This window comes from Paeniglutamicibacter cryotolerans (assembly GCF_014190875.1).
GTDB lineage: Bacteria > Actinomycetota > Actinomycetes > Actinomycetales > Micrococcaceae > Paeniglutamicibacter > Paeniglutamicibacter cryotolerans.
This window is the reverse complement of sequence record NZ_JACHVS010000002.1, coordinates 747,595-862,605: the sequence shown is the minus strand read 5'-3', so window position 1 is coordinate 862,605 and position 115,011 is coordinate 747,595. Positions and strand designations below refer to the sequence as shown.

Sequence of the window (115,011 nt, the reverse complement as noted above, 5' to 3'; positions counted from 1 at the left end):
TCGCCGCTGCTCGTCATACGTTCTTCCTCCTCTGCATTCGGTTGGCACCTTTCAGCGTATGAAAAGTGCAAATATCATTCTCCGCCAGCCCGCAAAAGGCGAAGCGAGCACAGCGGCCGACACCCGGATACATGAATTCGGAGGATGGGCAAGAATCCATAAGAATGTCTTAATCTTCAATACGTAGCCGAACTGTACATCTAGGAAAATGGGCTGTGAATGCAATGATTTCAGGCCGGATCGCTACCCTACCTCAGGCTAGTTGTGCTTCGTTTCCGGGTTGCCCGTAGGCCGAACGCCAAAGCGATTCCCCACGCGAGAAAAATCGGGTCCCACAGGTAGGCGTGGCCGATCATGCCCGGGAGGTCGTAGCCGGAAGGATCGCCGATCAGCCCGGCGAGTACAAGGTTGCCGACGATTGTGTTCAATCCGCCCCAGAGGACTAGGACTAGTGCACCCAGCCAGGATATCCCGCGAGTAAGCGGATCGGCTGGCCACCCTCGACGGGCCAGCAGGACTGGTGCCAGGGCAGCGACGAGCTTAACGATGGCGACCAGAATGAGAAGCCACTCTTTCCCACGAAAGGTTTCCAGCAGGCTGCTTCCCAGCGTCCAGACGAGCCAGGTACCGCCCGCGGCCCAGTAGAGGCTGAAACCCGCGTGAATACCTCCGAGACACGCGCCGATGAGAAAGCCTCGATGCGCCGTGTAGGCCGCGGCGGCGTCATCGTTCGTTGATTGCATTTACTCATCCTTGTCGACAAGTTGTTTGCGCCCGTACCGATACCGCCCCGACACGCCCCTCTCGAAACGTCGGGCCGCCCGTAGATCGTTCCCCAATTGGTAAGGCCAAAAGTCCGGGATGCACCATTGCACGGCGTCTGGCGTTGCTGACGAGAAGACTGGGATTTGAAGTTTGATCTGTGGACGATCTACGGGCGGTCCAATGCATTGTTGGTATTGAGTTTTTGTCGGCGCTCGGAAAACTTAGTCAGTGCGAGGGTGACGACCAGCCCAAGGCCAGCCGATAGAGTCCAGCGAATCAGCATGGGAATATCTGTGTATTTGTCCAATGCGATGTTTACGGCAAGAACGAAAACGATACTCGCGATGACGATCAGGTTGGGACGCATGTCCTTGAGGATGTCAGTTGGATCGCGTTGGGGTCAACAAGGACCGACCCGCACCTCTCGTTTCCGGGACGCTGCCGATTCCGGGGCAGAGGGCTCGCCCTGTGGCCAGGCACATACAAAGATTACCGAGGTTCGGTGAGGAGCAGGGGCGTCATTTTGCTGGTGTCGTGAACGTGGGCAAACAGGGAACTATCGGTTTGCGCAGGGCACGGAGCACATTGATGAGTCACAGAGTGTGACATATCAACAATCCTTATCAACCCAGCTCAAAAGGCATAAGGCCATGGGATAGGCTAAGAGGACGAGTGATGGCATCTGACTTGGGGTCAGATGCCGTTGAAGAAAATTTCTTATGGGGGAGATATTTTTGACAGACGAGGCAGAGCTTAAGCGGGACCATGACGTGCCGGGTCGCGTTGGACGGCATACGGCTGGCAACGGCTGCCCGGCGGCACCAGGAATTTGTCATTATCCGGCGGGTATGGCAAGGATGGCAGGACCGTGCTCGGTCCTCTACCCGGTGCGTTACCGTCGAAGGATGGTCGCCGTCAGCATCAACAGGGTGGAAGCGATCCTGACTCGGGTTTCCTTTGTCATTGCGACGATTTTACGTCGGCTGATCCACCAGCCGGAAGCCGGACCCAAGGACTGGTTCGAGACCGCCAGATACCAGAAGGTGCCCGGCTACCTGTCATCTTCCGTGTTGAGGTACCTCAACGGAGGACAGGGCGCACGCCGTTTCCCCGACGCCGCTCGGGTTCAAGGCTTCCACCCGCGATCTGAGCCCTGGCGCGAGGGGAGGACGGCATGTCCCACGACCCACGGCCAATGCCGCTCCCGGGTACCTGGTGAACCCCGAAATCAACGCTTGGTCCACCTAGCGCTGCCGGGCCGCGCGGCGGCTGGGTCGGTACGTACAAGGTGAGGACGCTCGAGGTAGACGTATCGAAGCCCACCAGTGCTGTGCAGCAGCGGTACCAAGACCCCGGCCCCGAGGCCGGACTGATCCACGTGAGAAACAGCTGTGAGCTCGGCACCGATTCTTCCCCGCGGTGGGGCTGGACAGGGCCTTCCTCTTGGATGCGGTTCACGGAGGATCGCGTGCTGGAAATCGGTTTCTTCCCGGGCACCACGCTGAACGTGGCCATGTTCGTGGAGATGCAGCAGCAGTACTTCGCCCGGAACCACGAGGCGGATGCCCCCGTGTTCGTTGATGTTTCCGGACTAGATGGAGTGGCGGGCGGAGTCGCGGAACGCTTCAGCCATGGCGTCGCGCGAAACCGTGTAGCTCTCTTGGGTTCGGGTCCGACCGATCGGGTTTTGGCACGCTTCTTAATGGGCAAGCTGGGCCAGAAACACCACTGCGCGTATTTTGAACGATACGCCACGGCCCGAGACCACGTGTTGAACTGTAACTGAGGATCTTCAGGAACTGACGTATCGGTGCGCCGGCAGGACCTGGCCGGATACCTCATTTTCATGCCGCGAACCGAAATTACGTGGAACAGGACAAAGTAATGATGAAGTCCCTGGATGTGAGCCATCCGGAAACGGGCCCTGGCTGAGAGCTCTTGGCCGGGGCGGCCCATGAATACGGCGTGGTGGTTGGCGCGAAGGGCCAGGGGGAGTACCCGGTGGGGCAGGGAAGCGCAGGTGAATCAGCTTCCGGGGCGGCCCTTGTCCTCGACGGCATCGAGATATGCGTCCTCCAGTGCCTCATCGGTCAGTGAGCCGTCGCGACGGCGGGTCTTGCGCTGACGCGGGGCGCGGTAGGCCGAATGGTCGACCTCGATGCCGCTGGCGACGGCGGCCTCCTCGACTTCCTTGTCTTCGCGGTTGAGCCGTGCCTGCTGCTTGGCCGCATAGCCGAGCCCGAAGAAGGCAAGCAGGCCGAAGGTGAACCACTGGAAGGCGTAGGAGAGATGGGAGCCCTCGTCCGCTTCTGGCTTCTCAATCTGATCCGGTGCCGTGGCCGCCGCGGGGGATTCGGTGGCCATTAGGCCGTAGGCGCCCAGATGAATGGGGTAGTCGAGCAGCTGCGCCATAGCGGGCAGCTCGATGGAGGCCAGCTGGCCGGCAGGCGCTCCGCGACTCACCTTGGGTTCGCCGGACTTCAGCCGCACCACGATCTGCACGGTTCCCGACTGGGGAGCTGGCACCACATCCGGATTACCTGCGTGTTCGTTGCCGATCGGCAACCAGCCGCGGTTGACGATGACCGTCCCTCCGTCCTTCACATGGAACGGAACCAGGACCTCGTAGCCGGGGTTGCCCGAGCGCGGACGGTTGCGCACGATGACCGTGTCATCGATGGCGTATTTGCCGGTCAGGGCGACCTGGGTCCACTTGCCGTCCTCGGGCAGGTGGTCCAAGAGTGGTGCGGCCTGCGCATAGGTAAGGGGAGCCGCGTCGTAGTTGACTTGGACGTGGCGGATTTCCTCCTTCACCCCGGCAAGGCGGTCCATCTGCCAGCGGCCGAGGAAGACGCACCCGGCGGCGAAAACGCAGGCGATCAGGAGCCAGCCGAGCCAGCGGGTACTGGCCAAGAAACGATACACGGGTGCTAGTTCTCCTCGGTGGCGCCAGGGGCGCCGATGGGTTCCAATGGCAGCCGTTCCTTGAACAGGCCACGTTCGGTCAAATAGTTTTCCAACCACGGGGCATGCTCGTCGCAGCCCAACCAGGTCTTTCGCCGCTCGGGGGAGTGGATGCGCGGGTTGTTCCATTCGAGGCGCCACGTCGCTTGCATGCGGCAGCCCTTACGCGAACAGAGTGGCGTTTCCGGGCCCTCGATGCCGGCCAGCTGATCGAACAGACTCATGCTGCGCCCCCGTCGGCGGCAGCGGGGCCGTGGGGCCCGTGCTGCTGGCCGCGGTGCGGCTTATGCGGATTCTCTTCCAGGTCCTCCAGCAGCAGCCCCTCCAGGACGATGCCCTCAACGGGGTCGTCTTCCTCGCGCAGGGGCGAGTCCTCGGCCGGGCCTGCGGACGCCCCGGAACCATCGGGCGTGTCCGGGTTCGCGGGATCGGCAGCAGTGGAGCTGCCGGCCGGGCCCAGCGAGTTGCGGGGACCCCCGTCATTCATCCAGGATGCCTCGCCGCGCTTCGAATGATCCGCTCCACCATTCGCCAAGACCACGGCGATGTAGGGCAGGACGGCTGCGCCGGCAAAAAGTGCCCAGCGCAGCCACCCGTCAAAGATGAACGCGGCGATGAAGCAGGCCAAGCGCACCGACATCGAGATCGTGTACTTGACCATGCGCGAGTGCATGTCTGCGGAACGCGACTCGTCTGCGTCCGTAATGCGGTGGACTTTTGGCCCGTGGGGCTGCTGCATGACCTGGCTGATTCTTTGGCTGAGGGCTGTGTTTCGTTCCATTCTCTCACCGACCTACCCTCGGCACGAATCGGGGCGCAGGGACCGGGGTAAATCATGTAGTTGGCCAGTTGACCGATACGATGGCAAGCAAAACCCCGAGCTATTCGTACCTGGAGGAATCATGTCCGAAATCCCTACCTACACTCCCCGCAGCATCCTCGTCACCGGTGGAAACCGCGGCATCGGCCTGGCCATTGCCCGTGCCTTCGCCGAACAGGGCGATAATGTGGCCATCACCTACCGTTCGGGCGAGGTGCCCGAGGGCCTGCTCGGCGTGAAGGCCGACGTGACCGACGCCGCGTCCATCGATGCGGCCTTCACCGAGGTCGAGGCGGCCCACGGCCCCGTCGAGGTGCTTGTCGCCAACGCCGGCGTCACCCGCGACACGCTGCTGATGCGCATGAGCGAAGAGGACTTCACCTCCGTTATCGACACCAATCTCACCGGTGCCTTCCGTGTGATCAAGCGCGCGTCCAAGGGCATGATCAAGCTGCGTCGCGGTCGCATTGTGCTGATCTCCTCCGTCGTGGGACTCTATGGATCCCCGGGCCAGATCAACTATGCCGCTTCGAAGGCCGGCCTGGTCGGTATGGCCCGATCGCTGACCCGCGAGCTTGGTTCCCGTGGAATCACCGCCAACGTCGTGGCTCCGGGCTTCATCAACACCGAGATGACCGCCGCGCTGCCCGAGGCGACGCAGAAGGGCTACCTGGATTCCATTCCGGCCAAGCGCTTCGCCGAGGCCGATGAAGTTGCCAAGGTAGTGCGCTGGATCGCCGGTCCCGAGGCCGGTTACATTTCCGGTGCCGTCATCCCCGTTGACGGTGGATTGGGCATGGGCCACTAACGCAACCATATACATGTCGGCGGGGTGGGGAGCGGGTTCAACCGCACTTCCCACCCCGTAGTATTGTGCGCCCGGAATCGGTTGGGGCCACCCTGCGCCGAGCGCGAGGTGGCCGGGGGAGCGGTCCTGCGCGGATTTTCTGCCATAGCAGCAACGGTGCCGTTTGTCGGACATCGATAGCGGACAAACCCCTGCTTTCATAGGGGTCCGTCCGGATTTTGAGTAGGCCGACCCCGAGATGGCATGACCAGGTTTCCCTGTGCATAATCCTTGTATTATTATAAATCTAGGTAAATTTTTGAGTTAGTTAACTTTTCAACCCGCACACCTCGAATGCCTAGCGCACCTCTACTGAAAGCAAAGACGTCGGGTTGATCTGGGGGAGCTGGTTCTGCACCGGCATGGGAATATGCCTAGAAACGTGGGCGTGAATCCACGCCCGGTTCCCGCGATGGCGCCGTCAGCGGGTCCGGGGCAATAAACTGTGATCAATTGCCGGCAGGGAACGGGTGCGGCCGCACTGCGTATCTGCCGGGCACATACCGGAAGAAGAGCAAACCATGGATTCGTTGAAGGGCCGCCTGCGCGCCGACATGACCTCCCACCTGAAGGCCGGGAACAAGGTTGAGCTGATGACCGTGCGCAACCTGCTCGGTGAGATCAATACCCGTGAAAAGGGCGGCAAGGTCCCCGTAGAGCTCGATGACGCCGCAGTGCTCTCGCTGCTCCAGAAGGAAGCCGCCCGCCGCCGCGAAACAGCCGTCACCTACGTCGAGGCCGGCCAGGAGGACAGGGCCGCAACAGAGAGTCGCGAAGCAGAGATCATCGAGGCTTACCTTCCCGCCGCATTGACCGAGGACGAGGCGAAGGCCATCGTTGCTCGGGCCGTGGCCACGCTGCGTGCCGATGGCGCGGAGCTGGGCATGCGCCAGATGGGTTCGGTCATGAAGCTGGTCACCGAGGAGGTTGCCGGTCGCTTTGACGGCAAGGCCTTGAGCAACATGGTCCGCGCCGCCATCGCCTGATCCAATGTGGTGCCGGGGCGCGTGAAGCGCCGCGCTGGCTTAGACTTTTTGGAGGATTCCTACAAGAGTCGATGTGCCAGCCTGCTGGCAGGATTGAAGCAAGCGTCCAGTTTTTTGTTTGGACACGCCAACTGCCGGCATTCCGGCAGGGGTTCAATGATTTTCACGTTGTGATGCACAAGGAGTTTTAATGACCGATCTCACGGGTAAGTCCGCGATCGTCACCGGGTCCTCCCGGGGTATTGGCGCCGAGGTGGCAAAGGTCCTTGCTGCGCAGGGTGCCGGGGTAGTGATCAACTACCGCCAGAAGGCACCACGTGCCAACAAGGTAGTCCAGGGGATCGTGGATGCCGGTGGCCGCGCCGTGGCAATCGGTGCCGACCTGACCACGGCCGAGGGCTCCGCCGCGCTGATCGATGCGGCACTGGAGAACTTCGGTTCACTCGACATCCTGGTCCTGAACGCCTCAGGCGGCATGGAAACCGGTCTGGGCGAAGACTACGCTCTGCGCCTGAACCGCGACGCGCAGGTGAACATGCTCGAGGCTGCCGCACAGAAGATGCCGGCCGGCTCCCGCGTGGTCTTCGTGACCAGCCACCAGGCCCATTTCATCGACCAGGTAGCGACCATGGATGCCTACGAGCCGGTGGCCCGCTCCAAGCGCGCCGGTGAAGTGGCACTGCGCGAACGCATTCCGGCACTTGAGGCCAAAGGCATCTCCCTGGTCGTCGTCTCCGGCGACATGATCGAGGGCACGATCACCGCGACGCTGCTTGACCGTGTCGAGCCCGGCGCCATTGCCGCGCGTCGGGAGGCAGCAGGACGCCTCTACTCCGTGGTGGAGTTCGGCGCCGAAGTTGCCGCGATGGTCTGCGCCGATGTTCCCACCGGCCACACCGAATACGTCGGTGGAGCCGAGGACTTCCTCCGCGCCACCTCCTAGTCCCCGCGGTTGCGGTGTCCAGGGGCAACTCCGTGACGGCAACCGGTAGGACAATCCGAAAGACCTTCTCCGTGGGTACCTGCCCCGGTGGAGGTCTTTCGTGCTTCCGGGCTATCGACTGCGCATTCTCGGGGCCGGTCACCCGGTGAACCGCGATTACGGCGCAGCCGTAGCGGTTCGTGCTCCCACTGATCCCAGACGTGGGCGAGCCATCCGACTTTGCGCCAGATGGCGAAGATCGCCGGTCCGGCCTCCGGCTCCATTCCCGATACGAGGGTGGGGGCTCCAAGAGCCAGATCAAAATTCGGTCCCTGCCCTGCCGTTACCCCACGGTGCCTGTGAGCTGCCGTACCGCCGTGGAGTCGGCGTCCGCACCCGGCATCTGCTCCAGCAGGCTCAGCAGCATGTCCACGCGCGGATCCGTCCCCTCACAGATCGGATGTCCGAAGGCCGTCAACGTCCCGGTCCTTGCCAGGTGCAGCGAAACTGCCTGCTCCACCGGCCGCTCCAGGGCGTCCTCAATCAACCTGCGGGCCTCGATGCTTGCTGATCGGTGGAATGGCCCGCCGAAGGCATCGAGGGCGGCGCTCAACGGCAACCTTTTCAGGTGGATCACCCGAGTCCCAGAAGAATGCAATGGCTTCCTCGAGCGATGTCGTGGAGGCCAGGACCATCAGCGGTTGACCCTGTCTCACCGGCCTCCCACCGCTGGTGCGGGCCGTGGAAACTTCTTCGACATCCAGGGGATCGAACCACGACTTGCCCTTCTGGAACTGTGCGCGGCGGAGCTGCCCCGGGTGACATAGACATAAAGGGACGCGGGCTTGATGCCGAGCCGGCTGGCCGCCTGCTCGCTATTGAGGAACCCCGCCGTGTTGACGGAAGCGTTGATCGGACCCCGTACCCAATCTGTATTGATTGAATCAATATCCGCTTGTCGGTTAGCAATGTACGTGCGGATCATTGAACCATGGACGGCATCACGCAGACAGGCAGAAACCTGGCAGCCCGAGCCTGGGAGGCGCTTGGAGAGGATCCGGCCCTCTTGACATGGGTCATGGCCGATGGCCAGCCCGCCCATCTGCCGAGCCCGTGGCCGTCGGGAATGCTGGCTACGGCAAGCCTCAGGGTGGCGGCCGCGCAGGGCGCACTCATCGGCCGACGTCCCGGTTCATCGGGCGCATATGACCCGACGGCGCTGCCGGTACTGCTGATCGACCCGGAACCGCATCGTCGTCTCCTTTTCAAGCGACAAGATGTACCGCTGGAACGGCGAAGCTGTCAACGCGTTTGCTGCGCTGTCCAGGTTATGAAGGGCGGCTGACGGTTGGGTACGCACGCACGCCAATTATCCCCATCACCGGTTGCGGCTGTTGGTGCTACTGGGGCTTCGCTATGGTGCCGAACCCCGTGCGGTGGCAGCGGTGCTCGAACGGCGCGCCCAACCCCAGGCGCTGGCGGTTGCCAGCGAACCACTCAACGGCATTCGTCGGTTTCCCGAGGCCGAGCCTCGTCCGCTCCCTGGGGCCGGACCATTGTCGTTGTCGGGGATCCGTGTGCTTGCCCTGAAGTGGGTGATTACCGGACCCGTCGCTGATCGGACCCTGACAGCACATGGTGAGCGGACAGGATAAGCACTCTTGTTCCTTGGACCTTGCAGACGCCCCTACCGAGCCGTGTTTCGTGGTCTGCCCGACCGCGCGGACGTGTTGGTCGCCGGATACCGTCCGGCCAGCCTGGATCGCTTCGGTCTTTCCACCCCAGAACTGGCGACCACCCAGCCCGGGCTCGTGCTGGGAAGGATCATTGCCTGGGGTGCCTGCGGCTTGACCCACGACAGGCCCGAATGGGTGCATGCGTAGTGGAAACCGGGGCGACGGGCAGGACGGGGCGGTTAAACGCTGCCGCCGCCGGCGCCCTCCAGTGGGGGAGGGTGCCGGCGGCGGCGGTGCGATCCATAGGCGTTACGGCTTCTTGCCGCAGACCACCTTGTTCCAAGGCTGGTAGGTCCAGCTCAGCGTCTCGGTCGGCAGCGTCTTGTCCGCCGAGCTGCGGTTCCGCGTGACCTTGATCGAGAACCCTTGCTTGCCACCGCTTTCGGGCACGCATTTGGACGCGGGGTTGTACTCGGTGCGCGGCTTGGTGAAGTTGTACTTCGCCCCCGTCGAGGTCTTGACGTCCCAGTATTTGGTGCTCCACAGGCGGGTGTTGACCTTGCCCCCGCCGACCCAGGCCTCGATCATGACGGCGTAGGGGGTGTTGTTCTTCCACTTCATGTCGACCTGGCCCTCCCAGAGGGTCGCCTCGCGGCCCGCGGGGTAGCGGTCGAACCAGCGGCTGTGCGGTTTGTGCGTGATGTCGTCATATCCTGCAAGATGCCCGACGTTGAACATCTGCGTGGAGACCTGTGAGAGCCCGCCGCCGACCGCCTCGGTGGCGAAGCCGTTGACGACGACACCCGATCCGAAGTAGCCGTTCGCGGTGGTGATCGGGCCGAAGGCCTTTTCCAGGGAGAAAGTCTCGCCGGGCATGACCACGAGGCCGTTTAGCCGGGAGGTGCCGGCCAACAGGTTCTTGGTGCGCACCGTATCGGATGCCGGGTACGGCGTGGAGAAGGTGACTATCGCATCCTTCACGCCCAGAGCCTTGGCCTTCTCCGTGGTCAGTTCCGGCTCCACAGTAGTCAGTGCGACCTTAACCGTGCGTTCTTGGGTGTTCGACGCGGCAACGATCTTCTCGGCAAGGCCCTGGGTGTCCACGGCCTTGCCGGTTTCGGATGGGGTGATGGCGGGCTTGCCGCCGGTCAGGACGAACTTCGCATCCTTCGCCGAGGACTTGAAGTCCGGGTTGGCTTCGAGCAGAGCTGCATCCACTCTTTCCGGGTCAAGGACCAGTTGGATCTTCGGTCCGTCGATCTTGAACGACGCCGCGGAAGCCAACTGGGAGGGGCTCAGCGATGCCGTTGCCGTACCGTCTGTGACCTTGACCGGTCCGGCGACCAACGGTTCGGCCTGGTCCTTCAGCGCGGCATTGAAAGCGTCGGCCGAGACGGCTGGATCTTCGGTGGTCGTGGGAAGCGATATCGTCTCGGCGGCGTCGAACCAGCCCTTGGCCACGGTATCGACGGATTCATCGACGTTGACGGCTACGCCGATGACCGGCTTGGAGAGCTTGGCGGTGGTGCCGTCGAAGGAAAGTGCGCCCTCCTTGACTTTCGTCAGCAGCTTCGGGGCCTTGGCCTTCAGCGCTTCCTGCAGCTTGGCGCGGTCCACATCGAATACCGGTTCGGGGCTGAACTGGCCGGTGGCGCGTTCGTACATGATGAAGGGGTTCAGGTTGAAACCGGTCAGCCCCTCGAGCGAGGCATCGAGATCCAGGCTCAAGCCCGCCGCCCGGGGATCCAGTTCCGCGGTCTTCGATCCGGCCTGCACGGTGATCGGCTTGCTCGCCAGCGGGGTGAGCTTCTGTTCAAGCACCAGCTTGGCGGCATCCTTACCCAGTCCGCCGACGTTGACACCGTGAACAGTGGTTCCACCGGGGATCTGGGATCCCAGGTACCAGGCCCCGGCTCCGTAGATACCGCAGGCAAGCACGACGGATGCGCCGGCAATCAGCCAGCCCCGGCTCGTGCCACGATCCTTGTGGCGGTCGCCACGATCCCGTTTGGACTCGAGGGAGCCGTTCACTTCAGTTTCCAAGCTTGTGCGTCACTTCCAGTAGTGGTGCGGACAACGGCACCGGTAGTTCGGGCGCATTCATCGGGCGCCTCATGCATCGTACCCCCGCAAAATGGGCGGGGACCGTGTTTTTCCTGCAATTTGGCCAATCGTTATCCGATGCTGACAAGGTCGGCGATGATATCGAGCCGCGGTAGTTCGATTGTGGCCCCCGCGGCGGCCTTCAGTGCCGGTTTGGCATTGAACGCCACACCGAGGCCCGCCGCACACACCATGTCCAGGTCGTTGGCGCCATCGCCCGCGGCGATGGTGTGCTCGATGTCGATGTCCAGCGAGGCGGCCCACTCGCGCAGTTTCGTTTCCTTCATGGCCCGGTCCACCACTGGCCCGTTCACCAGGCCAGTCAGAACGCCGTCCTCGACGCCCAAGTCGTTGGCCAGGGCGAAATCCAGTCCGAGCTCGGCCGCCAGCGGGTCGAGCACCTGCTGGAAACCGCCGGAGACCACGCCGACATAATGGCCGGCCGCCTTGAATGCGGCAACCAGCTCGCGGGCGCCGTCGGAGAGTTCGATCGCGGAGCGGACTTCGTCGATCACACCCGCCGGGAGCCCGGCCAGGGTCTTGACCCGTGCATGCAGCGACTGGGCGAAGTCCAGCTCCCCGCGCATGGCCGCCTCCGTCACCGCCGCAACCTCGGCACCGCGCCCGGCATGGGCTGCCAGCAGCTCGATGACTTCCTGCTTGATCAGCGTGGAATCCACGTCCATGACCAGCAGCTTGCGTTCGGCGTAGACCAGCGCCGCGGGGACGACGGCCAGCGAACCTCCGAGCAGGTGGCCCGATTCATGGCGCAGCGCACCGAATTCAACAGACCTCTGGGCTACCAGGCCACGCAGCTGCGCGACATCGGCACCGCGGACGGCCCACCGGCCACCGGTGCGCCCGACGCCGGAGAATGCCTGTTCCTCTTCGATGCCGATGCCGGCCTCCTGGAGCAGGGCCCGCAGCCCGAGGGGTTCGATCAAGGTCGCCGAGCCGGAATAGAACACGATAAAAGCGGAAGTTTGCATAATTGCCATTCTCCCGTGGTAGGCCCGTCGCCAACGAATCGGTGCCCTCCCATTGCGCCCGGCCAACGGCTCCGTGACGCCGTCGCACTGCGTGCCGCGGTGCCGGATGGGGCGCGCTATGCGCGGGCACGGATGTGAAATCGGTTGTAAAGGCCGCTTCGTTTGGTCGATTTGCCCCCTACTGGCCTAGTGTTTTACCCATGAATGAAGTGTTGGGAATGGCCGGCGTAAACGTCGTGCGCGGACGCAAGCGTCTGCTGAATGAAGTCGACTGGCAGGTCAAAGAAGGAGAGCGGTGGGTCGTGCTCGGCCCCAATGGCGCCGGCAAGACGACGCTGCTGCAGATCGCCGGAGCCCGGATGCACCCGACCTCCGGCGTCGCCGGCATCCTCGGCGAGGTCATGGGGGCGGTCGACGTCTTCGAACTGCGCCCCCGGATCGGCTTGTCCTCCGCCGCACTGGCCAGCCATATTCCCGAAAACGAAACGGTACTGAACGTCGTGGTGACGGCCTCCTACGGGATGACCGGCCGCTGGCGCGAGAAGTACGACCAGATGGACGAGCGCCGTGCCTTCGCGCTGCTGCACGAGTGGGGCATGTCCACCATGATCAACCGTCCTTTCGCCTCCCTCTCCGAGGGTGAGCGCAAGCGAGTGCAGATCGCCCGTGCGCTGATGACCGATCCCGAGCTCCTCCTGCTCGACGAGCCCGGTGCCGGACTGGACTTGGGCGGTCGCGAGGACCTGGTGCACCGGCTCAGCGAACTCGCTGCAGACGAGGATTCCCCGGCCATGGTCTTGGTCACCCACCACCTCGAGGAGGTTCCGCCGGGCTTCACCCACGCGCTTCTGCTGCGCGCGGGAGCCGTGGTCGCGGCCGGCCCGATCGCCGAAACGCTGACCGAGGAAAACCTGAGCACCGCCTTCGGCACCCCGTTGTCCGTCACCTCGGCCAACGGCCGCTATACGGCCGTCGCCGGCCCCCGGGCGTAGGTTTCCCCGCCCGACAATGGATCTGCTCGAATTCTGGCGCGAAGCGCTCATCTTCTTTGCCGGACTCTGGGCCGGCACGATTAACACGATCGTGGGCTCCGGTTCGCTGGTGACCTTCCCGGTGCTGGTGGCACTGGGGTACGCGCCGGTCAACGCGGTCATCTCCAACGCCATGGGCCTGGTCGCCGGGGGCTTCTCCGGCGCTTGGGGCTACCGCCGCGAGGCGCGCACCATGAGTTGGACCCTGCTGCGGTTGATACCGGTCTCGCTGCTGGGCGGCCTGCTGGGCGCCTACCTGCTGCTGCACCTGCCCGACACCGTCTTTGGCTACGTGGCACCGATATTGATAGTGGTGGCGCTGCTCCTGGTGATCTTCCAACCACGGCTCTCGGCCTGGGCCAAGGGCAGGGGTGCCACCCTGGTGACCAATCCGGACGATGTCGATGCAATGAAGCTGCCTCCGGTGCTCTACGTGTTGGTCTTCCTGATCGGCATCTACGGTGGCTACTTCACCGCAGCACAGGGCATCCTGCTCATGGCGGTGTTTGGGATCTTCCTGCATTCGACGCTGCAGCAGTCCAATGCAGTGAAGGTGATCCTGTCCCTCGTGGTGAACCTGGTGGCTGCTGCGTCCTATCTGATCTTCGCGTTCGACCGGATCGACTGGATGGTCGTGCTGCTGATCGCCGTGGGCTCGCTCATCGGTGGATTCATTGGAGCCAAGGTCGGGCGCAAGCTCTCCCCGGGCTGGCTGCGACTGGTCATCGTCGTCCTGGGCCTAATCGCGCTGGCCAACATGCTCGCCAAGTTGTTCTGATCCCCATGCCACTGATCAAGCTCGAAACCGCTGCCGATCCCCGGGTCGCCGACTACGTGGCGCTCTCGGACGCCGCGTTGCGCCAGCGCACCGATCCGGCCCAGGGCCTCTACATCGCCGAGGGTTCCAAGGTCCTGCGCCGGGCCCTTGGGGCCGGCCACGTCCCGCGTTCCTTCTTCCTAGCCGAGAAATGGATCGAGGGCCTCGCCGATGTCCTCGCCGAGTATCCCGATGTCCCCGCGTTCGTCGGCGCACCGGGCGTCCTGGATGCGGTAGCCGGATATCCGGTGCATCGCGGTGCACTGGCAGCCATGAACCGCCCCACACCACTCACCCTGGCCCACGTGCTGGCCGGTGCCCTCCGCGTGGCCGTGCTCGAGGACATGGTGGACCACGTAAACCTCGGCGCTATCTTCCGCTCAGCCGCCGCGCTGGGCATCGATGCCGTGCTGTTGACCCCGCGCGCCGCCGACCCGCTCTACCGCCGCGCGGTCAAGGTCAGCATGGGCGCCGTCTTCCAGGTTCCCTGGGCCCGGTTCGCTTCCTGGCCCGGCGGGCTTGCCGAGCTGAGGGAGGCCGGATTCCACATTGCCGCGCTTGAACTGACCGACGATGCCTCCACCATCACCGAGCTGGCTGCGGCCGGGCACGACAAGCTCGCCGTGGTGCTGGGCACCGAGGGTGACGGCGTCTCGGCCGCGGCCTTGGATGCGGCCGACGAGGCGGTGCTGATACCGATGCGCCCCGGCGTCGATTCGCTGAACGTCGCGGCCGCCTCCGCCGTCGCCTTCTGGGAACTGCGCGTCTGCTGAGGGGCTGGCCGCAGGTGCATGCCCGCCCTCCGGCGGTCCATGGCAACCCCCGGGGCTTGGTTATTTCACCCGCCTGCCCGGAGTCTCGACCCCCCTGTTTTTTATGAGCTCCGAGGCATATCGTTAACTATCGTTGTATATCGTTAGCGATCCATTGAGGTGAGCAAGATGCATGGTTCATATCCGGCGGGCGGTTTTGGAAGCCCCAATATTGACGGCATGTGGCAGGCGGTAGAGGAACTGCGGTCGCGGTTCGACAAGCGCTCCGGGACGCGTGCGGGCAGGGGAGAAGTGCGCTCCGCAGTGCTGGCGCTTCTCGCGGAACGCCCGATGCACGGATACCAGATCATCCACGAAATCGAGGAGCGCAGCGGGGGCAGCTGGAAGCCCAGTGCCGGCTCGGTCTACCCCACGTTGCAGCTCCTTGCCGACGAGGGGATCATCAGCGCCGAGGAGTCCAACGGCCGCAAAATCTACTCCCTGACCGAAGCGGGTCGTGAGGAGGTGGCGGGTGCCGATCCATCTACTCCATGGCAAAACGCGGGGCCTGGGTCGGGTACCGGGTTCGCTGCGTTGCCCAAGGCAGGCGTCGAACTGGCGCAAGCTGCGACCCAAGTGGGCCGCACAGGCTCGCCAGAGCAGGTGCAGGAGGCCGTGAAGGTGCTCAACGAGGCACGCCGTCAGCTGTACTCGATCCTCGCCCAGGAATGACGCAGGCGGAGTCCGTTTGGCGGGACCGGCCAGTTTCGCTGGCCGTCGCGGGGGATGCCCGCGCCCGATACCGTCGAATACTGCGCTTCGCCGCGTGGAATCTTGCGGTGACCTGGTGGTACGAGCTGTTCCTGCCCCGCATCGGGCTAGCCGGGATTGCCGAGCGCACCAGGGCAAGACGGATGAAGCGTTTCGCACAACGCTTCCGGGTGCTGGCCCTGGATCTGGGTGGCTTGATGATCAAGGTCGGACAATTTCTCTCTTCCCGGCTCGATGTCCTCCCTCCGGAGCTTACCGCCGAACTCGAGGGGCTGCAGGACGAGGTGCCGCCCGTCCCGTTCCCCGCGATTCGCGCCTTGGCCGAAGCCGAGCTCGGTGCGCCGCTGAGGATGGTGTTTGCCTCGGTCATGGAGGCTCCGGTTGCCGCGGCATCCCTTGGCCAGGCCCATCGTGCCCAGCTCCTTCCCGACGATGCCTCGGAGACCGGGCTCCAGGACGTGGTGCTCAAGGTCCAGCGCCCGGGCATCGGCGCGATTGTCGACGTCGATCTGGCCGCGTTGCGCAAGGTGGGCCGCTGGCTCAGTCATGTGCGACTGGTATCCGATCGTGTCGACATGCCCGCCCTGGTCGAGGAGTTCGCGCTGACCAGCCTCGAGGAGATCGACTACCTGCATGAGGCAGCCAACGCGGAGCGCTTTGCCTCCGATTTTGCTGGCGACGAGCGGGTAGCCGTGCCCCGCGTCGTCTGGGAGCGGAGCACACGTCGTGTACTCACCCTCGAAGACGTTACGGCCATCAAGATCACCGACACCAAGGCCCTGTTGGCGGCGGGCATCGATCCGGCGCTGGTTGCCCCCGTTTTCGCGTCCGTCATGTTCGACCAGTTGTTCACCAACGGCTTCTTCCATGCCGATCCGCACCCCGGAAACATCTTTGTCACGCCGGTTGCCGACCCTTCGCCCGATGTCCCGTGGAAGCTGACGTTCATCGACTTCGGCATGATGGGGGAGGTGGGGCCGGGGACGCGTAGTGGCCTGCGGAAACTGCTGATAGCCGCAGCCTCGAGGGATGGCAAGGGGCTGGTAGCGGCGATCAGCGAGGTTGGTGTCCTCGTCCCCAATGCGGACACTGCCGAGCTTGAGCGGGCGATGACGCACCTGTTCGCCCGGTTCGGTGGAATGGGTTTTGCCGAACTGCGTGATGTGGACCCACGGGAGTTCCGTGATTTTGCCGTGGAGTTCAGTGACGTGGTCCGTTCCCTGCCGTTCCAGCTGCCAGAGAACTTCCTGCTCATCATCCGGGCCATGTCGCTGACCTCCGGAGTGTGCAGTTCGCTGGATGAGCGTTTCAATCTCTGGGACTCGATTGAACCCTATGCGGCGCAGCTGCTGCGAGAGGAGCGAGGAAACCTCGTTCAGGATCTTGCCCGGGAGGTGTTCGATGTCGCGGGAGCCGCCCTGCGCCTGCCAAAACGCCTGGACGGACTTGTCACCCGCATCGAGGATGGTTCGCTCTCGGTAGCCAACCCGCGCCTCGAACGGCAACTGGCTCGGCTTGACCGAACCGTGCGGCGGTTGATGGCGGTCCTTCTCTTCGGGATCCTGCTCATCGCGGGTGCGACCGTGCGATCGGCCGACCCGGTGTTCGGCAACGTGCTGATGATCGCATCGGTGGTGCCGCTGCTGCTCGCACTGTTCTCGAGCCGTCGGCATTCCTGACTGGTTTCAGCATCGGCTTCCCCTGTTTCCCGGGAGTCGCGGCCGGAGCGCACAGCCGAGTCCAACTCATCGAGAAGATCTCCGGCAGGGGTGCCGATTCCCGCTTTATGACGAAGCCCCGTCATAATGGTCTGAGTCCTCGCGTCACCGTCGTGCTCTCACAAAGCATCTGGGCCGGACGTTTGGGACCGCCGGGCCCAGATCCAAGACTGTGGCTTGGTCTTGATCTAGCAGGACCACCAGCCAGGAAGTCAGACATGCACCAAAAGCACCGTTCCGTGTGGCACACGGGTACACCATTGCCGAGCCAGCTGTTCATGGCTCATCCGCATGGATTCGCCATCCGGCTCAGCACATCATTCCCTTCGCCGATGCTGGCCGGTGTGCGCAGCCAGCAATGAGCAGGATTTACGACCCACCAAAGAATGACACGTCAATGCAACGAGTTTCCCCCAACACGATCGACCCCGGTATCTCCCTTGCCGCCTCCGACAATGAACTGAAGCGCGGACTGAGTAGCCGCCACCTCCAGATGATCGCGATCGGCGGGGCCATCGGCACCGGCCTCTTCGTGGCCTCCGGCGGCACTATCTCGCAAGCCGGGCCCGGTGGCGCGCTGGTCGCCTATGCCTTGGTCGGACTGATGGTCTTCCTCTTGATGCAATCCCTCGGGGAAATGTCTGCCAAGATCCCCGTGGCTGGATCGTTCCAAACCTACGCAACCCGTTTCGTTTCACCGTCGTTCGGGTTTGCCATTGGATGGAACTACTGGTTCAACTGGGCCATTACAGTGGCCGCGGAACTGGTGGCTGCGGGAATCATCATGGACTTCTGGTTCCCGGGCGTCCCCGGATGGATTTGGGCCGGAGCATTCCTCGTCCTGCTCACGGCAATCAACGCGCTCTCGGCCAAGGCATTCGGTGAAAGCGAATTCTGGCTGTCGCTGATCAAGGTCGTTGCCGTAGTGCTGTTCCTGGGTGCGGGCGTGCTGATGATTTTCGGCATCCTGGGGGACAACTCCCCGGGACTCAGTAACTGGCAGAACCGCGAGGACGTGTTCCACGGCGGCTGGGTATCCATTATTTCGGTCTTCATGATCGCCGGATTCTCCTTCCAAGGCACCGAGCTGGTGGGTGTTGCCGCGGGCGAGGCAAAGAACCCACGTCGCGAGGTTCCCCGGGCGATCCGCTCGGTCTTCTGGCGCATCATGATCTTCTACATCGGGGCGATCTTCGTCATCGGATGCCTGATCCCCTTCACCGACCCGCGACTGCTGGCCTCCGGCGAAACAAACATTGCGGCTTCTCCGTTTACCCTGGTGTTTGAACACGCGGGCATAGCGTTTGCCGCTGCCTTGATGAACGCGGTCATTCTGACCGCGATCCTTTCGGCCGGTAATTCAGGCCTCTACGCCTCCACCCGCATGCTCTATGCCATGGCGCATGATGGCAAGGCACCGAAGATCTTTGGCCGCACCAACCCACGCGGCGTGCCGATGGCCGCCTTGCTGGCCACGGCGGCCGTTGGCCTCTTCGGCTTCCTGAGCGCCGTCGTCGGCCAAGGTGCGGCTTATGCTTGGTTGCTCAATGTTTCCGGACTGTGCGGCTTCATCGTCTGGGCTGGCATCGCGCTGTCACACTACCGCTTCAGGCGGGCATTCATCGCCCAAGGGAACAAGGTCTCCGACTTGCCCTACCGGGCGTCGTTCTTCCCGATCGGGCCACTGCTGGCATTCGCCGTCCTCATTGTGGTGATAGCCGGACAGAACTACCAGGCCGTTGTTGCCGGGCATGGAGCGGAAATCCTCTCCTCCTACATTGGGATTCCAATGTTCCTGGGCCTCTGGCTGGTCCACCGATTCGTCACCAAATCCAAGGTTGTCTCGCTGACGGAGATGGATCTCACTGGTCCAAAGGACGTTGACGAGGCCGGTGTGTAGAGATGCTGCTCGTCTACCGGGTATCCAACGCCAGCTGCGGCAGTCTCAGCTTGGGATCAGGCGCCGACGTGCGTTATGATGAACAGTCGGCTTCGTGTCTAACGGAGCCATTTTTCCGATCGGTCGCTGGCAAAATCCAGTGACGTGAACAAAGGTTTTAATCATGCAGGCTGATATTCACCCGAAGTACGCCCCCATCGTCTTCCACGACCTCGCCTCCGGCGAGAAGTTCCTGACGAAGTCCACCGCGACCTCGAAGAAGACCATTGAGTGGGAAGACGGCGAGACCTACCCGATCATCGACGTTGAAATCTCCGCCGCTTCGCACCCGTTCTACACGGGCAAGCAGCGCATCATGGACTCCGCAGGCCGCGTGGAGCGCTTCAACGCTCGCTTCAAGGGCTTCGGCGCCAAGAAGTAGCCCTCAGCCTCATGCATCAACGGGATCCCTTAGGGGATCCCGTTGATCTTTAACCACCATCCCGCCGGGACGGTGGGCTCATTCGTTCGAGTCCAGCACGAGAAGCCCGGATTCAGTAGGATTGAAACCATGACTCAAGCGTGGACCCATCATGGTGAATACAAGGTCGTCGGCGGAAAGCTGGTCGTAGCCGACCTGGATACCGCTGATGGAAAGATCTCCAAGGCCAGCATCAACGGGGACTTCTTCCTCGAGCCCGACGAGGCGCTGGAAGACATCAACTCGGCACTTGTGGGGCTGGACGCCAGCTCTCCGGCATCGGTCATCCGCGACGCCGTCACGGCGAACCTGCGTGATGAAGCAGTGATGTTCGGCTTCGATGCCGCAGCCGTGGCAACAGCCGTCCGCCGTGCCCTAGGCCATGCCACCGCGTGGGCCGACCACGACTGGCAGGTCATCGCCCCCACCCCGATGTCCATCACCGAACAGGTCGCCCTGGATGAGGTGCTCACCCGGCAGGTCGCTTCCGGCGAACGCCTGCCGACGCTGCGCCTGTGGGACTGGAACGAATCAGCCGTGGTGATTGGCAGCTTCCAGTCACTGGCCAACGAGGTCGATCCGGAGGCCGCCGCCGCACACGGGGTGCGCGTGGTTCGCCGGATCAGCGGGGGAGGCGCCATGTTCATGGAACCTGGCAACGCGATCACCTACTCGCTGTACCTGCCGCAGTCTCTGGTCGACGGCATGTCGTTTGCCGACTCCTACCCGTTCCTCGACATCTGGGTAATGGAGGCCCTGGCCTCCATCGGCATCAAGGCGCATTACAAGCCGCTGAACGACATCGCCACCGTTGCTGGAAAAATCGGCGGAGCCGCACAGAAACGCCTGGCCAACGGGGGACTGCTCCACCACGTCACCATGTCGTACGACATCGACGCAGAGAAGATGGTTCAGGTACTGCGCATCGGCCGCGAGAAGATCTCCGACAAAGGCATCGCCAGCGCGGTCAAGCGCGTCGACCCGTTGCGCAGCCAGTCGGGGCTCAGCCGGTCCGAGATCATTGAGGTCATGATGACCACCTTCGAGGCACGATATGGTGCCCGCCGGGTGCTGCTGGACGAGAAAGCCCTGGTTGCGGCTAGGGACCTGGTCGACACAAAGTTCGGTACCGAGGAATGGCTGCAGCGCGTTCCCTAGCTGGCCGTTTAGAGTCTGAGATAGCGGGGTTCGTCGGTTCGAATCCGACAGGTGGCCGAGAATTGTGGAGGACCAAAAAACCCGGATTTACTGGTTTTTCGCAGTTCCGGGCTGGGTTTCCACCCGCCACTGCGGATTTAGTGGGTCTTAGATTTTGAACGCAACGGTTGTCGGTTGGAATTCATGAGTGGTTTAGTTCGTTGAAGACGCAGTTGAGTGTGTGGAGGATTCATCACTGTACTGGTGACATGAGTTTCTGTCCAAGACAGCGCCACAACTTCTGGCCGTGGACGGCCCAACGTCCTCAACTGTATTTCGGACGAACCGGTCGATCACACCTGAAGTTGCCTCATTGAATCGGACTTCCCCCAGAGCCGGCAAAATAGCCCGGGGCTACCCCGCGAGCCATCTCGACGAAGGCGCTTTTCAGGTGAGCAGTTTACGTAGCCCAATGCCGTAACCTGCTCGTGCGACAACTGTTCCCAGGGGTCTGAGCCAGCGCGGCAGCCACGCCGGACGGAGGCTTTGGCGCCAGACGACCACGACCTCGGAGCCATGTTGCTCGATGCTGGCCTCGACTTCGCCTGCTACGGGGCCAAATTTCGATACTTCTAGGCGTCCCGGATTTCCTTCCCTAGGGGCTTCGGCTCTGAGGACCAGCATTCGGTCTGCAATTTTCACTGGCCCCAAGGACGTGAGTCCGACAAATTCCAGGCCCTCGCGCATCCGGTTTCGAGCCGGCGTCACTGTGGTGAGCGGAATGGCTCGGGTGTGGCCATCCAGGTCGGTCAGTTTATCCCAGATGTCCTTGGCATCGCCGATACACCGAATCCGAAGGGTGAACGTATCGTTGAAGGGCTTACCCGCATTGACCATTCCTCGTGTATCGCCAAGTGCGCGTGCCGCGGCAACGCCGCTGGCCAATGCGCCTTGAATGGAGGATTCCGCAGTGTCACCGGCAATGACCACTCCAGGGATCCCACTGGCCAGGGGACGCTGCCCGGGCTCGATGGAGGGCAATGCATCGGGAATGTCGTGGCGCACCAGCAATCTCCAGTCGGGGTCATGAACCCCCATGATGCTGGCGGCTTGGGCCAAAGCTTCGCTGTCATCCAAATCGTGCGCACCTACGGCGGTTGCTTGCACCAGATGACGTCCGGCAGGGGCATACGCCGGGCACACATTGGAGATCACCGAAGTGTGGATCAGCCGGGATTCTCTGCGGACATCGAGGTAGAGGAATGGCGACCTATTGGGACGGTGAGGGGCATCAAACCACCACGTTGTCAGTGAATTCATGGTCGGCTCGGGCTGTCCAGTGAGCCGGGCACCAACCCGGGGACCGGTGGCCACGACCACCCGGTCCGCCATCAGCTCTTCGCCGGAGGCACAGACTACTTTCACTTGGCAATCCTGGCTGATGAGGGATTCTACTGTCATTGAGAACCGGATGCGTTCCCAGACCGGCTCGGCCAACTGATGCGCCACTGATGACATTCCTTGCGCCGGCAACGACGGGATTCCCTTGGCGAAATACCAGGCCAGCGTTCGAGCCGAGGAAGCCACGGTTTTTAGGTCCCGGTCGGCTACGACACCCGAAAAAAAACTTTCGATGACCTTGCGCAAGGGCACGGAGAAACCAGCTCCGTCGATGACTTGGCGTAGCGTCGACGATTTGCCGCTTGCAAGGCGGTTCCAGCGGAGCAACGCAGGAACGTCCCTGAGCTTGACCGTACCGCCGAACAACCCTCTCAGGTAGGAGGGATGCCGGAAAGGATCAGCCAATATCTGAACACCAGACTCATCCCGAACCGCGACACCGCGCCCTAATGGATGTAGTTCAAGGTCCTTGAAGTTCAGTGCCCGCCGAGCGTCCGGGTAGCCAGGATTAATAAGCTGAAACCCGCGGTCGCACCGAAATCCGTCAACCAGCTCGGTATCGACGCGGCCACCAACCCTTTGCGAGGCTTCCAAGATCGTGACGTCGTGCCCCTGTTCGGAGGCCAGTCCTGCGGCACGCAGTCCCGCTAGTCCTGCACCAATCACGATTACTTTCACGGCCATTTCCTTCTTCGGTCAGGAACTATCCGATTATTTCGTGCCCTATCAGAGCTTAGCCCTGATCTACGGATGGAAGTCTGTGAACGACCTGCATTTTTCACCATGAAACATGGGCTGCTGCGACAGCAGCCCATGCCGATATCACGGCTGACTCGGGGACGGCCCAAATGCAGCCGCAGCCGGGTCAAACCCGTGATGCAGCTCGCCGGGCTGGCCCACGACAACGGTTAAAGACCAAGCTGTCTAAGCCGCGACCGATGCAGCCTGTCCCCGCAGTGACCTGTGCAGTCGGTCGTGTTCCTCAATCAGGATCCTGCGCAGGGCCCGCGGGGCATCCGGGTGATCTTCCAGCCACTGGACCGTCCGCAGCAATACTGGATGCCGATCGGCACCTACTTCTGGATCGATATCCTGAGCGTTCGGGAAAAGCCCCGCAATGGCTCGGGTGGCTAGGCCGATGCTGCGTTCGGCCCAAATGCGTTCCAGTTCATTCCAGTACCCGGTGTAGTAGCCCTGCAGCAATTCCCAGGATCCGAGCGTGAATCCTTCGGCCGTTGCGCTCAATTGCGCATTGGACAGTGTGTTGCCGTGTGCGTCTCTGCCGGAGATAACCGCCGCATATGCGGCTGCTTTTATCCCGGCATCGGGGCGTGCCGCGCTGGCGAGCGCGTGACCGACCGTTGCGTCGGCGCTTGGTGCAGCGGCCAGTTCGGCATCAAGCGTGGCGGGGGAGACCCGGCCGTGGACTGCCTGGGCCTGGAGCAGTGCCCAGCGCAAGTCCTCATCGAGGACAAGGCCCCGCGGCGCGCGGGTGCCGTCAATCAGTCCGGCCACGAGGTCCGAGGTCTCGCTATCGGCCTGGGATCGGGCGAGCTTGGCGAAGGCCCGAGCCGCAGCAAGTTGCTGGTCGCCGCCCGGGGCGGATGCATCAAGGACGGCCGTGAGTGCGTCAACGAGCAGCCTGCGTTGCGCATCGCGGATTGAGGGCGCGCAGTAGGAATTTGCAGCAGTGACGCCCTGATCCACCACGCTGGAAAAGACGCCGGGTTCTGTGATTCCACCGGCGAAATCCGCGACGGCTTTCACGAACACGGGGGCCGGCAGCGCCGCATCGCGGACCATGTTCCACAGTGCGGCCCAGATGCTTGCCCGTGCGAGCGGATCCGTGAGCGCATCGGCATGTGCCAGCACGGTGTCCAGCGAACCCGGATCCAGTTTCAGCTTCGCATAGGTCAGGTCCTCGTCGTTGGGCAGGATCAACGCCGGTGCCGGCTTCCCCACCAGGAACGGCAACTCAATCGAGTCGCCGCTCATCGTGAGTAGTTCCGATGAGGTCCGCACCAGGGATCCGTCGAGCAGCTCGAAGATCCCGACGCGGAGCTGGTGGGGCCGCAGCACCTGTAAGCCAGTGACCGGGTCGATTCCAGACTGGGTGAGTCGAGCGGAGATGACCTTTCCTCCGTCGTGTTCCAGCTCCAGTACCACCTCGAGCACGGGAACACCGGCGGTCTGCAGCCAGGTCGCGGCCCAGTGGCTCATGTCCCGGCCCGAGGCGGCTTCGAGTTCGCGCAGGAAGTCCTTCAGCGTCGTGTTGCCGAAGGCATGGGCGCGGAAGTAGCTGCGCGATGCATCCCGGAAGGCCTCGGGGCCCACGTAGGCGGCTAGCTGCTTGAGCACCGAGGCTCCCTTGGCATAGGTGATGCCGTCGAAGTTCTGCCGTGCCGCCTCGAGGTCCGGGATGTCGGCGACGATCGGGTGCGTGGTGGGTAGCTGGTCCTGGACGTAGGCCCAGGTTTTACGGCGGTTGGCAAAGGTCACCCAGGCGGTTTCGAAGTCGGTCGCCTCGTGGACTGCCAGTGTGCCGATGTAGTCGGCGAATGATTCCTTGAGCCACAGGTCGTCCCACCAGCTCATGGTGACAAGATCGCCGAACCACATGTGCGCCATTTCATGCATGATCGTGTTCGCTCGGCCCTCACGCTGGGCGACGGTGGCACGGGAGCTGAAGACGTAGGCCTCGGTGAACGTGACGAGGCCCGGGTTCTCCATGGCGCCGAGGTTGTACTCGGGAACGAATGCCTGATCGTATTTTCCCCAGGGGTAGGGGTAGTCGAAGAGCTCGTGGAAGAAGTCCAGTCCGCGCCGGGTGATCTTGAACAGCTCGTCCGGATCCAAGGCCGGGGCGAGGGAAGCACGGCAGGTCAGTGCCAGCGGGATGTCGAGTTCCGCTCCGTCGGACATCGTTCCCGACCAGTCCGAGCGCACCACATGGTATGGGCCGGCCAGCAGTGTGGTGATGTAGGTGGAGATCGGCAATGTGGGTCCGAACTCGGTCATGCTGTTGCCGTCGGCCTGCTCCTTGACCGAGGTGGAAGACTGGTTGGATGCCACATGCCAACCGGTGGGAGCCGTGACGCTGAAGCTGAACGGAGCCTTGAGGTCGGGCTGTTCGAAGTTCGCGAAGACCCGCCGGGCATCGGACGGTTCGTACTGGCTGTAGAGGTATGTCTGCCCATCGGCGGGATCCAGGTAGCGGTGCAGGCCTTCGCCGGACCGGCTGTAATAGGCCATGCCGCGCACCGTGACCGTGTTGGTTTCCGCCAGTCCATCGAGCATGATGCGCGAGCCGACAACAGCAGTGGCGGGATCCAGTTCACGGCCGTTCAGCGTGATCGACTCGATTGATTCGTGGATGAAGTCCAGGAAGGTGGAACGTGATCCATTGATGACGCGGAAGTCGATGCTGGTCTCCGAGGCGAAGCCGGTGACCTGGTGGTCGCGGGCCGTCGAGAAGTCCACTGCCACCCGATAGGCGTCAACGTGCAGTGCGGCGGCGCGGGCGGCGGCCTCTTCGCGGGTCAGGTTCTCATTGGCGGGTGCTGGCGTTCCTGTGATCTGCGGCATATGACTATTGAAACATGAAATATATGCTTTATACCTTCTTTGGCGTTGTCGTTAATTTCCGCATCGTCGGGGCGGTGGCCGGCCCATCAGTTCGGGAACAGTGCGACCGCGCCGAGGCCGAGCCCTGCAACGACGCCCCAGGCTGCCAGCGCGGCCGTGGTGGCCCGCCCTGCGCTGCGGAAGAGCAGCTGAAGGTCGATGGCAAAGCCGAGCCCGACAAGTGCGGCACCGAGCAGCAGCTCCTGGGCAACGTGCCCGGCTTCGAGTACGGCTTCGGGCAGGATTCCCGTGGTGCGCAGGGCAATGGCGAGGATGAATCCGATCACGAAGAGCGGGACCAGCGGAGGGCGCTTGCCGGAGTGGGCGCCCTTGGGTGCGCTCAGCGTACCGAGCAGCGTCACCGGGGCGAGCATCAGCACGCGTACCAGCTTCACCACGACGGCTGCGGCCAGGGCCACGGCTCCGGCGCCCTGCGCAGTCGCCACGACCTGTCCCACGTCATGCACCGAGGCGCCGACCCAGCGGCCAAAGTCCAATGGATCCAGTCCCAGGACCAGGTTTGCAGCGGGCAGCACGGCAATGGCCAGCGTCCCGCAGAGCGTGACCAGGGCGACCGGGATCGGCGCGTCCTTCTGGCTGCCGCGGGCCTCGGACATGGCGCCGATGGCGCTGGCTCCGCAGATGGAGAATCCGGTCGCGAGCAGCACCGGCTGGTCCCCGGGCATCTTCAGGGCCTTGGCCAGCAGCAAGGTGCCGCCGAAGGCTCCGGCGACAACGCCGATGATCAGCAGCACGCCGATGATCCCGAGCCCGGCGACGTCGGCCAGCGAGAGCTGCAGGCCCAGCAGCACGATGCCCAGGCGCATGAACTTCTTGCCCGAAAACGCCATGCCCGGCCCCATGGCCACCCGGAAGCGCCCGGTATGGGCACCGAGCGGCAGGTTCCCGGCCAAAGCGCCGAGCACCACGCAAGCGGTCAGCATCGGGATCGCCGGCACCAGCGCATGCAGCGACCAGGCAACCCCCAGCAGCCCGGCGGCCATCAGCCATCCGGGCCACCGGGCATCGCTCAACCAGCCGGTTCCGGTGCTCACCAGGGGGACGGCTCGTAATCCTTGAGGAAACAGCCGTAGAGGTCGATGCCGCGTTCGCCATCGACGATCGGCTGGTAGACCCGCGCGGCCCCGTCGATCAGGTCCAGCGGTGCGTGCCAGCCCTCCTCGACCATGCGCAGCTTCGCCTCATGCGGACGCTCGTCGGTGATCCAGCCGGTGTCCACGGCCGACATCAAGATCCTGTCCTTTTCGAGCAGCTCCTTGGCGCTGGTGCGCGTGAGCATGTTCAGCGAGGCCTTGGCCATGTTCGTGTGCGGGTGTCCGGCGCCCTTGTAGCGGCGGGAGAACTGGCCCTCCATGGCCGAGACGTTCACGATGTACTTTCGCCGCGCATCGGATGCCGCAAGTGCCGGACGCAGCCGCGAGGCCAGCAGGAACGGTGCAGTGACGTTGCACAGCTGCACCTCGAGCAGCTCCAGCGGATCGACGTCCTGCAGGATCTGAGTCCAGGAGTTCTCATCCACGACGTCCGGCACCAGGCCACCGGCGTCGATCGCCGTGCCGGCCGCAATCCGCTGAAGCGAGGCGGATCCGGCGGTCATCGCCAGTTCGGCCAGCTTTCCGGCGTCGTAGCCATCGGAGGAGATGGCGACCAGCGGTGAATCCTGCAGCCGGAAGGCGGAGGCAAGGGCGCGCGGGTGCGCCAGCGGGGGCTGGTTCTCGCCCCACACCTCGGGCCCGCCGTTGGCCATGGACAGTTCGGTCGGCAGCGCAGTGGCCTCGGATTCGATCAGGTGCTTATACGAGTTCGAGGTGCGGCGCACCGTCTGCGCTGCGTTGTTGATCAGGATGTCCAGCGGGCCGTCCGCGGCGACCTTGTCAGCCAGGGCGATGACCTGGGAAGGGTCGCGCAGGTCGATGCCGACGATGCGCAGGCGGTGCAGCCAGTCGGCCGAGTCCTCCAGGGCGGCGAAGCGGCGTGCTGCATCGCGCGGGAAGCGGGTGGTGATGGTGGTGTGGGCGCCGTCGCGCAGCAGGCGCAGGGCGATGTGCATGCCGATCTTCGCACGTCCACCGGTGAGCAGGGCGCGCTTTCCGCGCAGGTCCGCACGGGCGTCGCGGCGTTCGCGTCCCTCGGCCGCGCAGGTGGGACAGAGGTAGTGGTGGAACGCGTCGACAGTGGTGTAGCGCTCCTTGCAGATGTAGCAGCCGCGCGGGCGCAGGTACTCGCCGGCGGTGTGCCCGTCGGTATTCGAGGAGAGGTCGAGGCCCATCGTCTCGTCATCGAGCCGGTCCGGCGAACCGGTCGCTGTGCGTTCGACGGTCGCCCGGTCCGCATCGGCGATCTCGGCTCGCTTGGTGGTCTTGCGGTGTCGCTTGGCGGCCTTGAACATTTTGCCCGTGGCCCGGCGGACCGCAATATAGCGGTCGTCGGTCTCATCGAGGGTGTGGACGGTCCCCAAGACGCGCAGGGCTGCGTCGAGGTCGGCGGCGGTGAAGGGATGCTGTTCAGTCATGTCCCTTGAATTCTACCGCCGCCTCGCGAGTCACGGCGCCGCAGCAACGGCGGCGGCCAGCCAGGGCAACACGCGATAGCCGCAGTTGGTTTACAGGCGGGTGCGCGATGATGCAAGGCGGCCGAAATTTTCCGGACTATATTAGAGGTTATTCGTCCTCAGAACGTTGACGGGACAGCTCGGGGCGCTGATTCCCCCGCAACGGGGGCCCCATGGATTATCACCAGACTTTCACGCAGGTACCGGGCGGTGAAGATGTGCGGCCGGTAACCAAAACCCGTGTCAGGTGGATGCGGCGCTTCAAGCCCGCGGGATTGCCGTTCATGGCCCAGTGGATGCTGGCTGTTTCCTCGGCGATGCTGCTGGCAGGTCTCGTGGAATCCGGCCTGGCACAGCAGCAGATCGTCGAGCGCGTGCTCGAGGGTTCGCTGCGGAATTACGAGGTCTTGGCCTCGGGGCTCGAGGAAGTCCTCGCGATGGATGTGGATCCGAAGCTCAGGGAAACGCTGATCGCTGACGAAATGCGACACGTCGGACACAGCTACGGCACGGTGTATGCCGGATTGTTCGATGCGCAGGACCATCTGCTTTCCAGTGTCGGTGGCGGGAACGGTGACCCCTCCGGGACGCCGGCTGATGCCGCAGGCCGGCAAGCGGTACTGGAAACGGGCCGGGGTGCAGTGGGCAGCGACGAAGGGGCAGACGCTGCGCGGCATGAATTTGTGGTACCGGTCTCGACTCCGGATGGCATGCTGGTTTTGGAGATCGAGCAGCAAGCCGGCATCGTCACGGACCTCGTCGCCGATCTGCGATCGCGCAACATTATCGGTTTTTTGCTGGCTGTGGGAATTGCGCTTCCGTTGTCATATATCTTGGGCGGTCGCTCATTGCACCGGCGCCAGCAACGCGCGCGATCGGAGGCGGATTTTGACGCGCTGACAAACTTGGCTGGTCGGCGCCCCTTCCGCCCAGCCCTGGAAGCCTCGCTCGCCAACAAAACGAACACGACAGTGACGCTGGCGCTGATCGACCTGGATGGCTTTAAACAGATCAACGACCGCCTCGGGCACAGCCAGGGCGACCGCGTCTTGAGGGGTCTGACCGATTCCTTCAAAGAACTGCGGGCCTCGGACACCGCCTATCGGCTAGGAGGGGACGAGTTCGCCGTCATTTTGCCGGGCAGCGACGAAGAACGTGCCGCTGAGGCACTGAACCGGGTCCGGGAATCCTTGGCCAAGAGCTTCCCAGGGGTGAGCTTCAGTGCTGGCATCGCCTCGAGCACTGCGTCGGTTCCGGTGGCACTGCAGGAACTCTGGGAACGCGCCGATGCGGCCCTTTACGAGGCCAAGGGGCGTGGTCGTCGGCAAAGCGTCACGTTCGGTTCCATGGCCTCGGGGCACAGCGTCAGTACGGAGAAGATCGAGGCGCTGATGGCGCTGGTGCAGGGCCAAACTCCCATCGCTGTGGCGTTTCAACCGATCTGGGACCTGCGCCGGGGCGTGGTACTGGCCCACGAGGCGTTACTACGGCTGCCCAAGGAATCGCCGATTGTCGGTCCGCAGGAGGCCTTCGACCTCGCCGAGCGCCTCGGGCTGGCCCCGACGCTCGATGCGCTGGCTCGGGGCGCGGTTCTCGCTGCGGTGAAGGATCGGCAGTGGGAGGGCTTATTGTTCCTCAATATCCACCCCGGCGCTTTGGCCGGGCTGGATATAGACCATCTCATCGCGGGGCTGGCCGCTGCGGGCCTGGAACCCGCCGACGTCGTACTGGAAGTGACCGAACAGGCCGGTCTGGACTGCCCCGAACCGATTCGTACCCTCACCCGGGCACATGAAAGAGGTTTCCGGCTGGCCCTTGACGATATGGGACAGGGCAACGCCGGACTGCACGCGCTGACCCTGGTCCGGTTCGATATCATCAAGATCGACGCAGAGGTCATCTCCCGGCTTGGCACGGATCCTTCCGCGTCGGCCACCGTTGCTGCGGCCATGACGTTTGTCGGGCATACCGGGGGATGGGTGGTGGCGGAGGGCATCGAAGAAGACCGGATGCTGGCGGCGCTGCTGCAGTGCGGCTGTGAAGAGGGCATGCAGAAGCCGGTGCTCGCCGGGCAAGGCTATCTACTGGGTCGGCCAGGGGAGCAACCGGTAGGACTTGACAGCCACCTGACGGTTCTGGAGAGCCAGCACCCGTCCCGCCCCGAGACCGATGACCTGGACCGGATTGGTTCCGGAAACCCGTAGAGATCAAGCCCCGTTGGATGCCGTCCAGACTGGGGTGCTTACATCGATTCGCTGGCCTCGGCTGTGCTTCAATGCCGCAGCTGCACGGCGCTGGTGCATGGCAGCCAGCACCGGCTTCTGTAGCTCCAGTGGGCCAGCAAAGGGGCTCTTGGGCTTTGAACTGGCTGCAGTATTGATTCTCTCCGGGGCATCGAACGCGCGCATGAAGCCGCCAGCGTCATGAGCAATTTGATTGTCCACGCGGGCATCACTTCAAAGACGCTTCTTGCGAGAACTTCCACCCCGGTCCTCCGCAGGCCCCTGCCCGGTGCCGAACTCTGGTGGGTGCGGCACCGGGCAGGGTTCGAGCTACTTCGACTTCGCAGCCCGTTTGGCCGCCTTCTCGCGGGCCACCATGATCTTTTCATCCAGTGGCGCATCGGTGGACGCACGCAGCCGGCGGTAGTATTCCATGGCCTCGGCCTGGCGCTCGTTCTCGCCGCCGGTGGCCAGCGGGGCCCGCAGGTGTTCGGGCCCGTAGCCGAAGGCGTCGACCAGGTCCTGGGCGTGCGGTCGCAGGCGGGCGAGCAGGCGATTGATGTAGGAGCTGAGCGTGCGGCCCCGCTGCATCGACAGGCGGCCGTTCATCAGGTACCAGCCGATGTTCTTTTCGAGCAGGCCCAGCCCGTAGACATCGCGCAGCCAGGTGAGCACGGTGCGGGTGCCCTGATCGGCCACCTCGTCCAGGGCCCGGGTGAACGACTCCCAGAGGAGGAGCTCGCCGTGGGCGCGGGCCGCGTCAATCAGTTCCTGCTGGTGTTCGTTGAAGGCCGCCGCCTGCTCGGACTGGCTGCGGCCCTGCACGGCGCGCAGCGCATCGGCGATCTCCGAGACCATGGAGCCGACCCGGTCGGTGAGTAGCTCGTGCTGGGTCTGCGGGTCCTTGAGTACGTTGGCGCTGCGGCGCTCGGAGCCGGTGTCGGCGGCAGTCTGGGCGAGCTGGCGCAGGCCCGAGCGGTTCAATGCCACCTTTTCCGCATGGTGCACCACGTAGCGGGCCAGCACGCCGGCGTTGAGCTTGCGGAATTCCTGGCCGTAGTCGGTAAGCAGCCGCTTGCCCACCAGCTGCAGCAGAATATTGTTATCTCCCTCGAATGTCGCATAGACATCCAGGTCCGCGCGCAGGGAAGTGAAGCGGTTTTCGGCCATGAAACCGGCACCGCCGCAGGCCTCGCGACATTCCTGCAGCGTGTCCAGCGCGTGCCAGGTTGAGAGCGGCTTCAAGGCGGCGGCAAGGGTTTCCAGGTCCTGGCGGTCCGCGTCGGTGTCCGTTTCGCCGGAGAAGACGCCGTCGAACTTGGCCAGCAGTTCCTCGTGGGCGAATCCGGAGGCGTAGGTGGTCGCCAGGCGGGTGATCAGCCGGCGCTGGTGGCGCTGGTAGTCCAGCAGCACCTCCTCCGCCGTGGGGGAGGAGGCGTTGAACTGGCGGCGTTGGTTCGCGTAGGTCACGGCGATCTGCAGGGCGACCTTGGATGCGGCGACAGCGGCGCCATCGAGCGACACGCGGCCCTGGACCAGGGTGCCGAGCATGGTGAAGAAGCGGCGGCCCGGGCTATGGATCGGTGAGGTGTAGGTGCCGTCCGGGGCCACGTCGCCGTAGCGGTTGAGCAGGTTGGTTCGCGGGATGCGCACGTGGGTAAAGTGCAGCTGGCCGTTGTCGATGCCGTTCAGCCCGCCCTTCAAGCCGTCGTCAGCCCCGCCGATGCCGGGTAGGAAGCCGTTCTCGTCGCGCAGCGGGACATAGAAGGCATGCACGCCGCGGTTTACACCGTTCGAGATCAGCTGGGCGAAGAGCACACAGGCCTTGCCGTGGATTGCCGCGTTGCCCAGGTATTCCTTCCAGGCCGCCTTGAAGGGGGTGTGGATGACGAATTCCTGCGCCGAGGCATCATAGGTGGCCATGGTGCCGATGGAAGCGACGTCCGAGCCGTGTCCGATCTCTGTCATGGCGAACGCGCCGGGGATCTCGAGGTTCATGATGCCCGGCAGCCACTTGGCATGGTGTTCCTCGGTACCCAGGTGTAGTACGGCGGAGCCGAACAGGCCCCACTGGACGCCGGCCTTGATCTGCAGCGACGGATCCGCGGTGACGAGTTCCTCGAAAGAAGCGATGGAACCCGCATGGTTATCCTCGCCGCCGAGTGCAACGGGGAAGGCGCGGTGCACCGATCCGGCATCCACCAGGTCCGAAAGCTGGGTGAAGACGCGCTGACGGTGCTCGTCCATCGATTGGCCGTCGATGCGCTGGATCTTCGGGTCCCCGGCGATCTCGCGGGCGCGCCGGCGGATATCCGCCCAGCGGCCGAGCAGCTGTTCGCCCAGCGCCGCCACGTCAACGGCCGCGGATTCGTTGGTCAGGATATCTTGCGTCACGGGTGGCGCCTTTCGCTGGGTCGGTTTCGGATTCGAGCTGGAAGTCGTGGGATTCGTCATCGGCCCGGGGCCGGTCGATGCCGCGTGTCAGCCATTGCGTGATGCCCCGCGCGAGGTCCTTCGCCGGCGGGCGGTGGCCGGGGTCCTGGCGCAGCCAGAGTTCCCCGGCAGAGCGGACCATGCCGATGGCCGCACGTGGCCACAGGTCCCACACGGGGCTGCCGGTGGTTTGCGTGGCGTCCAGGTGGACATGGAGCCGTTCGGTCATCATGGCCGTGAGCTCGGTGAAGAAGCCGTCGAGGGCCATGCCGGTGGGTTCGGCCCCGGCCGGGGACGTCAGTACGTCAGATGATCCGGTGGAGGTCACGAAGAAGTAGATGTTGGGGGAGCCGGATGCGAGGTTCAGGTAGGCCAGGACCATCGAGTGGAGCGCCTCGTGTTCCGTGGCTCCGGAGCGGCCGGCGGAGATCACGTGGGCGTGGAAGTCGGCTATGACCGCCTCGGCCAGCCGCTGGCGCAGCCCGTCCTTGTCGCCGAAGTACCGGTAGAACACCGACTTGCTGGTCGCGGCGTCTGCGGCGATGTCGTCCATGGAGGCACCAGGGCCGAGTCGGTGGATGGCGCGGCGGGCCAGTTTGAGCAATTCCCGGCGGCGCTCGGCCCGGTGCGCGTCCCAACGAGCCGAGCGGCCGTCGGCCGCCGGGGCGTCCGGGGGCGGTGTAGAGGTTTCCTGTACGTGGCTGTTCACGATACTCAGCGTATCAGGTACGCTGAGTATCAGTAACCCTCATCACAGTGAATCCAAGGAGAGCGCGCGCATGGCCAACAACACCCAGGTTCCGCCCCGGGGCATTCGCCCGGCAGTCGTCATTGGTGGAAACCGCATCCCGTTCGCCCGTTCCGGAGGCGCCTATGCCAAGGCCAGCAATCAGGACATGCTCACCGCTGCGCTCGATGGCCTCGTGGCCCGCTTCGGCTTGCAGGGCCAGCGCATTGGCGCCGTGGCCGGCGGAGCAGTGCTCAAGCACGCCAAGGACTTTAACCTGGTCCGCGAATCGGTGCTCGGAACAGCGTTGTCGCCCGACACCCCGGCCTACGACGTGCAGATGGCCTGCGCCACCGGCATGGAGGCCATCGGCTCACTGGCCAACAAGATCATGCTCGGACAGATCGAGTCGGGCATCGGAGGCGGGGTGGACACCACTTCCGACGCCCCGATAGCCGTCTCGGAGGGGCTGCGCTCGATCCTGCTGGACCTCTCCCGGGCACGTAGCGCCGGCGCGAGACTTTCCGCGCTGTCCAAGTTCCGTCCGCGCGACCTGGCACCCGACGCGCCGGGCACCGGTGAACCACGCACCGGCCTGTCCATGGGCGACCACCAGGCGCTGACCACCCGGGCCTGGAACATCACCCGCCAGGCGCAAGACGAGCTGGCGCTGGCCAGCCACCAGAATCTGGCAGCGGCCTATGACCGCCACTTCTTCGACGACCTGATGACCCCGTACCGCGGCGTCGCCAGGGACACGAACCTGCGCGCCGACACCACCGCCCAAAAGCTGGCCAAGCTCAAGCCTGCGTTCGGCAAGAGCCTGGGCGAGGCGGCGACGATGACGGCAGGCAACTCCACTCCGCTCACGGACGGTGCCTCCGTGGTGCTGCTGGGCTCGGAGGATTACGCCCGGGCCAACGACCTGCCGATGCTGGCCAACTTCGTCGACTTCGAGGCCGGCGCCGTCGACTTCGTCAAGGGGGCCGAGGGGCTGCTCATGGCACCGGCCTACGCGGTGCCGCGGCTACTAGCCCGCAACGGTCTGACGCTGCAGGACTTCGACTTCTACGAGATCCACGAGGCCTTCGCCGGCACCGTGCTTTCCACGCTGGCCGCCTGGGAAGACTCCGACTTCTGCCAGAACAAACTGGGCCTGGACGCGCCGCTGGGATCCATCGACCGTACCAAACTCAATGTGAACGGCTCCTCGCTGGCCGCAGGTCACCCTTTTGCCGCCACCGGCGGACGCATCGTGGCCACGCTGGCGAAGCTGCTACACGAGAAGGGCTCGGGTCGAGGCCTGATCTCCGTCTGCGCCGCCGGCGGCCAGGGTGTCGTGGCGATCCTGGAGGCACGCTGATCATGGCCGACAAGTACCTGGAGCTCGTCAACCACGGAGGACCCAAGAAGCTGGCCAAGGCCCTCGGGCTTCCCCGGCCGGCCATCCTTCGCCGCTACACATCAGGGGATCCGCTGATCCCCGGGCCCTTGCTGCTGCTGGGAGACTCGGCCCAGGCGTCTGCCGCCTCCGAACTGCTGCTGGGCTGGGGTCTGGATGTACGGCGCCATGCACTGGCCGGGGAGAAGCTCGGAGCCATCGTGCTGATGCTCGACGACGCCGCGACCCCCGCCGACCTCTCCGAACCGATGCTTGCAGCCGGCGCCGCCCTGCGACGGCTGCTGCCCGGTGGCCGCGTTCTCTCCTTCTCCCGCCCGGCCGCCGAGGCCGATACCCCGGGCAGTGCCGCCGTCCGTCAGGGCATCGACGGGGCCGTTCGTTCGCTGGGCCGCGAGTTGCGCGGCGGGGCAACGGCCAACGGGGTCGTGCTTCACGCGGGGTTGGGCATCGATGCCCCCTCCGCCGCAGCGGCCCTGCGCTTCCTGCTCTCTGGGCGCAGCGCATATGTCGATGGACAGTTCCTCCATGTGGACTCGGACGCCGGGGTGCTCCCGGTCGATGGGGAGAAGCCGCTGGCAGGCAAGGTGGCAGTGGTGACCGGGGCCGCCCGAGGCATCGGCGCCGCCATCGCGCGAACCCTGCACCGGGATGGGGCCACCGTGGTGGTGGTCGATGTCCCGGCTGCCGGCGACGCGCTGGCCAAGGTCGCCAACGAGGTCCGGGGCACGGCGCTGCAGCTGGACATCACCCGTCCCGATGCCGGACGGGTGATCGTGGAGCACGCCCGTTCACGCCACGGTTCGCTGGACATCGTGATCCACAATGCCGGGATCACCCGCGACAAGCTGCTCGCCAACATGGACGCGGCCCGCTGGGATTCGGTCATTGCGGTGAACCTCGAATCACAGCTGCGCATGAACGATGCGTTCCTTGCCGCGGGCCTGCCCGGGTTGCGGATCGTCTCGCTTGCCTCCACCTCCGGCATTGCCGGAAATCGCGGGCAGGCCAACTACGCAGCCTCCAAGGGCGGAGTCATCGGCATGGTCGCCGCCAGTGCCCAGGCGTTCGCCCGGGCCGGTGGCGGCATCAACGCAGTTGCCCCGGGTTTCATCGAAACCGACATGACGGCACGGATCCCGCTGGCAACCCGCACCGTGGCCCGGATGCTGATGCCATCGCTAATGCAGGGCGGCCTGCCGCTGGATGTCGCCGAGGCCATCGGCTTCCTTGCCTCGGACGCTGCGGCCGGGATCAATGGGCGTACCCTGCGGGTGTGCGGACAGTCGCTGGTGGGGGCATGACCGCCCGCCCGGTCCGTGAACTGGACACCTTGCCGAGCCTTGGTTCGCTGTATGCAACAGGCCTGCGCCGGCAGGTAGCCGCAAAGCTGCCCGGTGCCCGTCCGGCCTCCTTGGTGCTGCCGGATACCGAGCACCGGGTGAGTGGCGTAAAGGCCGACACCCGGGCGCTGGTGGCCTATCAGCGGCTCATGGGAGACAGTGTGCGCGATGAGCTGCCCAGTGCCTTCGTCCACGGAATGGTATTCCCCGCCGCCATGAGCGTGCTGGTTCGCGATGATTTCCCGCTGCCGCTGCTGGGCATGGTGCACCTGCGCAACGAGGTGGAACATTTTGCGCCCGTTGCGGTAGACCAGGTGCTCGATGCCGTGGCCTACGCGCAGAATCTAGGATCACACCACAGCGGCACGACCCTCGAGGTCGTCGCCGAGGTGCGTGCCGATGGTGAAATGCTCTGGCGTGGTGTCTCCACCTACTTGGCGCGGGGTATCTGGCCGGGGGAGAAGCCCGCACGTCATGGAGCTGGACGTCCGCCCTTCGTGCCTCCGGTGCGAACCGCTTCATGGAGCCTGGGTGCCGATACCGGTCGGCGGTTTGCCTCGGTACTCGGGGACTACAACCCGATTCACCTCAGCGCGGCCAGCGCCAAGCTGCTGGGCATGAAGCGCCAGATTGCCCACGGGATGTATTTGGCCGGGCGTGCGCTGGCCACTGCAGCACCCCACGATGGAGGTTACGGCTGGGAGGTGGAGTTCATGACTCCGGCCTTCCTGCCCGGGGTTGTCGATGTGTCGATCCGTCAGGAGGAGGGCTCCGTGAGTTTTGACGGATGGGCCAGCCGCAGCGGCAAACCGCATTTCACCGGAGCGGTCTCCGCGCTCTGAGCTGCTCCCGGTGCCGTCCACCGCCACGGACGGCACCGCGGCACACGCATGTGGACCCGGATCAGCTCGTTCCCACCTTCTCCAAACACTGAAATGTGACTCTCGACATACTTTCGGGTGAAATGGTCGTTTTCGAGGTCCTGAATCGATGTCTTCCCTAGAAGAACCGGGGTTTTCGCCCCAAAGAGGCCCCGAATTGGTGTCTGCTCAAAACCCGTGCTAGAGTCTTATCTCGCCGCGAACGAATGAATCGAACTTCTCCGGAAGGGCGAAACTAAGGTTCGTAGCCACACAAGCGCGAGTGGCGGAATAGGTAGACGCGCCAGCTTGAGGTGCTGGTCCACGCAAGTGGGTGGGGGTTCAAGTCCCCCTTCGCGCACAAACAGGCCCCTGGTCAGAGAAATCTGATCGGGGGTTTTTTGTACCCGCCGAGATGCGCAAGCCATGGCTTATAGGACCAAGCCATGTGTGATCCTGCGCTTTGGGCGCGTCGCGCCGGCGTGGCTCTGGCGGTATGACGATCCATCCGCATGCTTGGCGAAAGAGCTCAATGAGCTTTCAGGCGCCTAGGCCCTTGAGCTACCCGAGGAACTCTTCGTCAGGACGATCGCCGCATTGATATCCCGGGCTGGCCTTGAAGTCCCTTTCAGTGACTCGGCCCAGCCCTAGCAGCGGGACTCCAACGGAAATTCGAATGAGATGTTATGCCACGACTTCACCCGAAGCGCCGATTTGGGTGTGTACGGGCTGGATGATCTGGAGCATGCCGCTCAGGAATTCAATGACCAGCCCCGGAAGACGATCGAGTGGGAGAACCCCGCCGCGTGCCCGCGCGATTTATTGGGTGCCACATCATCAGGGGTGCTGCCACGACCCCTGGAATTCTGCCATGCAAATGACTTTTGATATCCGGCGCGGTCGGCTTCATCGGAAACACCGTAGTGCCAGCAACCTGGAAACCCATCGGGCAGGAAAATGATGGATCACGCCCAGAAGAATCAGCATCGATCCTGATAGCAGTTAACAGACCGGTCCATGGGGTGGCAGAAAACGGCAAGCACCGCCTCAAGGCATTGCTGATGTAACCGGTAACCCTAGGTGGCTTCGTCGAGCCTTTCCCGCGCGGCCACCACCAAGACGGCAATGCCCGCCTCCAGAGTGGGGCTGATCAGTGGGGCGAAGTGTGGAGAATGGTTGGAAGGGATGCCTCGGTCGACCGTGCCGGCCGCCGACGCGGCAGCAAACTCGGCAGGCTCTGTGTCGCCGAGCAGCCAAAAGCACAGCGGAACGCCTGCGGCATCCGAAATAATGCCCACGTCATCGCTGCCTGTCACTGCACCCGGGTCCATCACAGCCTGTCCGGTGAGCCCTGCATCGAATGCCGCACGCGTGTGGGAGGTTGCAGCAGTGTCGTTCACCAGCACGGGAAGGGAGTCCTGCAGCACGATTTCAGGCTCTCGCTCCGCAACCGACGCGGCAGCCTCGGCGTTGACGATACGTTCGATGCCCGACATCACCCGTTCGTGCACCTCCACGATGGAGCTACGCACGGATAATCCTAGGACGGCATCGTTGGGAATGACGTTGTGCTTGCTGCCGGCCTGGACCTGCCCCGCGGTCAGGACTGCGCTGTCGCCGTCGGCAACTTCCCGCGCGATTACTGTCTGCAAGCGCCTCACGGCGGCCACCGCCATGACCACGGGATCCACAGGGGTTTCCAGCCGGGAGCCGTGGTCTCCTCCGCGCCCGTGCATGGTGATGGTCAGCTGGTCGGCTCCGGCAAATGCGGCACCGGAACGCCGTCCAAGCATGCCGGCCGGCAGTGGTGCGACGTGTCGGCCACGCGCCACGGATGGTTTGGGAGCCCGCTCAAAGAGACCGTCGGCGACGATGGCCCTGTCCCTTGCTGCGCGTTCCTCGGCCGGTTGGAACACGGCCGCGCCCCTGCTCCTCCAGTCTGCGGCGTTCTGTTTGAGCAGTTCCACACGGCACTCAGCTGACGTCTGCGTCGTGGCCGCAGGCGTGCAGGAGGTGAACCTCGTTGCCGTCCGGGTCAGCGCCGCGGGCCGTGCTGGCATAGTCCAGAGCCACGTCCTCCAACACGGGCAGTGCATCCATGCCGGAACGTAGCATCACCACGGGCCCATCGCCATTGTGGAGGATCCCCACCACCCCTGTGCGGCCCACCCCGCTGAGGACTTCCAGCCCGAAGGCGTCGAGCCGATCGGCCACGATACCGGCGGTGCGATGTTCGCCAAAGGAGAGTCCAGGGTTCTGCTGGAGGTCTATATTGAGTGACTCCAGACGATTTGCCACAACCCGGGATTATTCGATGACGGAGCTCATCGTCTCGTTGTCTTTCAATCAGGACGTGTGGTGGCTGTCGTTCATGTCCCCAAATGCCGGTGATTTGAGTCTGCCATGCCATGCCCGGCGTGGCATGGCCTGGGTCAGACACGGTGCCGCCTCATGCTGCCTCGAGAGTCTCTGTGCGTGCGATTCTTCCGCATTGTGCGGCGGACTCAACGGGACGCAGTCCATGAGCGTGTTCATGTCAGCCAAGATTGCACTCGGGAACGGGCTCCGCAGATCCCCTGGGATCCCAGCCGCCAACGTGTGAACGCCGCTCACGCCCGTCACCGTCATTGCCTCAGAACAACGGCCAGGGCACCGCGGGCATCTCACCGTTGGGAGCCGGAAACCGCCGAGCCAAGCGCAACCGGGAGCAACGCGCACTGAGCGAAGCGATTTCTTCGACGCTGAGCAAGTCCGCGAGGTCTCTACCCAGCTGACCGTGCAGTCCGTCGCTGACGCGATCGATGCCCTCGAGTTCCCCTGCACTCAAAGCCTCTCCCAACCACCCCCACAACACCGTGCGCAGCTTGTTCTCAGCGTGAAAGGTGAGACCGTGATCCACCCCGTACCGGTGCCCGTCACTCATGGCCAGAACGTGGTTGCCCTTGCGGTCGGCATTGTTGGCGAGCACGTCGAACACGGCCATGTGCCGCAGCGCGACCGAGTCCTCGTGGATGAGGGCGACGACCAGCCCGTTCTCATCTTGACCCTCGAGCACGTGCTTCCATCCCGTCTCCGGCACCTCGTCCATCGCGACCAAGTCCACGGCATTCTGGGCCGGGTCCTGCTGCTGCCAGAGCTGCACCATTCCCTCACCCTGCGGACCATCGCGTAGCCAGGTGTGCGGCACGACGTTCCAGCCCAGGGCCTGCGAGACCAGGTATGCGGCCAGCTCCCGGTGAGCCAGGGTGCCGTGGGGAAAATCCCACAACGGATTTTCACCTGCTATCGGCTTATAGACGACCACCACCTCACCGATGCTGCCCAGAAAGGTAGCGTTTGAGGCTGTCGTGAGGCGGCCAGTGAGCAACAGCTCGGCGCTCACGAGGTCCGGCGCTGGCATCAGGCCTCGGGGACGGTGCAGGTGTGCCCGTCGGAGTCTATGGGGTAACCACAGAGCGGGCAGATCGGACGTCCGGCGCCCACGACCTCACGGGTGCGCTGGGCGAAGGCCCGGGCGGAACCGACCGGCATGCGCACCAGCAGCATTTCTGTCGCTTCAGGATCGATCCCGTCAACCGGTTCCTCTTCATCCTCGGCTTCAACCTCGGTGATCGGGTAGGCCTCTATGACGACCTGCGCCGTCGTTGGGTCCCACCCCAAGCCCATGGCGCCGGCCCGAAACTGCTCCTGAACGGGCTCGAGCGGCTCATTATCGACGAGTTCAACAGGAGTGCTCGTGGGAACGCTGAAGGGGTTTCCCTCGAGGACGCCGAGCTGGTCGAGGATTTCGTCGATCTTCTCGGCGAGCAGAGCCGATTGCTGCTTTTCCAGGGCAATGCTGAGGATCTGCTTGCCTGCGTGCACCTGCAGGTAAAACGTTCGCGCCCCTGGAAGGCCAAGGGTGCCAACGACGACCCGATCGGGCCAGATGAACTCATGAACACGTGTAGGCATATGAATATCTTAGGCTCCCGGGATGCGTGGTGCCTGTTGTCCGGCCCCGCCGCCCACAGGCGCATCGCCGGAGTGGATGTTGTTCGAGAGCCACGATAGATCCCCGGCGTCGGTATTGGTCGCGTAGACGGTCGGCCGATGAGTGCCGTAGCGCACGATCGATACGGAGGCTGGGCTCACATTGATGCGCTGGAACAGGTCAAGGTGCATACCCAGCGCGTCGGCGAGGATCGACTTAATGACGTCACCATGAGTCACCGCCACCCACACGGCCCCCGGCCCGTGCTCTGCTTCGAAGGCTGCATCGTGGCGTCGAATAGCTGCCACCGACCGGGCCTGCATCGCGGCCAGGGACTCACCTCCCGGAAAGCTGACGGCGGAGGGCTGGGACTGGACCACCGACCACAAATCCTCGGTCGCGAGATCAGCGAGCGTGCGGCTCTGCCAGTTACCGTAGTCGCACTCGGTGAGATCCGGATCGACCAGTTCGTCCGGGGCGCCGGGCTGGCGATCGAGGATGAACTGGGCGGTCTGCCGGCAACGCTCCAGCGGGCTGGACACCACTGCGACTAAGGGCACGGCAGCGAGCCGGCCTCCGGTCAGGGCAGCCTGGTCAAGCCCGACCTGGTCCAGGTTGATGCCAGCTGCCCGACCGGCCAGCAGTCCGGTGGCATTGGCTGTGGTGCGGCCGTGCCGCACGAGGATAACTGTTGCCATTGACCCAGCATAACCACCGGCTCGAGGCCATCCTCCACCTACGCCCAGAAGTTGTTTAATCCTGTGGTGGACCACGCCGACGGATTCATCGCGACGGACACGGTATTCACATGCCGCAGTTCCGGTATGCCCATATTCCTGTGCGCGACGTGTGCCGGGTCTACGCATGTCTCCGATGAGTTTTTGGTGGAACCTCGGTACTCGGGTTGCACGGGTAAGCAAGGGAGGCAGGTGACTGCCCGTGTAACCATGCGTCGTCCAGGCCCGGCGGACCTAAACTTGATTCCAGTGTCCGGTGCGGAGGAAAAGTCCCTGCACCCGAACGCAAGACCACGGCAACGCAAGGATCCACATGACCACCGAACAGGGCAAGGGCTCGCGCATTGCCATGCTCTGCCTGCACACCTCACCCTTGGACCAGCCCGGCATCGGCGATGCCGGCGGAATGAACGTGTATGTGCGCCAGCTGGCGCATTCCCTGGCGCAGCGCGGATCGAGCGTCGACATCTATACCCGCGGCGAGCCCGGACAGCCATCGGTCACCCTGGGCGGGGGAGTCCGGGTGATCCCGATTCCCGCAGGAAAGCCAGGACCCATCAGCAAGGAGGCCCTCGCCGACCACCTGGGCGATTTCGCCCGGGCCGTCGGCAGCAACCCCGGCTACGAGGTGATCCACAGCCACTACTGGATGTCAGGCGTCGTCGGGCTCGAACTGGCCGAACGCTGGGGCATCCCGCTGGTCCATACGATGCACACCATGGGCAAGGTCAAGAAGTTGCTCCAGCCTGATGCCGAGGAACCGCCGCGCCGCATCCTGGCCGAACAGGACCTCGCCCATCGCGCCAACCGGTTGACGGCGAACACCAGCGCGGAGGCCGAGGAGTTGGTCGGCTACTACGGTGCCGACGCTACCCGTGTCGACGTGGTCCCTCCCGGAGTCGACCTCTCGGTCTTCCACCCCGGCGATCGTCCGGTGCCACCGGGGGTCCCGGGCCGCATGCGCGTCGTGTTCGCCGGTCGCATCCAGAAACTCAAGGGACCGCAGATCCTGGTCCGCGCTCTGGCCCTCCTGCACCGCCAGCGCCCCGAGCTGGACGTGAAGCTCACCATTCTGGGGGCCCGCTCGGGTAGCAAGGAACTGAACCTGCAATGCCTGGTTGAGCAGGAGGGCGTGGGGCATCTGGTGCGCTTCGGGCTCCCGTTGCCGGCCCCCCAGCTGGCCCACGCTTTCCGGGACGCGGATCTCGTGGCGGTGCCTTCCTACAGCGAATCCTTCGGACTGGTGGCCATCGAGGCCCAGGCCTGTGGGACCCCGGTGCTGGCGCACCGGGTGGGCGGACTGCCTTATGCCGTCAAGGAGGGCTACAGCGGGGTACTGGTTCCCGGACTTGAGCCCGAAGACTGGGCGGCGGCCATGATCGACCTCGCCGAGGAACCGGAAGCCCGCCAACGACTCGGCCGCCAAGCGGCGCTGCACGCCCGGGACTTTAGTTGGGAAAACACGGCCGCTGCGGCCGCCGTCTCGTATGATCTGGCCATGGACTGCGGCCACTGAGTCGCGCGCAGCCGTTTCATTCGGCCTGGTTCGGACCGCCCACCGATACTGTTGAGCGCAAGGGACCGGGCACGCGCGAGGGGTGCCCTTCAACGCAAGCAAGAAGGAGCCGCACGCGATGGCGATGGAAATGTACTGGTGTTTTGACTGCGACAGGAAACACCGCCCCGAATCGGACATCGGCCGCGAACACCTGCTTCCATCGCTGAGTGCCGGACATCCCGGTGGGGGAGCCGGGGGCCTGTTCGACGGCTTGGAGAGCCACTCGAAGCCTGCCGTGGCAGCACCGGCCAAATCCAAGCGCCCCGCACTGGCACCTGTCCTCCGGGCCCCAGCCAAGGCACCCCGCCCCGGCGCCCGAGCGCTCGATGAAGTGGTCTGCGATCCGTCCTCGGTGTTCTCGTCGCTGGTGGCCGAAATCGCCGAGACCAACCCGGCGGCCAACCTCGGGCACGGATACTGCACCATGCTCTGGGACGGTGCCGGGTCCATGCCGCGGGCCGATGCGCCGCTGCCGATTGCCAAAGCGGTGGCCGCGGCCTGCATGGAGGTGGGCCTCGACCAGGACACGGCGCTTGTGGTGGCCGGCCTGGTCGGGGCGCACCCGTTGAGCACCGGCGAGCTCGGTGGCTTCCTGCGCGCCGGAGCCTTCGCCTTCTGCCCGGATCCGGGCCAGTGCGCCCAGGGGGCTTCGGCCCAGGACTGGGTGTTGGATCCGGCCTCGGCCGGGTCTCTGCCGGAGCGCTTCACATGCTGAGGATGCCGAACCCGCCCCGCTGCGGCAGGTGACGTTCTGCGCCGCCGCGTCGGTGAGAAACACCGCGTGAAGAACTAGGCTGGGGACAATACCCCGCCCCGAAAGGTGAAAACGATGTCCCAGCAGGAAAACACCCAGGTTAACCCGGTGAAGGCAGTGGACCAGGTCGAGGAGATCTGCCGCACGCTGATCCGCTTCGACACATCGAACTTCGGGGATAACCAGGGGCCGGGCGAACGCGAGGCCGCCGAATACACAGCCGGGCTGATGGCCGAGGCCGGCCTCGAACCGCAGCTCTTCGAATCCTCGCCGGGGCGCACCAGCGTCGTGACGCGCATGAAAGGCACCGACAGCTCGCTTCCCGCGCTGATCGTGCACGGACATCTGGATGTCGTCCCGGCGCTGAAGGAAGACTGGTCGGTCGACCCGTTCGCCGCCGAAGTCAAGGACGGCATGATCTGGGGCCGCGGAGCCGTGGACATGAAGGACATGGACGCGATGGTCCTGGCCGTCATGCGGCAGATGCAGGCCGAAGGCACCGCGCCGCGGCGCGACATCATCATCGGCATGTTCGCCGATGAGGAAGCCGGCGGAACCTACGGTGCCTCCTGGCTGGTGGACAACCACCCCGAGCTCTTCGAAGGCGCCACCGAAGCCATCAGTGAGGTCGGCGGTTTCTCGGCGAACATCGGCGGGAAGCGAGCCTACCTGCTGCAGACGGCCGAGAAGGGCATGGCGTGGCTCAAGCTTGCCGCCTCCGGACGTGCGGGGCACGGCTCGCAGATCAACGACGACAACGCGGTGACCCGGCTGGCCGGGGCCGTTTCGCGCATCGGCGGGCACCAGTGGCCGATTTCCTACACCAAGACCACCCGCGCCTTCCTCGAAGGGGTCTCGGAGCTGACCGGCGTCGAGTTCACCGAGGACGACCCGGGCAAGCTGCTCGACGAGCTGGGAAACGTCGCCCGCTTTGTGGGGGCCACGCTGCAGAACACCTCCAACCCGACGCTGCTGAAGGCCGGCTACAAGCACAACGTGATCCCCGGCGGTGCCGAGGCACTGATCGATGCCCGCGTCCTGCCGGGCCAAATGGAGGAGGTGCTCGCTAAGCTCCAGGAACTGGCCGGTGCCGGCATCGACCTCACCATGACGCACCAGGATGTGGCGCTCGAGGTCCCGTTTGCCGGGAACCTCGTCGACAACATGGTCAACGCATTGCAGGTCGAGGACCCGGGTGCCGTGGTGCTTCCCTACATGCTTTCCGGCGGAACGGACAACAAGTCCCTCTCCCGGCTGGGCATCACCGGCTACGGCTTCGCCCCGCTGCGCTTGCCCGAGGACATGGATTTCACCGGCATGTTCCACGGCGTGGACGAACGCGTCCCGGTCGACTCGCTGAAGTTCGGCACCAGGGTCCTGCACCGCCTGCTCACCACGTACTGACCGAACGCCCGCCGTCGGCACCACCGATTCCGCTCCACCACCGAAAGCCGCGCCCCCATGGATCTCCAAGCCTTGCTACCCACCGCCATGCTCGAACGCTTCAGGGAACGGGCCCCCGGATACGATGCCGAGAACGCGTTCTGTGCCGAGGATTTCGAGGAGCTGCGGGCCACCGGCTACCTCAAGGCCATGCTGCCGGTAGACCGAGGCGGCGCCGACTGGGGCATGGAGGCCATGACGGCGGCCCAGCGACTGCTGGGCTCCTACGCTCCGGCCACCGCGTTGGCGGTGAACATGCACCTGGTCTGGACGGGCGTTGCCCGGCTGCTGTCGGCGCGCGGAGACAAGCGGCTGGACATGGTGCTGGACTGGGTCCAGGCAGGGGAGGTCATGGCCTTCGGCGTGTCCGAGGGCGGGAACGACCAGGTCCTCTTCGACTCGCGGACCATCGCCGTCCGCGCCGACGACGGCTCCTACTCCTTTACCGGTACCAAGATCTTCACCTCGCTCGCACCGGCGTGGACGCGGCTGGGCGTTTTCGGCAAGGCCGGAACCGGGGACGCTGCCCTGCTGGTCCACGGCTTCCTGAGCCGCGGCACGGACGGTGTGAGCACGGCGGACAACTGGAACACGCTGGGCATGCGGGCCACCCAGTCGCACAGCACGATCCTGGCCGACGCCCGCGTCCCTGCCGCATCGATGCACAGTTTCCTGCCCGTGGGGCCCAACGCCGACCCGCTAGTCTTCGGCATTTTCGCCGCGTTCCTCTCACTCACCGCCTCCGTGTACGTGGGGCTGGCCGAACGCGGCGTTCAGCTCGCGGCATCGATCCCGGCGCGGCGCACCTCGATGAAGTCCGGCGGCCGGTCGCTGGACCGGGACCCGGATATCCGGCGCCAGGTCGCTGCTGCGGGGATGGAGCTGCTGTCCCTGGATGCCCTGCTGCGCATCACCACCCGGGACCTGGACGAGCTGGCCGACCACGGGGCGTCATGGTTCCCGCGGCTGGTGACCCTGCGCACGAAGGCGGGGGAGGCGGCACGCTCGAGCATCGACACGGCATTGAAGGTCTCCGGGGGTGGGCAATACTTCCGTGGCAGCGAGCTCGAACGGCTCTATCGCGACGTGTTGGCCAGCCTCTACCACCCATCGGATGCCGAATCGGCGCATTCCACCGTCGCTGGCTGGCTGCTGGGCCCCGTCGCCGACTGAATCGCCGGGACGCGTGGATGCCGATCCGTGGGCGACGCCGCCCACCGATCCGGGGAATCAGGCGATCACGTTCAATGTGCCCTTAACCCGCATGACGCGTCGGCGCATCCAATACCTGCGCAAGCCGCCGACATAGATTCGGGTGCAGGTCAATTCCCATTTACCGTATTCGGCGTGCTCAACCACCCGGCGTCGGGCGTCGGCAATCGATTCGCCCGGATGCACCGTCAACACCAGGTACTCGAATCGCCCCGCCGTGTCCGTGCTGAAGGTGGTGGCGCCGATTTTGTTTTCCATCATCGGTCTCCATTGTGCCCTGAATCGAGGTAACGTCTAGCCCATGAGCAAAGATCCGCGCGTAGCACTCTCGGTCCTGGTATCCGCCTTCGAGGAACACCTGGCGATGCTGTCCGCCCGCAGGGGCCCCGAGGACCCGAATGTCATCACAGCCTATTTCGCCATCGCCGAAGCCTTCGAGAACTACGAGGATGCGCTGGATGAGACCTACGACGAAGGAACGCCGCTGGAGGTTTTCAGTGAAGACGATTACGACGACGAGGACTGAGCCCACCGCGCCATGACCTTGCCCACTACCGCAAAAGGGGCGTTCGGGGCCCTTGGTGAAGTAGTGTCGGTACGTGAATTGGTTTGAAGCTGCCTTCCTCGGGCTCATACAAGGTCTGACGGAATTCCTCCCCATCTCCTCCAGCGCGCACTTGCGCATCATTGGTGAGATGCTGCCCGGGGCCTCCGACCCCGGTGCGGCCTTCACCGCTATTACACAGCTGGGTACCGAAACGGCAGTCGTCGTGTTCTTCTGGCGGGATATCGTGCGCATCATCGGCGCGTGGTTCAACGCGCTGCTGGGGAAACGCCCGCATGCCGATCCCGATGCGCGCATGGGCTGGCTGATCATCTTGGGCTCGCTGCCCATCGCGGTGCTCGGCCTGCTCTTCGAAAACCAGATCGACACCACGTTCCGTTCGCTCTGGATCGTCGCCACGACACTGATCGTCTTCGGTCTGATCCTCGCAGTGGCCGACTACTACGGTAGGCAGGACCGGGACCTGTCACAGCTCACGCCCAAGCATGGCGTCTACTTCGGTCTGGCCCAGGCGCTGGCCCTGATCCCGGGCGTCTCCCGTTCTGGCGGTACCATCACCGCTGGCCTGTTCATGGGCTATACCCGCGAGGCAGCGGCCCGCTACTCTTTTCTGCTGGCCATCCCCGCCGTCTTCGCCTCCGGCCTCTACAAGCTGGTCAAGAGCTTCGACGAGCCCGGCTACTACACGCTGCCGCAGACCGCCCTGGCGACCGTCATCGCGTTCGTCGTCGGCTTCGTGATCGTCGGCTGGTTCCTGAAGTACGTTTCCACCCACAGTTACCGGATCTTCGTCTGGTACCGCGTGGTATTGGGCCTGGCACTTTACCTGCTGTTGGGCTTCAACGTCATCAACGCATAAAAACCCTCCGTTTCGCCACTCCCATCATCCGGCCCACGTGCCGGTGCCTTCTTCAAGAGAAAGGACGCAGCTCCCGTGCATTCATGGAAAGCGCCCCACGTCCCGCATATCCCCGGCAATGCGCCGACGCTGGAAATCCACGACACCACGACCGGAACGCTGCGTCCCACGGCCTCCGCCGCCGCCTCCAACGCGCCGGCCAGCATCTATGTCTGCGGCATCACCCCCTACGACGCCACCCACATGGGGCATGCCGCCACCTATGTGGCCTTCGACCTGTTGCAGCGCCAATGGCTCGATGCCGGGCGCAAAGTCGATTACGTGCAGAACGTGACTGACATCGATGATCCGCTGCTCGAGCGCGCCACCGCCACCGGCGTCGACTGGGTGGCCCTGGCCGAGTCCCAGACGGACCTGTTCCGCTCCGACATGGAGGCGCTGAATGTCATCCCGCCGCGCGAATACATCGGCGCCGTCGAGTCGATTCCGTGGATCGTGCCCGTCGTCGAACAGCTGATCGCCAAAAACCTTGCCTACGCGGTTCCCGGGGAAAACGGCGAACCCGACGGGGATATCTACTTCGACTCCATCGGCGCCGCCAACGCCGCCTGGAAGCTCGGCTCGATCAGCGGCTACGACCGCGAGACGATGCTCGGCTTCTTCTCCGAGCGCGGCGGCGACCCGGACCGCGCCGGCAAGCTCGATCCGCTCGATCCACTGTTGTGGCGGGTAGCCCGGACCGGCGAGCCGCGCTGGGAGGGCGGAATGCTTGGCGAGGGACGTCCCGGCTGGCACATCGAGTGTTCGGTCATTGCCCGGCGCTTCCTGCCTGCACCGTTCACCGTGCAGGGCGGCGGCAGCGACCTGATCTTCCCGCACCACGAATTCTCCGGCGCCCACGCGTCGGCCACCGATGGCAAGGCGCTGGCTGAGAACTACGTCCACACCGGCATGGTCGGCCTCGACGGGGAAAAGATGAGCAAGTCCCTGGGCAACCTGGTGCTTGTCTCCAAGCTACGCGAAGCTGGCGAGGAACCGGTGGCCATCCGCACCGTGCTGCTGGGCCAGCACTACCGCAGCGATTGGTTCTGGACTTCCGACCTGCTCGCCGAGGCCCGCGACCGCGTCGCAGCCTGGCGCGCCCGGCTGGAAACCACGACGCTGGTCGAGGCGACAGCGCTGATCACCCGGATCCGTTCCCGGCTGGCCAACGACCTCGATGCCCCGGCGGCGCTGGTGCTCCTGGATGAATGGGCAGCAGCGGCCCCGGTCCACGCACAGCCGGCCGCCACCGATGACGACGACGAGGACGAGGACGCAGTCATCTCCGGTGGAGGTCTGCTGGCCGGCGCGATCGACGCACTGCTGGGCTTGAAGCTGTAGCGTACCACTTGGGAGGTTCGTGTCCGGTGGCCCAGGGGGATAGGGCCCTCTGGACCACCGGACACACTGCGTTTGTGGGCATGTCGCAGGCGCTGCCCGCGGCGGCATTGACCCTTGTACTTCCCCCCGTCAGCGGTAGGTTCTGGTGGCCGCGGCTGCCGATAACGGGGCGTTGTGAACGGTTCAGTCGATCGCACGTGTGCCGCTTTCGCTGTGTCGTCCGCGGCGTAGCCTCTGTGGGTAAGTAACCAGCGCAGGGCCCCGGACTCATCAAGCGGCGCCCACTGCCCGACCAATGGTTCGAACGAGTTGTTGGTCGCCGGTTCCGCCCCCTGTACGGTGCAGCCGGCTCTCCTCGGGTGTTACTTACTTCGCTTCGCATCGCAAGGCGCCATGTGGGGAGACGGATCATGCGGTTCGGCAGCTCTGGATCTTAGGGAAAAGGGGCTAGCGCCCGCATCAGATTTCAGCAAATTGCCGCCATTGTCACGAGAACTCACGTATCACGCCGGGGCAGCATGCCTTGCCAGCAGCGGCACCCGTCGGGCTGGAACGTTCCCGGACCGTATTCGTCGTCATTAGTTCAACGGTTCCCTGCCTAAGAGTGCGTCTTCGACGGCTGCCGTTCGGCGGCGTAACGCCTCTGCCACCGCAGCAACGGCGGCCTGACGCAGGGAATCCGGTCGCAGCACCATCCAGTACGGTAGGCGTTCGTGAAAGTCCTCGGGAAGCAGTCGCACGAGGTCGGGGTGGCGGTCGGCCATGAAGCAGGGTAGGAAGCCGATGCCGGCCCCGGCGCGCGTGGCCTCGACGTGGACGAAAACGTTGGTGGAACTGAGCGAATCCAGCATTTCGGGAACCAATCGGCGTGGGGCGTCCAGGGCGTCGACCTGCAGCATGGAATCAACGAAATAGACTAGCCGATGCTTACTCAATTCGGCATTGCTGGTGGGTGTTCCGAAGTCGTGCAGGTAGCTGTGCGAGGCGTACATGCCCAACGCGTAATAGCCGAGACGGATCGCCTCCGCCCGGTGTACTTGGGGTTCACCGACCACCACTTCCAGATCCAACCCGGAGCGGTGTTGCAGGGCTCGGCGGGTCACGTTGACGATCTCCACGCTGAGGTTCGGGTGTGTGCGGCGCAACTGTGCGATCGCCGGCGCGATAATGAAAGCGCTGAAGCCGTCCGTGGCGGAGATGCGCACCACTCCGGAAATCTTGTCTTCCTTTTTCTGGCCTTCATTGATCCTGGCAACTGCCGTTTCAACGTCCTCGGCTGCTCGCGCGGCGCGGCGCCCCAAGTCCGTCAGTTCCCAGCCGCCCACTGTTCGGGCGAGGGTCCTGCCACCGAGGACCTTCTCCAACGCGGCGATCTGACGCGACACGGTGGTGTGATTCACGCCGAGGCTCTCTGCGGCCGTGGAAAACCTTCCGGTCCTGGCCACGGCCAGCAGGATCAGCAGATGGTAGGGGTTCGGAGAGCCGGGGCCTGTGGATGGGGATGACAGTGCCATACCTGCAATTATGCACACGAACTCTGCATAGCTGGTCATTGTTGCACATGATCCAGCATGTCCATACTGATGGGAGTCAGCCTGTGTGTTGAATCACAGAATCAACGAAGTGCCGATATCGATGCTGATATCGGTAGGACATAAGGAGTAAGCCCATGAGCGTCAACAAGCCGATGAGGCTCGATCAAGCAACGGTTGTGCCCGGACCGGAGCAGTCGGGGCTGAAGAAGATTGTGGCAGCCTCGATGGTGGGAACCGTGGTCGAGTGGTATGAGTTCTTCCTGTACGCAACGGCCGCTTCACTCGTCTTTGGTAAGTTCTTCTTCCCCAATGCCAACACGGAACTGGACGGAATCATCGCGGCGTTCCTCACCTATGCCGTGGGATTCATCGCCCGTCCGCTGGGCGGCATCGTGTTTGGCCAGATCGGGGACAAGCTCGGCCGCAAGCACACACTGCAGGTCACCATCATCATGGTGGGCGTGGCCACGTTCCTGATGGGCTGCCTGCCCGGTTTCAATTCCATCGGCTACTGGGCCCCGGCACTGCTGGTGATCCTGCGCTTCGTCCAGGGCTTCGCCGTGGGAGGGGAGTGGGGCGGGGCCGTCCTCTTGGTCGCCGAGCACAGCCCGGACAAGTCGCGTGGTTTCTGGTCCAGCCGGCCCCAGGCCGCAGTTCCGGTGGGTAACCTGTTGGCCACCTTGGTGCTGTTGGGCATGTCCTGGATCCTGCCGAGCGAACAATTCCTGAGCTGGGGTTGGCGTGTAGCCTTCTGGGTTTCGGCATTCATCGTGATCATTGGCTACTACATTCGCACCCATGTCAGCGAGGCGCCGATCTTCCTCGAGGCCCGTGCCCAGGCGCAAGCCGACAAGGCAGTCAGTTATGGGGTGCTCGAGGTCGTAAGGAAGTACCCCCGAGGCATCTTCAGTGCGATGGGTCTTCGCTTTGCCGAGAACATCTTGTATTACATCATCGTCAGCTTCACCATCGTGTACTTGAAGACCGTTCACCAGTACGACACGAGTCAGTTGCTTCTGGCCCTGTTGGTGGCCCACGTCGTCCACTTCATGGTGATCCCTCAGGTAGGTAGGCTTTCGGACATCCTCGGTCGCAAGCCGGTTTATCTCGCCGGTGCGGTGCTCGGAGCATGTTGGGCATTCTTCGCCTTCCCGATGTTCGACACGCAGAACCCGTTCGTCATCATTGCGGCTGTCTGTATAGACGGAGCTTTCGGTAGCGCATGTGGAGCGAAACGGTAGCACCGGTGCGAGGACCCGGTAGCACCGAGCCCTCGCGCCAGCACCGATCGCTTCAGCTCACCGGCTCATCTCCCGGACCCGTATGCTTACGCCGACGCATATTGGGCCCATCAAGCTGGACCAACTCACTGCTGGAAACGATGCGGTTGAGGATCGATTCGGCGATCACCGCATCATGCAGCGACTTGTACCAGTCCTCGGGATCGAACTGAGAAGTCACCACCGTGGCGCCACGGTGTTCGCGCCCCGCCAGGATATTGAGCAGTTCGCTCGCGGTCTCCGGGCTAATCGGCGTGGTCAAGAAGTCATCCAGGACCAGAACATCGCAGTCGTGCAGGCTGCCCAGGAACGTCAGCCGTTCGGCATCACCCCGACGATAAACCGCGAGCTTGTTCGCCAGGTCATCAAGTCGGAAGTAGCGAGCCGTGTAGTCGTGCCGGCAGGCCGCGTTGACCAGGGCTTGGGCCAAATACGATTTGCCGACGCTTGATTTGCCCAGGATCACCAGGTTCGTGGTGTGCTCGATCCACTGGCAGGACGCGAGCCGTGCCACGACCTCCCGGTTCAGGCTCCGGTCCGGCAGGTAGTGGATGTCTTCAACACAGGCAGCAGGGTTCGGCGTTTTCGATTCCTTGAGCAGCTTCACCACCCGACGCTGGGCCCGGGCCGCGATCTCCTGATCCAGTGCATGACGGACCTTGCGCGAAAACGTCCATTCGTCATAGGCCGAGTCGTTGGCGATGTCGATGACGCTTTGGCCGAACGCTGTCATCCGCAACCCGGTAAACAGCCCCATGTCATCGTCGGTCAGATGATGATCAAGCATGGTCCTCCTCCTTCGTTTCCTCGGTTGCGGCGGTGCTTCTCAAGGCCTCGAGACTGAACTGCGAGATCCCGCCCAGATGGGCGCTGCTGGTATCCCTGGCACCCGCGGTCACCGGCCCCGCGCCGGACTGCGGCGATGCCGGTGCGCTCACGCCCGGACGCCCGGCGTAGGCCGCCCGCAGGGCGGTGATGCGATGTTTGAGCGCGGTATAACTGACAGGGTTCCGCTCGTCTTGCACGCAGAGGTCATGGCAGGCCTGCTCCAGCAGGGCGCGGTTGTTGCCCTTGCCCAGTGCCAGGATGTTCATGCAGGAGCGGTAGCCCTGCGCTTCGATCTTTTTCCGATCCAGCAACCGAGCCAGCGCCTGAACCGTGTAGGGGCCGACCTTTGTTGCTTGCCGGATGAAATAGGCACGGGTCCAGAGCAGTGAGATGTCCTCATACCCGTGCGGCGCATGTTCGGGATCGGTGACGTAGGAATGACGCTGCGCACCACGCCGGTGCGAAGCAACCACGAGCCCACCGGCAAGCACGGTGACCTGCTCACCCACGATCCGCACGTCCAGGATCTGCCCGGCGAGCTGGTGCGGAACCGAATATTTAACCGTGTCGACCTGCACGTGCCAGTCCCTGGAGACTTTCGCCTTGCGCCAGTAAACCTGCTGCCACGGCTCGGCCGGGAGGCCGATGAGTTCGTGGCGTTCAGCATCCTGGAACCAATCGCGTCGGGAGCGGTTCTCCCCGCGAAAGGGCGTGCGGTCATTGATCATCTCCACCTGTTCGGCCACGGCCTCGTTCAGCTCATCCAGACCCGCGAAACGCCGCCCCTGCAGGTAGTGGATGATCCAATTGGTCGAGACCTTAACCCCCGCCTCGACGTTGCCTTTCTCCTGCGGCTTATACGCGCCGGTCGGGACTGCCGCGGTTTGATAGTACTCAAGGAAGGCCTCATAGGATTGGTTCACATCCCGGGCCTTTTCATACCGGCTGATCTGGTTCGATGCGGTCGAGGCGTTATCGGGAATGACCAGCTGGCTGACACCCTCAAAGTATTCAAAGGCCTTCCGGTGCAGCTGGCACCAGGCGGGAAGCTTCTCATCCAGGGACCCGTAGGCGAAGATCATTCCCGAATACGGTAAGGACGCCACGAAGAGCGAGACCTTCGTGGTTTCCTGGGTGATCGGATCGGTCAGCTGCATCTTGGTGCCGGCCCAGTCGACCTGCATCGTGTGTCCGGGTTCGTGGGACAGCGGGCTGGTCAGGTCGTTGACCTTGACGTGCTCGGCAATAATCTGGCAGAACCGCTCATAGCCGTAAAACCGGGCGGAGTCTGTGTGCGCGGTGTCCAGGTAGCGGGCCCACAAGACTTTCAACGGTGGCTTCTTCCGACCGATGCGTGCCTTCACCACGGCCTCGACATTGACGGGGACGAACTCACCGCTCACGGCCTTGCGGCCGTCGTCGAACAGCCGGTCGAGGTCCTCATCGGTGAGCGCGTCGATCTGCTCACGGGTGGTCAGCTTTTGATCGGCAAGGACCCGGCTGGCCTTGGCGATCGTGCGGTGCGAGCAGCCTGCCCTGCCTTGGACCTGTCGGTACGAATGGCCCTGCACCAGCAGGGCCATGATGTGTCTGTAGTCAGCCATTACCGTCAGTCTTCCTTTCACTGTCCCCGACCTGGTGTCGTGGGTGAAAGCAATCCTGACTTTGAACGTCCCGAAGCGCTACCGGTTGCTTACACGCGTGCTACCGGATCGTTACGCACGTGCTACCAAAAGCTCCGTCTAAACACTGTCACGATCGGCCTGTGCTTCCACGCTCTGATGTATGCGGGCCAGCCGGCTATCATGGCCGAAATGTTCCCCACCCGCATGCGCTACTCAGGTGTCTCTCTCGGATACCAGGTCACCTCGATTGTGGCCGGTTCCATGGCGCCGATTATCGCCACCGCTTTGCTTCAGGCCTACAGCTCATGGCTGCCCGTGGCAATCTATGTGGCAGTGGCCTGTGCGGTAACCACGGTCGCAGTGGTGACGTTGAAGGAAACCCGAGGCATTTCCCTGCACGATATTGACGACGCCGACGCACGTAAGCATGGATTGAACACGGCCAGGGTTAGCAATTAAGTCAGTTCACGTTCACAATGAGCACCAACAGGTACCACGTAAGGGAAATGTCATGACCCACCAGGAAACCGAACGCGAAAACCGCTCCTCCCTACAGCCACTCGCAGGCAGGAGGGCGCTGGTGACGGGTGGCGCCAGCGGAATAGGACTGGCCGTTGTGCATGCGCTGGCTTCCCGTGGTGCCCACGTAATCATCGCGGACAAGGACCGCGCGGAGGCCGAGGCGGTAGCAGCGGAGGTCGGTGGTTCGAGCTGGGCGGTTGATCTGCTGGATCCGACCGCAGTCGCGGACGACCGGCTGAAAGTTGCGTTCGACGGAGTGGACATCCTGGTCAACAATGCCGGGATCCAGCACATCAGCCCGATTCAGGACTTTGACCCTGCGGACTTCCGGCGGATTTTGGCACTCATGCTCGAGGTGCCCTTCCTGCTTATCCGTGCGGCCCTGCCCGCAATGTATGCACAAGGATTCGGTCGGATCATCAACGTTTCCTCCGTGCATGGGCTACGCGCTTCGCCCTTCAAATCGGCCTACGTAGCTGCCAAACATGGGCTCGAAGGCCTGTCCAAGGCCACTGCGCTCGAAGGTGGTGAATATGGAGTGACCAGCAATTGTGTCAATCCCGGTTACGTCCGTACAGCGCTAGTGGAAAAGCAACTGGCGGACCAGGCCCGTGTCCATGGCATTGCCGAAGCCGAGGTGCTGGGCAAGATCATGCTCACCGAAAGCGCCATCAAGCGACTGGTTGAACCGGAGGAAGTTGCGTCGCTGGTCGCTTGGCTGGCCAGTGACGAGGCGTCCATGGTGACTGGTTCGAGCTACTCGATAGACGGAGGCTGGTCGGCCCGTTAGCGCGCACTTTCGCCCAACTGAGGCAACGCCTTCGGGCAACAAGGCGGCTGGGGTGCCATGTCATATTCCTTGGCTTGGCACCCCAGCCGCCTTGTTTATTCCTCATGGGCACACACTGGTCTGTCCGCGACCAGTAAGGGCCCATGATTTCGCTGACTGAGGCTGAACATGGCTCCGTCTTCAGGCACGATGCGCACGAATCCGGCACCCATGCCCCAACGGAGCAGGAGCGGTCAAAAACATCGCGCTGCTGGATCCCCGACCGAGCACCCGGGACTGGTGCTCAGTGCTCGTTGCCGTCGTCGCCGCGGTCCCGGCGCTTGAGATAGCGTTCGAACTCCTTGGCAATCGATTCGCCGGTGGCCTCGGGCAGGGTCGACTCGTCCTGGGCCTGTTCCAGCTGCTTTACGTAGGCGGCGATCTCCGCATCGCCTGCAGCCAGTTCGTTGACCCCGCGTTCCCAAGCCAACGCATCCTCGACGAGTTCATGCAGGTCCAGGCGCAACGCCAGCAGCTCCTCAATCCGCTGCACCAGCGCCAGCTGCGCCTTGGGGGAGGGCGCCTGCGCAACATAATGTGGAACGGCTGCCCACAGTGACACGGTGGGCAGCCCCGCCGCATCGGCCGTCTCGGCCACGACGCCCAAAATCCCCGTGGGCCCCTCGTAAGTGGCCGGCTCGGCGCCCAGCTGCTGCTGCAGTGCCTGATCCTCACTGGTCAGACTCGCCTGGATGGGACGCGAATGGGGCACATCGGCCAGCAGCGCACCCACCGCCACTAGTGCCTTCACATTCTCCTGCTCGGCGAGGGTCAGCAGTTCCGCCGTGAAGCCCTTCCAGCGGTAGGTGGGCTCGACGCCTCGCACCAGCAGCAGGTCGATTCCGGTGCCGGGCAAGGCCGCCCGGAAAAAACGAGTGGTTGGCCAGCGGATGACCCGTTTGCCCGACGCGTTGCGGTGGACTCGCGGACGCGAGAACTGGTAGTCGTAGTAGTCGTCCTGACCCAGCACCGCCACCTTCTTGGCCTTCAGCTCGTGCGATAGCATCCGCACCGTGTCACTGGCGGCTTCGCCGGCATCATTCCAGCCCTCGAAGGCCAGGACCATGATCGCCGGACGCGGGCCTCCGGGTTCGGCGTGGGCGCCCACCAGTGCGCTGAGCGTCGTAGGTTCGAAGTTGTTCTGAGTCACCACTTCACCCTATCCGCATCCCCGGGTTCGCGTCTGCGCGGATGCACCATAGAATTGGCCTATGTCCAGCAGTGCTTTTCCCGTGCCCCCGCCCGCCATCGATGTCCGTGCGGCAGGGGTGCAGGCCGTGCTGTGGGATATGGACGGCACACTGCTCGACACCGAACCCTATTGGATGGGCGCCGAAACCGCCCTGGTGCGCGAATTCGGCGGCCAGTGGACCGATGAAGACGCGTACGCCCTAGTCGGCAACGCCTTGCCCGATTCGGCACGCATCCTCCAAACCGCCGGAGTGAGGTTGAGCATCCGAGAGATCATCGACCGCCTCTCCGCCGACGTCTGTGCCGGGGTGAGCCGCGAGGTCATGTGGCGCCCCGGGGCCATCGAACTGCTGCATGAGCTGCGGGCCGCGTCGATCCCGTGCGCCCTGGTCACCATGTCCGAGGGGCCGCTGGCGGCTCTGGTCACCTCGCTTTTGCCCGATGGCCTCTTCCGCTTCCACGTCACCGGGGACCTGGTCTCCCGGGGCAAACCGGATCCCGAACCGTACCTGATGGCCCTCGAATCGATGGGCGCGCTGGTCCGGGACCTGGATCCCCGCCGCGTCGTGGCGATCGAGGATTCGGTCCCCGGCATCCTCTCCGCCTCCGCTTCCGGCGCCACGACCGTTGCCGTACCGCATATGTCCCCGATCGAGCCCTCGGGCGACTGGGTCCTGGTTGATTCCCTAGCTGGATTCCGGCTGGCCGATCTGGACCGCTTGGTCGCGGACCGGATTTCCGGGGCCTTCCCTCCGGCCGCCGTGGTGTCCGGAGCAGGAGCATGAGCGCGCAGCCGGAGACCCGAACAAAGTCCGACGGGATCCCGTTGGGAAGCTTCTTCGGCGTCCCGATCTATCTGGCCTACTCCTGGTTCGTCATTGCAGCCGCCATCGTCCTGCTCTTTGGGCCGGACGTGCAGCGGGCGGTCCCGGGCATCGGCTACGGTGCCTACGCCGTCGCCCTGACCTACGCGATCCTGCTGGCGCTCTCGGTGCTCATCCACGAACTGGCCCACGCGCTCAGCGCCAAGGCATTCGGCTGGCCGGAGGCCAAGATCGTGCTCACCCTCTGGGGCGGGCACACCCAGTTCGGTAGCTTCTACGCGACACCGGGCAAGTCCTTGGTGGTCGCCATGGCCGGACCGGTAGCGAACTTCATCATCGCAGGCGTCGGCTGGCTGGCCCTGCAGGCCGTGCAGCCGGTAGGCGTAACCTACCTGCTCTGGGACATCCTGGTCCTGGCCAACTTCCTGGTGGCGCTGTTCAATGTTCTGCCCGGACTGCCGTTGGACGGTGGCCGGCTGGTCGAATCCCTGGTCTGGAAGGTCACCGGCAGCCAAGACAAGGGCACGGTCGCCGCCGGTTGGGCCGGACGGGTCATCGTCGCCCTGCTGATCGGCATCCTGGTGATCTACCCGCTGACCCAATCCCAACCGCTGAACATGCAGATGATCATCGTGCTGGTGCTCGTCGGCGGGTTCATGTGGGTCGGAGCCAGCCAATCGATCCGCTATGCCAAGATGCGCCTGCGGCTGCCGGACATCAGCGCGCGCACGCTCATGGAACCCGCCACCGCGCTTCCGGCTTCCGCCACCGTCGCGCAGATCATCGAACGGATCTCGATGCGGGGGGGACGGGTGGTGCTCGTTTCCCCCGAGGGCGCCCCCGAGGCGGTCGTCGACGAGGAGTCCCTCGCCCGGGTGCCGGAGCAGCTGCGCGACCTCAGCCCCGGCGTCTCGGTGGCACGGGCCTTCTCGCCCGGAGCCGTGGTGGCGGCAGCGGCATCGGGCCGCTCGCTGATCGACTACCTGGCCACCATCACCGGCGCCGAATACGCGGTGATCGACGAATCCGGACGGATCATCGGGCTCCTGGCCCAGTCCCGCGTCGTCGCGGCGATCACCGGCAAGTACTAACAAGTCACCGGGCCGCCGGATGGGCCCCGCAAAACATCATTTAAACGACCCCTTCATCACATGGAAACGGAAATCACGAACATGAGCAGCACACAGGAACCGATGACCCAGCCACATGGAGCAGCTCCGCGCCGCGGACCGCTCCGTGCCGGGGACCGGGTGCAGCTGACCGACGAGAAGCGCCGGATGAACACCATCACGCTGACCTTGGGCGGCACCTTCCACACGCACAAGGGCCTGCTGGCCCATGATGACCTGATCGGGCAGACCGAGGGCGTCGTCGTGGAGAACACCTCCGGGCACCGCTACCAGGTGTTGCGCCCGCTGCTGAAGGACTTCGTGCTGTCGATGCCCCGCGGTGCCGCTGTGGTCTACCCGAAGGACGCGGCCCAGATCGTCACCATGGGCGACATCTATCCCGGCGCCCGCGTCGTGGAGGCCGGAGTCGGCTCGGGTGCCCTGTCGATCTCGCTGCTGCGCGCCGTCGGCGATGCCGGTACCCTGCACAGCATCGAACGCCGCGAGGAATTCGCCGAGATCGCCCGCGGCAACGTGGAAACCATCTTCGGTGGACCGCACCCGGCCTGGGACATCTCCATCGGCGACTACCAGGATGTCGTCGTGCAGACCGAGGAGCCCGGCTCCGTCGACCGCGTCGTGCTCGACATGCTCGCACCTTGGGAATGCGTCGAGGCCACCGCCACCGTGCTGGCACCGGGTGGCGTCTGGATCAACTACGTCGCCACGGTCACCCAGCTCTCCCGCACCGCGGAGGCCATTCGTGCCGACGGCCGCTTCACCGAGCCCGAGGCCTGGGAATCCATGGTCCGCGGATGGCACCTGGAGGGACTCGCTGTCCGCCCAGACCACCGCATGGTAGCCCACACCGGCTTCCTGATGACCTGCCGCCGCCTGGCCGACGATGCGGTGGGCATCCCGGGCCAGAAGCGCGTGAAGAACACCGAATTCGCCACCGAGGACATCGAGGCCTGGACCAAGGGAAACGACCCGGAACAGTGGAATGGCCCCGGCCTGGGAGAACGCGGCGTATCGGTGCGCAAACTGCGCCGCGCGGCGAAGGACGCCAAGTCGATGAAGCAGCGCGGATCCTTCCGCGATGAGAACGGCAACGGCATGGATCCGGACGACTTCCCGGAGATCGAGTCCGCGGACGACGAGAACTAGCAACGGCGTCCGTCGGATGCAGAAAGGCGCAGGCCCGAAATGGGGCCTGCGCCTTTCTGCATCCGGGCCTCGGTGCCTGCCACAGTGGTCCTGACAGCTGGTAGATGTCCCATGTGCCAGCTGGCAGGACCGCAGAACTTTCAGGTGCCGGATGGGGGGACGACGTGGCCCTGGCTGGACGGTTTCAGAAAACGGGGAACATCCTCCGCAAAAGGCAGCGGGTCGGGGCGCAAGCACCTGATTGTGCCGACGGCTGGTTTGGAGTCGTTGCGCCTGGTTTAGCAGCCAGTGGGGTTGATGTGTTCCCAGTCCGGTGACGAGTGGCACGGGGAGGAGCAAGTCCTTGGGTACCGGATCGTAGCCGGTGACTGCGTTGGCGGCTCGTTCGCGGTTGGCAGTGTTCCAGAGTACGAGGGCGGCAGGAAGGAAATCCAGTGCACTGGAACGGTAGCGGCACTGTGTGAGCCGGATGAGAACGAGCCGGGGCATCATCAGGCAGCTGACCGGCCCCGACATTATTTACGTTTTGACCAATGAAATGGGCACTGGCGTCTAGGCGTGGCGTACTCCATTACCCTCAAGGACGGCCGCATAGCCTTCCTGGTAGGTGGGGTAGGAAAACACGAATCCGGAATCCCGCAGGCGGTTGTTGCGGCACCGTTTGCCGCGGCTCCCCTGGCGGTGAGGGAAACCGTCGGCAACTTCCGGTGCCGGCAGGTCAAGGCTGCGCGCCAAGAATTCTACGACTTCGCGACGATCAACGGGGAGGTCGTCGACTCCGATGTATACGGTCTTTGGCCGGCTCTGCATGGTCGTGAGGTGTACGATGGCTGCTGCTGCATCGTCACGATGGATCCGACTAGTGAATTCCGGCTCAGGCGAGATGCTCGCGATCCTCTGGCGTACGCGATCGATTTCCCGAGTACGTCCTGGGCCATAGAGGCCCCCCAGGCGCAGGATAGTCGCCTGGGGAATCAACTCGAGCAACGTCTCCTCTGCTTCGCGCAGCACGAGTGCCGTCGGTGCGGCGGGTTCGGCCGGAGTCGTCTCGTCGACCCAGGACCCGTCGTCAATACCGTAGACCGCTGTCGATGACACATACAGCACCCGCGGTGGCGCCGCGCAGTCTTGACGGATGGCAGTGACGATTCTCAGAACACTCTCCACGTAGGCCGCCCGATAACCATCTACGCTGCGCTCATCAGGGCTCATGGCAATCACCACGATGGTGGTGTCGGCCGGCAGCGTGGGCACCTCCGTGGACAAATCAATGGACCGTCCTTCGATTTCCGCTGGCAGTTTCTCCGCTGAGCGTCGAAGTCCGATCACCCGGTGTCCCAGGGAATCGAACCGCAGCCCGGTTTCGGTCCCAAGGTCGCCACAACCGGCAATCACAACAGCCATTTCATACTCCTCAGATCATGTTGTTCGCTTCAATTTCCCCGAGAGCCGGTTGCCGGGTAGCGGGGTACGGTACGAGCATACCGAGAAGCCTCGGTGGGATCAGCCTCGGCATGCCACCGGCATATCGGTTTTGGGCGGCCGCCGGTATTTGCCTCGGTTGGAGCTGGCGTTCCTGCACCGTCGGCCCATGTCGTGCCCCCGGCCCGATGACTACTCGGAGGAGGCGAAACGTCTGCCGTGAGCGGAACATGGCTCTGCTTGCAGGATCCAAGGGATACATTTGCCCTATTCACCGAGGAATTCCGTCAGACACATAGGGGCCTGCACATGCTTGAACAAGCTGAACTACTCGCCCGTCGGTTACATGCAAGCCAGACGGACAAGGCAGGACGTCCGTATAGCGAGCATCTCTCCGCGGTAGCCGCTGGAGTCTCGGACGATGGTGGCACGGAGTTCGAGGTGGCCCTCGGCTGGCTCCACGATGCCAAGGAAGACACCTCGGTGAGCGATGAAGCGCTGATCAACATCGTCGGAGTTGAGGGCTTGGCAATCCTCACCGTACTGACCCACGGCAAGGACGAACCGTATACCGACCATCTGAGCCGAGTCGTGCAGCACCCCAGCGCCGTGCGCGTGAAGCTCGCCGATCTACGGCACAATTCGAATCCTGCCCGTCTGGCGCAGTTGCCCCAAGAGCAGCGTGAACGCCTGGAAAAGAAGTACGCAGCGGCCAAGGCCCAGCTCAAAGCCGGAGCGTAGATAGCCATGAGGGAGGCCCGACGATCATTCGATCCTCCCTCATGCAGGGCTGGACACGCGGTCGATCCCCAGATCTGGCCCATGTCAACGAAATGTTGCTCTTGAGCCGGAATCCCGAACGCGTACCAGACGAAGGACTCCTGGTGGCGTGCGCGCTACGTGTATGAATAGATGGCCCCGGCATAGCCGAGGGGCAACCCGCTGCCCGACGCCCAGCTCATCAGCACTTGTATGGTTTCGGCTCTGCTCAGCGTTTGGAGGGCCGTGACGGCTTCGCCCGGCTTGTTCGGTTCGTTGGCAGCGGCTGCGCCCTTGCCAACGCGAAGATTAAGGGCACCGTTGGGAATGCACATGCCAATCTCTACGGTGAATGTACCGTTTTCCATTTGCATGGTCTGCGCATATCTTGTTTCGGGGTCTTTATCTGCAAGGACCAGAAAATCGCCATCGTCGGGAAGATCATTGACGAGCTGTGCCAGGTGGCCGATTCCGGTGAGGTCTTCCCAGTCCGAGCCGACGCCATTTATCGACCAGTACCAGATGAGCGGGCGCTCCGGTTGAGGATCGGCCAACAGGCTGTTCCACGCCACGGCATCGATCCACGTTCCATCTTCAAGTAGCGCGAGATTCCCTAAAGTATCCATGGTCACAGGGTAAGCAGGCCCACCGATGCTTTGGAGCCGGCAGATGCGGTGGCGGAATCTCCCGGGAATACCCACTTCGACCGATACTCGGCCTGCCATCCTCCGCAGCCCTGCAGTCAGCCCAGCCAAGGATGCGGTGGGCATTGCGGGCCAGAAGAACGAGAAGGACACCGAATTCGCCACCCCGGACATTGAAGCACGGGCGAAACGCCCAGACCCCGAACGAGAAACCGCCATAGTCTGGGTGAGAGTGGGGTCTCCACCTGTTTCGGCGTCGGACCCTGGGCAAGGTGAATTTAGAGAGGAGGAATTCCCGTGTGCCAATGGTCCTCTGTCCGCTTTGACTTAAGAAGTTACGGAATGGGCGGCGCCGGCCCCGCAGGTGGCAATCTCGGGGGCCGCGCGTCGTCAAGTGTTGCGCTTCGACCGTTGTCACACCCCACTTGTAGGCGCACAATGAGTCCTGAGACGGTTTCCGGCGACATTCCTGCCGCGGTCCGGGCATTGGCCGGTCCGCACCTTTGAGGCTGGGGGACCGTAGCGATGTTGGCCGGAGACAAGGTCCGGCTCGGCCGATGTCAGCCCATTCCCCGCCCGGGCCAGGTAGCTGGTGATTCCATGCCCACGCCCACGCAGGGGGAACCGGAAGAAGGTTTCACGCCTTCCGGTCGAGGCGCTCCGTCCGGGGACTCTGGTTCCCGGTTTGCCCGGGGCAAGGTTTATGCCGTGACAGTGGCCGCAGCCCTGGGCGGGCTGCTTTTTGGATTCGACACCTCGGTCATCAACGGAGCGGTCAATTCCATCCAATCCACATTTGCGCTTGACTCGTCCGTCCTTGGGCTCACAGTGGCCATCACGCTCCTCGGCTGTGCCACCGGGGCCTGGTTCGCCGGACAATTGGCGGATGTCTGGGGCCGCAGGCCCGTGATGGTGCTCGCGGCGTGCCTTTTTGTGATCAGTTCGATCGGCTCGGGGTTTGCCTTCGCCGTCTGGGACCTGATGGCATGGCGGGTCATTGGTGGACTGGCCATCGGTATCGCCTCGGTCATCGCGCCCGCGTACATTGGCGAGATTGCCCCGGCACGGCTCCGCGGGGCGTTGAGTTCACTGCAGCAGCTGGCGATCACTTTGGGCATCTTCCTGGCATTGCTTTCCGACGCCGGTTTGGCCCGATTTGCCGGCGGAGCCAGCAATGAACTCTGGTGGGGGCTGGACGCATGGCGCTGGATGCTGCTGCTGGGCGTTGTTCCGGCGATTGTCTATGGGGTCCTGTCCCTGCGCATCCCCGAGTCGCCGCAGTTCCTCATCCGGCGCGGCAGAAAGGAAGATGCCCTGGCGGTTATCGCCAATGTAACCGGGGCCGCGGATCCCGAACAACGCTATGCCGAGATCAGTTCGAGCATCGAGGACCAGCGCCGTTCTTCATATCGTGACTTGAGGGGACCGGCCTTCGGCTTGCATCCGATTCTCTGGATCGGCATCGGCATGGCGGCTTTCCAACAGCTCGTGGGGATCAACGCCATTTTCTATTATTCGACGACACTGTGGCAGTCCGTGGGCTTTAGCCAAGAGGATTCCTTCACCACCTCCGTCATCACTGCGACTATCAATGTCCTGCTGACTCTGGTGGCCATCTTCTTCGTCGACCGCGTCGGCCGCAAGAAGCTCCTGCTGGCCGGTTCCGCTGGCATGTTCCTCGGATTGGTAGCGGCTGCCACGGCGTTCGCCCAGGCCAGTGGAACAGGCGACAACATCAGTTTGCCGGAGCCCTGGGGCGCTGTTGCCCTCGTGGGGGCGAACCTCTTCGTCATCTGCTTCGCTGCCACATGGGGACCCGTCATGTGGGTGGTCCTGGGCGAGGTGTTTCCCAACAAGATGCGCGGTGTTGCGTTGGGTGTTGCTACGGCATTCAACTGGATCTTTAATTTCCTGGTCACCCTGCTCTTCCCCATCTTGAGCGCCGCCGTGGGACTTGGTTTTGTCTACGCAGGATTTGCGTTCTTTGCCGCGTTGTCGTTCTGGTTCGTCAAGGCTCTGCTGCCGGAATTCAGCGGCATGGAGCTTGAGGATAAATCAAAGCTCGAGCGGCGGCAGGCGTGATTTCCTTAGGCAAACGTCTCCCCGGAAAAAGGGGCGATGGCAGCTACGTCCCGGTCGGTCACATGACATCCACGCGAAGTTCACACCCTTCCACCATTGCAGGCGGAGTTTCATGGAGTCTATATTTCCGGTAGGTCAATGATTGCTCACACGTTCAACGAGTTGAGGATTCATGTCGGAAAAGCGCCGCGGGCCATCGGAAAAACCTGCTGCATTGAATCACCAGGAAGGCCGCTCCGCGGGACGCCACGCCCTCGCTGTCGTGGTCCCAGACTCCCCGCCACCCCGCATGTGGGTACTGGCGGTACTGGCCTTATCGCAACTGATGATTGTCCTCGATTCGACGGTTGTCACCATTGCCTTGCCGTCGGCGCAGAAGTCCCTGAACTTCACCGATGGAGACCGGCAGTGGGTGGTCACCGCCTACGCGTTGGCCTTTGGAAGCCTGTTGTTGTTCTGCGGTAGGTTGACCGACCTGCTGGGGCGTAGACCAACGTTGATGATCGGCCTCGTGGGTTTTGCGGCCGTCTCGGCTGTGGGCGGAGCCTCGAGCAGCTTCGGCATGCTCGTGGCAGCGCGGGCCGTCCAGGGAGCGTTCGCTGCCCTGCTGGCACCTTCCATCTTGTCGCTCTTGACCACGACGTTCTCCGCCGCCAAGGAACGGGGCCGGGCCTTCGGCGTCTTTGGTGCGGTCGCCGGCGGCGGTGCCGCGCTCGGACTGCTGCTGGGGGGCTTTCTCACCGAATACGTCTCCTGGCGGTGGTGCCTGTTCGTCAACATCATTTTCGCGGTACTGGCACTGACCGGAGCCTCGTTGTTGATCCGGAAGCAAGCGCCGACGGGTGGACAGCATCTGGACATTCCCGGTGTGCTGACTGTTTCCGGTGGTCTGTTTGCGCTGGTCTATGGTTTCTCAAATGCCGTCCAGGGGCGCACCTCCAACTGGGATGATCCCTACACCATAGGTTTTCTGGTCGCCGCAGCGGTGTTGTTAACGGCCTTCGTGCTGATCCAGACCAAGGTCCGGCACCCGCTGCTGCCCTTGCACATCTTGACGAACAGGTACCGCGGTCCGGCTTTCTTGGCCCTATTGCTTGCCGGTGCGGGCATGTTGGGGGCGCTGCTGTTCGTGACGTACTACCTGCAGCAGACACGGGGGTACAGTGCCGTGCAGACGGGCATGGCGTTCCTGCCCATGGTCGGCTGCATGGTGGCGGTCTCGATCACCGGCAACGTCGTGCTGGTGAGGCACGTGAGCCCGAGAATATTGCTGCCCACGGGGCTGATGCTCGGCGCCGTGGCCCTCGTCCTGCTGACCCGCATCGGGGCAGAAAGCAGCTACGTCGGAACCCTGCTCCTTCCCTTGATGCTATTCGGGGTCGGGCTGGGCCTCGCCTTCCCGACCAGCATCAACCTCGCGACGCTCCAGGTGAACCCCCAGGAGGCGGGCGTGGCATCGGCATCGGTGAATACGAGTCAGCAGGTGGGTGGCGCCGTCGGTACTGCACTGCTGAACACGCTAGCCATCCAGGCAGGGATCAGCTAGGCGAACGTGCACGGCCCGTCCGTGAGCGCACCCATCCTGGCCGCCAAGGCAGCGATGTTGGAGGCCGGGGCCGCCATCCACGCCGCTGCTGCCCAAGGTCCGCAGGCGGTGCAAGCTGCCCAGGAAAAATGGGCACCGGCCATGGCGCAAGCCCAGATAGTCCTGCAGCACGCGCAGGCGGCGGTGGATACATTGGCCACGAATACGGCAATTGCCAGCTATGTCGCCGCGTTTTGGTGGGGAGCGGCCCTGTTCGCCGCCGGTTCGGTAGCCACCGTGCTGCTGCTGCGTTCTGCGATCCCAGCGGCACTGAAGTACGGTCCGGGAGCGGACCCGGCCACGGAAAAAATCCCGGATCCCGGAACAGAGGACACCACGGGAGGGAGCGGTCCCGCCGCGAAGTGAGTGCCATGAGCCGGCTGACCATGTGCGCTGGCCACGATGCACTGCGGATCGGCGGCGCGCACGATGCACCGCTTGATGACCGGGCCAAGTGCCCCCACGGCACCCCTGCTGGATAGGATGGGGAGGAAGGCGCCACGCAAACGGCGGCGCGATTAGATCGAGGTGGATCCATGGCCAGCGACGACAACGCAATGCAGGAGCGCAACGAGAGGCTTGAATCCCGGCTGGCGCTCAATGAGCGCCAGCTCAACGTGCTGCGGGAAAAGAACCGCAATCTGGACCGCCAACTTGCCGCCGCCGGGGGAAACAACCAGCGCATGGTCGCCATGCTCGAACGTACCCGCGATGAAATCATCACACTCAAGGCCGCCCTCGAGAAGGACGGCGACACGCCCTTTAGCTACGGCACCATCGTCGGTCTTTCCCCGCGCCACCACCCCGAGCCAGGGCGTGCCATCGCCTCCACCGGCGCTGCCGGTGCCGATGTCATCCAAGGCGGACGCAAGCTGCGCGTGGCCATCTCTCCGCTGCTGGATATCGATAACCTCCAGCTCGGCCAGGAAGTCCTGCTCAACGAGTCCCTGACCATCGTCGCCGGGCTCGGCTTCGAGGCGGCCGGGGAACTCGTATCCGTCAAGGAGGTGCTCGATGACCACCGCGTGGTCGCCGTGGGACGGGCCGACGAGCAGCGGATCGTGCGCTTGGCCGGGGGCCTGCTGCGAGAGACGGTACGCGTCGGCGACTCGTTGTCGCTGGATTCGCGCACCGGGCTTGCCATCGAACGCGTGCACCTTTCCGACATGCAGTCCCTGGTGCTGGAGGAGGTGCCGGACATCGCCTACACCGACATCGGCGGGCTGGGCCCGCAGATCGAACAGATCCGCGATGCCGTCGAGCTGCCCTTCCTGCACCCGGACCTCTACCGCGAACACGGGCTCAAGGCACCCAAGGGCATCCTGCTCTACGGCCCTCCGGGCTGCGGCAAGACGCTGATCGCCAAGGCGGTGGCGCATTCGCTGGCCGAACGCGTGGCCCAGATCCGAGGCACCGACACGGCGCGCAGCTACTTTTTGAACATCAAGGGCCCTGAACTGCTGGACAAGTACGTCGGGGAGACCGAGCGCCACATCCGGCTGATCTTCGCCCGTGCCCGCGAAAAGGCCACCGACGGAAGCCCGGTGGTGGTGTTCTTCGATGAGATGGACTCGCTGTTCCGCACCCGCGGCACCGGTGTCTCCTCCGATGTGGAAACGACCATCGTCCCGCAGCTGCTCTCCGAGATCGACGGCGTCGAACAGCTCGATAACGTCATCGTCATCGGTGCCTCCAACCGCGAGGACATGATCGACCCCGCCATCCTGCGCCCGGGACGGTTGGATGTGAAGATCAAGGTCAAGCGCCCCGATGCCGAGGGTGCGGCGGAAATCTTCGCCAAGTACCTCACCACCGACCTGCCGCTGCACGAGGTGGACCTGGCCGAACACGGTGGCAACGCCCGGGCGACGGTCGATGCGATGATCCGCACCGCCGTGGAGCACATGTACGGAACCGGGCCGGAGAACGAGTTCCTGGAGGTCACCTATGCCAACGGCGAGACGGAGGTGCTCTACTTCAAGGACTTCAACTCCGGTGCGGTCATCCGCAACGTGGTGGACCGGGCCAAGAAATCGGCCATTAAAGAACTGCTGACCACCGGAATGCGCGGATTGCGCATGGAACATCTGCTCACGGCCGTGGTCGATGAGTTCCACGAGCACGAGGACATGCCCAACACCACGAACCCGGACGACTGGGCGCGGATCTCGGGGAAGAAGGGTGAACGGATCACCTACATCCGCACGATCATCCAGGACAAGGAACACCCGGGCTCCGGTCGCAGCCTGTCCACCGCGGAGGCTTCTCCTTCCCACGAGACCGGGCAGTACCTGTGAGCGTTCACCGCGTCGTCGGGCTGGAAACCGAATACGGCGTGCTGGCCCCCTCGACGCCGGGGGCCAGTTCGACGCTGCTATCCGCCCAGGTCGTCAACGCCTACGCCGCGACTATCCGCTCCGGATACGGCCACCTGGCCGGAACCCGCTGGGACTACACCGACGAGACGCCGCTCTCGGACGCGCGCGGTTTCAACCAGCCCCGCGCGCTGGCCCACCCCTCGCAGCTGACCGACGAGCCACGGGAACTGACGGCCGCCGAGATTGCGCTGGCCGGCGGAGATGCCCGGGCGGGGGACACGCTCTACGCCGAGGAGGAGCCTGAGGAGCATGTGCTGATGAACATGGTCCTGGGAAACGGGGCGCGGCTGTATGTTGATCACGCGCACCCCGAATACTCCTCGCCGGAAACCACCAACCCGGCGGATGCGGTGCTCTGGGACCAGGCCGGAGACCGGGTGGTGCTGGCGGCGGCCCGTCGGATCGAGCAGAGCCCCGGCTTCGCTCCGGTGCTTCTCTACAAGAACAACACGGATAACAAGTCGGTGAGCTACGGAGCACACGAAAACTACCTGATGCCGCGCTCGGTGCCGTTTGGCGACATCGCCGCCGGGCTGATTCCGTTCTTCGCCACGCGCCAGGTCTTCTGCGGCTCCGGCCGCGTCGGCCGCGGGAGCATGGGCTCGGCTGCGGGCTTCCAGGTCAGCCAGCGGGCCGACTTCTTCGAGGCCGAGGTCGGGCTGGAAACCACCATCCGCCGCCCGATAGTGAACACGCGCGACGAGCCACACGCTGTCTGGGACAAGTACCGGCGCCTGCACGTGATCATCGGGGACGCGAACATGGGCCAGGTCTCCACCTACCTGCGCACCGGAACCACGGCACTGGTGCTCTCGCTCATCGAGGCCGGCAGCGTCCCGGACCTCGCGCTGCGCCACCCGGTGGCCGCGCTGCAGGCGATCAGCCACGATCCGACGCTGCGCACCACGGTCGAGCTGCTCGACGGGCGCAGGCTCCGTGCCATCGATATCCAGCGCGTATACCTCGAGGCGGCCCGCACCCACTGCGCCGCGACCGGCGCCGATGACCCGATGACCGCCGACGTGCTCGAACGCTGGGGATCCACGCTGGACACGCTCTCGAGTGACGTCTTCGGTGCCGCTTCCTCGGTGGACTGGGTGGCAAAGTACCAACTCATGCAGGGTTACCGAGACCGCCACGGCCTGGGGTGGAATGATGCCCGGATCGGGCTGATGGACCTGCAATGGGCGGACATCCGCCCCGAAAAAGGGCTCTACCACCGGCTGGCCGCCCGCGGAATGATGGAAACCCTGTGGAGCGAGGAGCAGATCGCCCATGCCGTGTCCCATCCCCCGGAGGATACCCGGGCGTACTTCCGCGGCCGCGCGCTGAGCCAGTACCCGGAAGACGTGGTGGCTGCCAGCTGGGATGCCGTGCTTTTCTCGGTACCCGGCCGTGCCGGCGTGCAGCGCGTGGCCACCCTCGAACCGCAGCGCGGCACCCGTGCCCTGGTCGGGGAGTTGTTCGATGCAAGCCACTCGATCTCCGAATTCCTCGAGCGGTTGCGTGCCTAATGCTGGGCCGCGGTGACAAGATGGAAATCAGAAACGATTCAGCGGAGGGTGGCGACGAAGCGCCCGCCACGATAGGAAGGAACACACGATGACGCAGGAACAGTTCAGCTCCCGTCCCACCGAACAGCAGGACGTGCAGGAAGAGGACCTGGCCCCGGCGGCACAGGGCCAGTCCGCCGGCGTTGATGACCTGCTCGATGAGATCGACGGGGTACTGGAGCGCAACGCCGAGGAGTTCGTGCGCGGCTTTGTGCAAAAGGGCGGCCAGTAGCCATGCCGGAGCTGCCCGCCGGGCCCTCGTTCCTCGAGTATCTGAACCGGGAACGCCCGGACCTGCTGCCTGCTGCCTCGGTGCCGGCGGCGGCCCCGGGCCACGGCCCGGGGCAGGTTCCCCACGCGACGACCATCGTCGCCCTGGCCTACGCCGACGGCGTGGTCATGGCAGGTGACCGGAGGGCAACCATTGGCAACGTGATTGCCAGCCGCCACATCGAGAAGGTCTACGAAACCGACCACTTCTCGGTGGTCGGCATCGCCGGCGCGGCCGGCCTGGCCATCGACATCGCCCGGCTGTTCACCGTCGAGCTCGAACACTACGAGAAGATCGAGGGCACGCTGCTCTCGCTCGAGGGCAAGGCCAACCGGCTGGCATCGATGATCCGCTCCAACCTGTCCATGGCCATGCAGGGGATGAGCGTGGTTCCACTCTTCGCCGGGTACGATCCGCACGGCGGCCAGGGGCGGATCTTCTCCTTCGACGTCACCGGCGGCCGCTACGAGGAAATCGAACACCATTGCATCGGCTCCGGTTCGGTGTTCGCCCGCGGGGCGCTGAAGAAGCTCTGGCGCCCGGGACTGGACCGCGTGGCGGCGGTCTCCGTCGCCGTCGAGGCGCTCTACGACGCGGCGGACGACGATTCGGCCACCGGGGGACCGGACGCCGTGCGCCGGCTCTGGCCCGTGGTCTACGCGGTCGATGCCGACGGCGCCACCCGCATCGGTGAGCAAGAGCTCTCCGAAACCGCCCTCGCGCTGATCGCCCGGCGCACGGCACAAGCCAGGGAGGCCTGATGAGCGCGCAGTTCTACGTTTCACCCGAACAACTCATGAAGGACCGGGCGGACTTCGCCCGCAAGGGCATAGCGCGCGGACGAGCCGTCATCGTCGCCTCCTGCGTGGAGGGCATCGCCCTGGTTGCCGAGAATCCCTCCGGATCGCTGCACAAGATCGGCGAGATCTACGACCGCATCGGTTTCGCCGCCGTGGGCAAATACAACGAGTTCGAATCCCTGCGCCAGGCCGGGGTCCGCTATGCCGACACCCGAGGCTATTCCTATTCCCGGCAGGACGTGACGGCGCGCGGGCTGGCCAGCGTATACGCCCAGTCGCTCGGTGCCGTCTTCACCGCCGAGGCCAAGCCGTTCGAGGTGGAATTGGCCGTGGCCGAGGTCGGCGCGACGCCGGGCGCCGACAAGTTGTTCCGGTTGAACTACGACGGTTCAATTTCCGAGCAGTCTGGCGTGATCATCATGGGCGGCGATGCCGAGGCGCTGGCGGCTGCCTGGGCCCAGACAGCGGTGGCCGGGTCCGGTGAGCTGAGGCTGGCCGCGGTGATCCGGGCCGCCGCAACGGTGCTGCCTGGCGTCGTGGCGGCACCGGCGGCCTCATCGGTCTTGGAAGTGGCCGTGCTGCACCGTGCCTCGAGCAGCCGCCGCACCTTCAGGCGGCTGTCGACCGCCGACATCGATTCGCAGCTCGCCCCCGGGGAAGGAACCCAGACCTAATGGACCGCAGGATCTTCGGCATCGAAACCGAATACGGCCTCACCTACTCGGCTCCCGGAGCCCGGCCCCTGAGCCCGGAAGAGGTAGCGCGCTACCTCTTCCGCAAGGTTGTGGCCTGGGGACGCAGCTCCAACGTGTTCCTGGGTAACGGATCACGTCTTTATCTGGACGTGGGCTCTCACCCCGAATATGCGACCGCTGAATGCGATGACATCCTGCAGCTGATCACCCACGATAGGGCCGGGGAGGAGATCTTGAACGACTTGGTCGTATCGGCCGAGGAAAAACTGCGCGAAGAGGGATATCCGGGCAGGATCTACCTGTTCAAGAACAACACCGATTCCGCCGGAAATTCGTACGGTTGCCATGAGAACTACCTTATTCCGCGCAAACTAGAATTCACCCGCCTGGCCCAGATTCTGATCCCCTTCCTGGTCACCCGGCAGCTCTTCGCCGGGGCCGGCAAGGTCCTCCCGGTGGACGGCGAGCACCGCTTTGCCTTCTCGCAGCGCGCGGACCACGTCTGGGAGGGCGTTTCGTCGGCCACCACGCGCTCGCGCCCGATCATCAACACCCGCGACGAGCCGCATGCAGACGCCGAGTACTTCAGGCGGCTGCATGTGATAGTGGGGGACTCGAACATGTCCGAAACGACACAGCGGGTAAAGCTGGGCTCAACAGACCTGATGCTGCGCATGATCGAGGCGGGTTCGATCATGGAGGACCTGCGCCTGGAAAACCCGATCCGTTCCATCCGCGAGGTCTCCCATGACACGACCGGGCGGACGCCGGTGTTGCTGGCCGATGGCCGCAAGCTGAGCGCGCTTGAACTCCAGCATCTTTTCCTGGAGAAGGCGACCGGTTTCGTGCAACGCCATGGAGCCCACAACGAACACGTGCCGGCGGTGCTCGAACTCTGGGAGCGGTCCCTGGGGGCTGTTGCCGACCAGGATTTCGCCCGGATCGACACCGAAATCGATTGGGCCATCAAGCGCAAGCTGATCGAGGGCTACCGTCATCGCCATGGGCTGGGCCTCGATGACCCCCGGATTGCCCAGATCGATCTGACCTACCACGACATCGATCCAAAACGCGGACTGTTCAACCTGCTCCGTTCCCGCGGTCAGGCGGCGTACCTGGCCACCGAATCGGCCATCACAGAGGCAGTCAGTGTTCCGCCGCAGACCACCAGGGCTAAACTGCGCGGGGATTTCGTGCGTGCTGCGAAGGATGCCAACCGTGACTTCACAGTCGACTGGGTGCACCTGAAGCTCAATGACAGCCCGAGCCAGACAGTTCTGTGCAAGGACCCGTTCGCCAATGCCGATGCCCGGGTCGATGAGTTGATTTCTTTTCTTGATCCCTTGGATGACGGCGCGGCTAACCGATAAAAAGGAACTTCACAGGTTTCCCCGTTAAACTAAATGGAAACTACTGTGGCCATGCGCTTGTGTTGTGTCCGTGGTGGAAAGCAAACTGCCCCGAATGAAGACGAAAGTTGATTACGTGCGAAAGCTCTTGGCCGTCACCCTTGCCGCCTCACTCCTGCTTGTCACCGGTTGCGGTGCAGCCGCGGATGCTGGAGCGACTACCGGCGTCACCGAAGCCGGCGACGTCGGCCCGCTCTCCTCACTCCAGCTGACCCCCGGAGCTGACGACACTTCGGACCCCACGGTGACCATCAAGACTCCGCTGGAAGCAACCAAGGCCGGTGCCAAGATGATCCTGGCCGGCGGCGGTGAAACCATCAAGGAAAACCAGAGCGTCACCTACAAGACGATTGCATTCAAGACCGAAGACGGGTCCCAGCTCGGCTCCAACTTCGAAAGCGAGGGGGACCTCATCCCCACGGTTCCGGAGATGAAGACAGCCATGCCCGAATTCTACGACGTGATCGTCGGCAGCAAGGTCGGATCCTACATTGCCTTCCTGCAGCCGACCCCGACCGAACCGGGTGCGACGGCTCCGGCCGAGCCCGCGAACATCGACACGCTGATCGTCATCAAGACGACCAAGGCCGTCGACATTCCGCCGACGCCGCCGACGCCCGAGTTCAAGAAGTCGGACGACAAGTCGGTCAAGAAGGCAACGGGTTCCATCTCTGCCGACGGCAAGATCAGCGTCACCCTTCCCGCGGGCAAGGCCGATCCGGCCAAGCTCGAGGTCACGGTGCTGAAGGAAGGCGACGGCCCGGCTGCCACCAAGGACTCCACCGTGGTTGCCCACTACATCGGCGCACGCCTGGAAGACGGAAAAGTCTTCGACGGAAGCTACTCCCGCGGCGAACCTTCAGAGTTCCCGCTGTCCGGAGTCATCAAGGGCTGGACCGAGGGCCTGACGGGCATCAAGCAGGGCTCGACCGTCCTGCTGAGCATCCCCACCGACATGGCCTACGGCAAGGATGCCGCTGCCATGGGGAAGCCGGCAGGTCCGCTAGTCTTTATCGTTGAACTTCAGGAAGTAAAGTAACCACCGAAAGGAACGCCATGTCATTCGGACAGCGCGATTACGACCGTACCAAGCCGGAAATTGACTTCCCGGGTACGGAAGCACCGACCGAACTGGTCATCGAGGACATCATTGTCGGCGACGGCGCCGAGGTTGTGCCCGGCTCGACCGTGTCCACCCACTATGTCGGCGTGGCCTGGTCCACCGGCGAAGAGTTCGACTCCTCATGGAACCGCGGCACGCCGCTGGACTTCCGCGCTGGCATCGGACAGGTCATCCAGGGTTGGGACCAGGGCCTGATCGGCATGAAGGTCAACGGCCGCCGTCGCCTGGAGATCCCCTCGGACCTGGCCTACGGCTCCCGTGGAGCTGCCGGGGCCATCGGCCCGAACGAGGCACTGATCTTCGTGGTCGACCTCGTCGCGGTTCGCTAGGTAGAAACACACCGGTAGGCCGGCGGAAACCCCCCAGGGGATTCCGCCGGCCTAGCACTTTAACTGATTCTTGGGCACTTTTGCGGTGAAAAACCTGTGATGAGACCGACTTTTTTCCCGTGATCTGCGTCATCTTCCGATATGCGGGAAGGAGCTGTGGGCTTTCGGCGGGGTCACGTCGGTACGACGCGTTGCAGGTAGTAACGTTGGTTTGGTGGCCACCAAGAAGAACTTAGACTCACCATCGCGCACGGAGAAGCTCGTGAGCCTCACGTATGCGCTCGTCAATAGCTCCCGGGGCTATACGAAGGCGGAGCTGCGCGAAATCGTCGACGACTACCAGGGCCTCGGGGCCGATTCCTTCAACCGCAAATTCGACCGGGACAAGGAAGACCTGCGGGCCATGGGCATCCCGATCGAAAAAGTGAAAACCCCGGGATATGTCGGCGATGACAATGCTGATCCGCGCTATCACATCCTGCCGGAAAGCTACCGGTTGCCTGAAGTGTCCTTCACCGCCGAAGAAGCCGGAGCGCTTGCCTTGGCCGGACGCCTCTGGAAGGACGCCGGGCTCGGTTCCGCCGCTGCGAGGGCCACCAGCCGGATGGCAGAGAACGCAACGGGAACCGGCGTCGGATTCACCGACTATGAACCCAGGCTCCACACCTCGGATCCCGGCTTTTCCGATGTGCTGCGTGCGGCCTGGGACAAGAAGCCCATCCGTTTTCGCTACCGGGATGCCCACGGCGTAGACAGCGAACGCACGGTGGAACCCTGGGGGCTGGGCACCCGCTTCGGCCACTGGTACCTGGTCGGACTCGATCAGGCCGCCGCTGCCCAGCGCATGTTCAGGCTTTCGCGCATCCGGGGAACGGTGGCCCAGCGCCCGGGAACGTACGACCGCCCGCAGGACTTCTCCATGGCCAACGCCCTGTCCGTACTGGATCCCGAGGCCGCATGCCAACGCGCCGCCATTGAACTGTCGCGGGGTCATGGGTGGGCGCTGCGCGCACAAGCCGCGGAGATCGAAGAGGGCGACACCGTAGACCGCCTAGCCGTCGATTACTACGACGTGGAATCCTTCAGCGCGGAGGTCTCCGCGCTCGGCTCCCATGCCAAGGTGCTGGAACCGGCGTCGCTGGCACGGAGCGTCGCCGAGCGGCTGGCCGCTGCACGGGCAGCCCACGATGTGCCGATCCCCGTGCTTCAGTTGAAGGCCGGCCACTTCGTCGGGCGCGCCCCGGCCACGGATGCCGTGGCCCGGGCCCTGGATATCATTTCCTTCGTGGTGGCCCGTGGCGCCCCGACGCTCGAGGAAACGGCGGCGCACTTCGGGCTGTCTCGACGCAAGCTCGAGGCAGAACTGCAGATGATCATGATGTGCGGTGTCCCCAACGGGATGCATGACCAGCTCATGGACGTGGATTTTGGGTCCGGAACCATCACCATTTCCAACGCCGAGGCATTGGCGGCCCCGATGCGATTGAACCTGCTCGAGACCACCTCGCTGCTCGTGGGCCTCGAGACCCTGCTGCAGGTTCCAGGACTGGCGCATGCGGAAAGCGCGATCAGCGCCATGGCAAAGCTGCGCACGGCGGCCGGTGACTTTGCCGACGTCTCCAATGTCCTCGCCGCCTTCCTCGACAGTGCCGAGGCGGACCCGCATCGCGATGCCGTCCGCGCGGCCATCACCGGACGCCGGCTGCTGAGCATCGACTACTACACCGCCTCGCGCGACGAGAAAAGTACACGGATCATCGAACCCCTACGCATCATCGAGGACGACTCTCGTACCTATGTGCGCGCCTGGTGCCGTACCGCCCGCCAACTACGCAGTTTCCGGCTGGACCGGGTCCTGAAGCTGACGGTTTTGGACGAGGGCTTCGAAATCGTCCCGGAGCGCCACGGCGATGACGAGTCCAGGCTCTTCACCCCGCAACCGGAGGACCAGGTGGCCGTGCTCGGATTCTCACAGCGACTGCGTTCGCTGGTCGCTGAATTCGCCCCCGAGCGCCAGGGTACCGTCGCCGACGAAACCCTGGCCGAGGTGCAGATTACCGGGACGGCGGCACTTGCCGGAATGATTGCCCACTATGGTGGTGAGCTGCGCGTGCTTGCCCCCGAATCCCTGCGTGCCGAGGTCATCGACTGGCTTGACCGGGCGCAAGGCACTTCGAAGCAGAACCGCTCATGATGCCGTGGTGGTTTTGGGTCCTCCTATGGACGGTTTTGCTTCTGGGCACCGTGCTTTTCCTTGTTCTCTCCGGGATCAAGCTCTTCCGCGGCCTGATGCGGATGCTCGATGAAGCATCGCTTTCGATGGACCGGCTCTCGGAACCCTTCGGCCGGATGCCGGTGCATCCGGAAACGGTTTCCGGCCCCGGCAACGGTCCGGGGGCACCGTTCCGGGACGTGGAAATGGTCCGAGAGGAGTACGAATCGGGCAAGGAAGAACGCCGGGCGGCGCGCCGTGACGCGAGGATTGCCCGCAAGTACGCTAAAGGTCAACCACAGCGTGTCAGCGACCTCGGGCTCTTTTGACGTAAACTGAACTAAACGAAAGGTAGGTTCGATATGTTCGGCCTCAATGGAATGCACTTGGTCATCATCATCGTCCTGGCACTGCTGCTCTTCGGAGCTCCGAAGCTCCCAGGGCTGGCACGGTCCGTCGGACAGTCCCTGCGAATCTTCAAGTCCGAGGTGCGCCAAATGAAGGATGAGGATCCGAAGACCGATGCCAGCGGTGAAACCGTCGAGGGTAAGATCGTCAACCCCGATCCCCGCGACAACAACGCTTAAGCTTCTATGACTGAAAAATCTGTCCCATCCAAGGGGCGTAAGTCAAACCCCGAGGGGCGGATGGCGCTCAAGGCCCATTTGATCGAAGCTCGGAACCGGCTGTTCATCTCGCTCGGGGCGCTTCTGGTGGCTACCATCGGCGGGTTCTTCCTGTATCAGCCGCTGATGGATCTTCTCATCGAACCGGTCAAGCAGTACAGCGGCGAAGTGAACTACACCGCCGTGATGACCAGCTTCGACATGATGATCAAGATCTCGTTGTTCTTGGGACTGGCCATGTCCAGCCCGGTATGGATCTACCAACTGTGGGCCTTTATCGTGCCTGGCCTGAAGAAAAAGGAACGAGCCGCAGCGCTGGGATTTGCCGCTGCCGCCGTTCCGCTCTTCCTGATGGGTCTGGCGATGGCCGTTTGGGTTATCCCGCACGCGCTGAAGTTCTTCTTCATGCTCACCCCGCAAAACGCCGTGAACATCATCTCGGTCGAGGTCTATATTCCCTTCGTCCTGCGCCTGATGCTGGCCTTCGGCCTGGCCATGCTGGTCCCGGTGCTGATGGTCGGACTGAACATGATCGGGATTCTTCCGGCGAGGCTGATCCTGAAAAACTGGCGGTTGACGGTGTTCCTGATCGCCCTGGTTTCTGCCATGGCAGCACCGGGCGGCGACGCCATCACCATGTTTGCGCTGGCTGGACCGCTGTTCATCACCTTCGGCGGCGCAACGCTGATCTGTTTCTTCAACGACCGCAAGCGCGCCAAGAACAAGAAGATCACAGAGGCTGAAACAGAGGCGAACGCCGATATTGCCTCCGATCTGGGTGACCTCTAGGCCGAAACCGGCCCAACAACGGTCCGTGCATGTACCCCGCAGCGGACCAGCGCACCGCACGAACCACTGCTGTGCATCCCGAAACGAAAGGCTCCCATGAGCACCCCGGCCGAGCGCTATCTCGAACCCAAGCAGAGCGCAGCCGAAACCGGCACCCTGCTGTCCGATTTCCGCTCCGGACTCGACTTCGAGCTGGACCCGTTCCAGGCGGAGTCTTGCCACGCCGTCCAGGAGGGGTTCGGGGTGCTGGTTGCCGCACCCACCGGTGCGGGGAAGACCGTCGTGGGTGAATTCGCCGTCTACATGGCATTGCAACAGGGTAAAAAGGCGTTTTACACCACGCCGATCAAGGCGTTGAGCAACCAGAAGTTCTCCGAACTCACGGCACGCTACGGCGCGGACAAGGTCGGGCTGCTCACCGGCGATCTGACTATCAACGGCGATGCCGACGTGGTGGTCATGACCACCGAGGTGCTGCGCAATATGCTTTACGCCGAATCCGAGACCCTGGACGGGCTCGGCTTCGTCGTCATGGACGAAGTCCACTATCTGGCCGACAAGTTCCGCGGTGCCGTCTGGGAAGAAGTGATCATCCACCTTCCGGCCGACGTGCAGGTGGTATCGCTCAGCGCCACGGTATCCAACGCCGAGGAATTCGGCGGCTGGCTCGATACGGTGCGGGGAGACACCAAGATCATCGTCTCCGAACACCGCCCGATCCCGTTGTACCAGCACGTGATGGTCGGTGGGAAGCTCATTGACCTCTTCGCCGAGGACGTATCGTTCGACCAGATTGCGGGTGATCCGGAGCGGGCCGCCACGGTCAATCCGCAGCTGGCGAAGTTAGCCCAGCGCAGCGTCCCCGGTGGGCCACACGGCCCCAAGGGCCACGGCAGGGGCAGGGGACCTGGCGGACGACAGGCCGGCGGGCGCTACCTGGACCGGGAGGAACAACGCTCGCGCAAGGTCAGCCGCCCCGAGATGATCAGGGCGTTGGATTCCGCCGGGCTGCTGCCCTCCATCGTCTTTCTTTTTTCCCGCAAGGGCTGCGATGCCGCAGTGGCCCAGTGTGTGCGCTCCGGAATGAACCTGACCACGCGTGCGGAGGCCCGAGACATCGAACAGGCCATCGACCTCCTCGCCTTCGACCTGCCACCAGATGACCTCGAGGTGCTGGGTTTCTGGCCGTGGCGCGAGGGCATGATGCGTGGCTTTGCAGCCCACCATGCCGGGTTGCTGCCGATCTTCAAGGAGGTCGTCGAGGATCTGTTCCTGCGCGGGTTGGTCAAGGCCGTGTTCGCCACCGAGACACTGGCCCTGGGCGTGAACATGCCGGCCCGCTCCGTCGTGCTCGAAAAGCTCGAGAAGTTCAACGGAGAATCCCATGTCTCGATCACGGCGGGGGAGTACACCCAGCTGACCGGACGCGCCGGCCGCCGCGGCATCGACGTCGAGGGCCACGCCGTGGTGCTCTGGCAGTCGGACACCGACCCCGCCGCCGTAGCAGGGCTCGCATCGAAGCGGACCTACCCGTTGAACTCGAGCTTCCGCCCCACATACAATATGTCGCTGAACCTCACGGCACAGTTCGGACGGGACCGGGCCCGCGGCATCCTGGAAACCTCCTTCGCCCAGTTCCAGGCCGACCGCTCCGTGGTGGGACTGGCCAGGCAGGTGCGCTCCCGAGAGGAGTCCCTGGCTGGCTACAAGAAATCGATGACCTGCCACCTAGGCGATTTCGGTGAATATGCGGCCATCAGGGCCCAGCTCTCGGAGACCGAGCGGCAGGCCTCGGCCGCCATGAGCCAAGCCCGCCAGTCTGCCGCGGGTGATTCGTTGGAGCAGCTGTTGCCCGGAGACGTGATCGACGTTCCCGGCCCTCGGCACTTGGGACGCTGCGTTGTCACCGAGGTGGCCTCCTCGCTGCGCGACCCGCGCCCGACGGTGCTCACCGAGGACCGGCAGATCCGCCGCGTCGGCGTCGAGGACCTCGACGGGCCGGTGAGCATCCTCTCGCGGATCAAGATCCCGAAGGCATTCACCGGAGCCACCCCGAAGGAACGCAAGGACCTGGCGGCGTCGCTGCGCAACGCGCTGGCCGATGAGCGCCCGCCGCGCCGCGGTGCGGGTGGCTTCGAGTACGCCGGGGCCGAGAAGTATGCGCAGCGGATCAACGAATTGCGCAACCAGCTCAAGGCGCACCCTTGCCACGGCTGCCCGGATCGGGAAAACCATGCGCGCTGGGCCGAACGCTGGCTTAAGCTGCGCCGCGAAACGGATAAGCTGAGCCAGCAGATCAGCGGGCGCACCAACACGATATCCAAGATCTTCGACCGCGTCTGCCGCCTGCTTGCCCAATACGGGTACCTGGAAACCGGCAACGAGGACAACGCAGTGCCGCAGATGACCCGTGCCGGGCAACGCCTGCGCAGGATCTACGGCGAACGCGACCTGCTCACTTCGCTGGTGCTCGAATCCGGTGTCATGGACCAGCTGAACCCGGAGGAGCTGGCCGCGTTTACCAGCTCGCTCGTCTATCATGCCAAGCGCGAGGAATCCGGTGCCGATCCGCGCATGCCCTCCAAACAGATCCAGTTCGCGTGGGAGGCCGCGGTGCGGAACTGGTCCTCGCTTTCCGATGCAGAGGAGGAGGCTCGCCTTCCCGCCACCGACGCGCCGGATGCAGGGCTGATCTGGCCGATGTTCCACTGGGCCCGCGGCAAGGACCTGCGTGAATGCCTCCGCGGGACAGACCTCGCCGCGGGCGACTTCGTGCGCTGGGTCAAGCAGGTCATCGACGTGCTTGACCAGCTGGCCAAGATCCCCGAGCTTGCACCGGTGCTCTCACGCAACTGTTCGCGTGCCGTGGACCTGATCCGCCGTGGCGTCGTCTCCTATTCAAACGTGGTCGACTGACCAGTTCGCACTTGCATCTACCGACTCCCATTAGTAAACCGAAAGGTCATCCCCACCACCATGTCACTGTCCTTGTACCGCAACGGATCCATCTACACGCCGGCCGATCCGCAGGCCACTGCGATGCTCGTCGAGGACGGAACGGTGGCCTGGATCGGCTCCGAGTCCGCCGCGGGCGCGCTGGCCGACTCCCGGATGGACGTCATCGACCTCGGGGGCGGGCTGGTGACCCCGGCGTTCTTCGACTCGCACGTGCACCTCGGCGAGCTCGGTGCCGCACTGGAATCGGTCGATCTGCGCAATGCCACCACGCTGGCCCAGGTGCTCGAGCGTGTTGCCGCGGCGGCATCCCGGGGTGACGGCCCGATCTTCGGAGCCGGTTGGGACGAGAGTGGATGGCCCGAACGCCGTGCGCCATTTGCCTCCGAACTGCAGGCAGCCGCTGGGGGGCGCGACGTCTACCTGACCCGCATCGACGTGCATTCCGGTGTGGTTAACGAGGGCCTGGCCGAACGCCTGAAGCTAGACTCCGTCGACGGATACCGCGGCCGGGGTTTGGTCGAGCGCACCGCCCATCAGGTCGTTCGCGAGGCCCTGATCGACAACTCAGCAAAGACCGGCGCCAAGCACCAGGAGGCGGCGCTGCGCCACCTCGCCTCACGCGGTTACGGGGCTGTGGCCGAAATGGCGGCCCCGCAGATCTCCGGCCGTGCCGATTTGGAAGCGCTCTTCAACACGGTGGATTCCGTGGGCGATGAACTGCCACAGGTCTTCGCCTACTGGGGCGAGGCCGTGTCCAACGCGGCGGAGGCCCGCGCGTTGTTTTCATCCTTCGGCGCGGGGAGGCTCTCGGGCCTGGCCGGGGACCTGAACATCGATGGTTCGCTCGGCTCGCGCACCGCTTTGCTGCGAGCCCCCTACACCGATGCATCCGGGATGTTTGGTCATTCCTTCATGGACGCCGAGGCCATTGCCGGGCACCTCGCAGCCTGCTCCGAAGTCGGGATCCAGGGCGGATTCCATGTCATCGGCGATGCTGCGTTGGATGCCTTCATCACCGGGCTGGATCTTGCAGCGGAACGCGTCGGCCTGGCGGCCATTCAGGGCGCCCGGCACCGTCTCGAACACGTCGAGATGGCGGACGATGCGGCCCGGACGGCCCTATTGAAGTACGGAATTACTGCCTCCATGCAGCCACTCTTCGACGCTTATTGGGGCGGTGCTGACGGACTCTATGCCCAGCGGCTTGGATCCGAACGGGCCACCGGCATGAATTCTGTGGCCCGCTTCCTTGCCAGCGGCATCCCGGTGACCCTTGGATCCGATGCGCCGGTGACCGAGTCCAGCCCCTGGGCTACCGTCAAGGCATGCCTCGAGCACCATGATCAGGCCTCACGGATTTCCGCACGCGCCGCCTTCCTGGCGCACACCCGATCGGGTTACCGGGCCGTGGGGGAGTCGACCCCCTTCGCCGGTCAGCTTGTCACCGGATCGGATGCGACCTTCGCCATCTGGCAGGCCTCGGAACTGATAGTGCAGACCCCCGATGTGCGGGTTTCCTCTTGGAGCACCGATGCGCGGGCCGGGACGCCCATGTTGCCGGTCCTTGAAGGCGAATTGCCGAGCTGCCTCCGCACTGTTCGTCAGGGACGAATCCTGTTTGATGCCCTCTAGAACCAGCGCGAGGAAACTCGTAGTCTGCGGCAATTCGACCGATGACCTGATCAAATAAACAAAACCAGTGGTCAGAAAATGATTGACACTGTGATTTCAGGCACTAGGCTGGTTCGAAGGCGGCGCAGGTTCACGGTGAGACCATGCCAGCTGGCCGTCCGGCGCTAAAAGCAACGTTGAGACCCTGGTAGCAATAGAAAACAGCGAGTTGGTGGTGGTTCGCCACCGTCGGTACGCTGGTCCGAAGCTTCCGGGGTCTTTGCGTGCCATGGAACACGAAAGGCGGCACCCTGCCCCGGAAGTCCGTATACTTGGTCATTGACCTCAGCGTGTTTCCGATGTAAAAGGCGACAGCACGAAGAGGCAGGCCTTTCAAGGCCGGTCCAACGATCCCTTGTACTTTTAGGGGGTTCGTCCACAGATTCAGAAGGGGACACCGCGTGCGGGTAGTCACGATCATTCCGACCTACAACGAGCTTGAATCGTTACCCATTACCGTGGGACGGCTGCGCGCAGCGGTGCCTGATTCGGATGTCCTGATCGTCGATGACAACAGCCCCGACGGGACCGGTGAGCTGGCCGACAAGATGGCCTCGGAGGATTCGAGCATCCACGTGATGCACCGGACCGGCAAGGCTGGCCTGGGTGCCGCGTACCTCGCGGGCTTCCGCTGGGCCCTTGACGCCGGGTATGACGTGCTGGTCGAAATGGATGCCGACGGCTCGCACAAGCCAGAGCAGCTTCCCTCGCTGCTGGCACAAATTCCGCTGGGTGCCGACCTGGTCATCGGCTCCCGCTGGGTCAAGGGCGGTTCCGTCGTGAACTGGCCACTCCACCGCAAGGCGATCTCGCGTTGCGGCAGCTTCTACTCGCGTATGATGCTCGGCGTGAAGCTGCGGGACATCACTGCCGGTTACCGTGCCTTCCGCCGCGAAACCCTCGAGGCGCTGGACCTGGATGCGGTGGACTCGGTCGGCTACGGCTTCCAGGTCGACATGACCTTCCGGGTAGCCCAGGCCGGCCTGAACATCGTCGAGGTCCCGGTGACCTTTGTCGAGCGTGAGCTCGGCGTCTCGAAGATGAGCGGCAACATCGTCGTCGAGGCCATGTGGAACGTCACCAAGTGGGGCCTCGGAGCCCGGTGGAAGAAGCTGACCTCCAAGAAGTAACCCGGGCGGTTTACCCCCGGGCAAAGAGGAGGGGCCGGTTACCAGGAAATTCCTGGTAACCGGCCCCTCCTCTTGATGTGGCTGAAGCCCTAGGCCTTCATGGCCGCGCCGCGCGCGCTGCGCAGCTTGTCCAAGCGATCCTGAAGGATCGTCTCCAGCTCTTCGATGCTCCGTCGTTCCAGAAGCATGTCCCAGTGGGTGCGGACCGGCTTCTCATTGGACTCTTCCTGCTTTTCGCCATTGACCAGGCGGGCTTCCTTGCCGGTCTTGGACGTCCAAGTCTGCGGTACGTCAGCTTCCGAGGAGAACGTGACAAATACCTGCTCACCGTCCTCGCAGCGGTACTCGACGCGCTGACGCGGCGCCGGCTCGACTCCGGCTTCGGTTTCCATGCTCTGTGCGCCAAGGCGCATCCCGCGCAGACTGCGATCGCTCATGATTTCTCCCTAATGCGATGACCAACGGATTTCACTACTGATTTCAACGCCACTGGTGTCAATTTGATTCCCACCGGGCGGAAGTCTCGAAGAATCAATTGTACGCCCCGAAAACCCATCGGGCCGGTACCCCCGCCGTGGGGGAGTACCGGCCCGCCATTGTGGGGTGTGCTTTGCCTTACCCCGGGTCACCGCTTGTCGGTGGCTGCCGTCTTACATCAACGTTGAACTTGGTTTGGAATCAGGCTCGTCTCCATCGGCCGGGCCCAGGTTGCCCAGCGCCCCGCCGATGCCCTTGAGCGCCTCGCCGACCTCGCTGGGGATGATCCACAGCTTATTCGCCGTGCCCTCGGCGATCTTCGGCAGCATCTGCAGGTACTGGTAGGCCAGCAGCTTCTGGTCCGGCTTTCCGGCGTGGATAGCGTCGAACACCTTCTGGATGGCCTGCGCCTCGCCATCGGCACGAAGGATCGCCGCCTTCGCATCGCCTTCGGCTTTCAGGATGGATGACTGGCGCTGGCCCTCGGCGGTGAGGATGGCCGACTGCTTCGTGCCCTCAGCCGTCAAAATTGCGGCACGGCGGTCACGCTCGGCACGCATCTGCTTCTCCATCGAGTCCTGGATGGAGTGGGGTGGATCGATGGCCTTGAGCTCCACGCGGGAGACCCGGATGCCCCACTTGCCAGTGGCTTCGTCAAGTACCCCGCGCAGCTGGCCATTGATCTGGTCTCGGCTGGTCAGTGCCTCTTCGAGGTTCAAGCCGCCGACCACGTTACGCAGCGTGGTGGTGGTCAGCTGTTCCACTGCCTGAATGTAGTTCGCGATTTCGTAGGTCGCGGCACGTGGCTCGGTGACCTGGAAGTAGACAACCGTGTCGATCGAGACGACCAGGTTATCCTCGGTGATCACTGGTTGCGGCGGGAAGCTGACTACCTGTTCGCGCAGATCCAGCAGCGGAAGTAGCCGGTCCACGAATGGAATGAGGATCGTCAATCCCGGGTTGAGCGTGCGGTTGTACTTTCCCAGCCGTTCCACGATCCCGGCCCGGGCCTGGGGAACGATCCGTACGGCGCGCACCAACACGATGATGACGAAAATCGCCAACACGATGAGTACGATGGCGACGCCGAGTTTCTGTCCTGTCATCTGGTCCTCCTTTATTTGATGACGCCCCGTCGGGGCGACGGGCCGGATTTCTCGGCCCCAACGTAATATTTCAAATTTTTGTAGTAACCCGGCACCCAGCCGGGCTGCCCACAGCGACCTGGTCGGTCCGACCCGAATATTCTTGAATGTCAGCGTGCGGTGATGAAGGCGGTTGCCCCGGCAATGCGCACCACGGTACCGTAGCTGCCCGGCTCGAGCGGCGAGTCATCCTCTGTGCGTACGCTCCAGGTTTCACCGCCGATCTTCGCCCGGCCCGCCATCTTCGTGGTCGGCTCGAGAACCAGGGCGTCCTCGCCAATGAGCCGTTCTACATTGGTCAGCAGGGCACCGGGGCCCTTATTCAAGTGTCTGATCGCAACGGGTCGCACGGTGAAGATCATTGCCAGCGAGACGACGCAGAACAGAACGACTTGGAGCCATAGCGGTCCGTTGCCCAGCGCAACCGACAAGCCGCCCAACGCGCCGACGCCGAGCATGATGAAATAGAGGTCGAGCGACATCATTTCGATGATGGCAAGCAATAAGAACAGCGCCAGCCAGAACAGCCAGCCGTTCGACAAGATCCACTCAAACATTGCCATACCTCGCGTCACGAAGAAGAAGGAACCGTACCTTCTCGTTAACCTCTATTTTGCCCGATCAACGGACAATGAAGTATCAGCACAAGGGAGTATGTTTTTGAAGTGGTTCATCCGGTCCGCGTCCATTCCGGCCAGGATCCTGCGCCTGGTCATCGGCTTGGCGATCTGTGGAACCGCCGTCTCACTTATGATCCACGCAGGACTCGGAGCCTCGCCGTGGGACGTCCTGGCCCAAGGCGTAGCGCTGGCGACCGGGTGGTCCTTTGGAATATCGAGCATCATCATTTCCGCAGTGGTGTTGCTTCTCTGGATTCCATTGCGGCAGCGACCCGGCCTGGGTACCATAGCAAACGCGGCAGGCGTCGGGTTGATGGCTGATTTCATCCTCGCCGTCCTGCCTCTGCCCAGCAATATCTGGGTCTCGGCCGGGTACCTCATCGCCGGAATCCTGATGTTGGCGCTGGGCACCACCCTGTACATCGGTGCCGGCCTGGGGCCGGGTCCACGTGACGGGCTGATGACCGGCCTGCTTGCGCGCACCGGCAGGCCGGTCTGGCTCATCCGCGGAACCATCGAGGTTGCAGCCGTGATTATCGGCGCACTCATGGGCGGGACCGTCGGGGTGGGCACCATTGTCTTTGCGTTGGCTATCGGGCCGTTGATCCACCGCTTCGTCATCCTGCTCGGTGTCCGCTTGCACGAAAGGGCTCAAGTGAAAGCAACTGCCCAGCCGATCCAAGAGTGAGCAGTGGTGTGCGGAGGATCAGGCACCCCGGGTGTTGCTCACGGGGAGACCGTGCTGGTTGCCCGGGCCGAAGCTGGCCCCTGAACCTCCATCAACCAGAATGGTGCCGGGGTTTAGGAAAGCTTCCAGGGCGTCAGACCCTGCGCACTGTCGCGCAGCAGGAGTCGTCACTGCCCGTCACACATCGGCGGCGCACGGTAGAGGCTTTGAGCGGTCTATCAACATCATCCCGGCTGGCCCGTCTCAGTGGCCGTTTCGGGAGCGCGATACTGCCATGGAAATGAGGAAAGCCACCACCGTAGTTCCGATGAGGAACCCAAGACCACCGCCAACGGTGGCCGCCGTGGTAAAGCTTCCTACAAGCACGGTGATCGCCATCCAGATGAAACCGGCAATAAAGCCTGCCAGCAAAGCACTGATGACATTTGACCGCTTTGATCGTTCTGATGATGCGCTCATGGAACGAATTTTATCTCAGTCTTCCAGAGCAAGCGCTTCTGAAGCGGTCCGGAAAACATGTCGTCGCTTTTGCGCGAGGAACGCGACGAGCTCGGGTCACGACATGGAGTGTCACTTTTCAGAGTCCCGCTCGTCTGAACCGTCAGACCCGCCCAGCCGGGTCGAAGCAAAGCATGTGAGGCAGAAGGCCTCGTCGGTGAAGCTGCGGACTTAATGGTGGGTCTCGTTGCATACGCCGCCGCGCCTGTGCGGGCTCTCCTGCCGCCCATGTCCTCAGTTTCAAGCAGGGCCGTCCATGTCGATGCTGCCGGTCGCCGCAATAACGGAGACTCCCTGCCATTGATTAATGCCCCCAGTGAACGAAATGAATGACGGGTTTCCGCCGGCCTCGGATGAGGTGATCCGTTCAGCCGAGAAAGTGGGTGCTCCGTGCAAGGTTGCTGCCTAGCTGCTGGCACTCGAATCCAGGCTCCCGATCACGATCATCAGACAGTCAGCGCTCCATGGCCGGCGGCCCTGGCAGGCTCAGAGCAAGACCATTGCCGAATTGATGACCAGTGGATGTCGGGTCATCAAGGATGGCGGTGTAGACCTGACCGACCACCTTACCGCCGCCGCGAATGCTGCTGTCCCCGTGAAAATCGCGGCCGGTCATCCGGGCCGCAGCATACTCCACACGGTCGATCCGCACACTCCAACTGCCACGGAAATTGCTGTTGGAATTGCCGCGGAGTTCGCATGCAAAGAGGAAATCGAGCCCGCCTTGCCGGGCTCCGTGGAGGGCCGGCACCCCCTGGCAGACACCGATCATGCTGGATTCGACCGCCTCCCTGGAGCTCGGCTATCACCCGTTGGAAATGGCATCGAGCTGATCATTGAGGAAGCCAGAGGGGTGCTGTCCCAGAAAACCTGACGCTACGTGTGAGGAAATTGGGAAGAGCTCACTGCCTTTGGAGAACCAACGAAGTGGTGCTTCCGGATCCCATGCAGGGTCCTCAAGCCGCCAGCGGGAGCTCAACCCGCGACGGGGGCAACGAATGAAAAAGACCAAGCCGCCGCCGAGCAGACTCGGAATCTGGTTCGCGGTCTACTGTCGTCGTGCCTATCCGGGGTTCGGCGCCTCCGATGCCGACCGTCCTATGACCGGAGGAAGACCTGGATCCTGAAGGCGGCGGTGATCACCGATGGAATGCCCGTGGTTTCGAGCGAGGCCCGCAGGCCTTCGGCATCCAAGTGGTGCCCGGCTGGCCCCATCAACGCCAAGGCCATTGCTTGATCTGAGCCGAGGCTCATCGGGAACGTGACTTCCTCGCGGGCCGACTCGGTGAACGCGTCGCCCATGGCCTGGGTCACCGACTGCGCCTTGTGTTCGGCGATGCCCAGCAGGCCAAGCGCCTTGGCGGCCTCGCCCAGATGCCCGGGCAGCGGCGTCACCACGATGGCCACGCCGCCCGGGCGCAGCACCCGAGCGAATTCGGTTCCATTGCGTGGCGCGAAGACGTTCAAGAGCACGTCTGCGCAGCCAGCGGCCAATGGCAGCGGGCGCCACAGGTCCCAGACCAGGGCGAGCGCGTGCTCCACCTTGGCTGCGCGGCGCATGGCGAACTTGGAGATGTCCAGCGCCACGGCGTGGGAACCCGTCGGTGATGAGCGCAGGACCCGGTCCAGGTAATACCCGGTGCCGGCGCCCGCATCGATGACGGAAAGGGGTTTAGTGCGGGCATCCGTTTGCGTGGATCCGTATGCCAGACGCACGATGGCTGCCGCCAGTGGTTCGTAGTGTCCGGCCTCCAGGAATGCGGCCCGGGAGGCGACCATATCGGCCGTGTCCTCGCGGAAGACCGTGCCCCTACCGGTGAGCAGGTTGAAATAGCCTTGCTTGGCCGCATCGAAGCGGTGGCCCTCGGGGCAGGAGAGGGTGCGCGAGGCCAGGCTCAGGTCGCTACCGCAGACCGGGCAGAGCAGGTCGTGGGCGTCCCGGAAGATTTCGTTCACAGGGCATTTCCTTCAATAAGTGTTTCAGATAGGCTCGTGCCGTGAAACCAGCGCAGCTTGAACTCATGACCACTGTATCCGTGCCCACGATCAGCCCGGACGGTCGCCATGCCGTCGTGGCAACATCGCGGGCCAGCTTCGACTCCGACGGCTATGTCGGACAGCTCTGGATGCTCCACCTCGACGGCGGGGCCGAACCCCGCCGCCTGACCCGCGGCACCTCCGATAGCGCCCCGCGCTACTCGCCGGACGGTTCGCTGATCGCTTTCCTGCGCGCCGATGCCAAGGGCCGCCCGCAGGTGGCGATCACCCGGGCCGGGGGAGGCGAGCCGCAGCTGCTCACCAACCGCAAGCTCGGTGTCGGCTCCTTCGTATGGTCGCCCGACGGCACCCGGATCGCCTTCACCTCCCGCACGCCCGAACCGGGCAGGTACGGCACCGTCGAGGGAGTCGACGCTGGCGCCGAGGACCCGCGGCACATCACCACGCTCAAGTACCGCGGCAACGGGGTCGGCTGGATCCGCGATAAGGTGGCCTCGATCTTCGTGCTCGATGTCCCGGATCCCGACGGTGAACCCTTCATCACCGCGGTGGGTCGAGCCGCTGCTGCGGCTAAGGAAGCCGGGGGCGAAACGCCCACCGGATTCCCCTCCGCCCGCCGACTCACTGGCGACGATACGGATGCCGGTGAGCCGGCATTCAGTCCCGACGGCACACAGGTCTACTACACGGCGGCCCACCACGAGGGAGCCGACACCGACCTGCGCTCGATGATCTACCGCGTCCCGGCAGCACAGCTATCGGATGCCGAGGTTCCGGGTGAACTGGTGCTTGGCTCCGAACACGGACAGGTCGCGTACGGCACCCCGGCCTTCTCCGGCGACGGGGCGACTCTGTTTGTTCTGGGTGCCGAGGTGGGGCCGGACGGAACGGATTTCGTGGCTCGCTGCACCGGCGTCCATGCGGTGCCGGTGGCCGGGCTTCCGACCCTCGACGCAACACTACTGACCAACACCCAGGACACCGACTACGGGGACGTTCAGTCGACACTGATCGCGTCGGGCTCCGACTCGGTGCTGGCCTTCGCCCGCGTCCGCGGCTCCGGCGAACTGCACAAGGTCAGCGCCGTCGGAAAAACCGAGGTGCTCTCCTCCGGCCCGCGTGTCATCACCGGTGCCGCCGAGGCCGATGGAACCATCGTGGTTTCCTACGCCGATTCCATGAGCCCGGGGGAGTGTGGCGTGCTGCAGGACGGCGCACTTGAGCCACTGACCGATTTCGCCTCGGCTCTGCGGGCCGGTACCCGCATCGTTGCGGGACGCGAGCTCACCGTCGCATCCGGAGATGGCTACCCGGTCCACGGCTGGGTCTTCCTGCCTGAGGAGCCCGGTCCGCACCCGGTGCTGCTGAACATCCACGGCGGTCCGTTCTCCCAATACGGCTGGGACTATTTCGACGAGGCCCAGGTCTATGCGGCGGCCGGCTATGCAGTGCTCCAATGCAACCCGCGCGGGTCAGCCAGCTACGGGCGTGAACACGGTCTGGCCATCAAGGGTGCCATGGGCACGGTGGACCTGGATGACGTGCTCGCGTTCTTCGAGGGCGCAGTGGCGGCCGAACCGAGACTCGATGCCACCAGGGCCGGAGTGCTCGGCGGATCCTACGGCGGCTACCTCACTGCTTGGACCATCGCCAACGACCACCGCTTCACCGCGGCCATCGTCGAACGCGGCTACCTTGACCCGTTCTCCTTCATCGGGTCCTCTGATATCGGCTGGTTCTTCTCCGAGGCCTACACCGGGACCGACGAGGTCGCGGTCCGTGAGCAGAGCCCGTTCGCGAAGCTGCACCAGGTCAAAACCCCCACCCTGGTCATGCATTCGGAGGAGGACTACCGCTGCCCGCTCGAGCAGGCCCAGCGCTACTACGTCGGGCTCAAACGCGCCGGGGTGGACACCGAGATGCTGCTCTTCCCGGGGGAGAACCACGAACTCTCGCGCTCGGGAACGCCCTGGCACCGCAAAGCACGCTTCGAGGCAATCCTGGACTGGTGGGAGCGGTACCTGCCGGTGGCCGGGGACGCCGCCCCGGCCGATGCCTGAGCTGAAGTAACACGCAGGCGATTTGGTTCAGGGGTTCGCATCGTTGTTACGCTGGGAACCCCTGAACCAGGCCCGCTCAAAGGATTCAGCAGTGAAGTTCACCTTGGAAGTCCTCGTCGATGCGCCGCTGGACCATGTGCTGGCCCTGCTGGCCGATCCCGAGCACTCGAAGCAGTGGCAGCCGGAGATCCAGGACATCCAGTGGCTCTCCGGGACCCCGGGCGCCGCCGGGTCCACGTGCAGGTATCACCTCCGGCTTCCCAACGGCAGAAACGTCACCGCCGATGAGACCTTCATCCGCAGGGACCCCGACGGGACGGAGGAATCGGTGGGTGTCACCAACGGGATCGAATGCCGGATGCTCGGCCGCCCGCTACCGACCCCTGACGGGCGGGTCTGCTGGATAGTCGAGCATGATCTACGCATGCATCCGATCCGTGCCGCCGTGGCCTTCTTCTTCAGTCCGCTGGTGCGCCGCCAATCTCAGACACAGTTCGACCGTTTCGCCGCCTGGGCCGAACTGACCCACAAGGACCGGTCCGGCGTCTAGAAGCCCAGGACAGCGGCGGCCCGTTCGATGCCGGGATCTGCCCAGCGATGATACTCGGAATTGGCGCACAGGCTGCGGGTCTCTGCCTTGTCGATGTAGACTACGCCGCCGAGGTGGTCGGTCTCGTGCTGGAAGATGCGCGCCTGCCAGCCGGAGAATTCCCGTTCCACGAACACGCCCTGCGGGGTCGTGTAGGTCCCCAGGATGTCCGCTGGCCGTGTGACAACGGCCTGGTAGCCGTCGAAGGACAGGCAGCCCTCGAAGAACGAGGCCGTTCGGGTGCCGGCGGCCGAATAACTGGGATTGACCGCCGCGAAGTACTCCATCGCCGATCGTTCACGGGTCTCGGCAACGGCCGAAACCGTAGCGTAGATGTCCTCCAGCACGGCTAGGCGCAGCGGAAGGCCCAGCTGCGGAGCAGCAAGGCCGACCCCGGGGGCATCATGCATGACGGCCCGCATGGTGTCCAGCAAGTCCGAAAGCAGTGCGTCGCCCAGTTGTCCAGTGTAGTCAAGCCCCCGCATTCGCAGTACCGGGTGGCCCAGCTGTACGATCGGCGGAAGCGTCCCGGCCGCGTGGGATTCCACGAACGTGGCGGCGATTTCCACTAACCGGTCGGCGGAATACGTGTCATCGGACATCATCTGGCTCACGCTGGTCCTTTCGTAAAAAATTCTAATGGTTCCGGATAACATCAGACCACAGCGACGTTCGCCGGTGCGAGCGGTTGCTCAGCGACCGACGCTCGGCAGCCTGGACGCCAGTGCCGCCAGACGGCTTCTCAGCCTTGCGGCGTCGGCGGGTGGCAGCAGGGTCAGAGCCGGCTCGAGCTCGCCATCCACCACCAGGTCCAGGCGCAGGTCCTTGTCGTAGAGCACGTCGATGACGTTGCCGAAGCGGCGCAACCCGAACGGGCTCATCGCGTCTCCGGCCGGAACGCCGTCGATGACCCAATGCGTGTAGTCCTCGACCATGGCAAGGTAGTCCAGCGTGGCCGTGGGTCCCTCGCACAACTCTTCGAAGGAGGCCCAGAACCGGCCATCAGCCGCACGCTTGGCCGCTATCGGTTTCGTGGTGGGCTTGATGGTCACGGCCTCGTGGCTGGCTGGAATTTCCAGCCCCAATTCGATCATCCGACCGGTGTCTCCCGCAGGAATGATGCTGCCCGTTGCGTAACCGCTGCGTTCATCCGAGGCCTTGGCCAGGGTCCGGTAGTCCGTGCCCCCGGCCACCTGCAGCACGCTCATTTGGGTATTGATCAGATCGATCGTCGGTTCGATCAGGTGGTGGAAGTATTCGTCGGGCAAGAGCTGATCAGGAGAGTAGTTGGAGGTGGTGACCAGTAGGATGCGGTGCTCAAAGATGCGCTTGAGCGTGCGCGAGAGCAGCATGGCATCACCGGGGTCATTGCAGTGGAACTCATCGAAACAGATCACGTCGAGATCGCCCAGCAGCGAGTCGATGGCCGTAGCGATGGCGCTGCTGCGGGTTTCAGCACGTGCTGCCCCAGTGGCCGGGATTACGCCCGGTCCGGCGGAGGGGGGCCCTGCATCGAGCCGTTCCAGCGCGGCACGCGATGCATCACGGGCTCGGGCGTGCAGTTCACGGAAGAACTCGTGGAAGTGCATCCGCTTCTTGCGTTCCGTGGGAAGCGCGTCGAAATAGGCGCCGAGCAGCCAGGTCTTACCGCGTCCCGGAGGGCCCCACAGATACAAGTGGCGTCCTGCCGGATCCTGGCGGTGCCCCTGCCCCAGTGCCCACAGCGTTGAATTTGCCAACGCGTCAAGCGCTGCCAGCTGTTCGGTGTCAAGGACCATGGCTTCACCCTCAGCCCGCTGGGTCACGGTAGCCCGGATTACGTCAGTGGGCTGGCGCCGTCCGAAGCCGAAACTACTACCTGCGGGGGACTGCAAAAGTTCTGCCATGGTTTCGAGTCTCCCCGAGAGCGCCGCTGAGCACGAAACCCGTTTCCATGCCAGCCTTGGGGCAGTGATTTGCGGCGCATTGGCATGGAATTCGATGAGATCGGGTAGGTATGGATGTCAAAGACAGGCGGTGACACTGTTCAGCTTCGTGGAGCAAGGCACGATGACGTGGCTGGTATTCAGGAGTTCTCCTTCCAGATGGACCGGCCCGCGGGTTCCGAATCGTTTCTCCACTCATGTATCGATGATCCCGGTCGCCGGATCATCGTTGCCATCGTTGGCGCCCGAATCGTCGGTTGGGCCAATCCTCACTGGTACGAGAATGCCGAGGACCAGGCGCCGGCTGGTCCCTAATGTAGGCGGTCTCAGCGTCCACCCGGATGACCATCGCCGGGGCATCGGTGCTGCGTTGACGCTTACACGGCTTGAATGGATCTGGCGTCAGGCCGGGCAGGCCTTCTACATCGCCAATCTGCGCAATACAGCATCCCGGGACCTGCACCCGGCGCTGGGTTTTACGGAGCTCACCCGGGCTGCAACTTTGCATGGACTGCAATTCGACGGGGGAGTAGGCGTGCTGTTCCGGGCTTCGCGCTCGGAAGCATCCACCGGGATGCCAGCGCTATCTGCGTAACCTCTCACCCGCTTCGGTAGCGCTGGTCGATGGACGTCCTCGCCAGGAAGGGGACCTCCATCGACCAGCGAGGCTTATCCGTCCGGTTCATCTGAGGAATGGCTGGTCGGGCAACTCGGGATACTGGTTCAGCGAGGGACGAATGTCCAGGGCCGTGCCTGCATCCGATGTGTGGCATTTCGGCTTGCGGCGCAGGTAGGCGTCGAAGGAACTGAGTCTCATTCGGGTGGACTGAGCGGCATTCGACATGCAGTTATGTCAAGTAGCCAATATCTGAGGTGGAGATTTCCTGCCGTCGATCCATGCCGCTGGCGACATGGATCGGAGGAATATCGGTGATCCCGGAATATCGAAGTGAACTCAGGCTCACTGGTACTGCGGTTGCTTGAAACGGGCATTCCTCGACTCGGTGCATGTGGAATGAACGCTTTCCCATTCGGAGCGTCGGGCAATCAGCCTGATCCGGCAGGGAATCGTTGTCATGAGCTTGCTGAATCGGCCGGCCGCGGATCTGTTGATCCTTGAAAGCGTCAATCCCTTGGACGTTATCTCGAGATGAGTTGCTGCAAACGAATGGTACTTGTTGCCTGCTTGGAAGCGCTTGGTCGCGCAGGCGGGCCTCAGGGAAGATTCGTGGAAAACGGCAGGAAAGCCCCTCTCGGCTACTGCTATGGAAGCGCCGATAATCTACATTATGTCAAGTAGAATAGAGACAAAGTGCATCTGCTGCAGATAGTCCCCTTGCGATACGTTTCCACATGATGCCGTGATCCGCTCTCTGACCCGAATCCGCGAGTAAGCACCTAAACCAAGGGTGTGTTTAAGCCGAACAAGTGCCCTTTGACTTGGGATAATTAAGGTGACGAAACCGAAAATTAGCCAAGCAGAAAAGGACACTTGTTCAGTGGCAAGCTTACGCGGCAAAAAGAAGACCCCCAAAACCGGGAAAAAGCGCCAACGCGCACGACGGGTCCGCATCGGAACCCCGGACCCCCGACTGACCCCCTCCGCTGGCATAGAAGCCCTACGAGAGGCCGACCGAGTCCTCGGGCTCAAGGACTCACTGGAAGCCGGGATCGGTGCGGTGAAACAACGAAACCGGGGACTCTCAGGCGGGGAACTACTCCTCTCCATGGCCTCGGCACAGTTGGCCGGGGAAGACTTCTTCGTGGGCTTGGACCGCAGAAGGCGGGACGTCGCGGGCCAGGAACTGGAACCGGTGCCCACCCCTCCCTCCACCACCGCCTACGGAATCGCCAAACGCTTCGGACCCCACCAGCTGGCTGGTATCGAAGCGGGTGTTGCCTCCATCAACACCACGATGCTGGGCCTGCTGTCGCTGCCCAGGCGCAGCAGCCTGCTCAAGGTCGCGACCATCGACGGGGACGCCACCGACATCGAGGTCTACGGGCGTTCCAAGGAAAAAGCCGCCCACGCCTACACCGGCGCCCTGACCCTGCGCTCCCACATCGGATTCTGGGCCGAGGCCGGGATCCCTTTGGCCGCCGAACTCATGGGCGGAACCGAAGACCCACGCGCCAACGCCGTGGACATCCTGGACCGATCCATCGCCGGGCTGCCGGAGGGCGTGCAGCAGATCCGCTGCCGTTGGGACGCCGGATACTTCGCCGGGAACCTGGCGAAGGCCTGCCTGGAACGCAACGTGGAATTTGCCATCGGCGCCAAGCGCACCGGCAAGGTCATGGCCGCTGCCGCGGGACTGGGCCGCTACACCTGGATCCCGACCATCGGCATGGAAAACACCGAAATCGCTGTCATCGACTACCTGCCCGGCAACTGGCCCAAAGACGAAAACATTACCTGTATCGCCCGGCGCACCCGCGTGGCCGCAGGCAAGATCCCCACTGCCAGGGCCCGCAAGCGACGCACCATATCCAAGCACCAGCTCGCCCTCGCCTTGGAAGGACGCATCGACGAAGTCGACTCCTATTCCTTCATCCTCACCAACATGGACCTCAGCACCGAGGAGAAGCTGGCGGAGGTTGAATTCTGGTACCGGCACCGCACCGATATCGAGGAACTGAACAAGAACGCCAAGCACGGCACCGCTATGCGCCATTTGCCATCATCTTCTTTTTCAGCCAACAGTGTGTGGATGTGGGCGGGGCTGTTGGGGTGCGCGATCAGCGCTTGGATCCAGGAAATCACCGGGAGCGACCACGGCAACGGACGCGGGCGGCGCACCGTCAAGACGATACGTCGGGAGCTGTTCGCGATCCCCGGGAGGATCACCCGCGGGGCCGGGATTACATACCTGCGCTTGCCGCCCGGTGAAAACCTGCTCACGCGCGTCCTGCCGAAACTACAAGAATTACCGTCCCCCCACTGATGCCGGGGACCACTGCCCGAACCACACGAGAAAGAACGCCCCAAGGAATATGGGCCTTTCGTCAACCTGGCACGAGAGCCGGGTCGCCTCCATGCCCAAAAACCGAAAATTGCCCGATTCCCGCGCATCGCCAGTAGATCAGCCCCGAAAATCCACTACACGCGGATTCGGGTCTGACGTGTGTCTTGTTGATCGGCACGAACGTTTCTCGGAGCGGCACCGCTACCGGACAACGCCACGAGCAGAACGCTGCATGACCAGCAATTTCCAGTGAACCCACTACAAGATTTACATCCATGGAAGCCGCGTGGTGAACGAGGACATGGACGGATTGAACTCATCCGGTAATTCCTCGGAACCGATGAATTACCCGCGGCTCCGCGCATCACTGCCCCATCTTGCTTCTGCATGGTCAGCCCATCGGGAAGATCGCCGCCTTGAAATGTTCGGACCTGCCACCACACCAGATGGCCTGCACCTCAGGCTGGGCAACTGGTTGGTGCTCGTTCCAGCACAGATTGCCTCGATGTTCTGAGGGCTACCTCGCCCACCGCCCCAATCAGCAAACCAGCAAACGGTGCCAACCCCTGGCTGTTCGACGGCGCCATACCCGCACAGCACATTTACCTCGACCGCATGCTGGTCCAGCAGCGCACCTTGGGCATCGATCCCGCAAGTGGAGGTTTACGCCTATGACACCCAGGGACCCCTGTGCTCACCACCCGGCCGTGCCCGGGCCGCCCTTGAACGGTCCAACGATCTGCGTGGTGATCCAACCGCCGTAGAAGTCGCCTTTCTGAGCGGTCACCTGTTCACCGTTGATTTCGCAGGAATCCATATGACTTGGGTAGAGGGCCACTCGGGTGCTGAGCTCCTCGAAACCGTGGGCGGGTTCCAGGTAGATCCACGCGGCTCGGGGCGCAACGATTCCGCCGGCAACGACGTCGAAGTAGTGCGCTGCTCCTTTGAACTCGCAGAAACTGGTTCCTTGAACCGCAATGAGTGCACCGGCGGGGAACGAGTCCAACGGCAAGTAGTAGACCGGCGGATGACTCGTCTCTAGGACGCGCACTGCATCGGTGGTATCGGCAATCACCTGACCGCCAAGTCGTACGATGACCCGTTCCGATCGTGGCTCGACCCTTGGTGGCCGCGGGTAGTCCCACACCGATTCTTGACCAGCCTGGGGTTTGATGGGCTGGGGGCGCCGAAAGAATTCCGAAAAACCGTGAGCAGAAGTCATGTCCCCATGGTGACACCATCCGCTGGGATGTCACCGTGAATGCCTAGGCGGGACAAAATTGGCCACAAGCAACCTCCAGCCTTACATCCCGGATGCGATGTCCAAATCCAGGGGCAGGCAGCAACGACGACGGTGATTGCCTGCACTGCTTGCTAGCGGTCCGTGCCCGTGGAGAACGCTAGATTCTCGGTTAGTTGTTGGCTGCACCATTCATCCAACGCGGTAATAGAAAAGCTCATCATCGAGCTGCGGCAGCTGCGACAGGAAGCCGAAGAGATGCAAGTTCGCTGCCGCGGACTCTTGGGGTCATGATTCCAAAAGCACGCCTTAAGCGTTCTCAACGGACGCTTCTCCCTGACCTGCGCCAATGAGGACAGGCCGGAGATTGTTCAACTCGAACCCAACAGAACATCAGATGAAATTGCGACCAAAAGGTGGATCGGCCCGCAAAAACACGCTCAGGACGCATGCCCGGGTGGCAGCCGTGGAATTTACCCACGATCTTGAACGCATCGTGAAAACCGATCAATTCCGCGTCGGCCCACGAATGGTGCTGGTAGAAGTCCCTGGAGGCGGCGCCGAAGAGGATGGTCCTCTCGATATAGGGACACCCATTGACCCGCTGCGTCATGCCGGCTCATCCTGTCCCGGTTTGGGGAAGCTTTAAGCGCCGCACAGAGGTCGTTGAGCTACTCCCCTGCTAATTCGGCGTGGCCAGGCAGGGTTCCGGTGGTGACGCCACTGCGCACCTGCTCCAGTGTTCCGCGGCAGGATGCGGCTTCGGCTCCGGGCGCTCGGCAGTTGGAATCCAAGTCGACTGCCGGGGCAAGTCGCAGGAACCGTCCAGACCGGTGGAGCACACGCCTGCCTCGGGCACCCCCCCGTCCTGTCAGGACCCCCGCCGCTCTGCCGCCAGCCAGGGCTGCGGCGATTGCGCTGGACTGTTCGTATCCGATGATCACGAGGAACGTTCGGGCCCGGCCATGACTCTTCCCGCCCACATTGCAGACGTCGGGTTCCGTGAGCGCGAGAATGCGTTCGCAGTGTGCGATCACGGTGCGGCAGCTGTAGAACTCGGGGTCGATGAAAGGGCCGAGGGCGCGCTTTGCTTCGAGGGCCTGATTAAGATCGAGGCGTAGCTCGGAGAGGGAACTCAAGTCAGCGCGGGATCCGGTGGCCAGAACCACGAGGAAACGACGAGACTGCGCTTAACGTCGAGGATCACGGTCAACCGCTCCCCCGCCTGCAGCGTCGTCAAGGAGACATTTTCGATCATGGCGATATCGCCGTCTTCGACGAAGCGGCGAAGGCCAGCGCCAAGTTGGCTGTGGGCTGGCAGCTCCGCTGTTAACATGCCGCCGTAGAGTCGCTCGGGGTTTGCTGTTCCGCGCAAACCCCGCAGGATGCTGACGGTGCAGCCGTCCGAGGCTGATCAGGGTAGCGGGGCCGAGTGGCCTGTGCCGAGCACCAGAATGGTTTTCCCGGCGAAAAGGTCGCGGTCCGCACCGAGCGGGTCCGGCAGTGCCGAGGTGATTAACCCCGAGGTTTCGGCTTCACCGATGGCTTGGATGCTTGAACGACCAGCCGGGTTGAGTGTGTTCCAGGTTATCGATGCGTCGATTTTAGCCCGAGTCAGTCCTTCCACGGTTCCCTTGCATGTGCTGGCCCGCATCTGGAAGAGCACATCCGCGCGGTCGGGAGACCGGGTTTTGTCAATGCCCTTGCCATCGGCTTGGATGAGCGTGATGAAGGTGACGCAATGGCCGAAACTGCTCTTGGATGCCAGTTCCGGATCGTTGGCCAGTGGTTCCAGGCATTCGGTGAGTATTTCAGCGCCGGAGGGCAGTCGGTTTTCCCCGCCTCGTGCTTGCCAATGGCCTGCATGGTTCCCAGTCGGTTTTCAGGAGGCTGCAGGCGGCGGCGTCAATATTGTGGCGCCAGGTAGAAAAGAGCCTGATGTGCCACCACTCAGCCATGGCGGCACCGGCGCTCGGTACAGCCTCGAGGACGCGGACCTCTTTGGTTGCGTTCGATCAGATGTGCCGCGACTGCCCGGCCAATGGGCCTTGCGCCGATGATGACTACAGGGAGCCCTGGTTCATGGCCTTCAAGCTTCCGGGCCATGAGGGCGTGTCAGCTGGTGGCGGGAAGCAGTTCGGCCACCAGAGCTTCAATGCGTGAACGGATTTCATCCCGGATCGGGCGCACCGCACCCACGCATTGACCCGCGGGGTCATCGAGCTTCCAGTCCTCGTAGCGTTTACCCGGGAAGATCGGGCAGGTATCCCCGCAGCCCATGGTGATCACCACATCGGATCCCTTGACCGCCTCGGTGGTCAAGAGCTTGGGGGACACTGTGGATATGTAGATGCCCACCTCGTTCATCGCGTCGACGGCGGAGGGGTTCACGGTGTCTGCCGGGGCCGAGCCTGCGGAGCGAACTTCGATCCGTCCGGCCGAGAGGCTATTCAGGAAGGCAGCAGCCATTTGGGAGCGTCCGGAGTTGTGGACGCAGACAAACAGGACCGAGGGCTTTGGTGTTGAGGGTTCAGGAGCCGTGGTGTTCATGATGTGACCTTCTGCGTGGTGGCGTTACTGAAGAATTTGCGAGACCAAAGCGATACATAGACCAAGGCCACGAGAACGGGAACCTCGATGAGTGGGCCGACGACGCCGGCCAGGGCTTGGCCGCTGGTAACGCCGAAGGTCGCGATGGCCACCGCGATGGCCAGTTCGAAGTTGTTCCCTGCGGCGGTGAACGCGAGGGTGGTGGTGCGTGGGTATCCCATGCCGAAGGACAGGCCGATGAGCATTGAAGCGCTGAAGACCACGGTGAAATAGGCTAACAGTGGAAGTGCGATGCGTGCGACGTCCAGCGGCTTGGCGATAATGGCGTCGCCCTGCAGCGCAAAGAGGATCACGATGGTGAACAGCAATCCGTAGAGCGCCCATGGGCCAAGCTTCGGCAGGAACGTGCCCTCGTACCAGTCGCGCCCCTTGGCCTTTTCGCCAAGGCTTCGGGTGAGGAACCCGGCGATCAGCGGGATACCGAGAAATACCAGGACCGAGAGGGTGATGGACCAGATGGTGAATTCGGCGCTGGTGGTCGGTAGACCGAGCCAGCCGGGAAGTACCTGGAGGTAAAACCATCCGAGCAGCCCGAAGGCTACTACTTGGAAAACCGAGTTGAGGGCTACCAGTACGGCCGCGGCTTCTCCATCACCGCAGGCCAAATCGTTCCAGATGAGAACCATTGCGATACAGCGGGCCAGGCCCACGATGATCAATCCGGTCCGATACTCGGGTAGGTCCGGAAGGAAAATCCAGGCCAGGGCGAACATGAATGCGGGGGCCAAGAGCCAATTGATGATCAGGGAGGTGATCATCAATTTCCTGTCCCTGATAACACGTCCGGTTTCGTTGTAGCGGACCTTTGCCAGTACCGGGTACATCATGACCAGCAGGCCCAGTGCGATGGGCAGGGAGACTCCAGCGACCTTGAGGGAATCCAGCGCCTGGCCGAGTCCGGGGATGAGGCGCCCTAACCCGAGGCCCAGGGCCATGGCCGCCAGGATCCAGACAAGAAGGAAGCGATCAAGCGTGGATAGCTTGGAGGTGATGTGTCCGGTGTCTGCGGGGTTGGCGGTGGGCGTCACGGTAAATTCTCTCCAAAATTAGACATCGACGAACCTCGATGTAACGAGTATCCTTGCAGATATCGACGATTGTCAATCTCCCGTCGGGAGTCGAATGAAAGCGAGCGCGGGCACATGCCTATACCTGTGGCCACGGAAACCAACGAGAAGAATCTCGCGGTTTCGGCCAGATACACGAATACCCCGTGCTGCATTCCCTTCCAGGGGCAGGTCCCGCTGCTCGCTGGGGAGGCCGAAGCCCTAGCCGCCCGTTTCAAGGCTCTGGCCGATCCCAACCGCTTGCGAATCCTGTCCATCGTCTCGTCCAGCCCCACAGCGGAAACCTGCGTGTGCGACCTGTCCGAGCCGCTAAGCCTGGGCCAGCCCACGGTTTCACACCACCTGAAAATCCTGGTGGAAGCGGGACTGCTCAACCGCGAAAAGCGGGGGGTTTGGGCCTACTACTCACTGGTCCCGGGAGCATTGGACAGCCTTGCCGCAACGCTGGTCACGAAGTAGGCGCATAGCTGCCATTCTCGGCGTCGCCTGTGCGGACCGCCCGCTTCGTTACGTGCCCCCTCCCCCGTTTTACCTGCTGAAGGCAGGGCCGCCTAGTACGCTGCCCAGGTTGTGGGCAATCGTCGCCTTGGCTGCTCCAACACGTTCCATTCAGGTAGATGCTAGCGGCAATTTTATTCACGTCCGAAGCCTGTGCGTGCCCGGCCGGAAGCAGATATTCGACCGATGCGCATTACTGTCTCGAATTTACCGGCGCGAGGGCGTCCCGTGAATCTCTTCCATGGATCACTTGGATAATTTCATCCCCTTTCCACATCGGCCCGGAATTCGAGTGTTATTGCGACCAGGACGGGCATGCACGCGATCGCACTGAACGACATCAACTTCGCCGTCCCCACAGTCCGCTGGCCTAGGTAGATGAGACACCGGGTCGATAGTGGGTGGTCGCGCCGGCAGGGTGCGAGGGCAGTTCTCTGTCATCGTGCGGAATCGCCCATTTCGGAAGTGGGTCCGTCATTCGAGGTCGGGCGCTGGCGGCTTCCCGGGGTGGCAGATCGCGGGGCTTCCTTGACCTGATCAGAGGGCACGGTTCCCGCTAACGAGGGGCCAGGACTTGCCGGCACGGTGGCCTCATCGCCATAGGCATATTTCCCCCCACGCAGCGCCGAGGCTACGGCTGCGACAAGACAGGCAATGATCGCAAAGTCGAAGGCTACGGCCAGCCCGTCTGCGAAGGGGCCCGAGATGAGCGTCGGGAAGAATCCGCGGCCTGTGAGGTATTGGGCATCAGCGGTCGGAAGCTTGGCCAGGGCGACGGGTCCCAGAAGCGTTTGCACCGGGTTGTAACCAAGTAGGGACGCAAATAACACCGATACCGGTGGCAGGCCGGCCACCCGCTCCGCATCGAGAGCACTGACCCCGTGCGCGGTGAGGCCCGAGGCTAACGTGGCCGGCAAGGTCCGGGCCAGTCCGGTGATCATCAGGGAAAAGAAGACGCCGATGGACAGGACCATGGCGGAGTTCTGGAAGGTGGTACTCATGCCACCACCGACACCCCGCCGGTTCGGTGGCAGGCTGTTCATGATGCCCGCGCGGTTCGGCGCGGCGAAGAGGCCCATCCCTATGCCGTTGAGCAGCAGGGCAAGCGCAAAGCTCCAATACTCGAAATCCACCGGCAGCAGGAGCAGCCATACGAAACTGAGCGCTGCGACTAGTCCTGCTCGATGACCGCGGCGGGGGTTCCTCCGGGACCTGGTCTCAGACCATCATTCAGGACATCGTGGAGACCAGCCGCACCGTGGTCGGTCCGGACGAACCATATGGCGACGCAACCTACGAAGATGCAGCACGGGGCACTGGAACTACCGTGCCGAGATCCTGGCGCGTGCTGGAATCGCCATCGATGCCGTTGAACTGAGCCTGCTCCCCCACGAGGCCCAACTCGCGGCTCGGGTTTCCCAACGTGTCAACGGCCGCTAAGCCGCCACAGGACCTTGCTACTCCGGTGGGATATGCGGATTTGCCTGTGATTGCCTACATCCGGGGCTTGATTCCTCCCCAGTAACGCGACAGGGTTGGATCACCGGGACCCGACGGACTTAACGAATCGAACCCCGTGGCAACAACTTCGAGGGGGATCAATGTGCAGGCTCTTTGGAATGCATGCCGGACCAGAGCCGACCAAGGCCTCGTTCTGGCTGTTGCAGGCACCCGATAGCCTGGTCAAGCAAAGCCGCTACGAACCCGATGGGGCGGGAATAGGAACGTTCACCGTCGCCGGCGTCCCCGTCATCAGCAAGGAGCCCCTCTCGGCCTTGCATGACAGTACGTTTGCCTACGAGGCCAAACACCTGGAAGGCACGACGTTCCTTGCCCACGTGCGCTACGCCAGCACGGGTGGCCACACCGTGGAGAACACCCACCCCTTTGAGCAGGATGGCCGGCTCTTCGCCCACAACGGTGTAGTCCACGGGCTGGGGGAGCTCGATGACCGGATCGAACTGCGTGGCGGAAGCGGATTGGTGCTCGGCCAGACCGATAGCGAACGGATCTTCGCGTTAATCACCGCCGAAATCCGCCAAGCCGGCGGCGACGTGGAGACGGGAATGACCGCCGCGCTGACCTGGATCGCCGCAACCAGGCCGGTCTACAGCCTGAATCTGATCCTCGCCTCCCCCACCGACCTGTGGGTGCTGCGTTATCCGGAAACTCATGAACTATATGTGCTGGAGAAACCTGATGGCCATCATGGTTCACCACATGTGCGCAGCTCCAGGATTCGGGCCCATGTCCCGGTCCTGGCCAACGGCCGGGCTGTCATCATCGCCACCGAGAAGATGAATGAGGATCCCGGGTGGAGACTGCTCTTGCCCGGGGAGCTCCTGCACGTTGAGCGGTCGATGGCTGTTTCCTCCAGCTTCCCACTGCCGGATTCCCCGGCAATCCCCCTGGGCCTTGCAGATCTGGATGCCACGGCAGCCGCCTCTCAGCATTCATTGCCAGCGGTTTGACGGACCGCAATGCCCCGCACCGCAGCATGTCGAAAGCCAACGGCGTGCCTCCAGGCCGGTGCCGCCAGTGTTTTCGGTCGGCCTACGGAGAGCGTTCAGCGGACGCCTAGCTCAGACACAACATCGAGGGCTAGCGTGTCCAGCGTGGGTGGGTCACTTGTGGTGCTGACGTTGTGGGCGTGGATAGCGCTGGAATTCGGCTTGAGGATCCGGGATATGTCCCGCGGAAGGGGAGGATCCTCTCGGGACAGAGGAACCCGAAGCCTGATCGGGCTGTTCTTCGCCTTGGCCTTCGGCGGGGCTTTGGGATTCAAGTTCCTGCTTCGGGATTCCAGGAGCTGGACGCTGGGAGGCTGGCACGCGGCAGTGGGTCTTACGCTCATGTTGCTCGGCCTGGGCCTGCGCTGTTGGGCGGTGCTGGTGCTGGGGCGTTCGTTCAGGCTGACAGTTGAAGTCGATGCTGACCAGGTGGTAGTCGACCGAGGGCCCTATCGGCTGATCCGCCACCCCTCCTATACGGGGCTGCTGTTACTCACGACCGGCTATGGCATCGTGCTGGGGAATTGGATCTCCGTCGCATTGCTGCTGGCACTACCGGCGGTTACCCTGATCCGACGCATCGCGGTCGAGGAGGCCGAGCTTTCCGGTGTCATGGGCCAGCCCTACCTGGACTACAGGACCCGGACAAAACGCCTACTGCCCGGCATCTGGTAGCCGTACTGTCCTAGGTGAGCAGGTACCCGATGCCGACGGCGGCGCAGGCCCAGATGACACTTGCAAAGGTGCCCAAGATAAAGCGCTCTGCGGCGCCGTCCTTGTTGAGTTCCGAGTACCGCCCGAGGCCCTTCACGGCCAGCACTACTGCAAGGCCCTCGGGCCATCCGGCCCATAGGGTGGCAGCGATGGCCAGTCGTTCAAGCAGGCCGATCCAGGTGCCGCCGCGTAGCACCGGCCCCTGGATATCCGGTTCCGTGGGCTGATCCCCGTCGGCAGTTGAATGCTCGGAGAGAGACAGGACCATTTTGGTGACTGGCCCCCCGCCGAGCATGGCTGCGGCTACCGAGAACACCGTAACCACAGCAGGGTGCGGAACCTGCATCCCGTTGGCGTGCACGATGGCCGCCAGCAGAGCCGACAGGCCCAGGAATCCTAGCTGGAACCCGCCGCCGGCATAAAGCCACCCCCTGCGCCCCGCCGACGGCCGCAGGTAGTACTGGGGTAACCCGGCGGCCGCCGAGAGGCAGAGGAACACCATGGCCCATATGCTCATGGTTCCATCACATCAAAGTGCGCCGACACTTCGGCCAGTGCAAGGCCGGCGTGCCTGATCACATTGGCCGTCGGAGACCACAGCGCGGCATTCAGGCGGGCCGATACAGCTTGCTGGGATACCCCCAGACGTGCGGCCGCCTCCTTCTGCGTCAGGCCGGCGTCGATCAACATTCCGGCTTCGGTTGCCGGCCGGGTCCGCCTGCGCACCAGCTCGGCGGCGAGTTGGAGTTCCGCCTGGATCCGCTCAGCCTCCCCCGTGACTCCGCTGACGGCAATCCACCCTGGCGATGACTTTGCCCGTTCCACCGCGTCGCGTGCCGCTTCGAACGCCGGACCCTGTCCGGCTCGAGTCTGCTGCGGAAGCGGGTGCACCACGGAACCGACACCGATGCCGATGCTCCACAGCCCGGTGGCCACCACATCCATCGCTAGACGTACTGCGGCCTCACCATCGCTCATGACCCCTTGGAGTTCATCGCCCGCCGTGCGCTCGAAGGCTCGGAGCATTTCCCAGGAGTGGTTCAGTTGGTGCACCAGCGGGTCCACGTAGTCGGGCCGGGATCTGGATTTTCGTTGGTCGATGGTGATTACGATCATCCGACAAAGGTAACAACTTGTTTATGAACATACAATGTTTTTGACTTGTCTTGAAGGGAACGTCAGTTCGACGACCGGTAGAATAGGCGACATGATGAAACACTCCCGATGGCTCGGCTTCCTGTTGATCGATCTTGCCCTTGTCCTAATCTTCGCCGTGTCGGGCCGCCAACAGCATGAACACGGGCTGTCCGTGCTCGGCATCCTGCAGACGGCAGCACCGTTCATGGCCGCCTTGGTCATCGCCACCCTGATTACGGTGCCCGTTGAGACGCATTCCCGGCTCTGGCCGCAGGGTGTCCTGGTCTGGATTCTGACAGTCGGGATGGGCATGGCACTTCGGGTGTGGACCGGTGCCACGGCGGAGGTGCCGTTCATTGTGGTTGCGACACTCGTGCTTGGACTGTTCCTGATGGGGCGCCGGCTGATCACCGGACGCATCCTGCGCAGAAGCATGCGCCACACCTCCGCCTGAACTAGGCTCGTCTCCATGAACCAACCAGAGAACCAAAGAAGAATTGGAGGCACCGCGTGGTCACCGCATTTGTGATGATTCAAACCGCCGCCGACAGCATTCCCGAATGCGCCGAGCGCATTTCGGCGATCGAGGGGATCAGCGAGGTGTACTCGGTCGCCGGCGACTGGGACCTGATTGCCATCGCGCGCGTACGGCACCACGATGACCTGGCCGAGGTCATCGCCAACAAGCTCTCGAAAGTCGAGGGAATCCGGGGCACGCAGACACATATTGCGTTCAGGGCATATTCGTCCCATGACCTTGATGCGGCATTCTCCCTCGGGCTCGAGTAGATCGGCTGCTGTGGCGGCTTAAGCAAATGCGGGGCGTTGGAGGGGGTGAAAATCCCTCCAACGCCCCGCATTTCTGTTTTTTCCGGCTAGGCCGGGGACCCCGTCGCCGCTACCCAGGCCTCCAGGGCCCTCTTGGCAGCTCCGGAGTCGATTGCTCGCTCAGCCCTTGATATGCCCACCTCCAGGCGCTCAGCGAGCGTTCCACGGGCTTCGAAGTCTGCTGCCACCAGTGCGGCAGCCGCATTGAGCACCACGGCGTCGCGCACATGGCCGGTCACGCCATCCAGCACCTCAAGGACGATGCGCGCGTTGAAGGCGGCATCGCCCCCGCGCAGATCCTCAAGGGTCGCGCGCGGAATGCCGATATCAACTGCGTCGAAGGTGGATTCGCAGACCTTCCCGTCCCGCACTTCCCACACCCGGTTCGGTGCTGTGGTGGTGAACTCGTCAAGCCCGTCTTCGCCCCGGAAGACCAGCGCGCGGATCCCCCGAGTTGCCAGCACGCCGGCCATGAGCGGGGCCATGCGCAAGTCCGAGCAACCAATGGCAGAGGCCGTAGGCAGCGCAGGGTTGGTTAGCGGGCCCATGAAGTTGAAGGCTGTTGCCACGCCCAGTTCACGCCGAGGCACCGCCGCATAGCGCATGGAGGGATGGAAGACCTGGGCAAAGCAGAACGTGATGTTCGCCGATTCAAGGACGTCGGCGAGCTGATCGATGGGCACATCCAGCCTCACGCCCAGTTCTTCAAGGACGTCGGCGGAGCCGGATGACGAGGAGGAGGCCCTGTTTCCATGCTTGACGATCCGAGCGCCGGCGCCGGCACATACCAGGGCGGCCATTGTGGAGATGTTTACGGTGTTCTGCCGGTCGCCTCCAGTGCCGACGATGTCCAGGCGTTCACCTTCTATGGACAGTGGCCGGGCGTTGGCTAGCATCGCGTCCACCAAGCCCGTCAGCTCGTCGACGGTTTCGCCCTTGGCGCGCAGCGCGACGAGGAAACCCGCCACCTGCGAATCTGTGGCATTACCGGTCATGATTTCACCCATCGCCCAGGACGCGTCGGGGCGCGTCAGGTCCTGGCCGCTGATCAAAGCGGTCAGAATGTGGGGCCATGTGGGGAACTTCTTCGGGGCGGGGAACGTTGACACGCCCCTAGGTTATCTACGATTCGTAGAAAGTCTGCATTGTTAATCCCGCGTGTTTCCGCGGAAGTTGGCTGTGACCGCCGCGAAAAGACGCCACGCGGGGCCCGATGCATTGGTATCTGGGGCACTTTTATAGACATAATGGCTCTGTGACAACTGCGACTCATGCCCTAAATGCCCCGGCGCATCCTGCGCCGAACCGTCCCAACATGGTGTCGGTAGGAACCGTCGTCTGGCTTTCCAGCGAGCTGATGTTCTTTGCCGCGCTTTTCGCCATGTACTTCACACTCCGCGCGGCGTCGCCGGAGATGTGGGCAACCGAAACCGCCAAGCTGAACGTACCGTTCGCTTTGATCAACACCATTATCTTGGTGTCCAGTTCCTTCTCCTGCCAGTTTGGAGTGTTCCGTGCAGAGGATCTTCAGCCTCGCCGCACCGGTGGCATCTTCAACCTGAAGCAGTGGGGAATGGTGGAGTGGTTCATCCTTACCGTAATCCTCGGCGCCATTTTCGTTTCCGTTCAGGCCTACGAGTACACCGAACTGGTGGCTCACGGCATTGCACTGAACTCCAATGCCTACGGTTCTGCTTTCTACATGACCACCGGGTTCCACGGCTTGCACGTGGCCGGCGGCCTGATCGCGTTCCTGCTGATCATTGGTCGTGCTTACCTGGCACGCAACTTCGGACACTACGAGGCGACTTCCGCCATCGTGGTTTCCTACTACTGGCACTTCGTTGACGTTGTCTGGATTGCGCTGTTCGCAATCATCTACTTCCTGAAGTAACAGACCACTTCACCCGCCAAACCCGGCAACACCAATTTCAAAGAAAACAAGTGAGGAACCAGCAAGTGAAGGCTCTTTCGCAAAGGCGCCGCCATCCCCTCGCCGCCGTCGCGCTGTTGCTGATGGGTCTGCTCATCACGGGCGGACTTTATGTAGCAGCGGGCAGCGTCAACGAGGCTAAGGCAGCGTCGACATATTCCGCGAGCGACATCGAGAATGGCAACAAGCTCTTCGTCGCCAACTGCGCAACCTGCCACGGCCTCCAGGCGCAAGGATCCGTTAACGGTCCTTCCTTGATTGGTGTTGGCGCTGCAGCCGTGGACTTCCAGGTCGGCACCGGCCGTATGCCGATGCAGATGCAGGGGCCCCAGGCCCCGTCCAAGCCGGTACAGTTCGCGGACGTCGAGGTCGGCCAGCTTGCGGCATTCGTCGCAAGCCTTGGCGCTGGCCCGGCCATCCCTGAACACGGCGTTCTTGATACGACCAAGGGCAACTCCGCCAACGGCGGAACCGTCTTCCGTGTCAACTGCGCCATGTGCCACAACGCCGCTGCTGCAGGCGGCGCACTGACCCGAGGCAAGTTCGCTCCTGCCTTGGCCGGTGTCTCCGAGAAGCACATCTACGAAGCAATGGTCACCGGTCCGCAGAACATGCCGGTGTTCAATGATGCCAACATCACCCCCGACGAGAAGCGTGACGTGATCACCTTCTTGAAGGAAATCGAGACCCAGGGTTCGCCCGGCGGAGCAAAGCTCGGCTCGTTGGGTCCCGTCTCTGAAGGTCTCTTCATCTGGACCGCAGGATTGGGCGTCGTCATCGCCTTCACCATTTGGTTGACTTCTCGCCCCTCTTAGGGGCACTGATGGGGCCATCCCCATCGATCACTACGTACTAATGAATCTTGAGAAAAGGATGAGAGACAACATGGGCGACCATAGTCACGGCAGTCCGGACGACTCGGGCACCGTTGCTAAGGCTGGTCAGGGGTCACTGGAGAAATTCCAGGACCCTGGCCTTCCGCCGCATCGGAAGCGCCTTGCAGACACGGACCCGCGTGCAGAGAAAAGGGCAGAGCGTCAGGTTGCGCTGCTTTTCATCATCTCCATAATCGGCACGCTGTCGTTCTTCATTGCCTACTTTGTTTTGGGACGGCCGGAGAACATCTCCCAGATCCGTCTGCAGAACTCGATGCTCGGCCTCGGCACCACCTTCGCAATGCTCGGCATCGGCGTTGGCATCGTTCACTGGGCCAAGACCCTGATGCCGGATCACGAAATTTCGGAACTGCGCCACGAGATCCGCCCCGAAGCGGATCGCCAGGAAGCCGAAGAGATCATTAACACCGTTCTCGAAGAAACCGGCATCAAGCGCCGTCCGCTGATCCGCAACACCCTGATCGGCGCCATCGCCTTGGCCCCGATCCCGGCGATCTTCATGTTCCGCGATCTTGACCGCACCGGCAAGAACGCAAACGCGATGGTTGATCAGCTGCGCCACACAATGTGGGACACGGGCGTCAAGCTCGTCCGTGACCCGTCGGGTACGCCGATCAAGGCAGCAGATGTCCAGATCGGTTCCGTTTTCCACGTCATCCCTGATGGGCTGGACAAGGCCGAGGACGTGCTCAACGAGAAGGCCAAGGCCGTCGTTCTGTTGATGCGCCTGGACCCGAACAAGCTGAAAGTTAGCCCGGGCCGCGAGGACTGGAACTATGACGGCATTGTCGCGTACTCGAAGATCTGCACCCACGTTGGTTGCCCGGTCGCCCTGTACGAGCAGCAGACGCACCACCTGCTCTGTCCCTGCCACCAGTCGACGTTCGACCTCACGCAGGAATGCAAGGTCATCTTCGGCCCGGCGGGCCGCCCGTTGGCGCAGCTGCCGATCACCGTTGACTCCGAGGGCTTCCTGGTCGCACGCAGCGACTTCCACGAACCCGTCGGTCCGAGCTACTGGGAGCGTGGTTAATCATGAGCAGTTCTGCTGAATACACACCGAAAACCCAGACCGGCCGTATCGCCAACTTCGTCGACTCACGCGTCGGCGGATCGGCCATGGTCAAGGAATTCGGTCGCAAGATCTTCCCCGACCACTGGTCATTCATGTTCGGCGAGGTGGCGCTGTACACCTTCGTCCTGCTGCTGATCTCGGGCACGTTCCTGACGTTCTTCTTCGATCCGTCGATGGCCCACATGGTCTACACCGGTTCGTACAACCCGCTACACGGCGTGGGCATGTCGGCGGCCATGGCTTCGACCATGGACATCTCCTTCGATGTCCGTGGCGGCCTGTTCATGCGCCAGATGCACCACTGGTCGGCACTGCTCTTCGTGGCTGCCGTCTCCGTGCACATGCTGCGCGTCTTCTTCACCGGCGCGTTCCGCAAACCGCGTGAGCTCAACTGGGTCGTCGGCGGCGTGCTGCTGATCCTGGCCATGGCTGCCGGCTTCACCGGCTACTCGCTCCCCGATGACCTGCTCTCCGGCAACGGCCTGCGCATCATCGACGGCGTCGTGAAGTCGATCCCGGTCATTGGTTCGTACATCTCCTTCTTCCTCTTCGGTGGGGAGTTCCCGGGCGACGCTGTCATCCCGCGCCTGTACTCACTGCACATCATGATCGTGCCTGCGTTGATCCTGCTAATGGTAGCGATGCACCTGTTCATGGTCGTCGTGCACAAGCACACGCAGTACCCCGGCCCGGGCCGAAACAACGACAATGTCGTTGGCTTCCCGGTCGGACCGGTCTACGCGGCAAAGGCCGGTGGATTCTTCTTCATCGTCTTCGGCATCGTGGCCTTCATCTCCGGCTTCTTCCAGATCAACCCGATCTGGAACTACGGCCCATACGACCCCTCCCCCGTTTCGGCAGGCACCCAGCCTGACTGGTACATCGGCTGGGTCGATGGGGCGCTCCGCCTCATGCCGGGCACGCTGGGCAACTTCTCCTTCGAATGGCTGATTCCGTTCCCCTGGGGAACGAACACGCTCTCGTTGAACGTGCTGCTGCCGGCGCTGGTTCCGGCCGGCATCGTCTTCACGCTCATGTTCGTGTGGCCGTGGATCGAAGCCTGGATTACCAAGGACAAGCGCGAGCACCACGTCCTGGACCGCCCGCGCAACGCACCGTTCCGCACTGCGGTCGGCGTCGCCGGAGTCATCTTCTACTGCGTGATGTGGGCAGCTGCCAGCTCCGACCTTATTGCAACGCACTTCCACGTGTCGTTGAACGATGTCACCTACTGGTTGCGCTCGCTGCTCTTCCTCGGCCCGGTCCTCGGCTTCATCGTGGCCCGTCGCCTGGCTCTGGCCCTGCAGCGCAAGGATCGCGAGATCGTGCTGCACGGCCGCGAAGCGGGCATCATCGAGATGTCGCCCGAGGGCGCCTTCTCCGAACGCCATGTGGAAGTCGACGAGTACCGCCGCTACCTGCTCACGAGCTACGAAGACCGCCAGGTCATCCCGCCCCAGGCAGACCGCGCCGGCCACGTCACCGGTAAAGAGAAGCGCCGTGGCGCACTCTCGAAGTTCTTCTTCGAGGACCGCGTTGCACCGGTTACCCCGAAGGAACTGGCCGAGGCTCACGCAGCCCACGGCCACGAAGCCATCGAGGTAGACGACAAGAACTCGATCGGCCACTAAGGCGATCAGATTCTGACTCCGCTGAGGGGCTCATCCGCAAGGATGGGCCCCTCAGCCGTTTAAGCGCAACACCGCGCCCCCGCCTGACCCTTCGAGCAGTAACGGAGAAGCAACCCTTTCCGCTCCGACCTAGACTTGTTTCTGATGCACCGCGCGCCGGTTGGATCAATCACGGCCCCAGGGTCCCGCTGCAGTTAAGATCGAGACGGCCAGAATAACCGGCTGCGCAGCAGATCCCGCACAAAAGATGGAGAGATGATGAGCACGTCCACGGTGAATCCCCCGCAGCCCGCTTCCCAACACCTGGCGGACAGCCACGAAATGATCCGTGTCCAGGGCGCCCGCGTGAACAATCTCAAGGACATCAGCGTCCAGATCCCCAAGCGCCGGCTGACCGTCTTCACCGGTGTCTCCGGCTCCGGCAAGAGTTCCCTGGTTTTCGGGACCATCGCCGCCGAATCTCAGCGGATGATCAACGAGACCTACAGCGCCTTCGTGCAGGGTTTCATGCCGACGCTCGCACGCCCGGACGTGGATGTCCTAGACGGCCTCACTACCGCGATCCTGGTTGACCAGGAGCGGCTCGGCGCCAACCCGCGCTCCACCGTCGGCACGGTCACCGACGCCAACGCCATGCTGCGCATCGTCTTCAGCAGGCTGGCCCAGCCGCAGATCGGCTCGCCCCAGGCTTATTCGTTCAATGTCGCCTCGATCAGCGGCGGCGGTGCGGTGAAGTTCGAGCGTGGCGGCAAGACGGTCAAGGAACGCCGCAGCTTCAAGATCACCGGTGGCATGTGCCCAAACTGCGAGGGCCGGGGAACGGTCACCGACTTCGAC

The 115,011-nt window shown here is 63.5% G+C and carries 108 protein-coding genes, 1 tRNA gene and 2 pseudogenes (1 of these 111 only partly in view); 68 read left to right on the top strand and 43 right to left on the bottom strand.

Annotated elements, in window-relative coordinates; all coding sequences use genetic code 11:
- Positions 1–248: 248 nt before the first annotated feature.
- Both E9229_RS17130 and E9229_RS17125 read right to left on the bottom strand, forming a co-directional pair.
- Positions 249–743: a DUF3995 domain-containing protein gene (locus E9229_RS17130; RefSeq protein ID WP_183512863.1), complete on the bottom strand. Its 495-nt coding sequence runs from the start codon at positions 741–743 to the stop codon at positions 249–251.
- Between the two features lie 188 nt (positions 744–931).
- Entirely contained in the window at positions 932–1,132 is a 201-nt protein-coding gene (locus E9229_RS17125) for a hypothetical protein (protein WP_183512862.1), read from the bottom strand.
- Between the two features lie 1,101 nt (positions 1,133–2,233).
- Between E9229_RS17125 and E9229_RS17120 the strand changes: the two genes are divergently transcribed.
- Positions 2,234–2,551 carry a hypothetical protein gene (locus E9229_RS17120; protein WP_183512861.1) on the top strand — a complete coding sequence of 106 codons (318 nt, stop codon included), beginning with the start codon at positions 2,234–2,236 and terminating at the stop codon, positions 2,549–2,551.
- 239 nt (positions 2,552–2,790) lie between these two features.
- Here the strand turns inward: E9229_RS17120 and E9229_RS17115 are convergent, their stop codons facing one another.
- Genes E9229_RS17115 through E9229_RS17105 form a run of 3 tightly spaced genes read right to left on the bottom strand, consistent with a single transcriptional unit; the run spans position 2,791 to position 4,468 of the window.
- A complete protein-coding gene (locus E9229_RS17115) occupies positions 2,791–3,690 on the bottom strand; it encodes an SURF1 family cytochrome oxidase biogenesis protein (protein ID WP_183512859.1) in 900 nt (299 codons plus the stop codon).
- 5 nt (positions 3,691–3,695) lie between these two features.
- Positions 3,696–3,953, bottom strand: coding sequence for a hypothetical protein (locus E9229_RS17110; protein WP_183512858.1), 258 nt, complete (start codon positions 3,951–3,953; stop codon positions 3,696–3,698).
- Positions 3,950–4,468 carry a DUF3099 domain-containing protein gene (locus tag E9229_RS17105; protein ID WP_183512857.1) on the bottom strand — a complete coding sequence of 173 codons (519 nt, stop codon included), beginning with the start codon at positions 4,466–4,468 and terminating at the stop codon, positions 3,950–3,952. Before E9229_RS17105 ends, E9229_RS17110 begins: the two co-directional genes overlap by 4 nt.
- 163 nt (positions 4,469–4,631) lie before the next feature.
- Between E9229_RS17105 and fabG the strand changes: the two genes are divergently transcribed.
- The 3 genes from fabG (at position 4,632) to E9229_RS17090 (ending at position 7,325) form a co-directional block, all read left to right on the top strand.
- Positions 4,632–5,357 (top strand): beta-ketoacyl-ACP reductase, encoded by a 726-nt coding sequence (fabG, locus tag E9229_RS17100; protein ID WP_183512856.1) that lies wholly within the window; start codon positions 4,632–4,634, stop codon positions 5,355–5,357.
- A gap of 560 nt (positions 5,358–5,917) precedes the next feature.
- Positions 5,918–6,382, top strand: coding sequence for a GatB/YqeY domain-containing protein (locus E9229_RS17095; protein WP_183512854.1), 465 nt, complete (start codon positions 5,918–5,920; stop codon positions 6,380–6,382).
- Between the two features lie 190 nt (positions 6,383–6,572).
- Positions 6,573–7,325, top strand: coding sequence for an SDR family oxidoreductase (locus tag E9229_RS17090; RefSeq protein ID WP_183512853.1), 753 nt, complete (start codon positions 6,573–6,575; stop codon positions 7,323–7,325).
- Positions 7,326–7,647: 322 nt separating this feature from the next.
- On the opposite strand, the gene E9229_RS19740 is transcribed toward E9229_RS17090, so the two are convergent.
- Positions 7,648–7,917: a citrate/2-methylcitrate synthase gene (locus E9229_RS19740; RefSeq protein WP_183512852.1), complete on the bottom strand. Its 270-nt coding sequence runs from the start codon at positions 7,915–7,917 to the stop codon at positions 7,648–7,650.
- Positions 7,918–8,965: 1,048 nt separating this feature from the next.
- On the opposite strand from E9229_RS19740, the gene E9229_RS17075 reads away from it, so the two are divergent.
- Entirely contained in the window at positions 8,966–9,187 is a 222-nt protein-coding gene (locus E9229_RS17075; protein WP_183512851.1) for a CoA transferase, read from the top strand.
- Positions 9,188–9,289: 102 nt separating this feature from the next.
- Here E9229_RS17075 and E9229_RS17070 read toward each other — a convergent pair whose 3' ends face one another.
- Positions 9,290–11,011 (bottom strand): VanW family protein, encoded by a 1,722-nt coding sequence (locus tag E9229_RS17070; RefSeq protein WP_183512850.1) that lies wholly within the window; start codon positions 11,009–11,011, stop codon positions 9,290–9,292.
- A gap of 143 nt (positions 11,012–11,154) precedes the next feature.
- On the bottom strand, positions 11,155–12,072 hold the full coding sequence (serB, locus tag E9229_RS17065; protein ID WP_183512848.1) for a phosphoserine phosphatase SerB: 918 nt from the start codon (positions 12,070–12,072) through the stop codon (positions 11,155–11,157).
- A gap of 200 nt (positions 12,073–12,272) precedes the next feature.
- On the opposite strand from serB, the gene E9229_RS17060 reads away from it, so the two are divergent.
- From E9229_RS17060 to E9229_RS17025, 8 genes are all read left to right on the top strand, one after another.
- Positions 12,273–13,064, top strand: a complete 792-nt coding sequence (locus tag E9229_RS17060) for an ABC transporter ATP-binding protein (RefSeq protein ID WP_183512847.1) — start codon at positions 12,273–12,275, stop codon at positions 13,062–13,064.
- Positions 13,065–13,080: 16 nt separating this feature from the next.
- Positions 13,081–13,881 carry a sulfite exporter TauE/SafE family protein gene (locus E9229_RS17055; RefSeq protein WP_183512846.1) on the top strand — a complete coding sequence of 267 codons (801 nt, stop codon included), beginning with the start codon at positions 13,081–13,083 and terminating at the stop codon, positions 13,879–13,881.
- Between the two features lie 5 nt (positions 13,882–13,886).
- On the top strand, positions 13,887–14,693 hold the full coding sequence (locus tag E9229_RS17050; RefSeq protein WP_183512845.1) for a TrmH family RNA methyltransferase: 807 nt from the start codon (positions 13,887–13,889) through the stop codon (positions 14,691–14,693).
- Positions 14,694–14,861: 168 nt separating this feature from the next.
- Entirely contained in the window at positions 14,862–15,404 is a 543-nt protein-coding gene (locus E9229_RS17045) for a PadR family transcriptional regulator (protein WP_183513135.1), read from the top strand.
- Entirely contained in the window at positions 15,401–17,122 is a 1,722-nt protein-coding gene (locus tag E9229_RS17040) for an ABC1 kinase family protein (RefSeq protein WP_183512843.1), read from the top strand. Before E9229_RS17045 ends, E9229_RS17040 begins: the two co-directional genes overlap by 4 nt.
- Before the next feature lie 436 nt (positions 17,123–17,558).
- Positions 17,559–19,061 (top strand): amino acid permease, encoded by a 1,503-nt coding sequence (locus tag E9229_RS17035; protein ID WP_183512842.1) that lies wholly within the window; start codon positions 17,559–17,561, stop codon positions 19,059–19,061.
- A 163-nt stretch (positions 19,062–19,224) separates the two neighbouring features.
- Positions 19,225–19,482, top strand: a complete 258-nt coding sequence (locus E9229_RS17030) for a type B 50S ribosomal protein L31 (RefSeq protein WP_183512841.1) — start codon at positions 19,225–19,227, stop codon at positions 19,480–19,482.
- Between the two features lie 129 nt (positions 19,483–19,611).
- Positions 19,612–20,679, top strand: a complete 1,068-nt coding sequence (locus E9229_RS17025) for a lipoate--protein ligase family protein (RefSeq protein WP_183512840.1) — start codon at positions 19,612–19,614, stop codon at positions 20,677–20,679.
- A 426-nt stretch (positions 20,680–21,105) separates the two neighbouring features.
- Here E9229_RS17025 and E9229_RS17020 read toward each other — a convergent pair whose 3' ends face one another.
- The 4 genes from E9229_RS17020 to E9229_RS17005 form a co-directional block, all read right to left on the bottom strand.
- A complete protein-coding gene (locus E9229_RS17020; protein ID WP_183512839.1) occupies positions 21,106–22,737 on the bottom strand; it encodes an NAD(P)/FAD-dependent oxidoreductase in 1,632 nt (543 codons plus the stop codon).
- A 246-nt stretch (positions 22,738–22,983) separates the two neighbouring features.
- The gene (pepN, locus tag E9229_RS17015) at positions 22,984–25,644 is read right to left on the bottom strand and encodes an aminopeptidase N (RefSeq protein WP_183512838.1); all 2,661 of its coding nucleotides are present in this window, start codon (positions 25,642–25,644) and stop codon (positions 22,984–22,986) included.
- Positions 25,645–25,730: 86 nt separating this feature from the next.
- Entirely contained in the window at positions 25,731–26,738 is a 1,008-nt protein-coding gene (locus E9229_RS17010; protein WP_312855746.1) for a YeiH family protein, read from the bottom strand.
- Positions 26,735–28,216 (bottom strand): SDR family oxidoreductase, encoded by a 1,482-nt coding sequence (locus E9229_RS17005; protein WP_183512837.1) that lies wholly within the window; start codon positions 28,214–28,216, stop codon positions 26,735–26,737. The genes E9229_RS17010 and E9229_RS17005 overlap by 4 nt, the downstream gene beginning before the upstream one ends.
- A 212-nt stretch (positions 28,217–28,428) precedes the next feature.
- Here E9229_RS17005 and E9229_RS17000 point away from each other — a divergent pair, with 212 nt between their 5' ends.
- Positions 28,429–30,459 carry an EAL domain-containing protein gene (locus E9229_RS17000; protein WP_183512836.1) on the top strand — a complete coding sequence of 677 codons (2,031 nt, stop codon included), beginning with the start codon at positions 28,429–28,431 and terminating at the stop codon, positions 30,457–30,459.
- Between the two features lie 348 nt (positions 30,460–30,807).
- On the opposite strand, the gene E9229_RS16995 is transcribed toward E9229_RS17000, so the two are convergent.
- Positions 30,808–32,931 (bottom strand): acyl-CoA dehydrogenase family protein, encoded by a 2,124-nt coding sequence (locus E9229_RS16995; RefSeq protein ID WP_183512835.1) that lies wholly within the window; start codon positions 32,929–32,931, stop codon positions 30,808–30,810.
- A complete protein-coding gene (locus E9229_RS16990) occupies positions 32,831–33,619 on the bottom strand; it encodes a TetR/AcrR family transcriptional regulator (RefSeq protein WP_183512833.1) in 789 nt (262 codons plus the stop codon). The genes E9229_RS16995 and E9229_RS16990 overlap by 101 nt, the downstream gene beginning before the upstream one ends.
- Positions 33,620–33,689: 70 nt before the next feature.
- On the opposite strand from E9229_RS16990, the gene E9229_RS16985 reads away from it, so the two are divergent.
- The 4 genes from E9229_RS16985 (at position 33,690) to E9229_RS16970 (ending at position 37,600) form a co-directional block, all read left to right on the top strand.
- Positions 33,690–35,000 (top strand): acetyl-CoA C-acetyltransferase, encoded by a 1,311-nt coding sequence (locus E9229_RS16985; protein WP_183512832.1) that lies wholly within the window; start codon positions 33,690–33,692, stop codon positions 34,998–35,000.
- Positions 35,001–35,002: 2 nt separating this feature from the next.
- Entirely contained in the window at positions 35,003–36,340 is a 1,338-nt protein-coding gene (locus E9229_RS16980; RefSeq protein ID WP_183512830.1) for a 3-oxoacyl-ACP reductase, read from the top strand.
- Complete coding sequence (locus E9229_RS16975) at positions 36,337–37,221, top strand: MaoC family dehydratase (RefSeq protein WP_183512829.1); 885 nt, start codon at positions 36,337–36,339, stop codon at positions 37,219–37,221. Before E9229_RS16980 ends, E9229_RS16975 begins: the two co-directional genes overlap by 4 nt.
- Positions 37,222–37,516: 295 nt before the next feature.
- Positions 37,517–37,600: transfer RNA gene (locus E9229_RS16970), tRNA-Leu, on the top strand.
- 715 nt (positions 37,601–38,315) lie between these two features.
- On the opposite strand, the gene E9229_RS16965 is transcribed toward E9229_RS16970, so the two are convergent.
- The 5 genes from E9229_RS16965 to E9229_RS16950 form a co-directional block, all read right to left on the bottom strand.
- Positions 38,316–39,155, bottom strand: a complete 840-nt coding sequence (locus tag E9229_RS16965; RefSeq protein WP_312855745.1) for a peptidase dimerization domain-containing protein — start codon at positions 39,153–39,155, stop codon at positions 38,316–38,318.
- A 58-nt stretch (positions 39,156–39,213) separates the two neighbouring features.
- Positions 39,214–39,537 (bottom strand): zinc-binding metallopeptidase family protein, encoded by a 324-nt coding sequence (locus tag E9229_RS19915; protein ID WP_312855744.1) that lies wholly within the window; start codon positions 39,535–39,537, stop codon positions 39,214–39,216.
- Positions 39,538–39,871: 334 nt separating this feature from the next.
- Positions 39,872–40,639: an SCO1664 family protein gene (locus tag E9229_RS16960; protein WP_183512828.1), complete on the bottom strand. Its 768-nt coding sequence runs from the start codon at positions 40,637–40,639 to the stop codon at positions 39,872–39,874.
- Positions 40,639–41,193, bottom strand: a complete 555-nt coding sequence (locus E9229_RS16955; protein ID WP_183512826.1) for a DUF3090 domain-containing protein — start codon at positions 41,191–41,193, stop codon at positions 40,639–40,641. Before E9229_RS16955 ends, E9229_RS16960 begins: the two co-directional genes overlap by 1 nt.
- A gap of 9 nt (positions 41,194–41,202) precedes the next feature.
- Positions 41,203–41,910, bottom strand: coding sequence for a histidine phosphatase family protein (locus E9229_RS16950; RefSeq protein ID WP_183512825.1), 708 nt, complete (start codon positions 41,908–41,910; stop codon positions 41,203–41,205).
- A 352-nt stretch (positions 41,911–42,262) separates the two neighbouring features.
- Here E9229_RS16950 and E9229_RS16945 point away from each other — a divergent pair, with 352 nt between their 5' ends.
- The 4 genes from E9229_RS16945 (at position 42,263) to E9229_RS16930 (ending at position 46,877) form a co-directional block, all read left to right on the top strand.
- Positions 42,263–43,465 (top strand): glycosyltransferase, encoded by a 1,203-nt coding sequence (locus E9229_RS16945; RefSeq protein ID WP_183512824.1) that lies wholly within the window; start codon positions 42,263–42,265, stop codon positions 43,463–43,465.
- A 118-nt stretch (positions 43,466–43,583) separates the two neighbouring features.
- Entirely contained in the window at positions 43,584–44,222 is a 639-nt protein-coding gene (locus E9229_RS16940) for a hypothetical protein (protein WP_183512823.1), read from the top strand.
- 114 nt (positions 44,223–44,336) lie between these two features.
- Positions 44,337–45,665 carry a M20/M25/M40 family metallo-hydrolase gene (locus E9229_RS16935; protein ID WP_183512821.1) on the top strand — a complete coding sequence of 443 codons (1,329 nt, stop codon included), beginning with the start codon at positions 44,337–44,339 and terminating at the stop codon, positions 45,663–45,665.
- Positions 45,666–45,722: 57 nt separating this feature from the next.
- Entirely contained in the window at positions 45,723–46,877 is a 1,155-nt protein-coding gene (locus E9229_RS16930; RefSeq protein WP_183512820.1) for an acyl-CoA dehydrogenase family protein, read from the top strand.
- Between the two features lie 57 nt (positions 46,878–46,934).
- Here E9229_RS16930 and E9229_RS16925 read toward each other — a convergent pair whose 3' ends face one another.
- Positions 46,935–47,177, bottom strand: coding sequence for a DUF5703 family protein (locus tag E9229_RS16925; RefSeq protein ID WP_183512819.1), 243 nt, complete (start codon positions 47,175–47,177; stop codon positions 46,935–46,937).
- Positions 47,178–47,217: 40 nt separating this feature from the next.
- Between E9229_RS16925 and E9229_RS16920 the strand changes: the two genes are divergently transcribed.
- From E9229_RS16920 to mshC, 3 genes are all read left to right on the top strand, one after another.
- Positions 47,218–47,442: a hypothetical protein gene (locus E9229_RS16920; protein ID WP_183512818.1), complete on the top strand. Its 225-nt coding sequence runs from the start codon at positions 47,218–47,220 to the stop codon at positions 47,440–47,442.
- Positions 47,443–47,515: 73 nt separating this feature from the next.
- Positions 47,516–48,340, top strand: a complete 825-nt coding sequence (locus E9229_RS16915; RefSeq protein ID WP_183512816.1) for an undecaprenyl-diphosphate phosphatase — start codon at positions 47,516–47,518, stop codon at positions 48,338–48,340.
- 75 nt (positions 48,341–48,415) lie between these two features.
- Positions 48,416–49,723, top strand: a complete 1,308-nt coding sequence (gene mshC, locus E9229_RS16910; protein ID WP_183512815.1) for a cysteine--1-D-myo-inosityl 2-amino-2-deoxy-alpha-D-glucopyranoside ligase — start codon at positions 48,416–48,418, stop codon at positions 49,721–49,723.
- A gap of 578 nt (positions 49,724–50,301) precedes the next feature.
- On the opposite strand, the gene E9229_RS16905 is transcribed toward mshC, so the two are convergent.
- Positions 50,302–51,237 carry a LysR family transcriptional regulator gene (locus E9229_RS16905; protein WP_246380837.1) on the bottom strand — a complete coding sequence of 312 codons (936 nt, stop codon included), beginning with the start codon at positions 51,235–51,237 and terminating at the stop codon, positions 50,302–50,304.
- Positions 51,238–51,392: 155 nt separating this feature from the next.
- Here E9229_RS16905 and E9229_RS16900 point away from each other — a divergent pair.
- A pseudogene (locus tag E9229_RS16900) lies at positions 51,393–52,472 on the top strand (MFS transporter); the annotation flags it as partial.
- A gap of 79 nt (positions 52,473–52,551) precedes the next feature.
- Here E9229_RS16900 and E9229_RS16895 read toward each other — a convergent pair.
- Positions 52,552–53,325, bottom strand: a complete 774-nt coding sequence (locus tag E9229_RS16895) for an ATP-binding protein (protein ID WP_183510337.1) — start codon at positions 53,323–53,325, stop codon at positions 52,552–52,554.
- A complete protein-coding gene (istA, locus tag E9229_RS16890; protein ID WP_183510647.1) occupies positions 53,318–54,970 on the bottom strand; it encodes an IS21 family transposase in 1,653 nt (550 codons plus the stop codon). The genes E9229_RS16895 and istA overlap by 8 nt, the downstream gene beginning before the upstream one ends.
- Before the next feature lie 147 nt (positions 54,971–55,117).
- On the opposite strand from istA, the pseudogene E9229_RS16885 reads away from it, so the two are divergent.
- Together E9229_RS16885 and E9229_RS16880 are read left to right on the top strand one after the other, a co-directional pair.
- Positions 55,118–55,450, top strand: a pseudogene (locus E9229_RS16885) (MFS transporter); the annotation flags it as partial.
- 52 nt (positions 55,451–55,502) lie between these two features.
- Positions 55,503–56,303 carry a 3-hydroxybutyrate dehydrogenase gene (locus E9229_RS16880; RefSeq protein WP_183512813.1) on the top strand — a complete coding sequence of 267 codons (801 nt, stop codon included), beginning with the start codon at positions 55,503–55,505 and terminating at the stop codon, positions 56,301–56,303.
- Between the two features lie 283 nt (positions 56,304–56,586).
- Here E9229_RS16880 and E9229_RS16875 read toward each other — a convergent pair whose 3' ends face one another.
- Positions 56,587–57,492, bottom strand: coding sequence for a PAC2 family protein (locus E9229_RS16875; RefSeq protein ID WP_407671383.1), 906 nt, complete (start codon positions 57,490–57,492; stop codon positions 56,587–56,589).
- A gap of 61 nt (positions 57,493–57,553) precedes the next feature.
- Between E9229_RS16875 and E9229_RS16870 the strand changes: the two genes are divergently transcribed.
- The 3 genes from E9229_RS16870 to E9229_RS16860 are packed head-to-tail and all read left to right on the top strand — an operon-like array spanning position 57,554 to position 60,633.
- Positions 57,554–58,318, top strand: coding sequence for an HAD family hydrolase (locus tag E9229_RS16870; RefSeq protein ID WP_183512811.1), 765 nt, complete (start codon positions 57,554–57,556; stop codon positions 58,316–58,318).
- Positions 58,315–59,448 carry a site-2 protease family protein gene (locus E9229_RS16865; RefSeq protein ID WP_183512810.1) on the top strand — a complete coding sequence of 378 codons (1,134 nt, stop codon included), beginning with the start codon at positions 58,315–58,317 and terminating at the stop codon, positions 59,446–59,448. Before E9229_RS16870 ends, E9229_RS16865 begins: the two co-directional genes overlap by 4 nt.
- Positions 59,449–59,508: 60 nt before the next feature.
- Positions 59,509–60,633 (top strand): tRNA (adenine-N1)-methyltransferase, encoded by a 1,125-nt coding sequence (locus E9229_RS16860; protein WP_183512809.1) that lies wholly within the window; start codon positions 59,509–59,511, stop codon positions 60,631–60,633.
- Between the two features lie 552 nt (positions 60,634–61,185).
- On the opposite strand, the gene E9229_RS16855 is transcribed toward E9229_RS16860, so the two are convergent.
- Complete coding sequence (locus tag E9229_RS16855) at positions 61,186–62,037, bottom strand: SDR family oxidoreductase (protein WP_183512807.1); 852 nt, start codon at positions 62,035–62,037, stop codon at positions 61,186–61,188.
- Positions 62,038–62,364: 327 nt separating this feature from the next.
- On the opposite strand from E9229_RS16855, the gene E9229_RS16850 reads away from it, so the two are divergent.
- On the top strand, positions 62,365–62,796 hold the full coding sequence (locus E9229_RS16850; protein ID WP_183512806.1) for a phosphohydrolase: 432 nt from the start codon (positions 62,365–62,367) through the stop codon (positions 62,794–62,796).
- A gap of 155 nt (positions 62,797–62,951) precedes the next feature.
- On the opposite strand, the gene E9229_RS16845 is transcribed toward E9229_RS16850, so the two are convergent.
- Positions 62,952–63,611, bottom strand: coding sequence for a hypothetical protein (locus E9229_RS16845; protein WP_183512804.1), 660 nt, complete (start codon positions 63,609–63,611; stop codon positions 62,952–62,954).
- Positions 63,612–64,058: 447 nt separating this feature from the next.
- Between E9229_RS16845 and E9229_RS16840 the strand changes: the two genes are divergently transcribed.
- The 18 genes from E9229_RS16840 to E9229_RS16755 all read left to right on the top strand — a co-directional run bounded on the left by E9229_RS16840 (position 64,059) and on the right by E9229_RS16755 (position 85,069).
- The gene (locus tag E9229_RS16840) at positions 64,059–65,540 is read left to right on the top strand and encodes a sugar porter family MFS transporter (protein WP_183512803.1); all 1,482 of its coding nucleotides are present in this window, start codon (positions 64,059–64,061) and stop codon (positions 65,538–65,540) included.
- A 172-nt stretch (positions 65,541–65,712) separates the two neighbouring features.
- Entirely contained in the window at positions 65,713–67,086 is a 1,374-nt protein-coding gene (locus E9229_RS16835) for an MFS transporter (RefSeq protein ID WP_183512802.1), read from the top strand.
- A 21-nt stretch (positions 67,087–67,107) separates the two neighbouring features.
- Positions 67,108–67,491 (top strand): hypothetical protein, encoded by a 384-nt coding sequence (locus E9229_RS16830; protein WP_183512800.1) that lies wholly within the window; start codon positions 67,108–67,110, stop codon positions 67,489–67,491.
- A gap of 170 nt (positions 67,492–67,661) precedes the next feature.
- On the top strand, positions 67,662–69,422 hold the full coding sequence (arc, locus tag E9229_RS16825; RefSeq protein WP_183512799.1) for a proteasome ATPase: 1,761 nt from the start codon (positions 67,662–67,664) through the stop codon (positions 69,420–69,422).
- On the top strand, positions 69,419–71,017 hold the full coding sequence (gene dop / locus E9229_RS16820) for a depupylase/deamidase Dop (RefSeq protein ID WP_183512798.1): 1,599 nt from the start codon (positions 69,419–69,421) through the stop codon (positions 71,015–71,017). The genes arc and dop overlap by 4 nt, the downstream gene beginning before the upstream one ends.
- Positions 71,018–71,105: 88 nt before the next feature.
- The gene (locus E9229_RS16815; RefSeq protein WP_183512796.1) at positions 71,106–71,288 is read left to right on the top strand and encodes a ubiquitin-like protein Pup; all 183 of its coding nucleotides are present in this window, start codon (positions 71,106–71,108) and stop codon (positions 71,286–71,288) included.
- Positions 71,289–71,290: 2 nt separating this feature from the next.
- Positions 71,291–72,088, top strand: coding sequence for a proteasome subunit beta (prcB, locus tag E9229_RS16810; RefSeq protein ID WP_183512795.1), 798 nt, complete (start codon positions 71,291–71,293; stop codon positions 72,086–72,088).
- Positions 72,088–72,801, top strand: a complete 714-nt coding sequence (prcA, locus tag E9229_RS16805) for a proteasome subunit alpha (RefSeq protein WP_183512794.1) — start codon at positions 72,088–72,090, stop codon at positions 72,799–72,801. Before prcB ends, prcA begins: the two co-directional genes overlap by 1 nt.
- Positions 72,801–74,192, top strand: coding sequence for a Pup--protein ligase (gene pafA / locus E9229_RS16800; protein WP_183512792.1), 1,392 nt, complete (start codon positions 72,801–72,803; stop codon positions 74,190–74,192). The genes prcA and pafA overlap by 1 nt, the downstream gene beginning before the upstream one ends.
- Positions 74,193–74,307: 115 nt before the next feature.
- Entirely contained in the window at positions 74,308–75,270 is a 963-nt protein-coding gene (locus tag E9229_RS19910; protein WP_183512791.1) for an FKBP-type peptidyl-prolyl cis-trans isomerase, read from the top strand.
- A 17-nt stretch (positions 75,271–75,287) separates the two neighbouring features.
- On the top strand, positions 75,288–75,683 hold the full coding sequence (locus E9229_RS16790; protein ID WP_183512790.1) for an FKBP-type peptidyl-prolyl cis-trans isomerase: 396 nt from the start codon (positions 75,288–75,290) through the stop codon (positions 75,681–75,683).
- A 262-nt stretch (positions 75,684–75,945) separates the two neighbouring features.
- A complete protein-coding gene (locus E9229_RS16785; RefSeq protein ID WP_183512789.1) occupies positions 75,946–77,877 on the top strand; it encodes a helix-turn-helix transcriptional regulator in 1,932 nt (643 codons plus the stop codon).
- Between the two features lie 50 nt (positions 77,878–77,927).
- Positions 77,928–78,224: a hypothetical protein gene (locus tag E9229_RS16780; RefSeq protein WP_183512787.1), complete on the top strand. Its 297-nt coding sequence runs from the start codon at positions 77,928–77,930 to the stop codon at positions 78,222–78,224.
- 33 nt (positions 78,225–78,257) lie between these two features.
- A complete protein-coding gene (gene tatA / locus E9229_RS16775; RefSeq protein ID WP_183512786.1) occupies positions 78,258–78,482 on the top strand; it encodes a Sec-independent protein translocase subunit TatA in 225 nt (74 codons plus the stop codon).
- A 6-nt stretch (positions 78,483–78,488) separates the two neighbouring features.
- On the top strand, positions 78,489–79,310 hold the full coding sequence (tatC, locus tag E9229_RS16770; RefSeq protein WP_246380834.1) for a twin-arginine translocase subunit TatC: 822 nt from the start codon (positions 78,489–78,491) through the stop codon (positions 79,308–79,310).
- Positions 79,311–79,406: 96 nt separating this feature from the next.
- Positions 79,407–82,226: a DEAD/DEAH box helicase gene (locus E9229_RS16765; protein WP_183512785.1), complete on the top strand. Its 2,820-nt coding sequence runs from the start codon at positions 79,407–79,409 to the stop codon at positions 82,224–82,226.
- A 60-nt stretch (positions 82,227–82,286) separates the two neighbouring features.
- A complete protein-coding gene (locus E9229_RS16760; RefSeq protein ID WP_183512784.1) occupies positions 82,287–83,900 on the top strand; it encodes an amidohydrolase in 1,614 nt (537 codons plus the stop codon).
- 440 nt (positions 83,901–84,340) lie between these two features.
- Positions 84,341–85,069 (top strand): polyprenol monophosphomannose synthase, encoded by a 729-nt coding sequence (locus tag E9229_RS16755; RefSeq protein ID WP_183512783.1) that lies wholly within the window; start codon positions 84,341–84,343, stop codon positions 85,067–85,069.
- Between the two features lie 89 nt (positions 85,070–85,158).
- Here E9229_RS16755 and E9229_RS16750 read toward each other — a convergent pair whose 3' ends face one another.
- From E9229_RS16750 to E9229_RS16740, 3 genes are all read right to left on the bottom strand, one after another.
- Positions 85,159–85,506, bottom strand: coding sequence for an RNA polymerase-binding protein RbpA (locus tag E9229_RS16750; protein ID WP_183512781.1), 348 nt, complete (start codon positions 85,504–85,506; stop codon positions 85,159–85,161).
- Positions 85,507–85,719: 213 nt separating this feature from the next.
- Positions 85,720–86,652, bottom strand: a complete 933-nt coding sequence (locus tag E9229_RS16745; protein ID WP_183512780.1) for an SPFH domain-containing protein — start codon at positions 86,650–86,652, stop codon at positions 85,720–85,722.
- A gap of 149 nt (positions 86,653–86,801) precedes the next feature.
- Entirely contained in the window at positions 86,802–87,248 is a 447-nt protein-coding gene (locus E9229_RS16740; protein ID WP_183513130.1) for an NfeD family protein, read from the bottom strand.
- A 97-nt stretch (positions 87,249–87,345) separates the two neighbouring features.
- On the opposite strand from E9229_RS16740, the gene yczE reads away from it, so the two are divergent.
- Entirely contained in the window at positions 87,346–87,999 is a 654-nt protein-coding gene (yczE, locus tag E9229_RS16735) for a membrane protein YczE (RefSeq protein ID WP_183512779.1), read from the top strand.
- A gap of 243 nt (positions 88,000–88,242) precedes the next feature.
- On the opposite strand, the gene E9229_RS16730 is transcribed toward yczE, so the two are convergent.
- The 3 genes from E9229_RS16730 to E9229_RS16720 all read right to left on the bottom strand — a co-directional run bounded on the left by E9229_RS16730 (position 88,243) and on the right by E9229_RS16720 (position 90,453).
- Entirely contained in the window at positions 88,243–88,458 is a 216-nt protein-coding gene (locus E9229_RS16730; protein ID WP_183512778.1) for a hypothetical protein, read from the bottom strand.
- A gap of 493 nt (positions 88,459–88,951) precedes the next feature.
- The gene (locus tag E9229_RS16725) at positions 88,952–89,269 is read right to left on the bottom strand and encodes a hypothetical protein (RefSeq protein ID WP_183512777.1); all 318 of its coding nucleotides are present in this window, start codon (positions 89,267–89,269) and stop codon (positions 88,952–88,954) included.
- A gap of 326 nt (positions 89,270–89,595) precedes the next feature.
- Positions 89,596–90,453 (bottom strand): putative RNA methyltransferase, encoded by an 858-nt coding sequence (locus E9229_RS16720; RefSeq protein WP_312855742.1) that lies wholly within the window; start codon positions 90,451–90,453, stop codon positions 89,596–89,598.
- Positions 90,454–90,494: 41 nt separating this feature from the next.
- Here E9229_RS16720 and E9229_RS16715 point away from each other — a divergent pair, with 41 nt between their 5' ends.
- The gene (locus E9229_RS16715; protein WP_183512776.1) at positions 90,495–92,555 is read left to right on the top strand and encodes a S9 family peptidase; all 2,061 of its coding nucleotides are present in this window, start codon (positions 90,495–90,497) and stop codon (positions 92,553–92,555) included.
- Positions 92,556–92,646: 91 nt separating this feature from the next.
- Positions 92,647–93,105 carry an SRPBCC family protein gene (locus E9229_RS16710; protein ID WP_183512775.1) on the top strand — a complete coding sequence of 153 codons (459 nt, stop codon included), beginning with the start codon at positions 92,647–92,649 and terminating at the stop codon, positions 93,103–93,105.
- Here E9229_RS16710 and E9229_RS16705 read toward each other — a convergent pair.
- Positions 93,102–93,749, bottom strand: a complete 648-nt coding sequence (locus E9229_RS16705) for a peptide deformylase (RefSeq protein WP_183513128.1) — start codon at positions 93,747–93,749, stop codon at positions 93,102–93,104. The two genes, E9229_RS16710 and E9229_RS16705, sit on opposite strands and share 4 nt — an antisense overlap.
- Positions 93,750–93,836: 87 nt before the next feature.
- Positions 93,837–94,922, bottom strand: a complete 1,086-nt coding sequence (gene zapE / locus E9229_RS16700; RefSeq protein ID WP_183512774.1) for a cell division protein ZapE — start codon at positions 94,920–94,922, stop codon at positions 93,837–93,839.
- Between zapE and E9229_RS19905 the strand changes: the two genes are divergently transcribed.
- The 3 genes from E9229_RS19905 (at position 94,921) to E9229_RS16685 (ending at position 98,549) form a co-directional block, all read left to right on the top strand.
- On the top strand, positions 94,921–95,664 hold the full coding sequence (locus tag E9229_RS19905) for a GNAT family N-acetyltransferase (RefSeq protein ID WP_312855741.1): 744 nt from the start codon (positions 94,921–94,923) through the stop codon (positions 95,662–95,664). The two genes, zapE and E9229_RS19905, sit on opposite strands and share 2 nt — an antisense overlap.
- A 904-nt stretch (positions 95,665–96,568) precedes the next feature.
- Entirely contained in the window at positions 96,569–98,014 is a 1,446-nt protein-coding gene (locus E9229_RS16690; RefSeq protein ID WP_183512772.1) for an IS1380 family transposase, read from the top strand.
- A 310-nt stretch (positions 98,015–98,324) separates the two neighbouring features.
- Positions 98,325–98,549, top strand: a complete 225-nt coding sequence (locus E9229_RS16685) for a hypothetical protein (protein ID WP_183512771.1) — start codon at positions 98,325–98,327, stop codon at positions 98,547–98,549.
- Between the two features lie 180 nt (positions 98,550–98,729).
- On the opposite strand, the gene E9229_RS16680 is transcribed toward E9229_RS16685, so the two are convergent.
- Positions 98,730–99,110 carry a DUF427 domain-containing protein gene (locus tag E9229_RS16680; RefSeq protein WP_407671382.1) on the bottom strand — a complete coding sequence of 127 codons (381 nt, stop codon included), beginning with the start codon at positions 99,108–99,110 and terminating at the stop codon, positions 98,730–98,732.
- A 532-nt stretch (positions 99,111–99,642) separates the two neighbouring features.
- Here E9229_RS16680 and E9229_RS16675 point away from each other — a divergent pair.
- Positions 99,643–99,924, top strand: coding sequence for a hypothetical protein (locus E9229_RS16675; RefSeq protein WP_183512768.1), 282 nt, complete (start codon positions 99,643–99,645; stop codon positions 99,922–99,924).
- Positions 99,925–100,240: 316 nt separating this feature from the next.
- The gene (locus tag E9229_RS16670; protein WP_183512767.1) at positions 100,241–100,396 is read left to right on the top strand and encodes a hypothetical protein; all 156 of its coding nucleotides are present in this window, start codon (positions 100,241–100,243) and stop codon (positions 100,394–100,396) included.
- A gap of 14 nt (positions 100,397–100,410) precedes the next feature.
- Here the strand turns inward: E9229_RS16670 and E9229_RS16665 are convergent, their stop codons facing one another.
- The 4 genes from E9229_RS16665 to arsB form a co-directional block, all read right to left on the bottom strand.
- Positions 100,411–100,650, bottom strand: coding sequence for a hypothetical protein (locus E9229_RS16665; RefSeq protein WP_183512766.1), 240 nt, complete (start codon positions 100,648–100,650; stop codon positions 100,411–100,413).
- Positions 100,651–100,689: 39 nt separating this feature from the next.
- Positions 100,690–100,902, bottom strand: a complete 213-nt coding sequence (locus tag E9229_RS16660; protein WP_183512765.1) for a hypothetical protein — start codon at positions 100,900–100,902, stop codon at positions 100,690–100,692.
- A gap of 488 nt (positions 100,903–101,390) precedes the next feature.
- Entirely contained in the window at positions 101,391–101,825 is a 435-nt protein-coding gene (locus tag E9229_RS16655; protein WP_183512764.1) for an arsenate reductase ArsC, read from the bottom strand.
- Complete coding sequence (gene arsB, locus E9229_RS16650) at positions 101,822–102,913, bottom strand: ACR3 family arsenite efflux transporter (protein WP_183512763.1); 1,092 nt, start codon at positions 102,911–102,913, stop codon at positions 101,822–101,824. Before arsB ends, E9229_RS16655 begins: the two co-directional genes overlap by 4 nt.
- Positions 102,914–103,027: 114 nt before the next feature.
- Between arsB and E9229_RS16645 the strand changes: the two genes are divergently transcribed.
- The gene (locus E9229_RS16645) at positions 103,028–103,411 is read left to right on the top strand and encodes an ArsR/SmtB family transcription factor (RefSeq protein WP_183512762.1); all 384 of its coding nucleotides are present in this window, start codon (positions 103,028–103,030) and stop codon (positions 103,409–103,411) included.
- Between the two features lie 476 nt (positions 103,412–103,887).
- On the opposite strand, the gene E9229_RS16640 is transcribed toward E9229_RS16645, so the two are convergent.
- Positions 103,888–104,583, bottom strand: a complete 696-nt coding sequence (locus E9229_RS16640; protein WP_221184689.1) for an MFS transporter — start codon at positions 104,581–104,583, stop codon at positions 103,888–103,890.
- 468 nt (positions 104,584–105,051) lie between these two features.
- Between E9229_RS16640 and E9229_RS16635 the strand changes: the two genes are divergently transcribed.
- Positions 105,052–105,921: a class II glutamine amidotransferase gene (locus E9229_RS16635; protein WP_183512761.1), complete on the top strand. Its 870-nt coding sequence runs from the start codon at positions 105,052–105,054 to the stop codon at positions 105,919–105,921.
- Positions 105,922–106,137: 216 nt separating this feature from the next.
- On the top strand, positions 106,138–106,635 hold the full coding sequence (locus E9229_RS16630) for a methyltransferase family protein (protein WP_183512760.1): 498 nt from the start codon (positions 106,138–106,140) through the stop codon (positions 106,633–106,635).
- 10 nt (positions 106,636–106,645) lie between these two features.
- Here E9229_RS16630 and E9229_RS16625 read toward each other — a convergent pair whose 3' ends face one another.
- Positions 106,646–107,191, bottom strand: a complete 546-nt coding sequence (locus tag E9229_RS16625; RefSeq protein ID WP_183512759.1) for a hypothetical protein — start codon at positions 107,189–107,191, stop codon at positions 106,646–106,648.
- Positions 107,188–107,790: a helix-turn-helix domain-containing protein gene (locus E9229_RS16620; RefSeq protein WP_183512757.1), complete on the bottom strand. Its 603-nt coding sequence runs from the start codon at positions 107,788–107,790 to the stop codon at positions 107,188–107,190. Before E9229_RS16620 ends, E9229_RS16625 begins: the two co-directional genes overlap by 4 nt.
- Positions 107,791–107,881: 91 nt before the next feature.
- Between E9229_RS16620 and E9229_RS16615 the strand changes: the two genes are divergently transcribed.
- Together E9229_RS16615 and E9229_RS16610 are read left to right on the top strand one after the other, a co-directional pair.
- Complete coding sequence (locus tag E9229_RS16615) at positions 107,882–108,265, top strand: DUF3054 domain-containing protein (RefSeq protein ID WP_246380830.1); 384 nt, start codon at positions 107,882–107,884, stop codon at positions 108,263–108,265.
- Between the two features lie 56 nt (positions 108,266–108,321).
- Positions 108,322–108,600 (top strand): Lrp/AsnC family transcriptional regulator, encoded by a 279-nt coding sequence (locus E9229_RS16610; RefSeq protein WP_183512756.1) that lies wholly within the window; start codon positions 108,322–108,324, stop codon positions 108,598–108,600.
- Positions 108,601–108,686: 86 nt separating this feature from the next.
- On the opposite strand, the gene trpD is transcribed toward E9229_RS16610, so the two are convergent.
- Positions 108,687–109,748: an anthranilate phosphoribosyltransferase gene (trpD, locus tag E9229_RS16605; RefSeq protein WP_312855740.1), complete on the bottom strand. Its 1,062-nt coding sequence runs from the start codon at positions 109,746–109,748 to the stop codon at positions 108,687–108,689.
- Between the two features lie 146 nt (positions 109,749–109,894).
- Between trpD and ctaE the strand changes: the two genes are divergently transcribed.
- The 5 genes from ctaE to E9229_RS16580 form a co-directional block, all read left to right on the top strand.
- Positions 109,895–110,533, top strand: coding sequence for an aa3-type cytochrome oxidase subunit III (gene ctaE, locus E9229_RS16600; protein ID WP_312855739.1), 639 nt, complete (start codon positions 109,895–109,897; stop codon positions 110,531–110,533).
- Positions 110,534–110,598: 65 nt separating this feature from the next.
- Positions 110,599–111,387 carry a cytochrome bc1 complex diheme cytochrome c subunit gene (gene qcrC, locus E9229_RS16595; RefSeq protein ID WP_183512754.1) on the top strand — a complete coding sequence of 263 codons (789 nt, stop codon included), beginning with the start codon at positions 110,599–110,601 and terminating at the stop codon, positions 111,385–111,387.
- A 70-nt stretch (positions 111,388–111,457) separates the two neighbouring features.
- Positions 111,458–112,501, top strand: coding sequence for a cytochrome bc1 complex Rieske iron-sulfur subunit (qcrA, locus tag E9229_RS16590; RefSeq protein WP_183513125.1), 1,044 nt, complete (start codon positions 111,458–111,460; stop codon positions 112,499–112,501).
- Between the two features lie 2 nt (positions 112,502–112,503).
- The gene (qcrB, locus tag E9229_RS16585; protein ID WP_183512752.1) at positions 112,504–114,174 is read left to right on the top strand and encodes a cytochrome bc1 complex cytochrome b subunit; all 1,671 of its coding nucleotides are present in this window, start codon (positions 112,504–112,506) and stop codon (positions 114,172–114,174) included.
- Between the two features lie 258 nt (positions 114,175–114,432).
- Positions 114,433–115,011: the beginning of an ATP-binding cassette domain-containing protein gene (locus tag E9229_RS16580; RefSeq protein WP_183513124.1), read on the top strand. It continues 1,812 nt past the right edge of the window; only the first 579 of its 2,391 coding nucleotides appear in the window; its start codon is at positions 114,433–114,435; its stop codon lies off the right edge, out of view.

What these genes read in the sequence shown, in the direction of transcription:
- E9229_RS17130 (WP_183512863.1), bottom strand. Translation starts at nt 743, where the DNA reads ATGCAATCAACGAACGATGACGCCGCCGCGGCCTACACGGCGCATCGA.
- E9229_RS17125 (WP_183512862.1), bottom strand. Translation starts at nt 1,132, where the DNA reads ATGCGTCCCAACCTGATCGTCATCGCGAGTATCGTTTTCGTTCTTGCC.
- E9229_RS17110 (WP_183512858.1), bottom strand. Translation starts at nt 3,953, where the DNA reads ATGAGTCTGTTCGATCAGCTGGCCGGCATCGAGGGCCCGGAAACGCCA.
- E9229_RS17105 (WP_183512857.1), bottom strand. Translation starts at nt 4,468, where the DNA reads ATGCAGCAGCCCCACGGGCCAAAAGTCCACCGCATTACGGACGCAGAC.
- fabG (WP_183512856.1), top strand. Translation starts at nt 4,632, where the DNA reads ATGTCCGAAATCCCTACCTACACTCCCCGCAGCATCCTCGTCACCGGT.
- E9229_RS17095 (WP_183512854.1), top strand. Translation starts at nt 5,918, where the DNA reads ATGGATTCGTTGAAGGGCCGCCTGCGCGCCGACATGACCTCCCACCTG.
- E9229_RS17090 (WP_183512853.1), top strand. Translation starts at nt 6,573, where the DNA reads ATGACCGATCTCACGGGTAAGTCCGCGATCGTCACCGGGTCCTCCCGG.
- serB (WP_183512848.1), bottom strand. Translation starts at nt 12,072, where the DNA reads ATGCAAACTTCCGCTTTTATCGTGTTCTATTCCGGCTCGGCGACCTTG.
- E9229_RS17060 (WP_183512847.1), top strand. Translation starts at nt 12,273, where the DNA reads ATGAATGAAGTGTTGGGAATGGCCGGCGTAAACGTCGTGCGCGGACGC.
- E9229_RS17055 (WP_183512846.1), top strand. Translation starts at nt 13,081, where the DNA reads ATGGATCTGCTCGAATTCTGGCGCGAAGCGCTCATCTTCTTTGCCGGA.
- E9229_RS17050 (WP_183512845.1), top strand. Translation starts at nt 13,887, where the DNA reads ATGCCACTGATCAAGCTCGAAACCGCTGCCGATCCCCGGGTCGCCGAC.
- E9229_RS17045 (WP_183513135.1), top strand. Translation starts at nt 14,862, where the DNA reads ATGCATGGTTCATATCCGGCGGGCGGTTTTGGAAGCCCCAATATTGAC.
- E9229_RS17040 (WP_183512843.1), top strand. Translation starts at nt 15,401, where the DNA reads ATGACGCAGGCGGAGTCCGTTTGGCGGGACCGGCCAGTTTCGCTGGCC.
- E9229_RS17035 (WP_183512842.1), top strand. Translation starts at nt 17,559, where the DNA reads ATGCAACGAGTTTCCCCCAACACGATCGACCCCGGTATCTCCCTTGCC.
- E9229_RS17030 (WP_183512841.1), top strand. Translation starts at nt 19,225, where the DNA reads ATGCAGGCTGATATTCACCCGAAGTACGCCCCCATCGTCTTCCACGAC.
- E9229_RS17025 (WP_183512840.1), top strand. Translation starts at nt 19,612, where the DNA reads ATGACTCAAGCGTGGACCCATCATGGTGAATACAAGGTCGTCGGCGGA.
- pepN (WP_183512838.1), bottom strand. Translation starts at nt 25,644, where the DNA reads ATGCCGCAGATCACAGGAACGCCAGCACCCGCCAATGAGAACCTGACC.
- E9229_RS17005 (WP_183512837.1), bottom strand. Translation starts at nt 28,216, where the DNA reads ATGACTGAACAGCATCCCTTCACCGCCGCCGACCTCGACGCAGCCCTG.
- E9229_RS17000 (WP_183512836.1), top strand. Translation starts at nt 28,429, where the DNA reads ATGGATTATCACCAGACTTTCACGCAGGTACCGGGCGGTGAAGATGTG.
- E9229_RS16995 (WP_183512835.1), bottom strand. Translation starts at nt 32,931, where the DNA reads ATGACGAATCCCACGACTTCCAGCTCGAATCCGAAACCGACCCAGCGA.
- E9229_RS16985 (WP_183512832.1), top strand. Translation starts at nt 33,690, where the DNA reads ATGGCCAACAACACCCAGGTTCCGCCCCGGGGCATTCGCCCGGCAGTC.
- E9229_RS16980 (WP_183512830.1), top strand. Translation starts at nt 35,003, where the DNA reads ATGGCCGACAAGTACCTGGAGCTCGTCAACCACGGAGGACCCAAGAAG.
- E9229_RS16975 (WP_183512829.1), top strand. Translation starts at nt 36,337, where the DNA reads ATGACCGCCCGCCCGGTCCGTGAACTGGACACCTTGCCGAGCCTTGGT.
- E9229_RS16960 (WP_183512828.1), bottom strand. Translation starts at nt 40,639, where the DNA reads ATGCCAGCGCCGGACCTCGTGAGCGCCGAGCTGTTGCTCACTGGCCGC.
- E9229_RS16955 (WP_183512826.1), bottom strand. Translation starts at nt 41,193, where the DNA reads ATGCCTACACGTGTTCATGAGTTCATCTGGCCCGATCGGGTCGTCGTT.
- E9229_RS16950 (WP_183512825.1), bottom strand. Translation starts at nt 41,910, where the DNA reads ATGGCAACAGTTATCCTCGTGCGGCACGGCCGCACCACAGCCAATGCC.
- E9229_RS16945 (WP_183512824.1), top strand. Translation starts at nt 42,263, where the DNA reads ATGACCACCGAACAGGGCAAGGGCTCGCGCATTGCCATGCTCTGCCTG.
- E9229_RS16940 (WP_183512823.1), top strand. Translation starts at nt 43,584, where the DNA reads ATGGCGATGGAAATGTACTGGTGTTTTGACTGCGACAGGAAACACCGC.
- E9229_RS16935 (WP_183512821.1), top strand. Translation starts at nt 44,337, where the DNA reads ATGTCCCAGCAGGAAAACACCCAGGTTAACCCGGTGAAGGCAGTGGAC.
- E9229_RS16930 (WP_183512820.1), top strand. Translation starts at nt 45,723, where the DNA reads ATGGATCTCCAAGCCTTGCTACCCACCGCCATGCTCGAACGCTTCAGG.
- E9229_RS16925 (WP_183512819.1), bottom strand. Translation starts at nt 47,177, where the DNA reads ATGATGGAAAACAAAATCGGCGCCACCACCTTCAGCACGGACACGGCG.
- E9229_RS16920 (WP_183512818.1), top strand. Translation starts at nt 47,218, where the DNA reads ATGAGCAAAGATCCGCGCGTAGCACTCTCGGTCCTGGTATCCGCCTTC.
- E9229_RS16905 (WP_246380837.1), bottom strand. Translation starts at nt 51,237, where the DNA reads ATGGCACTGTCATCCCCATCCACAGGCCCCGGCTCTCCGAACCCCTAC.
- E9229_RS16895 (WP_183510337.1), bottom strand. Translation starts at nt 53,325, where the DNA reads ATGCTTGATCATCATCTGACCGACGATGACATGGGGCTGTTTACCGGG.
- istA (WP_183510647.1), bottom strand. Translation starts at nt 54,970, where the DNA reads ATGGCTGACTACAGACACATCATGGCCCTGCTGGTGCAGGGCCATTCG.
- E9229_RS16880 (WP_183512813.1), top strand. Translation starts at nt 55,503, where the DNA reads ATGACCCACCAGGAAACCGAACGCGAAAACCGCTCCTCCCTACAGCCA.
- E9229_RS16870 (WP_183512811.1), top strand. Translation starts at nt 57,554, where the DNA reads ATGTCCAGCAGTGCTTTTCCCGTGCCCCCGCCCGCCATCGATGTCCGT.
- E9229_RS16865 (WP_183512810.1), top strand. Translation starts at nt 58,315, where the DNA reads ATGAGCGCGCAGCCGGAGACCCGAACAAAGTCCGACGGGATCCCGTTG.
- E9229_RS16860 (WP_183512809.1), top strand. Translation starts at nt 59,509, where the DNA reads ATGGAAACGGAAATCACGAACATGAGCAGCACACAGGAACCGATGACC.
- E9229_RS16855 (WP_183512807.1), bottom strand. Translation starts at nt 62,037, where the DNA reads ATGGCTGTTGTGATTGCCGGTTGTGGCGACCTTGGGACCGAAACCGGG.
- E9229_RS16850 (WP_183512806.1), top strand. Translation starts at nt 62,365, where the DNA reads ATGCTTGAACAAGCTGAACTACTCGCCCGTCGGTTACATGCAAGCCAG.
- E9229_RS16840 (WP_183512803.1), top strand. Translation starts at nt 64,059, where the DNA reads ATGCCCACGCCCACGCAGGGGGAACCGGAAGAAGGTTTCACGCCTTCC.
- E9229_RS16835 (WP_183512802.1), top strand. Translation starts at nt 65,713, where the DNA reads ATGTCGGAAAAGCGCCGCGGGCCATCGGAAAAACCTGCTGCATTGAAT.
- arc (WP_183512799.1), top strand. Translation starts at nt 67,662, where the DNA reads ATGGCCAGCGACGACAACGCAATGCAGGAGCGCAACGAGAGGCTTGAA.
- E9229_RS16815 (WP_183512796.1), top strand. Translation starts at nt 71,106, where the DNA reads ATGACGCAGGAACAGTTCAGCTCCCGTCCCACCGAACAGCAGGACGTG.
- prcB (WP_183512795.1), top strand. Translation starts at nt 71,291, where the DNA reads ATGCCGGAGCTGCCCGCCGGGCCCTCGTTCCTCGAGTATCTGAACCGG.
- prcA (WP_183512794.1), top strand. Translation starts at nt 72,088, where the DNA reads ATGAGCGCGCAGTTCTACGTTTCACCCGAACAACTCATGAAGGACCGG.
- pafA (WP_183512792.1), top strand. Translation starts at nt 72,801, where the DNA reads ATGGACCGCAGGATCTTCGGCATCGAAACCGAATACGGCCTCACCTAC.
- E9229_RS16790 (WP_183512790.1), top strand. Translation starts at nt 75,288, where the DNA reads ATGTCATTCGGACAGCGCGATTACGACCGTACCAAGCCGGAAATTGAC.
- tatA (WP_183512786.1), top strand. Translation starts at nt 78,258, where the DNA reads ATGTTCGGCCTCAATGGAATGCACTTGGTCATCATCATCGTCCTGGCA.
- tatC (WP_246380834.1), top strand. Translation starts at nt 78,489, where the DNA reads ATGACTGAAAAATCTGTCCCATCCAAGGGGCGTAAGTCAAACCCCGAG.
- E9229_RS16765 (WP_183512785.1), top strand. Translation starts at nt 79,407, where the DNA reads ATGAGCACCCCGGCCGAGCGCTATCTCGAACCCAAGCAGAGCGCAGCC.
- E9229_RS16760 (WP_183512784.1), top strand. Translation starts at nt 82,287, where the DNA reads ATGTCACTGTCCTTGTACCGCAACGGATCCATCTACACGCCGGCCGAT.
- E9229_RS16750 (WP_183512781.1), bottom strand. Translation starts at nt 85,506, where the DNA reads ATGAGCGATCGCAGTCTGCGCGGGATGCGCCTTGGCGCACAGAGCATG.
- E9229_RS16745 (WP_183512780.1), bottom strand. Translation starts at nt 86,652, where the DNA reads ATGACAGGACAGAAACTCGGCGTCGCCATCGTACTCATCGTGTTGGCG.
- E9229_RS16740 (WP_183513130.1), bottom strand. Translation starts at nt 87,248, where the DNA reads ATGTTTGAGTGGATCTTGTCGAACGGCTGGCTGTTCTGGCTGGCGCTG.
- yczE (WP_183512779.1), top strand. Translation starts at nt 87,346, where the DNA reads ATGTTTTTGAAGTGGTTCATCCGGTCCGCGTCCATTCCGGCCAGGATC.
- E9229_RS16730 (WP_183512778.1), bottom strand. Translation starts at nt 88,458, where the DNA reads ATGAGCGCATCATCAGAACGATCAAAGCGGTCAAATGTCATCAGTGCT.
- E9229_RS16725 (WP_183512777.1), bottom strand. Translation starts at nt 89,269, where the DNA reads ATGATCGGTGTCTGCCAGGGGGTGCCGGCCCTCCACGGAGCCCGGCAA.
- E9229_RS16705 (WP_183513128.1), bottom strand. Translation starts at nt 93,749, where the DNA reads ATGATGTCCGATGACACGTATTCCGCCGACCGGTTAGTGGAAATCGCC.
- E9229_RS19905 (WP_312855741.1), top strand. Translation starts at nt 94,921, where the DNA reads ATGGCTTCACCCTCAGCCCGCTGGGTCACGGTAGCCCGGATTACGTCA.
- zapE (WP_183512774.1), bottom strand. Translation starts at nt 94,922, where the DNA reads ATGGTCCTTGACACCGAACAGCTGGCAGCGCTTGACGCGTTGGCAAAT.
- E9229_RS16670 (WP_183512767.1), top strand. Translation starts at nt 100,241, where the DNA reads ATGACTCTTCCCGCCCACATTGCAGACGTCGGGTTCCGTGAGCGCGAG.
- E9229_RS16655 (WP_183512764.1), bottom strand. Translation starts at nt 101,825, where the DNA reads ATGAACACCACGGCTCCTGAACCCTCAACACCAAAGCCCTCGGTCCTG.
- E9229_RS16645 (WP_183512762.1), top strand. Translation starts at nt 103,028, where the DNA reads ATGCCTATACCTGTGGCCACGGAAACCAACGAGAAGAATCTCGCGGTT.
- E9229_RS16635 (WP_183512761.1), top strand. Translation starts at nt 105,052, where the DNA reads ATGTGCAGGCTCTTTGGAATGCATGCCGGACCAGAGCCGACCAAGGCC.
- E9229_RS16630 (WP_183512760.1), top strand. Translation starts at nt 106,138, where the DNA reads ATGTCCCGCGGAAGGGGAGGATCCTCTCGGGACAGAGGAACCCGAAGC.
- E9229_RS16625 (WP_183512759.1), bottom strand. Translation starts at nt 107,191, where the DNA reads ATGAGCATATGGGCCATGGTGTTCCTCTGCCTCTCGGCGGCCGCCGGG.
- E9229_RS16620 (WP_183512757.1), bottom strand. Translation starts at nt 107,790, where the DNA reads ATGATCGTAATCACCATCGACCAACGAAAATCCAGATCCCGGCCCGAC.
- E9229_RS16615 (WP_246380830.1), top strand. Translation starts at nt 107,882, where the DNA reads ATGATGAAACACTCCCGATGGCTCGGCTTCCTGTTGATCGATCTTGCC.
- qcrA (WP_183513125.1), top strand. Translation starts at nt 111,458, where the DNA reads ATGGGCGACCATAGTCACGGCAGTCCGGACGACTCGGGCACCGTTGCT.
- qcrB (WP_183512752.1), top strand. Translation starts at nt 112,504, where the DNA reads ATGAGCAGTTCTGCTGAATACACACCGAAAACCCAGACCGGCCGTATC.